109 protein-coding genes (2 of these 109 cut by a window edge) are annotated in these 115,343 nt (G+C 43.5%); 53 read left to right on the top strand and 56 right to left on the bottom strand.

What is annotated here, in order from left to right; all coding sequences use genetic code 11:
• Positions 1–764 carry the 5' portion of a DUF3050 domain-containing protein gene (locus tag FPZ43_RS13495; protein WP_315897968.1) on the bottom strand. It extends 16 nt beyond the left edge of the window, so the window shows 764 of its 780 coding nt (coding positions 1–764); the start codon lies at positions 762–764; its stop codon lies off the left edge, out of view.
• A 105-nt stretch (positions 765–869) separates the two neighbouring features.
• Here FPZ43_RS13495 and FPZ43_RS13490 point away from each other — a divergent pair, with 105 nt between their 5' ends.
• Positions 870–1,547 (top strand): hypothetical protein, encoded by a 678-nt coding sequence (locus FPZ43_RS13490; RefSeq protein ID WP_146382451.1) that lies wholly within the window; start codon positions 870–872, stop codon positions 1,545–1,547.
• On the opposite strand, the gene fmt is transcribed toward FPZ43_RS13490, so the two are convergent.
• Positions 1,527–2,444 (bottom strand): methionyl-tRNA formyltransferase, encoded by a 918-nt coding sequence (gene fmt / locus FPZ43_RS13485; protein WP_222430976.1) that lies wholly within the window; start codon positions 2,442–2,444, stop codon positions 1,527–1,529. The two genes, FPZ43_RS13490 and fmt, sit on opposite strands and share 21 nt — an antisense overlap.
• Positions 2,445–2,474: 30 nt before the next feature.
• Positions 2,475–3,701 (bottom strand): exo-beta-N-acetylmuramidase NamZ family protein, encoded by a 1,227-nt coding sequence (locus tag FPZ43_RS13480; protein ID WP_222430975.1) that lies wholly within the window; start codon positions 3,699–3,701, stop codon positions 2,475–2,477.
• A gap of 85 nt (positions 3,702–3,786) precedes the next feature.
• Here FPZ43_RS13480 and FPZ43_RS13475 point away from each other — a divergent pair, with 85 nt between their 5' ends.
• Positions 3,787–5,007, top strand: coding sequence for an ABC transporter permease (locus tag FPZ43_RS13475; protein WP_146382449.1), 1,221 nt, complete (start codon positions 3,787–3,789; stop codon positions 5,005–5,007).
• A 5-nt stretch (positions 5,008–5,012) separates the two neighbouring features.
• Here FPZ43_RS13475 and FPZ43_RS13470 read toward each other — a convergent pair whose 3' ends face one another.
• From FPZ43_RS13470 to FPZ43_RS13440, 7 genes are all read right to left on the bottom strand, one after another.
• Positions 5,013–5,720 (bottom strand): outer membrane beta-barrel protein, encoded by a 708-nt coding sequence (locus FPZ43_RS13470; RefSeq protein WP_146382448.1) that lies wholly within the window; start codon positions 5,718–5,720, stop codon positions 5,013–5,015.
• The gene (locus FPZ43_RS13465; RefSeq protein ID WP_146382447.1) at positions 5,717–7,168 is read right to left on the bottom strand and encodes a hypothetical protein; all 1,452 of its coding nucleotides are present in this window, start codon (positions 7,166–7,168) and stop codon (positions 5,717–5,719) included. The genes FPZ43_RS13470 and FPZ43_RS13465 overlap by 4 nt, the downstream gene beginning before the upstream one ends.
• On the bottom strand, positions 7,161–7,715 hold the full coding sequence (locus FPZ43_RS13460) for an RNA polymerase sigma factor (RefSeq protein WP_146382446.1): 555 nt from the start codon (positions 7,713–7,715) through the stop codon (positions 7,161–7,163). Before FPZ43_RS13460 ends, FPZ43_RS13465 begins: the two co-directional genes overlap by 8 nt.
• Before the next feature lie 130 nt (positions 7,716–7,845).
• Positions 7,846–8,295 carry a hypothetical protein gene (locus FPZ43_RS13455; protein ID WP_146382445.1) on the bottom strand — a complete coding sequence of 150 codons (450 nt, stop codon included), beginning with the start codon at positions 8,293–8,295 and terminating at the stop codon, positions 7,846–7,848.
• Between the two features lie 62 nt (positions 8,296–8,357).
• Entirely contained in the window at positions 8,358–9,161 is an 804-nt protein-coding gene (mazG, locus tag FPZ43_RS13450; RefSeq protein WP_146382444.1) for a nucleoside triphosphate pyrophosphohydrolase, read from the bottom strand.
• A gap of 215 nt (positions 9,162–9,376) precedes the next feature.
• Positions 9,377–10,063, bottom strand: a complete 687-nt coding sequence (mnmD, locus tag FPZ43_RS13445; RefSeq protein WP_146382443.1) for a tRNA (5-methylaminomethyl-2-thiouridine)(34)-methyltransferase MnmD — start codon at positions 10,061–10,063, stop codon at positions 9,377–9,379.
• Between the two features lie 60 nt (positions 10,064–10,123).
• Positions 10,124–10,462, bottom strand: coding sequence for a hypothetical protein (locus FPZ43_RS13440; RefSeq protein ID WP_146382442.1), 339 nt, complete (start codon positions 10,460–10,462; stop codon positions 10,124–10,126).
• A 136-nt stretch (positions 10,463–10,598) separates the two neighbouring features.
• Between FPZ43_RS13440 and FPZ43_RS13435 the strand changes: the two genes are divergently transcribed.
• The 5 genes from FPZ43_RS13435 to FPZ43_RS13415 all read left to right on the top strand — a co-directional run bounded on the left by FPZ43_RS13435 (position 10,599) and on the right by FPZ43_RS13415 (position 15,475).
• On the top strand, positions 10,599–11,417 hold the full coding sequence (locus tag FPZ43_RS13435) for an N-acetylmuramoyl-L-alanine amidase family protein (RefSeq protein WP_146382441.1): 819 nt from the start codon (positions 10,599–10,601) through the stop codon (positions 11,415–11,417).
• Positions 11,418–11,617: 200 nt separating this feature from the next.
• Positions 11,618–12,712: a Gfo/Idh/MocA family protein gene (locus tag FPZ43_RS13430; protein ID WP_146382440.1), complete on the top strand. Its 1,095-nt coding sequence runs from the start codon at positions 11,618–11,620 to the stop codon at positions 12,710–12,712.
• 174 nt (positions 12,713–12,886) lie between these two features.
• A complete protein-coding gene (locus FPZ43_RS13425) occupies positions 12,887–14,263 on the top strand; it encodes a DEAD/DEAH box helicase (protein WP_146382439.1) in 1,377 nt (458 codons plus the stop codon).
• 216 nt (positions 14,264–14,479) lie between these two features.
• Positions 14,480–14,797: an FtsB family cell division protein gene (locus FPZ43_RS13420; protein WP_315897967.1), complete on the top strand. Its 318-nt coding sequence runs from the start codon at positions 14,480–14,482 to the stop codon at positions 14,795–14,797.
• A gap of 234 nt (positions 14,798–15,031) precedes the next feature.
• Positions 15,032–15,475 (top strand): hypothetical protein, encoded by a 444-nt coding sequence (locus FPZ43_RS13415; RefSeq protein ID WP_146382438.1) that lies wholly within the window; start codon positions 15,032–15,034, stop codon positions 15,473–15,475.
• Positions 15,476–15,696: 221 nt separating this feature from the next.
• Here the strand turns inward: FPZ43_RS13415 and bshB1 are convergent, their stop codons facing one another.
• Genes bshB1 through FPZ43_RS13400 form a run of 3 tightly spaced genes read right to left on the bottom strand, consistent with a single transcriptional unit; the run spans position 15,697 to position 17,556 of the window.
• Positions 15,697–16,419, bottom strand: coding sequence for a bacillithiol biosynthesis deacetylase BshB1 (gene bshB1, locus FPZ43_RS13410; RefSeq protein WP_146382585.1), 723 nt, complete (start codon positions 16,417–16,419; stop codon positions 15,697–15,699).
• A gap of 16 nt (positions 16,420–16,435) precedes the next feature.
• Complete coding sequence (locus FPZ43_RS13405; RefSeq protein ID WP_146382437.1) at positions 16,436–16,936, bottom strand: glutathione peroxidase; 501 nt, start codon at positions 16,934–16,936, stop codon at positions 16,436–16,438.
• Positions 16,936–17,556, bottom strand: coding sequence for a DUF4294 domain-containing protein (locus tag FPZ43_RS13400; protein WP_146382436.1), 621 nt, complete (start codon positions 17,554–17,556; stop codon positions 16,936–16,938). The genes FPZ43_RS13405 and FPZ43_RS13400 overlap by 1 nt, the downstream gene beginning before the upstream one ends.
• 109 nt (positions 17,557–17,665) lie before the next feature.
• Between FPZ43_RS13400 and FPZ43_RS13395 the strand changes: the two genes are divergently transcribed.
• The 5 genes from FPZ43_RS13395 to FPZ43_RS13375 all read left to right on the top strand — a co-directional run bounded on the left by FPZ43_RS13395 (position 17,666) and on the right by FPZ43_RS13375 (position 23,401).
• A complete protein-coding gene (locus FPZ43_RS13395) occupies positions 17,666–19,888 on the top strand; it encodes a RelA/SpoT family protein (RefSeq protein WP_146382435.1) in 2,223 nt (740 codons plus the stop codon).
• Between the two features lie 10 nt (positions 19,889–19,898).
• Entirely contained in the window at positions 19,899–20,156 is a 258-nt protein-coding gene (locus tag FPZ43_RS13390; RefSeq protein ID WP_146382434.1) for a DUF7660 family protein, read from the top strand.
• A 94-nt stretch (positions 20,157–20,250) separates the two neighbouring features.
• A complete protein-coding gene (locus FPZ43_RS13385) occupies positions 20,251–20,721 on the top strand; it encodes a Fur family transcriptional regulator (RefSeq protein WP_146382433.1) in 471 nt (156 codons plus the stop codon).
• Between the two features lie 62 nt (positions 20,722–20,783).
• Positions 20,784–22,061, top strand: coding sequence for an adenylosuccinate synthase (locus tag FPZ43_RS13380; RefSeq protein ID WP_146382432.1), 1,278 nt, complete (start codon positions 20,784–20,786; stop codon positions 22,059–22,061).
• A gap of 74 nt (positions 22,062–22,135) precedes the next feature.
• Positions 22,136–23,401, top strand: coding sequence for an anthranilate synthase component I family protein (locus FPZ43_RS13375; protein WP_315897966.1), 1,266 nt, complete (start codon positions 22,136–22,138; stop codon positions 23,399–23,401).
• Position 23,402: 1 nt separating this feature from the next.
• Here the strand turns inward: FPZ43_RS13375 and FPZ43_RS13370 are convergent, their stop codons facing one another.
• The 5 genes from FPZ43_RS13370 to FPZ43_RS13350 form a co-directional block, all read right to left on the bottom strand.
• Positions 23,403–24,176 (bottom strand): YqjF family protein, encoded by a 774-nt coding sequence (locus FPZ43_RS13370; protein WP_146382431.1) that lies wholly within the window; start codon positions 24,174–24,176, stop codon positions 23,403–23,405.
• A gap of 81 nt (positions 24,177–24,257) precedes the next feature.
• Positions 24,258–25,061: a M48 family metallopeptidase gene (locus tag FPZ43_RS13365; protein WP_146382430.1), complete on the bottom strand. Its 804-nt coding sequence runs from the start codon at positions 25,059–25,061 to the stop codon at positions 24,258–24,260.
• Positions 25,062–25,070: 9 nt separating this feature from the next.
• Positions 25,071–25,718, bottom strand: coding sequence for a glycerol-3-phosphate 1-O-acyltransferase PlsY (plsY, locus tag FPZ43_RS13360; RefSeq protein WP_146382429.1), 648 nt, complete (start codon positions 25,716–25,718; stop codon positions 25,071–25,073).
• A gap of 48 nt (positions 25,719–25,766) precedes the next feature.
• Positions 25,767–26,615, bottom strand: a complete 849-nt coding sequence (nadC, locus tag FPZ43_RS13355) for a carboxylating nicotinate-nucleotide diphosphorylase (protein ID WP_146382428.1) — start codon at positions 26,613–26,615, stop codon at positions 25,767–25,769.
• A 44-nt stretch (positions 26,616–26,659) separates the two neighbouring features.
• Positions 26,660–27,052 (bottom strand): DUF4783 domain-containing protein, encoded by a 393-nt coding sequence (locus tag FPZ43_RS13350; protein ID WP_146382427.1) that lies wholly within the window; start codon positions 27,050–27,052, stop codon positions 26,660–26,662.
• A gap of 66 nt (positions 27,053–27,118) precedes the next feature.
• Here FPZ43_RS13350 and gpmI point away from each other — a divergent pair, with 66 nt between their 5' ends.
• Positions 27,119–28,672, top strand: coding sequence for a 2,3-bisphosphoglycerate-independent phosphoglycerate mutase (gpmI, locus tag FPZ43_RS13345; protein WP_146382426.1), 1,554 nt, complete (start codon positions 27,119–27,121; stop codon positions 28,670–28,672).
• Positions 28,659–29,210 carry a hypothetical protein gene (locus tag FPZ43_RS13340; protein WP_146382425.1) on the top strand — a complete coding sequence of 184 codons (552 nt, stop codon included), beginning with the start codon at positions 28,659–28,661 and terminating at the stop codon, positions 29,208–29,210. The genes gpmI and FPZ43_RS13340 overlap by 14 nt, the downstream gene beginning before the upstream one ends.
• An 8-nt stretch (positions 29,211–29,218) precedes the next feature.
• Here the strand turns inward: FPZ43_RS13340 and FPZ43_RS13335 are convergent, their stop codons facing one another.
• Positions 29,219–29,842, bottom strand: a complete 624-nt coding sequence (locus FPZ43_RS13335) for a tetratricopeptide repeat protein (RefSeq protein ID WP_146382424.1) — start codon at positions 29,840–29,842, stop codon at positions 29,219–29,221.
• Positions 29,843–30,252: 410 nt separating this feature from the next.
• Between FPZ43_RS13335 and lon the strand changes: the two genes are divergently transcribed.
• The 3 genes from lon (at position 30,253) to FPZ43_RS13320 (ending at position 34,464) form a co-directional block, all read left to right on the top strand.
• Complete coding sequence (gene lon, locus FPZ43_RS13330) at positions 30,253–32,733, top strand: endopeptidase La (RefSeq protein ID WP_146382423.1); 2,481 nt, start codon at positions 30,253–30,255, stop codon at positions 32,731–32,733.
• 132 nt (positions 32,734–32,865) lie between these two features.
• Positions 32,866–33,438, top strand: coding sequence for a hypothetical protein (locus FPZ43_RS13325; RefSeq protein ID WP_146382422.1), 573 nt, complete (start codon positions 32,866–32,868; stop codon positions 33,436–33,438).
• 69 nt (positions 33,439–33,507) lie between these two features.
• Positions 33,508–34,464: a lipid A deacylase LpxR family protein gene (locus FPZ43_RS13320; protein WP_146382421.1), complete on the top strand. Its 957-nt coding sequence runs from the start codon at positions 33,508–33,510 to the stop codon at positions 34,462–34,464.
• Here FPZ43_RS13320 and arfB read toward each other — a convergent pair.
• Positions 34,457–34,870, bottom strand: coding sequence for an alternative ribosome rescue aminoacyl-tRNA hydrolase ArfB (gene arfB, locus FPZ43_RS13315; protein WP_146382420.1), 414 nt, complete (start codon positions 34,868–34,870; stop codon positions 34,457–34,459). The genes FPZ43_RS13320 and arfB overlap by 8 nt on opposite strands.
• Before the next feature lie 81 nt (positions 34,871–34,951).
• Between arfB and cmk the strand changes: the two genes are divergently transcribed.
• A complete protein-coding gene (cmk, locus tag FPZ43_RS13310; protein WP_146382583.1) occupies positions 34,952–35,623 on the top strand; it encodes a (d)CMP kinase in 672 nt (223 codons plus the stop codon).
• A gap of 350 nt (positions 35,624–35,973) precedes the next feature.
• Here cmk and FPZ43_RS13305 read toward each other — a convergent pair whose 3' ends face one another.
• Both FPZ43_RS13305 and FPZ43_RS13300 read right to left on the bottom strand, forming a co-directional pair.
• Positions 35,974–36,432, bottom strand: coding sequence for a deoxycytidylate deaminase (locus tag FPZ43_RS13305; RefSeq protein ID WP_186461837.1), 459 nt, complete (start codon positions 36,430–36,432; stop codon positions 35,974–35,976).
• 83 nt (positions 36,433–36,515) lie between these two features.
• Positions 36,516–38,126, bottom strand: coding sequence for an MFS transporter (locus FPZ43_RS13300; protein ID WP_146382419.1), 1,611 nt, complete (start codon positions 38,124–38,126; stop codon positions 36,516–36,518).
• A 178-nt stretch (positions 38,127–38,304) separates the two neighbouring features.
• Here FPZ43_RS13300 and FPZ43_RS13295 point away from each other — a divergent pair, with 178 nt between their 5' ends.
• The gene (locus FPZ43_RS13295; protein ID WP_146382418.1) at positions 38,305–38,961 is read left to right on the top strand and encodes a LysE family translocator; all 657 of its coding nucleotides are present in this window, start codon (positions 38,305–38,307) and stop codon (positions 38,959–38,961) included.
• Positions 38,962–38,970: 9 nt separating this feature from the next.
• Here the strand turns inward: FPZ43_RS13295 and lspA are convergent, their stop codons facing one another.
• The 3 genes from lspA to FPZ43_RS13280 all read right to left on the bottom strand — a co-directional run bounded on the left by lspA (position 38,971) and on the right by FPZ43_RS13280 (position 41,624).
• The gene (gene lspA, locus FPZ43_RS13290; protein WP_146382417.1) at positions 38,971–39,489 is read right to left on the bottom strand and encodes a signal peptidase II; all 519 of its coding nucleotides are present in this window, start codon (positions 39,487–39,489) and stop codon (positions 38,971–38,973) included.
• 177 nt (positions 39,490–39,666) lie between these two features.
• Positions 39,667–40,767: a glutamine-hydrolyzing carbamoyl-phosphate synthase small subunit gene (gene carA, locus FPZ43_RS13285; RefSeq protein WP_146382416.1), complete on the bottom strand. Its 1,101-nt coding sequence runs from the start codon at positions 40,765–40,767 to the stop codon at positions 39,667–39,669.
• A gap of 485 nt (positions 40,768–41,252) precedes the next feature.
• A complete protein-coding gene (locus FPZ43_RS13280) occupies positions 41,253–41,624 on the bottom strand; it encodes a hypothetical protein (RefSeq protein ID WP_146382415.1) in 372 nt (123 codons plus the stop codon).
• A gap of 190 nt (positions 41,625–41,814) precedes the next feature.
• On the opposite strand from FPZ43_RS13280, the gene panB reads away from it, so the two are divergent.
• Entirely contained in the window at positions 41,815–42,630 is an 816-nt protein-coding gene (gene panB / locus FPZ43_RS13275; RefSeq protein WP_146382414.1) for a 3-methyl-2-oxobutanoate hydroxymethyltransferase, read from the top strand.
• 33 nt (positions 42,631–42,663) lie between these two features.
• The gene (locus FPZ43_RS13270) at positions 42,664–43,377 is read left to right on the top strand and encodes an RluA family pseudouridine synthase (protein WP_146382413.1); all 714 of its coding nucleotides are present in this window, start codon (positions 42,664–42,666) and stop codon (positions 43,375–43,377) included.
• Positions 43,378–43,443: 66 nt separating this feature from the next.
• Here the strand turns inward: FPZ43_RS13270 and FPZ43_RS13265 are convergent, their stop codons facing one another.
• On the bottom strand, positions 43,444–44,733 hold the full coding sequence (locus FPZ43_RS13265) for a serine aminopeptidase domain-containing protein (protein WP_146382412.1): 1,290 nt from the start codon (positions 44,731–44,733) through the stop codon (positions 43,444–43,446).
• Positions 44,734–44,936: 203 nt separating this feature from the next.
• Here FPZ43_RS13265 and FPZ43_RS13260 point away from each other — a divergent pair, with 203 nt between their 5' ends.
• On the top strand, positions 44,937–47,417 hold the full coding sequence (locus tag FPZ43_RS13260) for an outer membrane beta-barrel family protein (protein WP_146382411.1): 2,481 nt from the start codon (positions 44,937–44,939) through the stop codon (positions 47,415–47,417).
• Between the two features lie 3 nt (positions 47,418–47,420).
• Here the strand turns inward: FPZ43_RS13260 and FPZ43_RS13255 are convergent, their stop codons facing one another.
• Together FPZ43_RS13255 and FPZ43_RS13250 are read right to left on the bottom strand one after the other, a co-directional pair.
• Complete coding sequence (locus FPZ43_RS13255; protein WP_146382410.1) at positions 47,421–47,636, bottom strand: KTSC domain-containing protein; 216 nt, start codon at positions 47,634–47,636, stop codon at positions 47,421–47,423.
• 39 nt (positions 47,637–47,675) lie between these two features.
• Entirely contained in the window at positions 47,676–48,095 is a 420-nt protein-coding gene (locus FPZ43_RS13250) for a DUF1634 domain-containing protein (RefSeq protein ID WP_261381088.1), read from the bottom strand.
• A 152-nt stretch (positions 48,096–48,247) separates the two neighbouring features.
• On the opposite strand from FPZ43_RS13250, the gene leuS reads away from it, so the two are divergent.
• The 3 genes from leuS to FPZ43_RS13235 all read left to right on the top strand — a co-directional run bounded on the left by leuS (position 48,248) and on the right by FPZ43_RS13235 (position 54,763).
• Positions 48,248–51,079 carry a leucine--tRNA ligase gene (gene leuS, locus FPZ43_RS13245; RefSeq protein ID WP_146382409.1) on the top strand — a complete coding sequence of 944 codons (2,832 nt, stop codon included), beginning with the start codon at positions 48,248–48,250 and terminating at the stop codon, positions 51,077–51,079.
• 81 nt (positions 51,080–51,160) lie between these two features.
• Positions 51,161–52,144, top strand: a complete 984-nt coding sequence (locus tag FPZ43_RS13240; RefSeq protein WP_146382408.1) for an acyltransferase family protein — start codon at positions 51,161–51,163, stop codon at positions 52,142–52,144.
• 81 nt (positions 52,145–52,225) lie between these two features.
• On the top strand, positions 52,226–54,763 hold the full coding sequence (locus FPZ43_RS13235; RefSeq protein WP_146382407.1) for a TonB-dependent receptor domain-containing protein: 2,538 nt from the start codon (positions 52,226–52,228) through the stop codon (positions 54,761–54,763).
• A gap of 179 nt (positions 54,764–54,942) precedes the next feature.
• Here the strand turns inward: FPZ43_RS13235 and FPZ43_RS19745 are convergent, their stop codons facing one another.
• Positions 54,943–55,662, bottom strand: a complete 720-nt coding sequence (locus FPZ43_RS19745; protein ID WP_391563979.1) for a MutS-related protein — start codon at positions 55,660–55,662, stop codon at positions 54,943–54,945.
• A 1,172-nt stretch (positions 55,663–56,834) separates the two neighbouring features.
• On the opposite strand from FPZ43_RS19745, the gene rlmH reads away from it, so the two are divergent.
• From rlmH to FPZ43_RS13215, 3 genes are all read left to right on the top strand, one after another.
• On the top strand, positions 56,835–57,308 hold the full coding sequence (gene rlmH, locus FPZ43_RS13225; RefSeq protein ID WP_146382405.1) for a 23S rRNA (pseudouridine(1915)-N(3))-methyltransferase RlmH: 474 nt from the start codon (positions 56,835–56,837) through the stop codon (positions 57,306–57,308).
• A gap of 157 nt (positions 57,309–57,465) precedes the next feature.
• Positions 57,466–58,380 (top strand): cation diffusion facilitator family transporter, encoded by a 915-nt coding sequence (locus FPZ43_RS13220; protein WP_146382404.1) that lies wholly within the window; start codon positions 57,466–57,468, stop codon positions 58,378–58,380.
• A 37-nt stretch (positions 58,381–58,417) separates the two neighbouring features.
• Complete coding sequence (locus FPZ43_RS13215) at positions 58,418–58,831, top strand: Dabb family protein (RefSeq protein ID WP_146382403.1); 414 nt, start codon at positions 58,418–58,420, stop codon at positions 58,829–58,831.
• A 213-nt stretch (positions 58,832–59,044) separates the two neighbouring features.
• Here the strand turns inward: FPZ43_RS13215 and FPZ43_RS13210 are convergent, their stop codons facing one another.
• Together FPZ43_RS13210 and FPZ43_RS13205 are read right to left on the bottom strand one after the other, a co-directional pair.
• Positions 59,045–59,563, bottom strand: a complete 519-nt coding sequence (locus FPZ43_RS13210; protein WP_146382402.1) for a DUF5606 family protein — start codon at positions 59,561–59,563, stop codon at positions 59,045–59,047.
• A gap of 65 nt (positions 59,564–59,628) precedes the next feature.
• Positions 59,629–60,066, bottom strand: a complete 438-nt coding sequence (locus FPZ43_RS13205; RefSeq protein ID WP_146382401.1) for a peptidylprolyl isomerase — start codon at positions 60,064–60,066, stop codon at positions 59,629–59,631.
• Positions 60,067–60,818: 752 nt separating this feature from the next.
• Between FPZ43_RS13205 and FPZ43_RS13200 the strand changes: the two genes are divergently transcribed.
• The gene (locus tag FPZ43_RS13200) at positions 60,819–62,000 is read left to right on the top strand and encodes an asparagine synthetase B (protein WP_222430974.1); all 1,182 of its coding nucleotides are present in this window, start codon (positions 60,819–60,821) and stop codon (positions 61,998–62,000) included.
• Positions 62,001–62,066: 66 nt separating this feature from the next.
• On the opposite strand, the gene FPZ43_RS13195 is transcribed toward FPZ43_RS13200, so the two are convergent.
• Positions 62,067–63,776, bottom strand: coding sequence for an amino acid permease (locus tag FPZ43_RS13195; RefSeq protein WP_146382400.1), 1,710 nt, complete (start codon positions 63,774–63,776; stop codon positions 62,067–62,069).
• 85 nt (positions 63,777–63,861) lie between these two features.
• Between FPZ43_RS13195 and FPZ43_RS13190 the strand changes: the two genes are divergently transcribed.
• Positions 63,862–64,521: a phosphatase PAP2 family protein gene (locus FPZ43_RS13190; protein WP_146382399.1), complete on the top strand. Its 660-nt coding sequence runs from the start codon at positions 63,862–63,864 to the stop codon at positions 64,519–64,521.
• A gap of 1 nt (position 64,522) precedes the next feature.
• Here FPZ43_RS13190 and FPZ43_RS13185 read toward each other — a convergent pair whose 3' ends face one another.
• The 8 genes from FPZ43_RS13185 to yihA form a co-directional block, all read right to left on the bottom strand.
• Positions 64,523–65,179, bottom strand: coding sequence for a GGIII-like transmembrane region-containing protein (locus FPZ43_RS13185; RefSeq protein WP_146382398.1), 657 nt, complete (start codon positions 65,177–65,179; stop codon positions 64,523–64,525).
• A gap of 58 nt (positions 65,180–65,237) precedes the next feature.
• Positions 65,238–65,741, bottom strand: coding sequence for a glycosyl-4,4'-diaponeurosporenoate acyltransferase CrtO family protein (locus FPZ43_RS13180; RefSeq protein ID WP_146382397.1), 504 nt, complete (start codon positions 65,739–65,741; stop codon positions 65,238–65,240).
• A 42-nt stretch (positions 65,742–65,783) separates the two neighbouring features.
• Entirely contained in the window at positions 65,784–67,484 is a 1,701-nt protein-coding gene (locus FPZ43_RS13175) for a M3 family oligoendopeptidase (RefSeq protein ID WP_146382396.1), read from the bottom strand.
• Between the two features lie 92 nt (positions 67,485–67,576).
• Entirely contained in the window at positions 67,577–68,032 is a 456-nt protein-coding gene (locus FPZ43_RS13170; protein WP_146382395.1) for a hypothetical protein, read from the bottom strand.
• A gap of 179 nt (positions 68,033–68,211) precedes the next feature.
• Complete coding sequence (locus FPZ43_RS13165) at positions 68,212–69,141, bottom strand: NAD-dependent epimerase/dehydratase family protein (protein ID WP_146382394.1); 930 nt, start codon at positions 69,139–69,141, stop codon at positions 68,212–68,214.
• A gap of 107 nt (positions 69,142–69,248) precedes the next feature.
• Positions 69,249–69,860, bottom strand: a complete 612-nt coding sequence (locus tag FPZ43_RS13160) for a Crp/Fnr family transcriptional regulator (RefSeq protein ID WP_146382393.1) — start codon at positions 69,858–69,860, stop codon at positions 69,249–69,251.
• Positions 69,848–70,702, bottom strand: a complete 855-nt coding sequence (locus tag FPZ43_RS13155) for a UbiA-like polyprenyltransferase (protein WP_146382392.1) — start codon at positions 70,700–70,702, stop codon at positions 69,848–69,850. Before FPZ43_RS13155 ends, FPZ43_RS13160 begins: the two co-directional genes overlap by 13 nt.
• Before the next feature lie 111 nt (positions 70,703–70,813).
• Positions 70,814–71,443 (bottom strand): ribosome biogenesis GTP-binding protein YihA/YsxC, encoded by a 630-nt coding sequence (gene yihA / locus FPZ43_RS13150; RefSeq protein WP_146382391.1) that lies wholly within the window; start codon positions 71,441–71,443, stop codon positions 70,814–70,816.
• Positions 71,444–71,559: 116 nt separating this feature from the next.
• Between yihA and FPZ43_RS13145 the strand changes: the two genes are divergently transcribed.
• Entirely contained in the window at positions 71,560–72,048 is a 489-nt protein-coding gene (locus FPZ43_RS13145) for a VOC family protein (RefSeq protein WP_146382390.1), read from the top strand.
• 1 nt (position 72,049) lies between these two features.
• Here FPZ43_RS13145 and FPZ43_RS13140 read toward each other — a convergent pair whose 3' ends face one another.
• Positions 72,050–72,961: a serine hydrolase gene (locus FPZ43_RS13140; RefSeq protein ID WP_146382389.1), complete on the bottom strand. Its 912-nt coding sequence runs from the start codon at positions 72,959–72,961 to the stop codon at positions 72,050–72,052.
• A 45-nt stretch (positions 72,962–73,006) separates the two neighbouring features.
• On the opposite strand from FPZ43_RS13140, the gene lpxK reads away from it, so the two are divergent.
• From lpxK to FPZ43_RS13125, 3 genes are read left to right on the top strand one after another with little or no spacing between them, the layout of a single operon-like run.
• Positions 73,007–74,062: a tetraacyldisaccharide 4'-kinase gene (gene lpxK / locus FPZ43_RS13135; protein ID WP_146382388.1), complete on the top strand. Its 1,056-nt coding sequence runs from the start codon at positions 73,007–73,009 to the stop codon at positions 74,060–74,062.
• The gene (locus FPZ43_RS13130; RefSeq protein ID WP_146382387.1) at positions 74,034–74,849 is read left to right on the top strand and encodes a purine-nucleoside phosphorylase; all 816 of its coding nucleotides are present in this window, start codon (positions 74,034–74,036) and stop codon (positions 74,847–74,849) included. The genes lpxK and FPZ43_RS13130 overlap by 29 nt, the downstream gene beginning before the upstream one ends.
• Positions 74,849–76,942: a putative porin gene (locus tag FPZ43_RS13125; protein ID WP_146382386.1), complete on the top strand. Its 2,094-nt coding sequence runs from the start codon at positions 74,849–74,851 to the stop codon at positions 76,940–76,942. The genes FPZ43_RS13130 and FPZ43_RS13125 overlap by 1 nt, the downstream gene beginning before the upstream one ends.
• Before the next feature lie 77 nt (positions 76,943–77,019).
• Here FPZ43_RS13125 and FPZ43_RS13120 read toward each other — a convergent pair whose 3' ends face one another.
• Positions 77,020–78,978 (bottom strand): KUP/HAK/KT family potassium transporter, encoded by a 1,959-nt coding sequence (locus tag FPZ43_RS13120; RefSeq protein ID WP_146382385.1) that lies wholly within the window; start codon positions 78,976–78,978, stop codon positions 77,020–77,022.
• Between the two features lie 193 nt (positions 78,979–79,171).
• Between FPZ43_RS13120 and FPZ43_RS13115 the strand changes: the two genes are divergently transcribed.
• The 10 genes from FPZ43_RS13115 (at position 79,172) to FPZ43_RS13070 (ending at position 89,636) form a co-directional block, all read left to right on the top strand.
• Positions 79,172–79,681, top strand: coding sequence for a T9SS type A sorting domain-containing protein (locus tag FPZ43_RS13115; RefSeq protein ID WP_146382384.1), 510 nt, complete (start codon positions 79,172–79,174; stop codon positions 79,679–79,681).
• A 97-nt stretch (positions 79,682–79,778) separates the two neighbouring features.
• The gene (locus FPZ43_RS13110) at positions 79,779–80,390 is read left to right on the top strand and encodes a fumarylacetoacetate hydrolase family protein (protein ID WP_146382383.1); all 612 of its coding nucleotides are present in this window, start codon (positions 79,779–79,781) and stop codon (positions 80,388–80,390) included.
• Positions 80,391–80,397: 7 nt separating this feature from the next.
• A complete protein-coding gene (locus FPZ43_RS13105; RefSeq protein ID WP_261381087.1) occupies positions 80,398–82,155 on the top strand; it encodes a M23 family metallopeptidase in 1,758 nt (585 codons plus the stop codon).
• 5 nt (positions 82,156–82,160) lie between these two features.
• Entirely contained in the window at positions 82,161–82,622 is a 462-nt protein-coding gene (bcp, locus tag FPZ43_RS13100; protein ID WP_146382381.1) for a thioredoxin-dependent thiol peroxidase, read from the top strand.
• Between the two features lie 57 nt (positions 82,623–82,679).
• The gene (locus tag FPZ43_RS13095) at positions 82,680–83,234 is read left to right on the top strand and encodes an RNA polymerase sigma factor (protein ID WP_146382380.1); all 555 of its coding nucleotides are present in this window, start codon (positions 82,680–82,682) and stop codon (positions 83,232–83,234) included.
• 56 nt (positions 83,235–83,290) lie between these two features.
• Complete coding sequence (locus FPZ43_RS13090; RefSeq protein WP_146382379.1) at positions 83,291–84,292, top strand: hypothetical protein; 1,002 nt, start codon at positions 83,291–83,293, stop codon at positions 84,290–84,292.
• Between the two features lie 13 nt (positions 84,293–84,305).
• Entirely contained in the window at positions 84,306–84,788 is a 483-nt protein-coding gene (locus FPZ43_RS13085) for a hypothetical protein (protein ID WP_146382378.1), read from the top strand.
• A gap of 116 nt (positions 84,789–84,904) precedes the next feature.
• Positions 84,905–86,101 carry an aspartate aminotransferase family protein gene (locus FPZ43_RS13080; RefSeq protein WP_146382377.1) on the top strand — a complete coding sequence of 399 codons (1,197 nt, stop codon included), beginning with the start codon at positions 84,905–84,907 and terminating at the stop codon, positions 86,099–86,101.
• A 253-nt stretch (positions 86,102–86,354) separates the two neighbouring features.
• Positions 86,355–88,631 carry a glycosyltransferase family 4 protein gene (locus FPZ43_RS13075; protein ID WP_146382376.1) on the top strand — a complete coding sequence of 759 codons (2,277 nt, stop codon included), beginning with the start codon at positions 86,355–86,357 and terminating at the stop codon, positions 88,629–88,631.
• Entirely contained in the window at positions 88,632–89,636 is a 1,005-nt protein-coding gene (locus FPZ43_RS13070; protein WP_146382375.1) for a glycosyltransferase family 4 protein, read from the top strand.
• 231 nt (positions 89,637–89,867) lie between these two features.
• Here the strand turns inward: FPZ43_RS13070 and FPZ43_RS13065 are convergent, their stop codons facing one another.
• The 5 genes from FPZ43_RS13065 to FPZ43_RS13045 form a co-directional block, all read right to left on the bottom strand.
• Positions 89,868–91,337, bottom strand: a complete 1,470-nt coding sequence (locus tag FPZ43_RS13065) for a glycoside hydrolase family 130 protein (protein WP_146382374.1) — start codon at positions 91,335–91,337, stop codon at positions 89,868–89,870.
• Between the two features lie 119 nt (positions 91,338–91,456).
• Positions 91,457–92,377, bottom strand: a complete 921-nt coding sequence (locus FPZ43_RS13060) for a DUF58 domain-containing protein (protein ID WP_146382373.1) — start codon at positions 92,375–92,377, stop codon at positions 91,457–91,459.
• Between the two features lie 17 nt (positions 92,378–92,394).
• A complete protein-coding gene (locus FPZ43_RS13055) occupies positions 92,395–93,117 on the bottom strand; it encodes a DUF2490 domain-containing protein (RefSeq protein ID WP_146382372.1) in 723 nt (240 codons plus the stop codon).
• 171 nt (positions 93,118–93,288) lie between these two features.
• Complete coding sequence (locus FPZ43_RS13050) at positions 93,289–94,308, bottom strand: hypothetical protein (protein WP_146382371.1); 1,020 nt, start codon at positions 94,306–94,308, stop codon at positions 93,289–93,291.
• 12 nt (positions 94,309–94,320) lie between these two features.
• Entirely contained in the window at positions 94,321–96,042 is a 1,722-nt protein-coding gene (locus FPZ43_RS13045; protein ID WP_146382370.1) for an ArnT family glycosyltransferase, read from the bottom strand.
• A 94-nt stretch (positions 96,043–96,136) separates the two neighbouring features.
• Between FPZ43_RS13045 and FPZ43_RS13040 the strand changes: the two genes are divergently transcribed.
• Positions 96,137–96,595, top strand: a complete 459-nt coding sequence (locus FPZ43_RS13040) for a DinB family protein (protein ID WP_261381086.1) — start codon at positions 96,137–96,139, stop codon at positions 96,593–96,595.
• Between the two features lie 235 nt (positions 96,596–96,830).
• Here FPZ43_RS13040 and odhB read toward each other — a convergent pair whose 3' ends face one another.
• From odhB to FPZ43_RS13025, 3 genes are all read right to left on the bottom strand, one after another.
• Entirely contained in the window at positions 96,831–98,429 is a 1,599-nt protein-coding gene (gene odhB, locus FPZ43_RS13035) for a 2-oxoglutarate dehydrogenase complex dihydrolipoyllysine-residue succinyltransferase (protein WP_146382369.1), read from the bottom strand.
• 123 nt (positions 98,430–98,552) lie between these two features.
• A complete protein-coding gene (locus FPZ43_RS13030; RefSeq protein WP_146382368.1) occupies positions 98,553–101,363 on the bottom strand; it encodes a 2-oxoglutarate dehydrogenase E1 component in 2,811 nt (936 codons plus the stop codon).
• A 245-nt stretch (positions 101,364–101,608) separates the two neighbouring features.
• Positions 101,609–102,907, bottom strand: a complete 1,299-nt coding sequence (locus FPZ43_RS13025) for a DASH family cryptochrome (protein ID WP_146382367.1) — start codon at positions 102,905–102,907, stop codon at positions 101,609–101,611.
• A gap of 218 nt (positions 102,908–103,125) precedes the next feature.
• On the opposite strand from FPZ43_RS13025, the gene FPZ43_RS13020 reads away from it, so the two are divergent.
• The 4 genes from FPZ43_RS13020 to FPZ43_RS13005 are packed head-to-tail and all read left to right on the top strand — an operon-like array spanning position 103,126 to position 105,858.
• Entirely contained in the window at positions 103,126–103,779 is a 654-nt protein-coding gene (locus FPZ43_RS13020) for a TetR family transcriptional regulator C-terminal domain-containing protein (RefSeq protein WP_146382366.1), read from the top strand.
• A gap of 36 nt (positions 103,780–103,815) precedes the next feature.
• Positions 103,816–104,367: an HAD family hydrolase gene (locus FPZ43_RS13015; RefSeq protein WP_146382365.1), complete on the top strand. Its 552-nt coding sequence runs from the start codon at positions 103,816–103,818 to the stop codon at positions 104,365–104,367.
• Positions 104,348–104,530, top strand: a complete 183-nt coding sequence (locus tag FPZ43_RS13010) for an HAD family hydrolase (RefSeq protein WP_146382364.1) — start codon at positions 104,348–104,350, stop codon at positions 104,528–104,530. Before FPZ43_RS13015 ends, FPZ43_RS13010 begins: the two co-directional genes overlap by 20 nt.
• Before the next feature lie 2 nt (positions 104,531–104,532).
• Positions 104,533–105,858 carry an ABC1 kinase family protein gene (locus FPZ43_RS13005; RefSeq protein ID WP_146382363.1) on the top strand — a complete coding sequence of 442 codons (1,326 nt, stop codon included), beginning with the start codon at positions 104,533–104,535 and terminating at the stop codon, positions 105,856–105,858.
• A 13-nt stretch (positions 105,859–105,871) separates the two neighbouring features.
• Here FPZ43_RS13005 and FPZ43_RS13000 read toward each other — a convergent pair whose 3' ends face one another.
• On the bottom strand, positions 105,872–106,084 hold the full coding sequence (locus FPZ43_RS13000; protein WP_146382362.1) for a hypothetical protein: 213 nt from the start codon (positions 106,082–106,084) through the stop codon (positions 105,872–105,874).
• 296 nt (positions 106,085–106,380) lie between these two features.
• On the opposite strand from FPZ43_RS13000, the gene FPZ43_RS12995 reads away from it, so the two are divergent.
• Genes FPZ43_RS12995 through FPZ43_RS12985 form a run of 3 tightly spaced genes read left to right on the top strand, consistent with a single transcriptional unit; the run spans position 106,381 to position 110,064 of the window.
• Complete coding sequence (locus tag FPZ43_RS12995; RefSeq protein ID WP_146382361.1) at positions 106,381–107,829, top strand: SDR family oxidoreductase; 1,449 nt, start codon at positions 106,381–106,383, stop codon at positions 107,827–107,829.
• Between the two features lie 23 nt (positions 107,830–107,852).
• On the top strand, positions 107,853–108,758 hold the full coding sequence (locus FPZ43_RS12990) for a TIGR01777 family oxidoreductase (protein WP_146382360.1): 906 nt from the start codon (positions 107,853–107,855) through the stop codon (positions 108,756–108,758).
• Entirely contained in the window at positions 108,751–110,064 is a 1,314-nt protein-coding gene (locus FPZ43_RS12985) for a cryptochrome/photolyase family protein (RefSeq protein ID WP_146382359.1), read from the top strand. The genes FPZ43_RS12990 and FPZ43_RS12985 overlap by 8 nt, the downstream gene beginning before the upstream one ends.
• 4 nt (positions 110,065–110,068) lie before the next feature.
• Here the strand turns inward: FPZ43_RS12985 and FPZ43_RS12980 are convergent, their stop codons facing one another.
• The 4 genes from FPZ43_RS12980 to ggt all read right to left on the bottom strand — a co-directional run bounded on the left by FPZ43_RS12980 (position 110,069) and on the right by ggt (position 113,822).
• Positions 110,069–110,992, bottom strand: coding sequence for an FKBP-type peptidyl-prolyl cis-trans isomerase (locus tag FPZ43_RS12980; RefSeq protein ID WP_146382358.1), 924 nt, complete (start codon positions 110,990–110,992; stop codon positions 110,069–110,071).
• 5 nt (positions 110,993–110,997) lie between these two features.
• Positions 110,998–111,501 carry an FKBP-type peptidyl-prolyl cis-trans isomerase gene (locus FPZ43_RS12975; protein ID WP_146382357.1) on the bottom strand — a complete coding sequence of 168 codons (504 nt, stop codon included), beginning with the start codon at positions 111,499–111,501 and terminating at the stop codon, positions 110,998–111,000.
• A 92-nt stretch (positions 111,502–111,593) separates the two neighbouring features.
• Positions 111,594–112,034, bottom strand: coding sequence for a MarR family winged helix-turn-helix transcriptional regulator (locus FPZ43_RS12970; RefSeq protein WP_146382356.1), 441 nt, complete (start codon positions 112,032–112,034; stop codon positions 111,594–111,596).
• Between the two features lie 78 nt (positions 112,035–112,112).
• Positions 112,113–113,822, bottom strand: coding sequence for a gamma-glutamyltransferase (ggt, locus tag FPZ43_RS12965; protein WP_146382355.1), 1,710 nt, complete (start codon positions 113,820–113,822; stop codon positions 112,113–112,115).
• A gap of 237 nt (positions 113,823–114,059) precedes the next feature.
• Between ggt and FPZ43_RS12960 the strand changes: the two genes are divergently transcribed.
• Entirely contained in the window at positions 114,060–114,551 is a 492-nt protein-coding gene (locus FPZ43_RS12960) for a hypothetical protein (RefSeq protein WP_146382354.1), read from the top strand.
• A 97-nt stretch (positions 114,552–114,648) separates the two neighbouring features.
• On the opposite strand, the gene FPZ43_RS12955 is transcribed toward FPZ43_RS12960, so the two are convergent.
• Positions 114,649–115,343 carry the 3' end of a S8 family serine peptidase gene (locus FPZ43_RS12955; RefSeq protein ID WP_146382353.1) on the bottom strand. 3,052 nt of this gene lie beyond the right edge of the window, so the window shows 695 of its 3,747 coding nt (coding positions 3,053–3,747); its start codon lies off the right edge, out of view; the stop codon is at positions 114,649–114,651.

Genomic DNA, 115,343 nt, shown 5'->3' with positions numbered 1-115,343 from the left:
GCCAATATGCCGTCCCATAAATCAATCCGTGCTTGCAGGGCAGCCTGTACAGCCACGGTTGCTTCGGCCCATTTTGATTCGTTGTTGCCGCAAAGTTCGGCTGTCATGTCATATGCCAGATTAGAGTGATGGTCGCCGTCAACTTCAATATGGCGCTCCATATAATATAAAAAGATGCTTACCTTATCAGGCTGCTTGCTGTTGATTTTCTTAACCATTTCAATAAACATCCCCGGTATCAGGTCTTCTCTTCCAAAAGTAAATACTGCAGCCTGTAAATGGCTTTTTCCGGTTGCAATAACGTCAAATGTATGCTGTACAAATTTTCGTGCAGCTTGTGGCATATCAGCGTCTTGCAATGCGCTATGCACATGAGTGCCCTTTTTCAATTCGCCTAAAAAGGTATCAATCGACTCTGTACTGCAATCAGCCTGTTGCATTGCTTTTAAATACAATTCAAAGTGACTTGTGCGTACGCCAGCTTCATCAACATCGCTTTCCTCGCCGGTTACAATCTCATTGATAAGGTAGCGGGTGTTGGCGCTTCCAACAGGCATCCAGGGCAGTGTGGTACAGGTTAAATTTTGCTGGAGTGCCTTAAGTAACGACATAAAATCCCAAACGGCAAAAATGTGGTGCTGCATAAAGGTATGCAGGTACGGCAAACTGTTTATATTATGATACAACTCATGGTTAATCAGCTTTTCGCGAAGTGGTAAAATAGCTGTTTTGAGTTGCTCTATACGGGTGGTAATTGCGCTCATATATTGTAAAATAAGTCGGCTGCAAAGGTAATTGTCAATGCTGATAAACCGATACTTAATGTTAAACCAATTTGATGTTAACGCAGGCCCGCTTATATTTACATTATGCTGCTACCCGTAACCCCGCCCGACGGCGGCCTGATATATACCGAAACCAATATTGCCCATTTATTTCCCGAGCCGTTCAACATGATATCGTCGGCATTATTTCTTATACCGGGCATTTACTGGCTTTTTAAATTACATGGCTTTAGCAGGCAATACACCTTTTTAAGTATTGCTACCTGGCTTTTAATGATAGGTTGCACCGGCAGCACCATTTACCACGGCTTGCGCCGCTGGCCTGTTTTTATCTTTATGGATTGGGTACCCATAGCTGTACTTTGCCTATTGGCCAGCATTTATTTTTGGATGAAGTTTGCAAGTAAAATTTGGGTTGGTATGGCCGCGTTTGTAATATTTATCGCATTAACATTTGGCATACGCCGCCTGCTGCCCAATTATGACATCCAGTTAAAAGTGAGCCTTAATTACGCGGTTATGGTGCTGATGATTGTGTTACCGCTGATGTTGCTGCTCTGGAAAATACAATGGCGCAATGGCGCACTGGTATTGGCTGCATTTATAGCTTTCGGGCTGGCAATAGGCTTTAGGGTGTATGACAAGTACACAACCCTTGCCATAGGCACGCATTTTTTATGGCATACCTTTGGCGCGGTGGCAACATCGTTAATGTTTGTGTTTATTTACCGTATCAACGGCTTAAAGCTTATTGCCGCGTAAAAACTCTTCAATACCCATACGCTTTTTACCTTCCAACTGCACATCTGTAGCGCAGATGAAGCCGTCTTTGGTAGCGAACTTTAAGGAAGTTTTGTGATTGCTAATAAAAGCACCCGGCTGTAATCCGGGTTCAGTTTCCTGGTATTCGGCATTGTAAATTTTCAGCACTTTGCCATTCAAATGCGTATAGGCAGTCGGTACCGGGCTAAGGCCGCGTATCATGTTGTAAACATCAATTACCGGCCTGTTAAAATCTATCAGGCAATCTGTCTTAAAGATCTTAGGTGCGTGCCGCAATTCAATACCCTCAGAAAGTTGAGCCTGTGGGTGCTCGTTATACTTACCGCTTTCAATGCTTTTAACAGTTTTTACCAGCAGGCCTGCTCCTTTGTCCATCAACCGGTCGTGCAATTGTCCCGCAGTTTCGGTACCTGAAAGTGTAACTTTCTCGGTAAACAAAACATCTCCGGTATCAATATCGTGCTTCAAAAAGAATGTAGTTACACCGCTCTCCTTTTCGCCGTTTATAATGGCCCAGTTAATTGGCGCGGCACCGCGATATTGCGGTAACAACGACGCATGTAAATTGATGGTTCCCTTTGCAGGCATGTTCCAAACCACCTCGGGCAGCATCCTAAAAGCTACCACTACCTGTAAATCTGCTTTAAGTGCTTGTAATTCTGCTATAAATTCCGGATTCTTCAGTTTCTCGGGCTGAAGAACTTTAAGTCCCTTTTCAACGGCATACTGTTTCACAGCCGATTCGTTTAACTTTTGACCCCTGCCGGCAGGTTTATCGGGAGCGGTTACTACGGCAACCACATTACAACCAGCGTCAATAAGGGCATCAAGCGAGGCAACTGCAAATTGGGGCGTACCCATGAAAATTATTCTCATAACAGACAGTTTAAAACAGAACAGATTTATTTACTTATATAACAGGTACTTTGTACGCATTGCCTTAAACTTACTTAACCCGGGCTCCCAGCTTTGGCGGATCTGCGCCTCGGTTTTGCCTGCAATAATTTGCTGTTGTAAAGTTTTATTACCGGCAAGCTTGGTAAAGTAAGGGATAAAAAACTTCGACTTATCCGGGTACTCGTTATACATCTCTATCAGCCATGCTAAATTAAGCCTGCCATTTCTTTTTAAAGTATCTGTATTGTAATTTCTAAGGTCGATGCCGTAGCAGGTTTGCCCTTTAAGCGGTGGGTTGTCACTCATACCAGGCATACTTACCGGGGTAAAATTAAAACTGTATTGTCCCTTTAATTCGGGCGCGCCAATAATGGTGAAAGGGTAATTTGTACCGCGGCCCAGGCTAATATTGGTTCCTTCAAAAAAGCATATATGAGGGTAAAGCAAAATCGACTGCTGGGTATTTAAGTTTGGCGACGGGCTAACGGGCAGCATGTAAGCCATATCCCGGCTGTAGTTTGCAACCTTATAAATTTTGAGTTTGCACTTAACTTTGTTTTTAAGCCATCCCTGTCCGTTTATCATCTGGGCATATTCGGCTATGGTCATGCCGTGTAGTACAGGTATCTCATGCATGGCAACAAAAGCGCGGTAAGCGGTATCAAGCACCGGGCCGTCAACAAAACTGCCATTAGGGTTTGGGCGGTCGAATATTACCAGCTCAATGTTATTCTCGGCACAGGCCTCCATCAGGTAATGCAGTGTGGATATGTAGGTGTAAAAGCGGGTACCAACATCCTGCACATCAAATATCATCAGGTTTATGCCTTTTAAATCTTCGGAAGTGGGTTTAAAGTGCTTTCCGTATAAAGATATTACGGGTAGGCCGGTCACAGCATCCTTTGTATCATCAATTTTGGCGCCGTCTGCTGCGTTTCCTCTAAAGCCATGCTCGGGTCCAAAAATCTTCTTTACTGTAATACCAAGTTTAAGCAGGCTATCAACCACAGGCACTTTCTTTGGGCCGATAATCGAGGTCTGGTTAATCAGCATACCTATGTTCTTACCTTTCAGGTAATCTATATAAACCGGCACCTGGTCGGCGGCGGGGGTTATAACTTTTACAGTAGCTTTGGTGGCTGGTGCTGCAGTTGACTTTTTATTCTGCGCATAATCATCACAGCTAAACAAAAGCTGGCAAACCAGTAAAACGGGTACAAATAACTTCACGCTCATCATAATATAGCTAAAGCAAAATTTAAAGGTTTATGTTTAACCTATAAAACGCATATTTGCGAAAGTACAAAAAATCCAGGCTGCATTGAGTTTCGCAAGGTTTATATCAAGTAGGATAACATTCAGGTCAAAACGCACGTTCTCAAAATTGATTGTGCGCATTGCCATCATCGGTATAATGCTTGGCCTTGGCGTAATGATCCTGTCGTTGGCGGTTATCAAGGGTTTTAAGAACGAGATTCGCCAAAAAGTTCGTGGCTTTGCAGGCGATATCCAGATCGTTAAATCAGATCTAAATGCATCTTACGAGGCATCGGCATTTGTCCCTGAAGCCGACCTGCTGCCTAAACTGCGCACTATCAAACAAATTACCGGCATAGCACCTTTTGCTACAAAGCCTGGCATTATAAAGGCTAATGAGGAGATTGAAGGCGTAGTTTTTAAAGGGGTGGACAGTACCTACAACTGGGACCACCTACGTAAATCAATGGTTGGCGGCAACGTAATCAACTTTAAAGATACCGGCGATACCAAACCCCCTATCCTAATATCACAATACTTGGCAAACCGACTGAAGCTAAAATTGGGTGATGACCTGCTGATGTATTTTATACAGGACCCGCCCCGAAAGCGAAAATTTAAGATAACCGGTATTTATAATGTAGGCGTTGATGAGGTTGATAAAACCTTTGTGATAGGCGACATTGCACTGATACGCCGCCTTAACGACTGGCAAAAAGGCGAGATTGCCGGCTACGAAGTTGACGTAAAAAACTTCGAGATGATGAACTACACGGCCGATTCCATTGACGACAAATTGCCCGTGCTGTTGCGTACCAACACTTTATTTGAAGCTTACCCAACCATATTTGAGTGGCTTGGCCTGCTCGACGTGAACACCGTGGTAATGCTGGTATTAATGACAATTGTAGCCGTCATCAACATGATATCTGCACTACTCATCATGATACTGGAGCGCACCTCCATGATAGGGATGTTTAAGGCAATGGGCGCACGCAATTGGGTTATACAAAAAGTATTTTTATATAATGCAGCCTACTTAATTGGCTTTGGTTTGCTGTTGGGAAACATACTCGGGCTTGGTTTGGGTTATTTCCAGCAGGCTACGCATTTCTTCAAACTGGACCAGGCAAGCTATTACATGAGTTTTGTACCTATTAAGATTGAGTTTTTAGATGTGCTGCTGCTAAACGTGGGCACGCTGGTTGTTTGCTTATTGGTATTGGTGATTCCATCGATGCTGGTAACACGCATACAGCCCGTGAAAGCCATCAGGTTTAAGTAAGTACCTTACAATAGGCGATAGCTAATGCCAAATCGCCACAAGCGGCTATATGCTTCGTTGGCTTGGCTGCCTATCAAATCTTCTTTAACGTTAGTTAAGCCGTGCGCGTAAGCAGCAGTAATACCAATACGATTGTAATAAGCGGCAATGCCCATACGCAACCTGAAGTCGGTATTTTTATCTTCGCGACTGCGATCTGTTGTTGCAACGTTGCCTTCGCCGGTTGAGCCTTTTTCGCGCATGGAAGTTTTAAAGCCCACATCAACGCCAGGCTGCAAGTCAATATTAAACTTATCTGCAATTATGCGATAGCCGATATATGGATTAAGGTTGATGTAATTGCTCTTAAGCTTAGTTGAGCCATCTACTGTGGGCAATGCCCCATAATTTTGCATTGGCGAATAAAAGGTGGTAATATCTACGCTGCTTTGCACCCGCTCGAAACCTGCCTGCAAACCGGCAATAAAGCCTGCTTTGGTAACATATTGAGCCTGCCCCGCCAAACCGAAACCCCATGCATTTTTATTGCCGTACGGATTATTGGTATAGTTTTGAGATGCGTCTGGCGATGTTATAATAGGGCTGGTTGCCGTAGTGCCATTGCCACTGTAATGATAAAGATTTGTGCTTGCGTTAACAGATAACTCCACTTTTTGGGCATACACACTACCAGCGACCAATAAGCCCACAATGCTTAGTACAAGTTTTTTCATTGCCGTGATTTTTTGAATCTGATTTTTAGGTTTAGGCCGCTGGCACCAAAGCGCAGATTTTGCGCGCCCATGCCTTCAAGCGGATATTTTACAAAAGGTTCAATGATCAAACTATTACTTTTACCAAGCGGATAACCCACTCCAAACGAAAAGTTGAGTGTGCGGCCAAAGTAAAAGCCGTTAAAGCTATTTGTACTTACTGCGCTTTGTGTTTCGGCACTGCGCGAATTGCTGTAAGCATAGTTGTAAGTATATTTCTCGCCGATGAAAGTACCGGAGCTTAAACCCGCCGACACATAAGTGTCACTTTTCTCGGGGTTAAATTCATATTTTAAGTTGATTGGTACATCCAAACCAATAAGGCTTGCATTGTAGTTCCTGAAAACCGGAACCGCTGCATTAGCTGCAAATAAACCATCGGGCCGCAAAACAGGATCAGACACGGGCGCTGCCGAATACATTGCCCCACGCGCATTACTATTTTCGGGCAGGCCGCTGTTGTATTTTAATGAATTTTGAGCCAATGCCATGCCGGTTGATAGCTTAAGTTTGCCAGTAAGTTTAATATCAGACGTAAAGCCGGCTCCTGCGTTTACCTGGTTTGTACTCCCTTCAGCATAATTGAAATAGGTAGCCGCATAAACGCTGAAATTTACCTTTTTATCCCTATTCTGTTTTTCCTTATCTGCTTTGGCAACCGGGTTATTAACTTTATCTGCCTCGAGCAACTCAATTATAGAGCGCTGTTTTGGCTTGACATCCTGGCTGCTCCTGTTATTTGTATTAGCTGCGATAATTGTTTGCTGCCCATCTGCAATTTGGCCCGAAGGTATTTTCGATGGCATTACACTTACGCTATCTGAAGGGGCTTTCGCCGCTGCAGTGTTTTGTGCAATTACAGTTGCTGCAACACCATTTGCGTTAACACCATTGGCTTGTATTTCAGGAGTTTGCATGGCACCAATTGGCACCACTGTTTGCTTTATAGCTGTAGGCGTGTTTGTTTGCACAGGCAATACGTTGGCATAAACCGGCTGCTGTACAACAGTGTTGTATTTATTATGTAAAAAAGGATCGATAGGTTGAGGTTTTGTTGAGTTTAGAGGTGCATTTTTAGCAACAGCCTGCTGGTCAGCCTCTATTGGATTGTCCAGTTTGTCAGCAGTAGTGGTATCGCGCTGCACTTGCTGCGTTTTTACAGGCTTGTTTTGCGCAACAGTGTTGGCAGTATTGTTATTGCCGGTAAGCCAAAAGCCCAGGCCTGCAACAACCAATAAAATAGCGGCAGCGCTGCTCCACCAAAGCCAGGCCGCAGGCCTGCGGCGCTGCTGCGCCGGGAAACGCTGCCTTAGCTGCGCCCAGCCGGCATCGGCATCGCCGGGGTGTTCGTATTGTTCAAATACGTCCCTGATATGGTTGTTCAATTTTTTATCAAACAAATCATCCATGACTTTTCGTTTCTTTAGTTAACAGCTGCCTTAGCTTTTCTTTTGCCCGGCTCAAATACACCCGCGACGAGCTGGCAGGCAGGTTCAACAACTGCCCAATCTCATCATGGCTGTAGCCATCAATTTCATACATGTTAAAAATAGTTAGCTGCACCTGCGGCAGCTGTTTCATCAATTTTAAAATATCGTTTGCGTTTAGGTTCTCGATTGCGGTGGCATTTGTGCCAACGGCTACAGCATCATCAATATCCGTATTGGCCAGATACTTCATTTCTTTACGGCGGCGGTCAATAGCGGTATTAACCACAATGGTGCGCAGCCATGCCTTGAAAGGTTTGTCGGAATTATAATTGCCGATGTTATTAAACACTTTTATAAAAGCATCATTAACCACTTCTGTGGCATCATCTTCATTGAAACTATAGCGGGCACTTATACCCAAAGCGTAGCCATAGAACTGCTTATACAGCAATTCCTGGTGTTTAAGGCTACCTTTTTTGCAGTTACTGACAATATCTTCCTCAGTAATGCGCGAAACTAAGTGCATTTAATAGTTAAGTTGTTAATCTCCGGCCCGGATATCTAATTTACATTACGCGGGCCCTCGGCACATTGATACATGCCGGTAAATATTTTTTTACTGCTTTCCAGATTGCAGTGCGGATGTTTATTGAAGATTATTTAACACGCTTAAGATCGTATTCCAGTCGCAACGTATCGGCACTGGTGCTAAGCAGCTGCAAACCATCTGCAGTACTGCTAAAAACGTATGTACCGTTTAAGTGCGTTTTGGTGGCTTTACCTGTGCGAGGGTAAGTGGTATCAATAAATGATATAAGATTTGCAGTTGTGCCACTGCCAGCACCGTATGTACCTTTGCTGCCGGCGTGTACAACAGTAGTATCGCCCAATACTTTAAAGTCTATATTATTTGTCAACTCCAGCCTGATAGTGGCCTTAGTGGTATCAAAGGTTGTTTTATTCTTAGGTTTAAGCAGCAACCTGAACTCGCCCGCGTATGACCCGGATGGAGTTACACCGGTAAGGTTACCACTATCTACTGATTTTATACAACCCGCACTCAAAACTACAAGTGCCGGCAAAAGGAATACATATAACTTCTTCATAATGTTAGGTAATACAGCAGGTTACGATGCAATATACACAAACGCTACACTTTGCCTGTATATTATAACTTTTTAGCCTCGTTCCAAAATACATCCATTTCGGTAAGGCTCATGTCATGCAGGTTGCGCCCCGCCTCTTTTGCCCGCTCTTCCAGGTATTGGAAGCGCTTTATAAATTTACGGTTGGTTTTTTCAAGCGCATCTTCGGGGTTTATGTTGATAAAGCGCGCATAGTTGATGAGCGAAAACATGAGGTCGCCAAATTCGCCCTCGGCCTTTTCATGGTCGATGGTACTTGCATCCGCTACATTGTACTCGTCTTTAAACTCCTGTAATTCTTCCTCAACCTTGGCCCAAACCTGCTCCTTGTTTTCCCAATCAAAGCCAACGCCGCGGGCCTTTTCCTGTATACGCGATGCTTTTACGAGCGCCGGCAAGGAAGCCGGTACACCGCCCAAAACAGATTTGTTTCCTTCTTTAAGCTTAATCTGCTCCCAGTTGCGCTTAACATCATTTTCGTCGGCCACCTCGGTGTCACTGTATATATGCGGGTGCCTATTGATGAGCTTATCGCAAATACCATTAAGCACGCCGGTAATATTAAAGGCGTCGGTTTCTGATGCTATGCGGGCATAAAACACAAGGTGCAGCATAATGTCGCCGAGTTCTTTCCGGATCTCGTCCATATCGCCGCTAAGTATGGCATCAGACAGTTCGTAGGTTTCCTCGATGGTAAGGTGACGCAAACTTTCCATGGTTTGTTTTTTATCCCATGGGCAGTTGAGGCGCAGATCATCCATAATGGTTAAAAGGCGCTCAAAGGCGGTTGCCGGCGTGTATGCGGTTACAGAAGGAGTAATAGCCATACACAAAGATAGGTTAAATGAAAAAGGTTAGCTGTTAACTATTTTAAATTACAAGGCTATGTAGATTAGAAATTCTGGTGGGATGCTGAAACAAGTTCAGCAGGACCTTTGGCTAAAAAAACACGTCATGCCGATGCATATCGGCATCTTACGTGCTATGTCTGGTGGGATGCTGAAACAAATCCAGCATGACGCGAATAATTGAAATTAGACTATTATAACGGCAGGGTAGCCCGCAACATTTCGCGTTTCCCTGGGGCGCCGGGTGCTTTCTCCACCTTTAATCCCTGCGCTTTTACCGCTCGTTTAAGGTTACCGGTTATGGCATAGGTAACAAATACGCCGCCGGGTTTTAAAAACTGAAGCGTGTGTGTAATGGCTTCGTCGCTCCACATTTCGGGTTGGTGAACTGCTGCAAATGCATCAAAATAAATAACGTCAAATTTAAAGGTGGAAGCAAAATCGGCGAGTTGGGTAACGGCCACATTGAACCGGCAAGTATCATTCAGCAAAGTATTGTTGCTTAAAGCGCTGGGATAGGAAGACAAAAAGCTTTGCCAAATAGCGGGCGACACATACTCATCATACCCGGTTTGTGCAATCATCCCGGCACTTAGCGGGTAAGCCTCGATACCGGTATAATTAAGTTTTACACTATGCTCAACACAAAAATCTGCCGTGAGTAAAAAGTTAAGCCCAGTACCAAAGCCCACTTCTAAAATAGAAACCTCGCCAACCGACTGGTTGCCGCCAGCAAGAAAGTACTCCAGCCCCGAGTGTACAAAAACATGCTTACTCTCTTGCAAGGCACCATGTTTGGAATGGTAATTTTCGCCAACAAGTGCGTTGTAAATGGTTTTTGATCCGTCGGCAGTGCTAACAATTGTTAAATGATCGGGCATTGTAAAGGCAATTAGTATGCCCGCAAAGTTAGTGCGTTATACCGGCAACAGCAATTTTATCTAGGCCACCATGGCTAGCAGGCGGTTAAGCTTATTGCAATAATCGTTAAGGCTAATGTTACCTTTATCATAATCGGCTACCAACTCATCCAGTTGCCTGGCCACCAAGGTGCGGGCAGCCGAAGCATCATTATCGCAGATCTGTTTGATAGTGTGCAACTTTTCATTAGCAGCACGTACCATAAATAAGGGCTTTACATCGCCCGTTTTACTTAAAACAGCTTTAAGTTTTCGACGCTGTCTTTTATCAAATAACAATATGAGGTATACCAACACAGAGCCTATAACAGCGAAGGCCAAAAATATAGTAGTTGTTGATGAAGCTACAATCTCGTTCATAATCTTTAACACAGTATTCGGTTGGTTTTACGGGTGCAGAAAAGCAAAAGTTTCATCAATTTTGCCTCAAAGTAAAAAATCTTAATCTGTTTACTGATGCATTGGCATTTTTGAACAATCCGTTTACCTTTGCGGCATGTTAAAGGGTTTTGTAAGAAAGTGTTACTATTTGCTGCCGGTTATTTTATTACTTATAATCGGTAAGGCACTACACGCGCAGTCGTTAAAAAAAACATCCGGACCCGAAAAAATAAGTCAGTTTCAGTTTAAAACCATTGTTATCGATGCCGGGCATGGTGGTAAAGACCCCGGCGCTCATGGGGCATTCTCAAACGAGAAAACGGTTGCATTAAGCATTGCCCGCAAGCTGAAAGATGCCATTTTAAATGACATGCCAGGCATTAATGTAGTAATGACCCGTAGCACCGACAAATTTATTGAGCTGCACCGCCGCGCCGAGATCGCTAACGAAACCAAGGCCAACCTGTTTATTTCTATCCATTGTAACTCTACCCCGCAAAAGAAAGGTACCCGTAGCGGCGCACTATTATTGGTTTATGGTTTCCACCGCAAGCAGGAACAGTTAGAGGCTATTCGCGAGAATGCATCTATCTATAAAGAGAAAGACTATAAGAAAAAATACAATGGTTATGGCGAAGATGCTGCAGTGAATGCCATAGTGTTGGCTGCTTTTCAGCAGCGATATCGTAAACAAAGTATCCATTTCGGCAACCTGGTTGATGATGAATTTACCGGCACCGACGGCCGCCACAGCGCAGGCGTGCACGAGCAAGGGCTATTAGTACTACAACAAAGCGGCATGCCCGGAATATTGATTGAAACCGGCTTCATAAATAACCCATCAGACGAAAAGTACCTGAACTCGGCACAGGGCCAGGGCGAAATTGTTAAATCTGTTGTAAAGGCAATAGGCAAATACAAGGCAGGGCTGTAATATTTTCTTATTGTAGTAGTATAAGTCTGAGACTACCAAAGATCTAACCTTCCGGATTATACGATTGCGATTCCGCGTCAGGCTGAGCTTGTCAAAGACTTAATTGTGTGATATGGCACTACACGGCTAAAGCCTTCAAAACTAAATAAACAATCCACAACTTTTTGGTGTTATAATACTGAATACCAAGCATTATAACCATGAAAACAACACGCAGAGATTTTATTTTACAATCGGCTCTTGCAGCCGGTGCATTAACTTTGGCCCCGGCTTTAAACGTGTTGGCAGCCAGCAATGCAGGTAAAAAGTTAGGGATAGCGCTGGTAGGCTTGGGTGGTTACGCGGGCGGGCAGTTGGCGCCGGCTTTGCAGCAAACTAAAAATTGTTACCTGGCTGGCTTGGTTACCGGCACGCCGGAGAAAGCCAAAACATGGTCGGCCAAGTATAACATCCCTCAAAAAAATATTTACAACTATAAAAATTTCGATAGCATAGCCAGTAACAAGGATATCGATATCGTGTACGTTGTTTTGCCTGTGTCTATGCATAAAGAGTTTACCATACGTGCGGCAGCTGCAGGCAAACATGTTATCTGTGAAAAGCCCATGGCTCTTAACGCTGCCGAGTGCCGTGAAATGATTGCCGCTTGTAAAAAACACAACAGGTTATTATCAATCGGGTATCGCCTGCACTTTGAGCCGCATAATATGGAGATGATGCGCCTGGGGCAAAAGCAAATATTTGGCAAGGTAACTGCACTTGATACCGGCAATGGGTTTAAATATGGCGGCGACCCTAATGCCTGGCGTTTAAAGAAAGCCCTTTCGGGCGGTGGTGCTTTGATGGATATGGGTATCTATTCTATACAAGGCTCGCGTTATACACTTGGGCAAGAGCCGATTGCGGTAAAAGCCACACAGGAAAAAACCAACCCGGTATTATTTAAAGAAGTTGATGAAACCATTTTTTGGGAACTTAAGTTTCCCGGCGGTGCAAAAGTAACCGGTAAAAGCAGTTATAATAATAACTGGAGCTACCTGAAAGCAACTGCTACTAAAGGCAATTTTGAACTAGGGCCGGCCTTCGGCTACGACGGGCTTGATGGCAAAATTAATGGTAAGCCAATGCAAATACCAAACATTAACCAACAAGCTGCGCAAATGGATGACTTTGCCACTTGTGTAAACCTCAAAAAGCAAAGCCGTGTACCCGGAGAAGAGGGCTTGAAAGATATGAAGATAATAGATGCCATTTACCGCAGCCTGAATACCGGCAAGTGGGAGCAAATTGGATAAGGGTTTTAAAACTTCATAGTCAGCCTGCCAGTTGCCAAATACCTGTAAAATAATTTTGCTACAAAAAGCGTATATTTGCGGCTTACTACCGTTGATTTACGGCATTGATCAAACTATACCTTTCCGGATCCCGCGTATTTCATCGCGATAGCAATATTACCTTACAAACATTAAATGTTATTTACAGATCTTAAATTAATTGAGCCAATTTTAAAGGCTTTACAAACCGAGGGTTATACAGCTCCCACCCCAATACAACAACAAGCAATACCATACATACTGCAAAACCGCGATTTGCTTGGTTGTGCGCAAACCGGTACAGGCAAAACCGCTGCGTTTGCTATACCAACCCTGCAACTGCTTTACAACGACAGGCAAAAGCACAAAGAGCAAAAATCCATTAAGGCGCTTGTGTTAACCCCTACCCGCGAGTTAGCCATACAAATTGCCGACAGCTTTACCGCTTACGGAAAAAATACAGGGCTTAAAAACCTTGTTATTTTTGGTGGCGTATCACAAAACCCGCAAACAGACGCGCTTAAACGTGGTGTAGATATATTGATTGCAACGCCTGGCCGCCTGCTGGATTTAATGAACCAGGGTTACATCAGCCTGCAACAACTGCGTATCCTGATACTTGATGAGGCCGACCGTATGCTTGATATGGGCTTTGTTAACGATGTAAAAAAGATAATTGCCAAAGTACCTGCCAAAAGGCAAACGCTTTTCTTTTCGGCAACTATGCCTAAAGAGATACAACATCTGGCCGATGCTATTTTAAGCAACCCTGCACGTGTTGAAGTGGCACCGGTATCATCAACCGCCGACACTATAAAGCAGGCAGTTTATTTTGTTGACAGAAGTGACAAAAAGAACTTGCTGAACCATATCCTGAAAGATAAAGAGATAAAAACCTTATTGGTATTTACCCGCACCAAACATGGGGCTGATAAGGTGGTTAAGGATTTGCACAAAGCCGGCATAACAGCCGAAGCCATACATGGCAACAAATCGCAAAATGCTAGGCAGCGTGCGTTGACAAACTTTAAGAACCGTACCACACGCGTATTGATAGCTACGGATATTGCTGCCCGTGGTATTGATATTGACGAGCTTACCCACGTAGTAAATTACGAATTACCCAACATACCCGAAACCTATGTACACCGCATTGGCCGTACAGGCCGGGCAGGTGCCAGCGGTATTGCCATGTCTTTTTGCGATGGCGAGGACGAGTTGGAATACTTAAAAGATATACACAAGCTCATAGCTAAAGAAATACCTGTAGAAGAAGGCCACCCTTACCCTATCAGCATGCAGATTATTGAATCGCGTATGACCGGGAAAATGATCAGCGTTGCCAAGGCCAAAAAAGGAGGCGTTGGCGGTTCGGCCGGTCGCGGACAAGGAGCAGGTGGTGGCGGCAGCCGTAATGGTGGCCGTAACAAGCGCCCATCGGGTGGCGGCGGAAGGCCGGGCGGCAATAGTCGCGGTGGCGGCAATAAAGCAAAAGCCGGCGGCAACAGCGGCATGAGCGGCGGCCGCAGGTAAGCGGTACCAGCATAGCATTTATGAGCGAAGATTGAAATTAGCTTTTGGGCTGATATGATCTTCGCTTTTTTATTTACAAATACCGGCAACCAAATTTTAATTTTTTGGTTGTTAAACGGTTAACTGCTTATAGGCACAATCAGGCAATAATTATTTGCTAAGTGCCTAAGCACTAATTTATATTTGCAACCCTCAAAAAAATTAAATAGCTTTAAAGTGAAAATCGATCCAGTAAAAATGAAGCGCCTTTTTGACCTGATCCGGAATAAGTTTTTCCTGGCAACTGTGGCTTTTGTGCTTTGGATGATATTCTTTGATAAAAATGATCTCTTCTCTCAATACGAGTATCATCAGCAACTAAACAAGCTGGAAGCGGAGCAGCAGTTTTACAAAGACGAAACTGCCAAGGTAAACAAGGATCTTGATGAGCTTAACTCAAACAAAGTCAAGCTCGAAAAATTTGCCCGCGAGAAATATCTGATGAAGAAAGATAACGAAGACATATTTGTTATTGTGCACGAAAAGAAAGATTGAATTAAATATTTCTGATAGTATAAGTATTGTAATAATATCGCTACAAACGGCCTTTTTAACACTAAAAAGGCCGTTTTTCTATTTTTAATAAACTATAATCGCACCGCGGCGTTAATATTATTGATTATTAAATAAATCGTCAACCCTCGTTATCTCACACTGCTTCCCGCGAGGACAAAATAACGCACTGTAATACAAAATTTTACATCTATTTTAAACAGGTTACTATTAATAATGAGCAAGCAAATTGAAAAATTAAAAAAGCAGCTTACCGAGATTGCCGAAGTTGTTAATTCATTTCAGTCTGAAGCGGTACAGGTACGGGTTGTCGACAGGCTTTTGGATGAGATAATTGAAGCCGAGCGCACCGAAACTGATGGACAAGATGCCTATATCAAAAGAGACCGCATGGTAAGCGGCATTGAGGGCTACGGTCAGCGCGCCGTTCCGGGTCGTAAAAAGCCGGGGGCCACAAAGGTTTTAAACCAGTTGCTCAGCAGCGACTTTTTCAAGCAACCACAATCTATATCTTCAATAGCCGAATACTGCAAAGAGCAATTTGATTCGGACTTTAAAACTTCCGAACTATCGGGCATACTACTCAAACTTGCCAAGGAAAACAAACTAAAGCGTGAGCGCAGCAACGAAAACAACCGTTTTGAATATGTTGCGATATAAAAACCAAAGGCCGTTCTTGATGAGAGCGGCCTTTGGTTTTATCAATTGAGAAAAGCTAAACGTATTTTTCACGCAAGCTGTAGCAGAAAAGCATCCTGTCATGCTGAGATACGAAGCATTTTATAGACGCTATCAAAGTAGAGTATTTACTTGGCGCACATTAGATTCTTCACTACGTTCAGAATGACAAGGTTCTTCTGTTGTCATTTCGAGACAATCACCTACCTCAAATCAAACAAGTTATTTACGCCCAAACTCTTTCTTGAGGTAAAACCCTCGCCGAAACGCGCGCCGATGCTTTTACCAAACTCGCGTCCGCGGGCCTCAACTACCTGTATAAACTCCGGCGACGATATGTAGGTTTGTGGCTCATCCTCGTTCCACTCCGGGTTATGAAACTGCGAACCGAAGGCCAATACGCTGGCTATCTTGATATCCCAGTAATCAGTTACATCAATTATGATATCCGGGCGGATGTATCTGTCTTGTATAAAATGCAAAAGCTGCTTTGGTCTCCACTCCTGCTGCGGCTGTCCATCAATACTGGTTTCAATGCGGCGCAAGCCCGCTAAAAAAGCGGCATCCTCAACCAGTCGGTTGGCACGGCCATGATCCGGGTGGCGGTCGTGGTAGGCATTTGTTATCACAATCTCCGGCTGGTACTTACGTATGGCCTCAATTACTTTTAGCTGGTGCTCTTTCGTATTTTCAAAAAAACCATCAGGCAGGGCAAGGTTTTCGCGAACGGTAAGCCCCAATATGTCGGCAGACTTTGCTGATTCCTTGTCGCGTATGTCGGCAGTGCCGCGTGTACCCAATTCGCCGCGGGTTAGGTCAACTATCCCTACTTTATGGCCCAAGGCCAGGTGTTTTAATATGGTGCCTGCACAACCTAATTCGGCATCATCCGGGTGCACGGGTAAAACTAAAATATCTAATTTCAACATATGTGTTGGTGTATTAATGGCTGGCAGCCAGCAAGCGCTGTATGCCTTTCTTAATTTTTGATGTTGTAGGTTTTGTAAAGGGATAAAAATAATCGGCAACCTTACCGTCGCGGCCAACGAGGTATTTATGAAAATTCCAACGAGGTGATGAGCCCATAACACCATTCTGCTTTTTGTCGCTCAAAAACTTGTAAAGCGGCGAGGCATAAGGCCCGCGCACCCTCACTTTCTCAAAAGTAATGCAATTGCTGCCATACGACGAACAAAAAGTTTGCAATGCATCACCCTCTAGTGGCTCCTGCCCGCCAAAGTCATTTGACGGGAAAAGCAATATCTCAAAGTCGCTGGTATTTAGTTCGCTTTTCAGTTTTTCCAGGTCGGCCATTTGCGGTGTGAAACCACACTGCGAAGCTGTATTTACGATAAGGAGTACTTTGCCGGTGTATTTGGAGAGGCTTGTCCAGTCGCCGTTTAATTTTTGAACATCAAACTGGTAAATAGTATTATTATCCATTATAAATTAGCACTTGAGGTGTACCCTAACGAGAAAAGGATACTCTCAATGTCCCGCTGTTCGTCGCGGTCGTAGTTCTGTTTAAGGTCATGCCCAAAAAGCTTCCCTACTGATTGAAATAAAAATGCATTAAAGCCCCCCTTAAGTTCTTTGGCAAGGGCATAACTTGTAGTTCCGGTTTCGCGGCTAATGAGCTTTATCAGCACGTCGCCCTGCGTCATGGTCAGGTTCTTGATATCTTTATTAAAAAGTTCCTTAACATCTTTTTCGCACGCTTTAATCAATTCCTTCTGCTTCTTCTTATCGGCGGTAAGCGCAAGGTCGCGTTGCAGCTGTGTGTACCTGGCAGCAGCAAACTTCGCATAAGGCAATACTTTTATAATGTTATAACGAAGGCGATAGTAGTTGGCCCTATCTTGCGCGCTGGCAAAAATACGTGTGTCAACAATGCGTATCTCCGGTAGCACCACCCAGGGTACAAGCTCGCCATCAACCTTGGTCATCAGGGTTTTGATGGTATCATTTTTGCCAAGATGTACGGGTGTTGCCGGTATGTCATTTTGTGCCCTGGCTAAGCCAAACACACCGCAAAACACAAGTAAAAAAGCAATAAATTTCATATATTTACTTGAATACAAAATTAACGCAAATAATTTGGTTATTTTATATAACCCGGCAATAATAATTATTGTTACCGGGTTATGATATTAGATACACTGTTGCCTGTACATGAAAGATTTAGTGATTGACCTGGAAGCCGAAAAGACCGAAATCTTAAAAAGATACCGCGCATTGCTGCGCGCAAGTAAATCTACCCTGCAAAAGGGTGATAAACGCCTTATACGCAAAGCTTTTGAAATTGCACTTGAGAGCCATAAAGATATGCGCCGTAAAAGCGGCGAACCATACATATACCATCCTATAGCCGTAGCTCAAATAGCTGCCGAAGAAATAGGGCTGGGCACTACATCAATTGTATGTGCCCTCCTGCATGATGTGGTTGAGGATACCGATGTTACCCTCGAGGACATTGAGCTGGAATTTGGTAAAAAGGTAGCCAAAATAATTGACGGGCTTACCAAAATATCGGGCGTTTTTGATACAAATAGCTCCTTGCAGGCCGAAAATTTCCGTAAAATGCTGCTTACCCTTGCTGACGATGTGAGGGTGATATTGATAAAGCTGGCCGACAGGTTGCACAACATGCGCACTATGGAGTTTATGCCGCGCGATAAGCAGCTTAAACTATCATCAGAAACGGTTTACCTGTATGCGCCGCTGGCGCACCGCCTGGGTTTATATGCCATTAAGTCCGAACTGGAGGACTTGTCCATGAAGTACATGGAGCGCGAGACCTATCAGTTTATTAAAAATAAGCTTAACGAAAAGAAGGCAGAGCGCGAACGTTTTATAGCCAACTTTACTGAGCCGGTTCAAAAAGTAGTATCGTCGCAAGGTTTGCATGCCGAGGTTTTTGGCCGCCCAAAATCCATCCATTCCATCTGGAACAAGATGAAAAAGAAATCTATCCCCTTTGAGGAGGTGTATGATCTCTTTGCCATCAGGATAATTTTGGATAGTACCCCCGAAAATGAGAAAGCCGATTGCTGGAAGGCCTACTCGATAGTAACCGACCTATACCGTCCAAATCCCGACCGCTTGCGCGACTGGATTTCATCGCCAAAGGCTAACGGTTACGAATCTTTGCACACTACCGTTATGGGCCCGCGCGGCCAGTGGGTAGAAGTGCAGATACGTACCAAACGCATGAACGAAATTGCGGAGAAAGGTTTTGCGGCGCACTGGAAATACAAAGAATCGTCTACCGATAGCGGGCTTGACCTTTGGGTACAAAAAGTACGCGACATGCTCAAAAACCCTGACTCGAACGCGCTTGACTTCCTGGACGATTTCAAGATGAACCTATTTAGCGACGAGATCTTCATCTTTACGCCAAAAGGTGCCTTGATACAATTGCCGCTGAATGCAACCGCTCTCGATTTTGCTTTTGAGATACATACCGATGTTGGTGCAAGCTGTATTGGAGCCAAGGTTAACCACAAACTGGTGCCTTTGAGCCATAAACTGCAAAACGGCGATCAGGTTGAGATCATTACATCGGGTAAGCAAACACCTAAAGAAGACTGGCTGAGCTTTGTGGTTACCGCTAAGGCTAAAGCCAAAATTAAATCGGCCCTTAAGGAGGAAAAACGTAAAATTGCTGAGGACGGCAAAGAGATATTGGAACGTAAGCTGAAGTCGCTCAAGATCACTTACAACTCCGAAAACTTGCAGAAGTTGAGCTATTACTTTAAGCTGCCATCAACCCAGGAGCTGTTTTACAATGTGGCCAAAGGCCTTGTTGACATGAAACACCTTAAGGAGTACCAGGCATCTGAGAAGGTAATTGAAAATAAGCCGCAGGATAAGATAGAGGCCGACCAGCTCCAGAATCTGGTAAAAAACATTAAAGCCAAAGACAGCGACATTTTGCTTATTGGTGAGGATCTGCAAAAGATTGACTACAAACTGGCCAACTGCTGTAACCCTATCCCCGGTGATGATGTATTTGGCTTTATAACCGTGAGCGATGGCATTAAGATACACCGCACCAATTGCCCTAATGCCGCCAAACTAATGGCCAACTATGGCTACCGCGTGGTAAAAGCCCGCTGGACCAATCAGCAGGAGCTTGCCTTCCTTACTGGCTTACGCATTACGGGTATAGATGATGTTGGTTTGATCAATAAGATAACCACCGTAATATCCCAGGATTTTAAAGTGAACATTCGTTCAATTACTGTTGATAGTGATAATGGCATATTTGAAGGATCATTAATGCTATACGTAAATGACACTCACCATCTGGATAACCTTATCAAGAATCTCAAAATGGTAAAAGGTGTAACCGGCGTGAGCAGGTTTGATTCGGCGGTGGAAAAAGTTAGTTAGTAGGCGTGTGATGAAGGATATCAATTATATTACAGATAACGTTCAAACCAAGGAAGACTTTGTTGAATTTATTACACTTTTGGTTAAAAACTTTGAAACGGACCCGGCTAGTTGGGAAAATGTTACTATCAAAGATTATCTCGAAGCAATTGCTTCATGGACAGAAGACATGGATGGGTATTATATAAACCAAAAATTGCCTGTTCCCGAAAAAATTGAATGGAAAGTATTTGCCAACATTTTAATGGCTGCCAAAATTTACGAGTAATTCAAAACTTACATTTCAACTTATTCAACCAATAAACCCAATCAACTCAATCAACTAAAAAAATTTAATACCTTTGTTTCGTTAAATTAACATTATGCCTGTACAGGAAACCATTGCGTTGGTAAAAAAAATTTTTGAGGCTTATCTCGAAAATAAAAGCCTCAGGAAAACCCCGGAGCGTTTTGCCATACTTGAAGAAATATATTCAAGAAGCGATCATTTCGATGTGGAATCATTGTATATCCACATGAAAAATAAAAAATACCGTGTAAGCCGTGCTACGGTTTACAACACACTCGAGCTGCTGGTATCATGCGATTTGGTTACCAAACACCAGTTTGGTAAAAACATGGCCCAGTTCGAAAAATCATACGGGTACAAACAGCATGACCATATTATTTGCATTGATTGCGGCAAGGTTGTAGAATTTTGCGACCCGCGCATACAGCAGATACAAAGCATGATGGGCGACATTTTAAAATTCGATATTAAGCACCACTCTTTAAACCTTTACGGCAACTGCACTAAGCTACGCGAAGGCCACTGCGACCGTAAAGTATCATAAATTACTCTTAACTCAATTTTTAACTTATTTCTGTTTTTCTGCGGAATAAAGATTTTCAATTAATGGCTGTTGACGTATTATTGGGCCTCCAGTGGGGCGACGAAGGTAAAGGTAAAATTGTAGATGTTTTAAGCAAAGGTTATGACCTTATTGCCCGCTTTCAAGGTGGTCCTAACGCCGGCCACACGCTGGAGTTCGAAGGCAAAAAGTTTGTATTAAACACCATTCCTTCAGGTATATTTTTTGATAACACCATGAACCTGATTGGTAATGGTGTTGTAATTGATCCTATTACGCTTAAAAAAGAGCTTGATAAATTGAAAGATGCAGGGCATGACCTGCTTGCCAAAAAAAACCTGATGATTGCCAAAAAGGCGCACCTGATTTTACCTACCCACCAGCTTTTGGATGCTGCATCTGAAAAGAAAATGGGCGACGGCAAAATTGGCTCAACCCTTAAAGGTATTGGCCCAACTTATATGGACAAAACCGGCCGTAACGGTTTGCGCATAGGCGACATTACCCTTGTCGATTTTAAAGATAAGTATCAAAAACTGGTTGACAAACATACCTCAATGCTTCAATCGCTTTATGGTGAGGTTGCTGACTTCAGTGAGCGCGAAGCAGCATTTTTTGAGGCAATTGAGTTGCTAAAACAATTCCCTTTGGTTGATAGCGAACACTTGGTTAACGGTTACATTAAAGATGGTAAAAAGGTATTGGCAGAAGGTGCACAGGGCGCTATGCTTGACATCGACTTTGGCTCGTACCCGTTTGTTACGTCATCTAATACCACTGCAGCAGGTGCATGTACTGGTTTAGGTATCGCTCCTAGCAAAATCGGCGATGTGATAGGCATATTTAAAGCTTATTGCACACGCGTTGGTGGCGGCCCGTTTCCTACCGAATTAAACGATGCTACCGGCGAAGAGCTACGCAAGATTGGCCACGAGTTTGGCGCCACCACAGGCAGGCCACGCCGTACCGGGTGGATTGATTTGCCGGCTTTAAAATATGCCATAATGCTTAACGGCGTTACCCAATTGGTAATGACCAAGGCTGATGTTTTAAGCGGCTTTGATAAAATATATGCCTGCACGCATTACAATTACCAGGGCGAACAGATTGATTATATGCCATACGATATCTGCTCTGTTGAAGCTGAACCTGTATTGAAAGAAATTGATGGATGGAACGAAGATTTAACAGGTATTACCGAGTTGAACGAGATTCCTGAAAGGCTGCAATCATACATCGACTTTTTAGAAGCCGAGCTACAAGTACCTGTAAAATGGTTATCTGTAGGCCCCGACAGAAAGCAGACATTGGTATTGCAATAAGCTATCAACAATATTATTCAAAGGCTCCGTAGTAACGGAGCCTTTTTTATTTCTCGGTTAACTATCTTTGCACCGTGATATTCGAGGCAGACGATCTTCAGCTTTTTAAACAAAAGGCCTTTCAGTGGGCAAACACTTTCGATACCCTTTGCTACCTCGACAGCAACAACTTTACCGATCCCTACGGCAAATTTGATACACTCATTGCCGTTGGTGCCAAGGCGCAAGTCAAGGCTAACGCTGGCAATGCTTTTGATCAACTCAATCATTTTAAAGCACAAAACCCTGGGTTTATAACAGGCTTTTTCGGCTATGATCTAAAAAATGAAGTTGAGGTACTTAGCTCTGGCAATTATGATGGGTTGACCTTTCCTGATTTATATTTTTTCGCGCCTGAAATTGTTATAACAATTAAAGACAACACGATTGAAATCAATGGCGATGTTACTGCTTTTGATACGATAGCCGCTATAAAACTATGTAACTATACCACAAAGCCGCGTGTAGAATTAAAGGCCCGTTTTGATAAACAGGAATATATAAGCACCGTCGAACAGATAAAGACCCACATCAACCGGGGCGATATATATGTAACCAACTTTTGCCATGAATTTTATGCAGAAGGGACATCGATTGATCCGCAAACAGTATTCACGCAACTTAACTCCTTATCCCCTACCCCTTTCTCTTCATTTTTTAAGTGGGAGGGTAACTATATTATGTGTGCATCGCCGGAGCGTTTTTTGGCAAAGCGAGGCAATAAATTGATATCTCAGCCTATAAAGGGCACGGCCCGCAGGGATAGCGATAAACTGGTTGACCAAACCATAATTGAAGAACTGCGCAACCATCCAAAAGAGCTGCAGGAAAATGTGATGATTGTAGATCTCGTCCGTAACGATCTCACCCTCTCTGCAAAACGCGGCACGGTAAAAACTGAAGAGTTATTTGGTATCCAAACATTTAAACAAGTGCATCAAATGGTATCGACGGTTGTATGCGAACTTAGGGATAATGTTACTGCTATAGATGCTATCAAAAACACCTTTCCCATGGGTAGCATGACGGGAGCACCCAAAATAAGCGCGATGCGTTTGATGGAGAAATTTGAGCGCAGCAAACGCGGCGTTTACAGCGGAGCTATCGGCTATTTTACCCCCGACGGCGACTTTGACTTCAACGTTGTGATAAGGACATTGCTTTATAACTCGACCAACAAATACCTTTCCTTTCAGGTTGGCAGTGCCATAACCTATCATGCCGATGCAGCAAAAGAATATGAAGAGTGTTTGTTAAAAGCAAAGGCTATATTAAATGTGCTGGGCGTGGATAAATTGTAAGCTAATTCGCTACATCTTCGGTCATAGCATCCGGCAGCACCGGTGCAAACAACAATTTATCCGCAATCCTTACTGCAATGTCCGATCCGCTGGCCCAATAGGCCGAATATGGTTGTTTGCTTAAATACGGTACAAATGCCTTACCGTAAAGCGCTGCAATATCAGCTTCAAAAACATAATCGGTAACTTCGGCTATTTGCCAGGCTACATGCTCAACCTCATATTGCATGGTTTTACTATCTGTAAGCCTGTTGTAACCCCAGTAATGTTCAAATATAAACTCTTCCTGGCTTCCCGCTATAATAGGCGTCAAGCTGTTACGAACGGTTGCTCCTAACTTATTCCATCTGCCGTTTAGCTTCCATTCGTATAAAAAATTTGTCTGGTCGCGACCCTGTTTACTAATAGAGTGTCGCATGGGCAATGCACGGTAATGTTCTTTATACAAATTATTGGCAATAAGCACGATTACCGGCTTGGGTACAATCTCGCTTACAAATACGGCACCACGCTTCCATTGCTTACCATCAAAATGGCGCACGTAAAACCGCAGGTTCACTTCCTCAAAGTTTACATGCCACGGCCATTTTACACCTAACACTTTCGTTTCTTTAAATAAAAAGCCCACCATACTAACAAGTGCCTTGCCCTCCCAAAAGTCAATCTCGGTAAAAGCCGGTAAATAGGGTTTTAGTATTTCGGGATCAACCTCGTAGTTCAGCATTACAAGGTTGCGCCATTGTGCAGTTAAAAAGCGCGATTTAGATGTGGCCATGTAGCAATAACAGCATTTGCAAAAATTGGTTCGAAACAAAAACGGCCGCTGTTTAGCGGCCGTTTAATATTATAGATTAGATTATCTTTTGTAATATTTCATTGCTTCCGGTATAAGCTTTTGCAAATTAGCTATACGGGTTGCATCACTTGGGTGGGTGCTTAAAAACTCTGGCGGCGCTCCGCCTTTATTTTGGGCTGCCATACGTTGCCAAAAACCAACAGCCTCATTTGGGTTGTAACCGGCCATTGCCATAAAGGTAAGGCCTAATCTGTCGGCTTCTGATTCCTGGCTGCGTGAATATTTTAATAAAGCTAATTGGCCTGTTACGCCATACAACTGGCTAACAAGTGCCTGGGTCACGGCAGATTTATTACCTGTTGCAGCGCCTACGGCGCTACCTCCAGCCTGCAAAGCCAACTCTTGCGACATACGCTCGGCAGAGTGGCGTGCAATTGCGTGGCCAATTTCATGGCCCATTACCACGGCTAAACCGGCATCAGTTTTTGCAACCGGAAGCAAACCGCTGTAAACAGCTACTTTACCCCCAGGCATACAAAATGCATTTACCTCAGGGCTTTGTATCAAGTTAAATTCCCAGTTAAATTTGTACTGATCGGCGTAACCGTTTGACCGTAGATACTGCTCAATAGCGGAGGCAAGTTGCCCGCCAATACGTTTTACACGTTGAGCGTCGGTACCTGAATTGATTACTTTGGTTGATGGGCTCGATAATAATTGCTGATAGCTTGCGGCGGCAGCCGGATTAATTTGGTCGTCACTAACAAGGCTTAGTTGTGAACGACCTGTTAGCGGCACAGTTGAGCACGCGTACAAAGCTACCGAGGCGATAGCCGTAGCAGCAAATAGTTTTAGGTGTTTCATGGTGTTAAGTCAGGCGGTTTTCTTTTTAAATAAGTTAACTTTTGACTCTTTGCCCTTTAGTAAACGTTCTATATTTTTTTGATGCGTAACAAGTATAAGTACACATATACACATGCCATAGATGATGACCGATTTTATATACACAGGGAAAACAAATGTTACACCCAGCGGATATGTAAAACCTGCCAGTATGGAGCTTAATGATACATACCGTGTTATTAGCAGCGTTACAATAAATACGCAAACGCAAAGCAAAGCAGCCGGCAGGTTTATAGCTAATATCATTCCAAAAAGAGTAGCTATACCTTTACCGCCCCTAAACCCCGCAAACACCGGGAACAAATGGCCCATTACAGCGGCTATACCCAAAGCAAGTTCATAATTTACAAATGCTACAGAATTATATGGCCCCGTTGTGGATACGCCTATAACATAAGCAAGATTGGTAGCTGTCCACCCTTTTAAAATATCGAGCAGCATTACGGGTATGCCGGCCTTTTTACCCAGCACCCTGAAGGTGTTGGTTGCGCCTGCATTACCACTTCCGTATTCCCTTACGTCAACATTGTAAAAAGCCTGTCCAATCCACACGGCTGTGGGGATTGATCCAAAGAGATAAGCAAGAATAAGCGCCGAAATCGAGTAGATTGATAGCATCTGCCTGCAATAATATTAAATTGATGTTATACTAACGCAATATAATTATTATAATTTAACGGCTTTTAAGCTTAAATCCAAACTTTTTACCGAGTGGGTAAGCGCCCCTACAGATATATAATCTACACCACAATCTGCGTAATCACGGATGTTATCGATAGTTATGCCGCCCGATGCTTCGGTAATATATCTTCCCTCAATTATTTTAACAGCCTGGCGCAGGTCATCAAAATTAAAGTTATCAATTAAAATGCGCTGCACACCGCCGGTTTGTATTACCTGCTCAAGTTCTTCGATGTTGCGCACCTCAATCTCAATAGCCAGGTCTTTGTTGGTTTCTTTCAAATAAACCTTTGCATTTTCAATAGCCTGTCTTATTCCTCCCGAGTAGTCAACATGATTATCCTTAATCAGGATCATGTCATACAATCCAAACCGGTGGTTGGTGCCGCCGCCAATACGCACAGCCCATTTCTCGAGGTAACGCAGGCCCGGTGTGGTTTTGCGCGTGTCTAGCACCTTGGTGTTTGTGCCTGCCAATAGTTTTACTATATCATGGGTTTTGGTGGCTATGCCACTCATGCGCTGCATGCAGTTAAGCACAAGGCGCTCGGCAGTAAGTATACTGCGTGCATCGCCGGTTACCTCGAAAGCTACATCGCCATATTTAACCTTATCACCGTCGTTAAGATACACTTCAAGCGTTAAAGCCGGATCAACCACGGCAAAAATTTCGCGTGCCAGTTCAACACCGGCAAGTATGCCGTTGTCCTTAACTAATAATTTTGCTTTGCCTTGCTTACCGGCGGGTATAGTTGCTAATGAAGTATGGTCGCCGTCGCCAACGTCTTCACTTAATGCCGATACTATAAATTGGTGTAAAAGTTCCTTGTTCAAATCCTTATTCGTAAGTAGGCCTCAAAAGTAAGAACAATTGCCGACTAATTAGGTTTTTCCGTTTCTATACGTAGTTCTATCATTTGCATTGCTTCACCCGTACCCTTTAGTGTAAAAGCAATCCGGTACTTTCCCTTATCGGTAAGCATGGTTAAAACGGCATAATTGTAGCTGGAGTTGGAGTTAACCCGGTGAATAATTTTAACCGCCTGCGGCTTGTTTTCTTTAAAAAATTTATCAAGCACCAACTCAGCCTGTTGTTTCGAGTAAACATTGGCATTGTCCATGATGCTAACATCAAGGCTGGCCGCAAAAAACTGCGCAATGGCATGCGTGTTTCCCTGCTTAATCAGTTCGGCAACCTTGTCAATAGGCCCAGCCATTGTAATGGCAGGCATTAGCAGCAGCAATATCAATGTTGTGTACCTCGGTTTCATAACTGTATGTAATAGACAAACAAAATACGCAATAGTTGCACAAAAAATAACAGGGTATAAGCTTTAATGTTTAAACTGTGGTTTTATATTTGCAACGTGGAAAATAACAAAAAACTCGCTTTAATTATCCTTGACGGTTGGGGATATGGCCGTAACGACGATTCGAACGCTATTGTGGCGGCAAACACGCCGTTTTTTGACAGCATACTGCAAAAATATCCCAACTCAAAACTTGAGGCATCGGGCCTGGCCGTAGGTTTGCCCGAGGGACAGATGGGTAACTCCGAAGTTGGCCACATGAATTTGGGCGCCGGCCGCGTAGTTTACCAGGAGCTTGGCCGCATAAACAAAGCCGTTACTGATAACGAGTTTACGCAGAACGAAACCCTTTTAAGCGCTTTCAACTATGCTAAAGAGAATGATAAAGATCTGCATTTAATTGGCCTTGTGAGCGATGGCGGCGTACATGCACACATTAACCACGTTAAGGGGCTTACAGATGCTGCCAAGCAACTTAACCTGCAGCGCGTTTTTGTACACGCATTTTTAGATGGCCGTGATACCGACCCAAACTCGGGCCATGGTTTTATAAGCGAACTTGAACACCACATTGCCGATTCGCCCGTTAGGTTGGCATCAGCCATTGGCCGTTACTACGCTATGGACCGCGACAATCGATGGGAGCGCGTTAAGCTGGCATACGACCTGATGGTTAAAGGCCAGGGCGCACATACTAATGATATACTGGCATCTATACAACAATCATACAACGAGGGTGTAACCGACGAATTTATCAAACCTATTGTAAAGGTTGACGAAGATGGCAGCCCTGTTGCTGTTATAAAAGATGGCGACGTGGTTATCTGCTTCAACTTCCGTACAGACAGGGGTCGTGAAATATCACAGGCTTTAACCCAGAAGGAATTTCCGGAGTATGATATGAAGCCTTTGAATATCGACTATGTTACCATGACATCGTACGATGATACCTTTAAAAATGTAAAGGTGGTTTTCCGTAAGGATGACTTGAGCCAAACATTGGGCGAAGTTTTGGAGAGCGCCGGTAAAAAACAGATCCGTATTGCTGAGACAGAGAAGTATCCGCACGTAACATTCTTTTTCTCGGGTGGCCGCGAAAAAGAGTTCGAGAACGAAAAGCGCTTGTTAGTACCATCGCCAAAAGTGGCCACTTATGATCTTCAACCCGAAATGAGTGCCGAAGGTATACGTGACGCCATTATCCCCGAGTTGGAAGCCGGCTGGCCAGATTTTGTATGCCTTAACTTTGCCAATACGGATATGGTTGGCCACACAGGTGTGTTCGAAGCTGTTGTTAAAGCTGCCGAAACTGCTGACGCCTGCACCCAGGCTGTGGTTGAAGCCGGTTTAAAAAACGGGTACTCTTTCATCATCATTGCTGATCACGGTAATGCCGATTACATGATTAATGAAGACGGATCGCCTAATACGGCTCATACTACCAACCTGGTGCCTTGCATTGTTATTGATAATGATGTAAAAGCTGTTAAAGATGGTAAATTAGGCGATATCGCCCCTACCGTATTACAGATATTGGGCGTGCAGATACCTGCAGAAATGACCGGTAATGTATTGGTATAAACCGTTAAAAAAATACGTCTCGTTTACAGGCCTGTCCCTGCTGCTCTGCTGCGGATACGCCTGTAAACCCGAGATAAAAGAAACTGGTGCCGAGCTTAAATACTTTGATATAAAAGAATATTTTAAGACCCAGGCCGATAAGCTACAGGCACAAAACCCTTTGGTGAATAAAAGCGTAAAGCACAATGGCACCACCGAAAGCAAACGGCTTTCCATTGGTAATTGGGAGCGTGAGCTAAGCTCATTTACCGAGAGTGACATTAACAAACCCGCCTGGAAATCCAGCTACAGCATCGATTCATCGGCTAACACAGTTACTTATAAAGCCAAACTACCCGAGCTTAAAACCCGCGAAGTGGTTATCAGCAAAAAAGATGGCAAAGTTACGGGGGTAGTTGTTGTAAACGATACAAAAAACCTGCTTTACAACACCTCGGAACGATTGAGTTATTATCCCGACTCCTGCTACATCATCAATAAAATCCAAACGGTAAAAGTTATTGGTGCTAACAGTTACGAAATAAAAGGAAAGTTTTAAAAAAGATATTAATGGTGGCCGGTTGCGGTAGCCAGCTTCTCTTTTGATAGCTCGATAAGCGAAGAAATATCTGACCTATCAGGATTATTCTGTAACACCTTCTCAAGATCAGCAACCGAAGCTTTTAACGAATTAATGCCACGCACCTTATCAAAGGTTGCGCCCGGCGCTAATTTAAACACGCCATATTCACGATAAGCAATACCCCTTGTTTGGTAGCATTTTATAGCTTCTCCCGGATCGATAGCTACGGCTTTAGTTAAATCGAAAATTGCGCCTAACAGGTGTCTCTCACGTTCAGAAGGTGACAGGTAGGTATCTTTACCTAAAAAGCCCTTGGCACGCGCGCGATAGTAATATGCGGTGGCATCTACCGGGTTGATAAATATCACTTTGGTAAAGGCAGCAATTGATTTACGATAGTTTTCGCTGTGGTAATAGGAATAACCTAACATCCAGTATGCATTGGCATTGGTAGTATCAACCATGCAAGCCTTTTCCAGCTGTTTCACGGCGGCCTTAAAATTACCATCCATAAATGCTTGCTGGCCAAGGCGCACATAAGCGTTCTGGGCCGACAATGATTCGACAGATGTAAAAATGATAAGGGAAATAATAGCCGACAGCTTCATGCAGTAGTATAAAGGGTATTACCGTTAACAATACATAAACTAACAAAGGCGTAAATTATTATATGGTAGCGATATTTTCTTCAATAAAATGTAAACATTGTTCTTCATTCACTCATTTACAACGTTTTAAATTTTTTCTCTGCGCTTAACTTCGTCCTTTGCTGACTTTTTTTCACACTAAGTTAAAGGGCATGTTTAAATATTGACGGTGTGAAAAACCACATAAAACGCATAATATCAACCATTTATATACATACACAACACTTAAAACTAATTAACATCCATATTGGCACGGCTGTTGAAACTGTATATTTGTATAATTCAAATTGATAGTAAAGCTGTTCGTATACGGGCTCATCGCTTTAGCCCTGCCATAATGGCGCTTGCTATCAACACAAAAAAGGTAATTAATGAGTTACGATCCATTTGATTTTAAAAATACTATGCCCGCTATAAATGAAGATTCCGAATTTTTCCCACTGATGTCATCAGAGGATGAGGAGGAAATGAATAATGAGCAGGTTCCAGATACATTACCTATACTTCCCCTACGCAACACAGTGCTGTTTCCCGGAGTGGTAATTCCAATCACGGTAGGCCGCGATAAATCAATTAAATTAATTCGCGACGCTAACAAAAGCAGCCGTCTTATTGGTGTTGTTGCGCAACAGGACGTAAGCATAGAGGACCCGTCTTTTGACCAATTACACAAAGTAGGTACCGTTGCACTTATCGTAAAAATGCTGCAAATGCCGGATGGAAACACAACCGTGATATTGCAGGGCAAAAAACGTATTGTTTTAAAAGAAGAGGTACAAACCGAGCCTTATATAAAAGCTACCGTTGAGCCATTTTTAGATAAAAAAGGAAAAGAAGATAAAGAATTTAAGGCCATGGTATCCTCTGTGAAGGATATGGCCATGAGCATCATACAACTATCTCCTAATATACCCAGCGAAGCTGGCATTGCTATTCGTAATATTGAAAGCACTTCATTTTTGATCAACTTTATATCATCAAACATGAATGCCGATATGGCTGCCAAGCAGGCATTGCTGGAAACCCCGGCCCTGCGCGACCGTATTAATATGGTGCTTGAGCATTTAACGCTTGACCTGCAAATGCTGGAACTAAAAAATCAGATCCAGACGAAAGTACGTGTAGATTTGGATAAGCAACAGCGCGATTATTTCTTAAACCAACAGCTTAAAACCATACAGGAAGAGCTGGGTGGCACCACGCCCGATCTGGAAATAGAAAACCTGCGCAAACGTTCGGCAACTAAAAAGTGGGCCAAAGAAGTAAAGGAGCACTTCAATAAAGAGCTTGAAAAACTAACCCGCATAAACCCCGCAGCGGCAGATTACTCGGTACAAATCAACTACCTTGAATTATTGCTTGACCTGCCATGGAATGAATTTACAAAAGACAATTTTGACCTAAAGCGTGCACAAAAGGTTTTAGATAAAGACCACTTTGGGCTTGATAAGGTTAAACAGCGTATTATAGAATACCTGGCTGTGCTTAAACTCAAGCATGATATGAAGGCCCCTATCCTTTGCCTGGTTGGCCCTCCGGGTGTGGGCAAAACATCATTGGGTAAATCAATAGCCAAAGCACTGGGTCGTAAGTATGTGCGCATGGCACTTGGTGGCGTGCGTGACGAAGCCGAGATACGCGGGCACCGCAAAACATACATTGGTGCAATGCCGGGCCGTATTATCCAATCGGTAAAAAAGGCTGGCGCAGCCAACCCTGTATTTATATTGGATGAGATTGATAAAGTAGGAAACGACTTCCGCGGCGACCCATCGTCAGCCTTGCTTGAGGTGCTTGATCCGGAACAGAACAGCACTTTTTACGACCATTACGTGGAGATGGATTTTGATTTATCAAACGTGATGTTTATTGCAACGGCCAATTCGTTAAGTACCATTCAACCCGCTTTGCTCGACAGGATGGAGATCATCGAGGTAAACGGCTACACCATTGAAGAAAAGGTTGAGATAGCCAAACGTCACCTGCTGCCGAAACAACGCGAGGCACACGGCCTTGGCCCGAAAGACATTGTTGTAAAAAATGATGTTTTAGAAAAGGTGGTTGATGAGTACACCCGCGAATCGGGCGTGCGCTCATTGGAAAAGAAGATCGGTTCGGTTGTACGCGGCATCGCCAAAAGCATCGCCATGGAGGAGGAATACAACACCACCGTTTCTAAAAAAGACGTTGAGAAAATATTGGGCGCCCCTATTTTTGATAAGGACCTTTACGAAGGCAATGATACTGCCGGTGTGGTAACAGGCCTTGCATGGACATCGGTAGGTGGGGATATTTTGTATATAGAAGCGAGCCTGAGCCCCGGTAACGGCAAACTTACCCTTACAGGTAGCCTTGGCGACGTGATGAAGGAGTCGGTTACCATAGCCCTTGCTTACCTGCGTGCCCACGCTGCCGAATTTAACATCAATGCAAAATTATTTGAGCAATGGGATGTGCATGTACACGTGCCTGCCGGTGCAACGCCAAAAGATGGCCCTTCGGCAGGAATTACCATGCTTACTGCACTCGTATCTGTCTTTACACAACGCAAGGTGAAAGCTAACCTTGCCATGACGGGCGAAATCACTTTGCGTGGCCGTGTATTGCCGGTAGGTGGCATTAAGGAAAAGATATTGGCAGCTAAAAGGGCCAATATTAAAGAGATTATTCTTTGCAGATCAAACCAAAAGGATATCCTTGAGATTAAAGAAGATTACATCAAAGACATGCAGTTTAATTACGTAACTGATATGCGCGATGTGATAAAGCTTGCCCTGCTTGACGAAACGGTATCGAACCCGCTTGATTTGACGGTAAAGACTAAAGACGCACCTGTTGTGGTGGTAAGCTAATTTGTTTAAGCATAAAAATTACAGGCCGGTAGAGATACCGGCCTTTTTTCATTTTATCATTAAAATTATTGGTGTAAAAAAAGCTGTATTTTTCTGCTAAAGCGCTATCTTCATATCGCTTAAAACCCTATTATGATTAAACCTATCACGCTGTTAACGGCGGCATTTATTTGCCTGTGCAACTTTGCTGCCAACGCTCAGAAGTTAACCGAGCAAGATTCCATTAAAAATTTGTATAACACCAAACGTGCCGAGAACTTCTACTTTGAGCTGCTTGGCCCCGGGGCTGTTTATTCTGTAAATTACGACTGGCGCTTTGCCAAAAAGCAAAGCGGCTGGGGTGCCCGTGCAGGCATCAGCTATTACCACTCTGGCAGCGAAAAGATTTTTACCGTGCCATTGGTGTTAAATTACCTTGCAGGCAAACGCGGTAAGTATTTTGAGGTAGGTGGTGGCCTTACATTTTATAACGCCAACACAAATGATGTTTTTTTTGAGCAAGACTATGATGTGGTTAACATCTATGGCAATTTTTATTACACCAATCCAAGGTCCAAAACCGGTATCTATGGCACACTTAACTTTGGTTACCGCTATCAACCTGCCGACGGTGGATTTAACTTTCGGGCAGGCAATAGCCCAATTATAACAGGCCATGAATTTTATCCATTTTGGCCTTACATAAGTTTTGGTTACACATTTTAAAGTCAGTTTTTCTTATAAAGCGGTTTAATCAACCGCTTTATTTATTTTAGCCCTATATATCAGCCCTAAATGAAACTTAAACTTTTTACTTTAGCAATCTGCGTATTTGCAGGCAGCAGCCTGTATGCGCAAAACCGCACAAAAGAAGCCGGCTTCCAGTCAGATAACGATTCGTTTTTGGGCCAGGGCAGCGACCGCTATTATACCAATGGCTTCTTCCTGTATTACCGTCAGGCACTTGATGTTAAAAGCGACTCCAAACTGGCCAATAAAATATTAGGCTTCGAGCTGGGGCAAAAACTATTCAATGCACAATCGGGCAGGTTGCCGTCTGCGCAATACATCGACAGACCGGTAGCAGGTTATCTGTACGCGGCGTCAACCTTGAACATGCTTTACAAAAACGAAAGCAATCTTAAACTTAGCGCGGCCATAGGCATAGTTGGCCGGGCATCAGGCGGCGAGCAAATTCAAAACTTCATCCACGACACTTTCGGCTTTTATGAGCTTAATACCTGGCAGTACCAGGTTCGTAACGATGTTCAGTTGAACCTTAGTGCCGAGTATAACCGTCTTCTTGGCCGCACCTCATTCGGGGATATAAGCTTTGCGTCATACGGAAATTTAGGTACGGGCTTTACAGGTGCAGGCCTGGGGCCTATGATACGTTTAGGAAACTTTAATCAACTGTTTCAATCGGTAAGTACACAAAGTACCGCGGGCAAAACCGACGAAGGCTCCCTATTGCATAAACATGAATTTTTCTTGTATTACAAGCCGCAGGTAAACTTTGTAGCCTACGATGCTACCGTACAAGGAAGCTTGTTTAAAGATCACCCAGAAGCAGGCACAATGGAAATAACCGGCGACATAAAACCAGTTGTATTGAGCCAGAAGGTTGGCGTAGGCATTACCACCAGCAGATTTGTATTTGATGTAGGTGCAGTGTTTGATACAAAAGAGGTAAAAAGCATGGCCCGCAAACACCAGTGGGGAACACTAACAGCTTTGTACAGGTTTAATTAAGATCAAAATTACTGCGCCTGCTTTGTTTCTTTTCAGACTGTATGCGTTTGTTACCTAATCGCTCGAGCTTTGCGCCTTTGCTAACTTTTAACGGCTTACGCACTTTCTGTTTTATTAAAGCGTTGGCAAGCATTACAGCAAGTTTTTCAAGTGCTATTTCCTTGTTTAAATATTGGCTGCGTTCTTCGTCGCAAACCACTTGCACCAGGCCATCCTTGTTAAACCGTGATTGCAGTTTAAGCGATAAAATTTCTTTCTCCTCGTCAGAAAACAGTATGGAATCATCGATGCTAAAAAGCAACTCCACCTTGGTAGACACCTTGTTCACGTTTTGCCCGCCTTTGCCGCCGCTACGCGATGTTTTATAGCTAACCTCTTTTTGCAGATCGGCTTTATTAAAGTTCATGTTCAAATTTAATGATTTGTTTGGCCGATGTATTGGTCCACGCTAAACTTAATGGCAAAAAACGTAACTTCGTATTTACAGATGAGCAACAATATTGTAGTGGCTATTGACGGCTATTCGTCATGCGGCAAAAGCACCTTAGCCAAGGCCCTGGCTAAAAAGCTTCAGTTTATTTACGTTGACAGCGGCGCAATGTACCGTGCCGTTGCTTTGTATTTTTTAAGGAACGACATTAATTCTCAGGACGCCGAACAGGTAGAAGAAGCCTTAAAAAACATTCATCTTAACTTCCATTCGCGCGATTACGAAACCCATATAACACTTAACGGGGAAGAAGTATCTGACGAGATCCGTTTGATGCCTGTATCTGATAAGGTAAGCGAGGTATCGGCCATAAAAGCCGTTCGCCGCGAAATGGTTAAACAACAGCAGCGCATGGGGAAATCAAAAAACATTGTGATGGATGGCCGCGACATTGGCACCACCGTGTTCCCGAACGCCCCTGTTAAACTATTCATGACTGCCGACCCAAAAGTGCGTGCCGAACGCCGTTACAAAGAGATACACGATAAAAACCCTGATATCACACTCGAAGACATCTTTGAGAACATAGCACACCGCGATTATGCAGATACAACGCGTACGGAAAGCCCATTGGTGCGCGCGGCAGATGCTATTATTTTGGATAACACTAACCTTACGCCCGAGCAACAACTTGAATTTGCGTTGGGTAAGGTGGAGCCGTTGTTGTAGTAAGAACTCGAATCTTTAAAATTTGAAGAATTAAATAAGCAACGCGTCATTGCGAGATACGAAGCAATCTCTTGCGTGGTGACCCGTTTTATACTAGGCAACTTTAGAAGTCACTTCATTTTTCATGCCGCCAACTCACCCGCTTGTCATTCTGAGCGGGAGCGAAGAATCTGTTGGCGGACTATTCAATCGGCGACAGATACTTCACTACGTTCAGCATCACAGGATAATGGGCAACCATGTCATTGCGAAGAGCGCAGCGATGTGGCAATCTCATCGCGTTTAGATTTGCAAGCGACGGGATTACTGCGCTATCGCTCGTAATGACATTACAAGTTACAATTAACCGTTTAAACACTTTCGCTCACCTTAACCGCATTTACTCCAAACTTGTTTAGAAAGTCCACTCCTTCATCGCTGGGTAAGCCTTTGTACTGGGCGTATGATTTATCGAAATAAACCTGTTTTATACCGGCCGAAAAGATTAGCCTCGCGCAAGGCAGGCAGGGCGAAAGTGTTGTGTACAGGGTAGCACCTTCAAGGTTAGCGCCGTTCTTCACCGCGTAAAGTATCGCGTTTTCTTCGGCGTGTAGCGCAAGCGAGCAGCTGCCTTTCGAGTCGCGCGGGCAGCCATGTTCCGGGAACTCCTCGTCGCAATTATGGGTGCCTCCCGGGGGGCCGTTATAGCCAATTGATATGATACGGGTATCCTTGGCTAAAACAGCACCGACCTGGGCTTTAACGCAATGTGAGCGTTTAGCCAGGTCGGTTGCCAGATTCATAAAAATATTATCGAAGGTGGGTTTCATTTTAGAGATTGGTTATCTGTTATTAGTTATCAGTGAATTAGTGATAAACTAATCTCTGATCACTAATCTCCACTCACTAAACACTAGTGCCCGCCAGATGCTTCCATGTTATCAACATCAATACCTTGTTTTTTAAGTATTGCACCGGCTTTCCATGCAAAGAAGGCCAGGTAAGCAAAACCAATAACCGGTATAATGTACGATAAGTGAATACCCGCGCTATCAGCAAGGATACCTTGTACCGGCGGGATAATTGATCCACCCAAAATCATCATAATTAAAAATGCAGAGCCCTGGCTGGTGTATTTGCCTAAGCCGGTAACTGATAAAGAGAAGATTGACGGCCACATAATTGAGCAGCAAAGGCCACCGCTTGTAAAAGCAAATATAGCAACCATACCTTCTGTCAATAAACCAGTAACCATAAATATTACACCCAGTATGCCAAACAAAGCCAGTGTGCGTACTGGTTTTTGATTACCTATTATAAAGCCGATTACCAATATTGCTACACATATTGCGTATGGGAACAGGTTACTTACAACTGTACCGGTAACGCCGTTTACAAACAATACAACGCCAAAGGCAAAGAAAGGCACCACAATAGTAAGCAGCAATTTAGCTGTTTTTGACAGGTTGAAGGCTGCAATAGCACCAGTCCAACGGCCAATCATCAAGCTACCCCAGTAAAGTGATATGAAAGGCGCAACCTGGTCGGCTTTGTAACCACCAAACGCAGGCGTTTCAAGCAAGGCACCCATATTGCTTTGAATAGTTACTTCAACACCCACATAAGTGAATATAGCCAGCATACCCAAAATCAATTGTGGGTATTGCATAGCGCCCCAACCTTCTTTGCTTTTTGCAGATGCTGATATTGAGCTTAAAAGGGTTATAAGGATAATTGCCAACGAAGCGTAAACGAAATATGATGTTTGCAAGCCTGTAGCATTGCTAAGTGGAGTTGCAGCTAAAATCAACAAAAACGCAATAAATATAATACCCAAAGGCCTGTTGGCTTTTGTGCTTGGCTCCATCTTTTCGTCGCTTGTTACACGTGGTAATTTCGAGATCCAGAAGAATAAAGCTACCAGTATGAATAAGCCTGCAAGTATAAAGTAGAGGTTATTTACAGATGATATTTTAACGTCTGCAGCAGGGATTTTAGCAGCCGCTGAACCGAATAATACTATACTAACGATAACCGGCCCCATGATGCTACCGAAGTTGTTTACGCCACCAGCAAAGTTTAAGCGGTGCGTACCTGTCTCCGGGCTGCCAAGCGCAACCACAAACGGGTTTGCCGCTGTTTGTTGCAACGAAAAACCTAACGCTATAATAAAGAAAGTGAGCAATATAAAGCCGAAAGAGCCGGAATTAATGGCAGGCACCATAATTAAAGCGCCTACAGCCGAGATTAGTAAACCGTATATGATACCGTTTTTGTAACCCATCTTGTTAAGGATGTCCACCTTTGAAATGGCCGATGCGAAATACAGCAACAATGAACCTATAAAATAGCCCCCATAAAAGGTAAAGTCAATTAACTGCGATTCGAACTGTGATAAGTTAAAGTGTGCTTTACAGAAAGGAATAAAGATACCGTTTGAGGCGGCTAAAAAGCCCCAGAAGAAAAACACAGTAATGATGGTATATAATGCCGAACCATTACTTTTAGCGTTGTTTTGTTCCATTGTTTATAATATGGGTTTACCTTGGTTTTTTGACGTGCTAACTTAGCGGAAATTTTATAATAATGCGCCTAAAATTTTCAATTAGTAAATCAGAAACATAGTTTGGTTGTTTACTGATTAAAATTGCATCTTAGCAGCCTGCTTTTGGGCAACTATTGTAGAATTTTAAAATTACTGGATGATAGAAGCCATTTTTTCGGGTATCGGGTTTGGGTTAGTGCTTACTTTCTTGACCGGGCCAGTTTTCTTCGCGTTAATCAAAACCAGTATCGATAAGGGTTTTCACGCAGGCGTGGCCCTAGCACTTGGTGTAGTTACCAGCGATATGGTTTTTGTAGGCGCCATCCTCTTCGGTTCGCAATATTTTGAAGTTTCCTCGCACGACAAAACCATAGCCGGCATAGTAGGCAGCCTGGTTTTATTCTCGATAGGTATCTACTACATTTTCAAAAAGGCCGATGTTGAATATAAAAATGCTGTGCCGCAGAAGGTAAATAAGGCGGGCTACTTTATAAAAGGTTTTGTGATGTGCATTTTTAATCCAACCATCCTGTTTCATTGGACGGTAGTAATAGGAGCAGCAAGTACCGTTTACCACGAAGGTGTGCACAACAGATCACTCAAGATTGCTATTATGTTTTTAACCGTGCTGATTGTGCAGTTTGGCCTTGATACTACCAAAGCGTTTTATGCCAATAAACTGCGCGACAAGATATCACCAAAGTTTGTTCACCGTTTAAATGAGGTGGCTGGTATAGCATTAATAATTGCAGCTTTTGTGCTGATGGATAAACTGGTTACCCACTTCATCTTTTCGGCACCTATAGAGGGTTAACCCATCAATCTAAGCAGAGGCTTCGGCTTGCTTATCATCGTTACGGGTTAAAAATATATCTAATAACATCAACCCCACCCCTACCATTATCGAAACGTCGGCCAGGTTAAAAACACCCGTTTGCAGTGATGACGAGAATCGGATGTACATAAAGTCGGTTACCGTGTTGTAAACAATCCTGTCATACAAATTACCCATACCACCACCTATACAAGCCACAATGCCGGTGAGGGTAAGCATACTGAACTTATCGTTTTTGATGATATAAATGAGGCCGCCAACCAGTGCCAGCGCAGGGATTACCATCAGCAAAAAAATACGGATGGGTTGCGGCAGGGTACCACCGAAACTTAAAAATGCCCCGCCATTTTCAACCTTATACAGCGCAAAGTGATTATCCAGGAAAGTATGGTGGTAATAATAATCCAGCTTGGTGCGTACAATTGTTTTGCTTACCTGATCGCACCCAAAGTTAAACGCAAGGAATAACAAAATAAAAACAGTGCGGGATGTCCCTTTCAACTTCATCGGCAGCGAAGGTATAAAGAGTAATGGATAATTGCTAATGCGTGTTTGGAAGCGATGAAGCCATCAAAAATTGTTTGACTATTCGCAACTTGCATAATACATCCTCGATTGTTATCGACAAAAAAAGCTCCGGCTTATGCCGGAGCTTCATATAATATCTGTACCGATACTGCGGTATTACTTCATCAAATTAATAAAATCATCAAAAAGATAACGGCTGTCATGCGGACCCGGAGACGATTCAGGGTGATACTGTACCGAGAATGCCTTTTTATCTTTTACGCGGATACCTTCTATCGATTGATCGTTAAGGTTAACGTGGGTAATTTCAACTTTATCAGATGCGCGAACAGCTTCCTGTACCACACCAAAACCATGATTTTGTGATGTTACCTCGCAATGATCGATGATTACGTTTTTTACCGGATGGTTTAAACCGCGGTGACCATTAAACATTTTTTTGGTAGGGATATCATTAGCCAAAGCAAGTAACTGGTGGCCAAGGCAAATACCAAATAACGGTTTATCAGTATCCAGGATCTTTTTAACTGTGTCAATTGCATATGGCATTGCAGATGGGTCGCCAGGGCCATTTGAGATAAAGTAACCTGACGGTGCAAAATCCTTTTCCATCTCCTCGAACGAGGTTTTAGCCGGGTAAACTTTCGCAAAAACGTCGCGATCATCAAAGTTACGCAGGATGTTCTTTTTAACACCAAGGTCAAGCACGGCCACACGGTAGGTCGCATTTTCGTCGCCAAACGTGTAAGTTTCTTGGGTAGACACTTGTGATGAAAGCTCAAGGCCGTCCATGTCAGGCGCTTCGGCAAGCCTTGCTTTAAGCTCATCCAAATCCAATATCTCTGAAGAGATGATAGCGTTCATAGCGCCTTTATCACGTATGTGGCGCACCAGTTGGCGGGTGTCCACGTCAGATATGCCAACAATATTTTGTTGCTGAAAATAATCCTGGATAGACTCGTCAGCCTGTTTACGGCTGTACTGAATGTTGTAGTTTTTGCAAACCAAACCGGCAATTTGTATTTGCTCCGATTCAACTTCCTCGTTGTTGATACCGTAATTACCAATGTGCGCATTGGTTGCAACCATTATTTGCCCGTAGTACGATGGGTCTGTAAAAATCTCTTGGTAGCCGGTCATCCCGGTATTAAAACAGATCTCTCCTGTGGTAGTACCGATTTTGCCTGCGGCTTTACCGTGAAAAACGGTACCATCGGCCAATAATAATACAGCGGGTAACTTTGTGTAATTACTCATTTTGCAAAAAAATTGAAAGGATTATAGATTCGGATTTTCTGGCTCGAAGCTCCGTGAAAAAATGCCCTTTGGCAGAAGTTAAGCACCTCTTTATTCACGGCGCAAAAATACGCTAAAAAATTGGATTAAGGAACGCTTTTTTTGATTTTTTAGCTTATAGTCAAATCCGGCAGAAGTTATAATCCCTTAGCATGCGCTCATGGTATTCACACCTATGAGCGTTACGGACATCATCTGCCTAAAACATACCTTTTAGCAAGGCAATTTGTGCACAAAAACACCCTTACAGGCAGAAAAAATAAAATACGTTTTAAAAAGAAGCCGCGCGAAACACGATCTTTAAGTGGCCGCTTACACACACGGCAGCAGGGGTTTTTCATCGTTATGAGTTTTAGGTTTTACTCATAATTCAGGTTGTGAAAGGTTGCTTAAAGATAATTATTATTCCTAAAAGAAGTAATAATAATTTATTTTTATTAAAGGTATTATTGGTGCTTAGGGATGTTTGCTTCGCTGATGTTATAACTTAAGTAATTGCTTAATTGCCTGCGCAGTAATATGCATATCAAGCAAAGCGCGGCAAAATATATCACAGCCGACTTTACGCCCGGGCCACCTATGAGCTGACAAATAATACTGTAAATAATAGCCGCCACTACTATCCAGCCGGTAGTAATGCTTAAAGCTGTAGTTAACGCATCGATACGAGTGTATGGGCGATGTTTGGCAGGAGTTTTTTGAGTTGAATTATTACTATACAGAAAGTAATTCTGAAAAGGAGTAAAATTTTTATTGCACGCAGGCATGGCCTTACTTACAATCCCCCCCGGCTCCTTAATTTCAGAATTACGATCCATATAGCAAATCAATTACTAACTGTGAAAAGGTTTAGGATTTATTTCAAACAGTTGTACATCACAAAACAATACAAAATAAACCGTATAAAACCACGTAGTTTTACGTGATTTTAAAATAATTGGCGGCGTTTTTATGCGCTGCAATTCCTCAAATTAGTTTCTACCTTTGCATACTTTATTATAAAACCACATGTCTGTAAATAAAGAGATCAAAAGGATCACTACCCATACCCTGCAGGAAATGAAAAACCGTGGCGAGCGTATTGCCATGCTTACGGCCTATGATTATTCAATGGCTGCCATTGTTGATAATGCCGGGATGGACTGCATATTGGTGGGCGACTCTGCATCGAATGTAATGGCGGGTCACGAAACTACTCTGCCTATCACGTTGGACCAAATGATATATCATGCATCATCTGTAGTGCGTGCGGCAAGCCGTGCTTTGGTTATTGTTGATTTGCCCTTTGGTACCTACCAGGGAAACTCAAAAGAGGCGTTGGCATCGGCCGTTCGCATTATGAAAGAGTCGGGCGCACATGCTATAAAGCTTGAGGGAGGTATTGAAATAGCCGAATCAGTCAGTCGTATTTTAACGGCGGGCATCCCGGTAATGGGCCACCTTGGCCTTACACCTCAGTCTATTTACAAATTTGGCACCTATACTGTGCGTGCTAAAGAAGAAGCCGAGGCGGCCAAGCTTAAAGCCGACGCATTAAAACTGCAGGAACTTGGATGCTTTGGTGTTGTGCTCGAAAAAATACCCGCCAAGTTGGCTAAAGAAGTGACCGAATCATTAGCCATACCAACTATAGGTATTGGCGCCGGCCAGCATTGCGATGGCCAGGTATTGGTAATACATGACATGCTGGGCATCAATAAAGGATTTAAACCGCGCTTTTTGCGCCAATACAGCAACCTGTTTGATGTTATGAACGGTGCTATTGAAAACTATGTTGGCGATGTTAAAGCCAAAAGTTTCCCGAGCGAAAAAGAAGAATATTAACAGCGTTGCATTACACTGGCTACAAAATACCGAATGGCAAAACCCGAATTTAACACTGATATTACCGATAAGGATGTACTTTATGAGGACAACCACCTTATTGCTATAAACAAGCGTGCCGGCGATATTGTACAGGTTGACGAAACCGGCGATGAACCTTTGGATGAAAAGGTAAAGCGCTACATAGCCCAAAAATACAATAAGCCAAACGGCGCCTTTTTAGGTGTTGTGCACCGGTTGGACAGGCCCGTGAGCGGCGTTATATTGTTTGCCAAGACAAGCAAAGCGCTCGACAGGATAAACAAAATGTTTAAAAACCGCGATATGCATAAAACCTATTATGCCATAACGCGGAAACGCCCCCAGCCAGAGGCGGGTAATTTGGTGCACTGGCTTGTAAAAAATTCGCAGAAAAACGTCACCAAAGCGCATGATAAAGAAGTGCAGGGCAGCCTGCGATCTGAGCTTAACTATCGCCTTACAGGCGAGCGCGACGGGTATTTTGTTATAGAGGTTGACCCCATTACCGGCCGCCCGCACCAGATACGTGTGCAGCTATCAACATTGGGTTGCCCTATAGTTGGCGATAATAAGTACGGCTATCCACGCGGCAGCCTGCGTAAAAGCATTTGCCTGCACGCCCGTAGGCTAAAGTTTCAGCACCCGGTAAAGCACGAAAAGATAACCATAGTGGCCCCGCTGCCGCAGGATGGTTTCTGGGAAAAATTCCAATCCCTTATAGACTGATAAAATTGTCAAATAAATAAAATGGGCGGGTAATTACCTGCCCGTTTTATTTGATATGCTATAAAGCTAATTAATCCTCTTTACAAAATCTACTATAGCTGCTGTAACCTCGGGCTTTATAGGCAAGTTTGACTGGCTGTAAGTAGCAGCGTTCTGTGCCTGATCTGCCGGGGCTTCTTTTAAAATATGATTCATGCCCGGCACAATAACCAATGTAGCAGCCGAGTTGGCTTTTTTCAACTTTTCGGCATCGGTAACGGGCACCTGTATATCTGTGGTACCCTGGAGAATCAGCGTAGGAATTTTTACCTTTTTCATTTCGCGGATAGGGTCATATCTAAACCACGACATCAGGTAGGGTTGTATATCCGGCCTGGCTATTGGGTAAAGTTTCGGGTCGATATTATCGGTAAATTTGCCTTTGCGTAAGCTATCCTGCATACGTTTGTATTGATCGAATATAAATGCCGGTTGTGTTGCCTTTACTTGTTCCATAACAATCTGATCGGCCGGGCGGCCTGCACCTGCAACAGAGATAAATCCTTTTGCGGCTTGCCCCCTTATAGTAAGCAAACCAATTAAGGATCCCTCGCTGTGGCCCAAAACAATCACTTTCGAAAAGCGGTCATCTTCGCTTAGCATTTTCACAAGGCCCACGGCATCGTCAACATAGTCTTCAAAGCGTATTTCTTTTTCTTTGGCAACACTTACGCTTTGGCCAACCATACGTTTATCATAACGTACTGTCGCTATGCCGTTTTTGCCCAGTTCGTTTGCCAGCATTTTATAAGTATTGCCGTTTAAACCCAGCTTTGGACTATTACCGTCCCGGTCTGTAGGGCCCGATCCGGCGATGATAAGCACAACGGGTAATTTACCATTTGCATTCTTGGGCATTGTTAACGTTCCTGATATGGTTCCGGTAAAGTTTTTTAATTGCACCGGCGACTCTATCAAAGAAGGGTCTATCTCGATGCTCTTTGTCGACTCCACATAGGGGCTCAATATAAGGCCGGTTAGTTTATTTTGCGCATTAAGAGATATGTTTAGCAGAAAGGTTGCCTTTTCGAAAACAGCTTTGTAGATAGCCAGTGGAGCATTGTATTTCACAAAGTCAGTCTGGGTAAGGTTGCCCAACTGGCTTTTAAGTTGGATGGTTGTTGGCTTAAACTTGTCGAGCGGAAGGCTGGCCTTCATCTCGGGGCTAAACATAGCAAAAATGCTGTCGGGCTGGTTATTGTTATACAAGGCTTTAAACTTGTTGGCAACAGTTGCATAAACAGCGGGCGGGGTTTGCGACCAGGCACTTGCGCTAACGCACAAGCACATCAACATTATAAATACACGCTTCATCATCAATAGCTTAAAAAATACTTAAGCGCGAAAATAAGAAAAATTAGTGCCTTTATACGTTTATCAAAATGTGAGAAAATGCAACAAATTATTCTCATATAGCGTACAAACCTTACATACAGTGTACAATTGTAATATTGTTGTTATATTAGACATTCTGTTTTTTAAAGCAACCGTATCGATTAAAAATTCTACTAACTAATTTAATGAGATTAATAACAGGAAGCCTGCTTACGGTATTCCTTTCATGCGTATTGATGAGATTAATAACAGGAAGCCTGCTTACGGTATTCCTTTCATGCGTATTGTGTATTTGTTTGGCTCAACCCGTTACCACAACATTAAAAGGTAACGTTGCTCTACAAAATAACCAGCCAGCCGCTGCGGCAACGGTCATCCTGCTAAACCGGGCCGACTCTGCCGTGGTATCATCTGCCCTGGTTGGCAGCATGGGCACATATGCATTTAATAATATTAAACCTGGTATTTACATTGTACTTGTTACGCGCCTGGGTTATCAAAAGTACTACTCTCCTGCCTATAATGTAATCAGCGGGCGCCAAACAAACGCGGAGCCGATTATACTACTGCCCGAAAGCACACAGCTTAAAGAAGTTGCCATAACCGCTAAAACCCCGTTTGTTGAAGTGCGGCCCGGCAAAACTGTGATTAACCCACAGGCCAGCATCACGGCCGAAGGTAAATCGGCATTGGATATTTTGAGGCAGTCGCCTGGGGTTAAAGTAGACAATAATGATGTTATAAGCGTGAGCGGCAGGCAGCGTGCATTGGTTATGGTTGATGGTAAAGCTACCAACCTAACCGGATCAGACCTCGCGGCTCTGCTTAGAAGCACGCCTGGCAATAATATTGAGCGTATGGAAATCCTGTCGGGCGGCACATCAAAATACGATGCATCGGCAGGCGGTATTATTAATATCGTTTTAAAGAAGGGCAAAAACGTAGGTACAAATGGTACCATTTCTTTGGGCGCAGGTTATGGCACTTTTTATAAAAGCAATGCCGGTATCTCATTTAATCATCGCACCAAAAGCGTAAATATTTACGCCAGCTATAACTTTACCAACAATAAAACCTTTAGGGAAATTGTTAACGACAGGGATGTTACCAACCCTGGATTAACAAGCAATTACCGCTCGGCATATCATAATATCCAGGTTGGGCAAACCAACTACTACCGTGCCGGGGCCGACTTCTTTTTATCTCCCAAACATACGGTTGGCGTTTTAGTTACCGGCTTTAGCAATAACTTCGACTTCAAAAAAGATAATCGCCTGGATATTAAAAACAACAGCGTGCTTGACTCTACCGTGCTGGCTAATTCTACCATCGACAGGAAGTTGCACAACGTAAATTACAACGTTAACTACACAGGCACGCTTGACAAGGCGGGCAAAACACTGGCGGCCAACATAACTTATTCGCCCTATGGCCGTAACAACGATGAGTATATCGACAACTGGTTTTATAATGCCGCCGGGCAAATGTATCGTAGCCCATTGTTGCTTCAAAACCTGTCAAAATCTACCCGTTACAACTGGACAGGCATGCTAGATTTTACTTCGCCAATAGCTAAAACAGGTAGGTTTGCTTCGGGCGTGAAACTAAGTAAATCAAGAAGTGACAACAGCCTCATTTTTGGCCCGCTTGTAGGAAATAGCTATACCGTCGACCCAAATTTTAGCAACCAATTTATTTATAACGAGGATGTAGGCGCTGCCTATGCAGATTACAGCCAAACCATTGGCAAAGTTGATTTACAGGCAGGTTTACGTGCCGAGTACACAAAATCAAAAGGTAATTCAATAAGCTCGAGCCGGGTTATACCTTACAATTATTTGAACCTGTTCCCTTCGCTCCTGCTTAATTATAAAAAGGACGACAAAAACGAATATTCGTTAGCCTACTCACGTGGTTTGGAAAGGCCAATCTATGATAACCTAAATCCGTTTTTGGTTTATCTTGATCCGTATAATTATCAGCAGGGCAACCCTTATTTAAGGCCGGAGTATAACCATACCATCAAGCTGAGCCACACTTATAATAAAGATATAACTACATCGCTTTACGCATCCTTTATTACCAATGGCAATTTTAGCTATTATGTACAAAATGATAGCACAGGTATAAACCTGGCCACAAGGCGCAACCTGGGTAAGGCCTATTACTACGGCGTTACTTTTAACGCTCCGGTGACGTTTAACAACTGGTGGACGGCTACTTTTGATGCCGACCTGGCTTATCAAAAATATGTAGTGTATCTACGCTATGGCAACTTTAGTAAAGGATCGGGCTATCTGGTGCTTAATACCAGTCAAAATTTTACCATCAGTAAAACCATTGCTGCCGAAATTGCCGGCCACTATGAAAGCAGCGCTATTTATGGTATTACCCGCTTTAAACCTGTTTACTACATAAATGCCGGCATAAGCAAGCAGTTGTTTAATAAGCTCGGCAAGCTAACACTCAATGCAAATGACATATTTAACGTTAGGCGAGACAGGGGAAATGTGAACTTTAACAACCTAAGGCTCTCGATATACGATAAAACCGAAACCCGTTACTTTAAGCTCGACTTTACGTACCGCTTCGGTAAAAAATCAGTTAAGGCAGCAGCGCGCCGCAATGTAGGTAACGAGGCCGAGCAAAAGCGCCTTAATCAATAGCCACTACCCTACCTTTTTCTCGGGATATTTACCTTTTATTTTAGTTACAAAGTAATTGCCTAATGATTGTGATCGTGCAAATTTTTTGAACACCGATGGCTTGATGTTAAGGTACTGCCAAACGCCGCCGTTATCATGGAATTCGAGTTCCAAAACTTCTGCATCGGCATCATAGCCCACGCTTTGCAAAGCCGATGAATGTACAGGAACACGATACATACCTATACAGCGCCATTAAATCAAAATAGTTTTAGAAATTTATCCTGCGTGGCCGCTGATGGCACTAAAAAGAATGATAAGCAATACGATAACGGAGATACCGGTGTAAAGCCAATCACGCTCGATGATGAAGCCAACAATTGAAAAGGCTACCCGCACAATTGGCGTTATGATAAGTAAAATAATGCCCGCCTGTATAATGGCCCGGCCGCGCCCGTTTACAATTGCGCTAAAAATGTTGGGTATGCCGGTAACAAAATCGGGCACACCTTTAAACTGATGGTAACTGGCAGTTGTATGGCCATGGCGATACAGATAAATAATCCCGCCAATGAATACCACAAGCATAGATATAAGTACCCCTAAACGGAGCACCCAGCCAATAACAGCCTGCATATCTTTATCCTTAAACGCTTTGCCCATGTTTAAACGGCCCGGTTTGCGTACGTAAACCGCCATGTGCCACGAAAGTACACCATTAAAAATGCGCCGCAAACTTTAATGTAAGCCTACAGGATATATGGACTTTGTGTGCTGAAACTGCTGCTTAATGATTTATGTGTAAGCAGTTTTTACTATTTTCGCAATCTTACCAATGTGTAAATACAATAATGGATTATCAATTTAAGGATATCGAGAAAAAATGGCAACAGTTTTGGGCCGACAACCATACGTTTAAAGCCGAAAACACAAGCGATAAACCAAAGTACTATGTGCTGGATATGTTCCCCTACCCATCTGGTGCGGGCCTGCATGTTGGGCACCCGCTGGGTTACATTGCCTCAGATATTTTTGCACGCTACAAGCGCCTTAAAGGTTTTAACGTGTTGCACCCTATGGGTTATGATAGCTTTGGCCTGCCGGCCGAGCAGTATGCTATACAAACCGGTCAGCATCCTTCTGTTACCACCGAAGCCAATATTGCCACCTACCGCCGCCAGCTGGACCAAATTGGTTTCTCATTCGACTGGAGCCGCGAAGTGCGCACCAGCTCGCCCGATTATTACAAGTGGACACAGTGGATATTTATGCAGCTGTTTAACAGCTGGTATAATAAAGATGCCGATAAAGCCGAAGGTATTGACAAATTGGTAGCGCACTTTGAGAGCAACGGCTCTGCCGGTATCAATGCCGCTTGCGATGATGAAATATTAAGTTTTACTGCCGACGAGTGGAAGGCCATGACCAACCAGCAGCAGCAGGAAGAATTGTTAAAATATCGCCTTACCTACCTGCGCGAAAGCACTGTAAACTGGTGCGCCGCCCTGGGTACCGTGTTGGCTAATGACGAGGTGAAAGACGGCTTTAGCGAGCGCGGCGGTTACCCTGTTGAACAAAAGAAAATGATGCAGTGGAGCATGCGCATAACTGCCTATGCCCAGCGACTGCTTACCGGGCTCGATACTATTGACTGGCCCGAACCGCTTAAAGAAATGCAGCGCAACTGGATTGGCAAGAGCGTTGGTGCAAGTGTAAAGTTTCCTATCTATGGGGCAGCTGGTGCGGGTGTAAGTGAGGGCACTCTAGCAACCGGCACCGAAACTCCGGCTCCTTATATTGAAGTATTCACCACCCGAGTTGATACCATTTTTGGTGTAAGCTTCTTGGTAATAGCACCCGAGCATGAGCTTGTTTCGCAATTGACCACGCCCGAGCAAAAAGACGCTATTGAAGCATACATAACCCAAACCAAAAAGAAAAGTGAGCTTGACCGTATGGCCGATACCAAAACCGTATCAGGCGCTTTTACGGGTAGCTATGTTACCAACCCGCTAAATGGCGAGATGGTACAGATCTGGATTGCGGATTATGTTTTGGCAGGTTACGGCACAGGCGCTGTAATGGCGGTGCCAAGCGGCGACCAGCGCGACTACCTGTTTGCCAAGCACTTTAACTTACCGATCATCCCGATCATTGATATCCAAAAGATAGATACCGAGGCTGATCCGACCAAGGAAGGTAAATACATTAACTCGAATTTTATCAATGGCCTGGAATACAAGGAAGCTACCGCTGCCGTAGTTGCTAAATTGGAAGAACTTGGCTTGGGGAAAGCAAAGGTAAATTTCAGGATGCGCGATGCCATTTTCGGCCGTCAGCGTTATTGGGGTGAGCCCGTACCGGTTTACTTTAAAGCTAATATACCGCGCTTAATAGAAGAGTCAGACTTACCTCTTTTGCTGCCTGACATTGATAAATATTTACCAACTGAAACTGGAGAACCACCATTGGGTCGCGCTTCGGACTGGAAGCACCCAAAAGGTGAATACGAACTAAGCACCATGCCTGGTTGGGCCGGCTCAAGCTGGTACTGGTATCGCTATATGGATGCACATAACGATCAGGAGTTTGCATCTAAGGATGCCATCGAATATTGGAAAGACGTTGACCTTTACATTGGCGGCAGCGAACATGCCACCGGTCACTTGTTGTACAGCCGCTTTTGGAACAAGTTTTTGAAAGACATTGGCAAAGTGGTTGAAGAAGAGCCTTTTAAAAAGCTTATCAATCAGGGTATGATCCAGGGCCGAAGTAACTTTGTTTACCGTTTAATTGATGCAGAAGGAAAAGGCACCAACACCTTTGTGTCACATGGTTTGATAAAGGACTATGAAACTTCGCCAATTCACGTAGATGTAAACATTGTGGAGAATGAGGTATTGAATTTAAATAAGTTTAAGGAATGGCGCCCTGACTTCAAAGATGCCGAATTTATACTTGAAAACGGGAAATATATCTGCGGTGTAGAGATTGAAAAAATGTCTAAACGTTACTATAACGTAGTTAACCCAGATGACCTCGCGCAACGCTATGGCGCAGACACGCTGCGCATGTACGAAATGTTCCTTGGGCCGCTTGAGCAAAGCAAACCGTGGAACACCAACGGTATCGAGGGTGTGTTCAAATTCCTGCGTAAATTTTGGAAATTGTTCCATGACGCTGATTTTAATTTTACGGTAAGTGATGCCGAGCCATCAAAAGCTGAGTTGAAAGCATTGCACAAAATAATCCAGAAGGTTGAGCAGGATATTGAGCGTTTTTCATTCAACACATCTGTATCAAGCTTCATGATAGCGGTTAATGAACTTACCGATCTTAAATGTAACAAACGCGCTATCCTGCAGGATTTGGTGATCATATTAGAGCCTTATGCACCGCACATCTGCGAGGAACTTTGGGTATTGCTTGGCAACGAGGCAGGCACATTGTCTTACGCTTCATATCCTAAATTCAACCCGGCTTACTTGGTCGAAGATTCATTCAACTACCCCGTATCTATCAACGGAAAAATGAAAACAACCATTAGCTTACCGCTTACGCTTGAACAAAAAGAAGTAGAAGAAGCGGTATTAGCCAGCGCAGATGTTCAAAAATACCTGGACGGCAAAACGCCTAAGAAACTGATTGTAGTGAAAGGCCGCATTGTAAATATTGTGGTTTAATTAATAAAACTTTTGTACTCTACCGGCCGCCAAGCTTTAGCCTGGCGGCCTTTTTTATATTTACCGTACCTTTACAATGCCATGCCAACCACCCCTGCGTTAAAACAGCACTTGCCACAGGTAGATTACGTGCGTGCAATAGCGTCTCTCGCTGTAGCATTGTTTCATTTGGGTGGAAAGGCATTACCTGTATTAAAGTACGGGTGGCTTGGTGTACAAATGTTTTTTGTACTATCAGGCTTTATTATTTGCTGGGCAATTCCCCATGGGTACACCTGGCGCAACGCCGGCACTTTTATCATTAAAAGGCTAATCCGCATTGAGCCGCCGTACGTGGCATCCATTATTCTGATTTTATTACTCAATAGATTATTTATTAACGATTACACGAGTCCGGATTGGCTTAACGTGGCCGGTCATTTTGCCTATATCAATAACTTTACCGGCAAACCATATTTAAGCCCGGTTTATTGGACATTGGGTATCGAATTTCAGTTTTACTTGTTCATTGCCTTAGCTTTCCCGGTGTTTAATGGAAGGTGGGGAACTTGGTTTGTGATGGGAGTATGGCTGCTCTCCTGCTCCATAGACGTACCCGGAAGTACTATTTCCGGCGTATTCTCATTTTTTGCTTTAGGCATGCTTTATTACAGATGGTATTCCCAAAAAACTACCGGGTTGCTAACCACACTGTTAATACTGCCAATTTTCGTTTATCAGTGTGCTACCGGCAACTGGCTACCAATCGCCGCAGGCGTTCTAACATTACTGATCCTGGTACTCCCTTTAAAGCAAAACAGGGCCGTGAGTTTCTTTGCCCGGATTTCATTCTCCTTATACTTAACTCATGACGCCATAGGTAGCAGGCTGGTTGTCCTCCTTGGTCAAAATCTACCTAAAACAATTGTAGGTAAGGGCATTGCGTTTACAAGCGGTATAATTGTTAGTATTGTTTTCGCCTATATTTTTTATTTGCTAATAGAGCGGCCATGTATGAGGCTCTCAAAAAAAGCTTCTTATAATGGTGTAAATGTGGCACATAGTGTAACATATACATTACAGTAATCAGATAATTACAATTAACCGAAAATTGCCTGTAACATTTTCAGCATTTTCGCCTCCAATTCCAAAATTCAACCAAATTATATGAAACGAATACTACTATTAACCATAATGTTTTGCGCAGCATTAACAGCCAGGGCTCAGTTTCCTGTTGGCGGCGGCGGCGCGGGCTCAAGCGTGGTAGGCAGGATATCGGGTACGGTGATAGATTCGCTTACCAAAAAACCTGTGGACTATGCAACCGTTAGCTTATTTAAAAGCGGCGGCAAAACACCTATAAACGGTGTACTTACCGACGAAAAAGGAAACTTTAAGTTTGATAACATCCGCGCAGGTTCTTACAAAGTTGCTGTTTCATTCCTCGGCTATCAAACTAAAAACATTGATCCGGTTACTACAACAGCTTCCAAACCGGATGCAGGCTTGGGCAACATTATTGTTGCGCCAACAGCACGCGCTTTAAAGGAGGTGCAGATAGTTGGCCAGCAGGCACTTGTAGAAAACAGAATAGATAAAATTGTTTACAATGCTGAAAAAGACCTGACAGCAGCTGGCGGTAATGCAACAGATGTATTGCAAAAAGTGCCATTGGTATCGGTAGACATGAACGGTAACGTGGCATTACGCGGCGACCAGAATGTCCGTGTTTTGATTAACGGCAGGCCTTCAGGTGCTACATCTGCCAGCTTAAGCGATGTATTAAAAACCATCCCTGCAGATCAGATCAAAAGCATCGAGGTGTTGACTTCTCCATCTGCTAAATATGATGCAGAGGGCTCTGGCGGTATCATCAATATCATTACCAAAACCAAAAATGCATCGGGTATTAGCGGTAGCGTGAGCGGTGGTGTAGGTACCCGTCAAAATAACGGTAACATCAACTTCAACTATAACAAAAACCGTTTTAATTTTTCAACCAATATTGGTGGTAATGCAGGCTGGCCTCAAACATCATATACCGATTTCAACCAGACACTTAATGCAAACGGCGTTAACCAACGTAACACAAACAGCCTTAGCAGCGAGGTAAAACGTCACGGTATCCGCGGATCGGTAACGGCTGGTTACGAGTTTAATGGTTTTAATAGCATTAACAGTACAATTGCCGTAAACGATGGTGGATTTAACACCAACGGCGGCGGTACATACAGGTTTGAAGATTTGCTTAACAGTGCTAACAACTTAAATTATACTGGCCGCAGCTCAAACAAAAACAAGTTCAGCGGTTTTGACTGGAATATCGATTACACCCACAAGTTTAAAAAACAGGGTCACGAAATCGTGGTATCAGGCCAGTGGAGCCACAGCGATATCAAAACAGATTATACCAACTTGTTTACGGCTTTGTACAACAGCCAAAAGGCAAACAACAATGGTAAAAACAACGAGTACACTGCACAGGCCGATTATACTTTGCCAATTAACAAAGTATTTAAATTAGAAGCAGGTGGTAAAACTATCCAGCGCCGTATCAATAGCTCTTATGATATATACACTGTAAACTCTGACGGTAACAACCCGGTACTAGACACAGAAAACTCGAACCTGTACGATTATACCCAGAACGTATATGCAGGCTATGGTGTGTTTACCATCACACTGCCTAAAAATTACTCGGTATTGGCAGGTGCGCGTTTAGAGAATACACAGATTGAGGGCGACCCGCAGGCACCTTATGCAAACGGAAGCAATTCACAAACTTTGCAGCCTTTTACAGCAAGCTATAATACTTTTGTACCAAGCTTAACTTTACAAAAGGTAATAGGTTCAAATACACTTAAGTTGTCATACGCTAAACGTATACAGCGCCCTAGCTTGCAGGTATTAAACCCTTTTATTAACCGTGCTAACCAGCAAAGCCAAAGCGTAGGTAACCCTAACCTTGCGCCGGAAATTTCACAAACCGTTGAGTTGAATTATAATGCATTTATTAAATCATCGGTAGTTAACTTCTCGGTTTATTACAAACACACAGGTAACCTTATCGAAGGTATTGCCAGCCCTGTTAATGATAACGGTGTTGTAATTAACCGTACGGTACAAAACAACGTTGCAGAAAACAACTCAATGGGTGCAAGCTTCTTCGGATCAATAAACCCAATAAAGCCGTTGACTATCCGTGCAAACATCAACGTGTTTACGTATAACCCTACTGTTTATGCTGCATACGCAGGGTTTATTAACCAGGATGCATTAAAAACCAGGGTAATGAGCACCATGTTTGGTAGCGCAACATTGAATTTGCCTAAAAACTTCATCTTTGAGGCTTTTGCGTTCAACAACTCACAGCGCCGCACTATACAAGGAACAAGCCCTGCGTTTGGTATTTACGCTTTCGGTCTTAAAAAGCAATTTGCTGATAAGAAAGCATCAATTGGCTTCAATGCCGTACAGCCATTTGCGGTTAACAAATCATTTAAACAGGATATCTCAAGCCCTGGCTTTACGCAAAGCTTTAACTCACGTATTCCGTTCCAGTCGTTCGGTATCACGTTTAGCTACAGCTTTGGTAAAATCAGCTTCAGCAACCCAATGCAGAAGAAAAAAGGCGTTAACAATGACGATCAGGTACAAGGCGGCGACCAAAGCGGCGTAGGCGGCGGCGGTGCACAACAACGCTAATAATACATAGTACTATAATATAAAAAGCACCGGCAGAGTTAATCTGCCGGTGCTTCGTTTTTTAATGGCTTCTATAAAAAGTCATGCTTTCGTATCTACATACCTTATAGAAAACATAGCTTCATATCTAAGACCAGCACACTTTAAATTTGCAAATCTGGGATCTGCATATCTGAAATCTATTCCCCTACCTCAATCCCAATCCGCTTAAGCAGTAATGATGCGTTAAAGGTTTTGCACTCGCCGTGCTTAAGTTTATAATCAAAAAGCATTTCGTCGTTTTCTACCCGGATGTCAAAATAGTAATTGCGTACATATCCCGGGTACTTGTCTTCCAGGCGGGCAATTTGTAAATCGTGAGTGGCCACCATACCCACGCCTTTTTTAGCTATCAGCTGCTCAATCACTGCTTTTGAGCCAAGATATTTATCGACCGAGTTGGTGCCGCGCAGCATTTCATCAATCAAAAAGAACACACGGTGTTCATTATCAACCGCCGCAAGCAACATCTGCAACCTGTCAAGCTCGGCCTTAAAGGTTGACGTGCTTTCGTTGAGCGAATCTTTGATGCGCATGTATGACACGATAGTAATCACGGATACTTCCATAACCGATGCACAAACATTTGCCCCGGCAAGCGCCAGCACCGAATTGATGCCTATGGTACGTAAGAAGGTGCTTTTACCCGCCATGTTGGAACCCGTTATAATATCGATGCCAAACGTGTTATTCAAGTCGTAGTCGTTATCAACCCGGTTACCCGTGCGGATAAGCGGATGAGCAATATTCTTTGCCTTTAGCGTGTACCCTTCTGTATCGGCTATTACCGGTGTTACCCATTCAGGATAGTTGATATTTGTTGTTGCGATGCTAATGATGGCTTCAAAGTCGGCAATCACGTCAAACGCGTGTTCAATATTCTGCTGGTTGTTGCGTTTCCAGTTCTCAATAGCGATGATTTGCCTGATATCCCAAAGCATGGTGGCGTTAAGCACTACACCAACAATTATATTTAGATGATAATTTAGCTTACTAATTAAGCCCGATAGCTCCTTAATTTTGGCCGAGGTATCATCATCTTTCAGTTTTTGGGCAAGTGCATTGTTATAAGCAGACTGCCAGGGCTCACTTTCAATCTTATTGAAAACTCCTGCATAATTGCCCAGCATAGTGCCTATTTTGTCGGCAACCATGTCGGCCTTTTTAATATGGGTACCTTTGCTTGCAACAATACCAAGATTGACAAGTGCAATAAGTATAGCCACGGACTTTACCAGCGGCAAAAACAACGCTCCCACTATAGCCAATACCAACAAATAAGGCGCAACCTTTGCATAAGTGCCTAACGCCCGCTCACCGGGAAAATTAAGCGGCATCTTCAAAAACTTAAACAGGTTTATCAGTCGGTTCGGGTCATCGTTTTTAGCGAAAAGTAAAAGCGTTTGCAGTTCTTTTTTCCACTCGTTTTTAGCTGCAATTTCCTTTACAGCGTCCTGCCTTTGTAAAACCACATCCTTACTTGCCGGTGCATCAAGCCAGGCAGCCAGTTTAAAATTGCCGGCGGTAGTCGCCGCCCTGTTGATGAGTTGATAGAGCGAAGCATTACCAAAAATATCCAAATCGGAAGTGTATAAGTGCTTATCGTTGGCAAACTGCTGGCCATTGCTGTAAATGTTATCGCTTGTTTGCAGGCTGGTAATCTCGTTTTCGTTGATGCGTTGCAGGTTGAGGTAGTAGTCGCGCTGGCGTTCAAATGCTGCCTGTTTTGATACCAACCAAGCGAAGCCCGCCAGTAATACAATAAAAGCTACCGCCATTATGGTAAAATCATCATTGGTAACGGTAAGGTAAACGGCAAACACCATCAGCGCAAAAATGCCCAGGCGCAAAAGCGAATAAGTATTGGCTTGCTTACGGTATTTATCGGCCTGCAGCGCGGCCGCGTTTGCAGCTTGGGTGTAGTTATTTATTATTGAGCTATCCATAAGGTTTTGCGGCTTTATAGGTAAATTTGCAGCCTCAATGTTACAATAATAACCGCAAATTTCGGCGCATATTTTAAGGCAGGTACATGAAGATTACTTTTATTACGGTTGGCAAAACAGAAGATGCTTATTTAAAAGAAGGTATCGAAAAATATGTAAAGCGCCTTAAACATTATACCAGGCTTGAACTTGTTGACATCCCCGAGCTTAAAAACACCAAGGCCCTAACCGAAGAACAGCAGAAAAGCAAAGAGGCAGAACTGATTCTAAAAAAGGTTACCAGTCAGGATCACCTCATATTGCTTGATGAAAATGGCCTGGAATTTACCTCCGTACAGTTTGCCAACTACATCAACAAACGCTCGGTAACATCATCAGCCAATTTAATCTTCGTGGTGGGTGGCCCTTACGGGTTCGACCAATCGGTTTACGCGCGTGCAAACGACAAGATCTCCCTTAGCCGAATGACATTTTCACACCAAATGGTACGCCTGTTTTTTGTAGAGCAGCTTTACCGTGCCTATAGTATCATCAAGGGTGAGCCTTATCACCATCAATAAATGACCGCGATTAAGCGGATTTTTGAGATTGTCAAAGTTTCTGAATGATATTGGATTTACATGATTAAGGAAGAACAAACCTTAAGCTGCTTTCCCAGTTATCATTATAACGCATTTATTTGCACATTTACATATAATCAAGTTTGTACACCAGCATATGCATAGTCACGATCACGCGGGCCACCATCACGATCACGCACCTAAAATAGATCATCTTAATACGGCCTTTATAGTTGGCATTGTACTCAACTCGGCATTCGTCATCATGGAGGCTATAGCAGGTTTTATAAGCGGTTCATTATCATTGCTGACCGATGCCGGGCACAACCTGAGCGACGTAGCCTCATTAGCGCTGGCACTGTTAGCCTTTAAGCTGGCCAAAGCAAAATCTAACCGTAACTACACTTACGGGTATAAGCGCTCAACTATCATCGTATCCTTTTTTAACGCTGTGATATTGGTGGTAGCCGTGGGCTTCATTATTTACGAGGCCGTTATGCGCTTTATCCACCCCGAGCCTATTGCCGGGGGCACCGTTGCCTGGGTAGCTTTTATTGGCATACTGATAAATGCATTTACAGCCTGGCTGTTTATGAAAGACAAGGACACCGACCTAAATGTTAAGGGAGCCTATTTGCATATGGCGGTGGATGCTATTGTATCGTTAGGCGTAGTGATATCAGGTGTAATTATTTATTTTACCGGCCTCGCCTGGATAGATAGCGCCGTGAGTATTATCATCGGTATAGTAATACTTACCGGCACATGGAACTTATTGGTTGATAGCCTACGCCTGGAGATGGATGGGGTACCGAAAGATATTGACCTGAAAGAAATTAAATCCGAATTGCTAAAAGCCAAGGGCGTGGTAGATGTTCACCACATGCATGTTTGGGCCCTGAGCACTACAGAAAATGCTTTGACTGCCCATTTGGTGGTTAACCCCGAATACATGAATAGCTTTAACGATATCAAGCACGATCTGCGCCACAGGCTGGAGCATTTATCTATAAGCCACAGCACCTTTGAACCCGAGTTTTCGAATGAGAAATGTGAGCAGCCCGATTGTTAGATGATTTCATTATCTTGAAGCCGTTAAACTGATATTTATGAGCACAACCAACCGTCGTAAATTTATAGCAACAGCAGCTACTGTAGCAGCAGGTACCGTGGCTGCATCAGCAACCAACCTACCTATGGAAAAAAGCAAATACCCGATAGTACATCACGTATTCTTCTGGCTTAAAAATCCCGGTTCGGTTGCCGACCGCGACAGGATCATTGAGGGATTAAAAACACTTAAAAAGATAGATACGATTAAAGAACTCCGCATAGGCGTAGTAGCCAGTACCGAAAAGCGCGACGTGGTAGACAATAGCTGGGCTGTATCTGAGCTGATGTTTTTCGAGAACCTTGAAGGCCAGGCCACCTACCAAAGCCATCCCATTCACCAACAATTTATAAAAGACTGCAGCCATCTTTGGGAAAAGGTTATTGTTTACGATGCCATAGATGCTGTGTGAACTTGATTTTATTGAATTAAAGAATTAACACTATTAATTTAAACCCGGTCATGCCGAATTTATTCGGCATCTCTCTCGCTTATCGAAGCCATCTGGTGGGATCCTGAAACAAGTTCAGGATGACCTTTTATAAGTATAAGCTTCCAAATGATTTTAAACAACAAAGCCCCGATAGCAAAACTATCGGGGCTTTGTTTATGAAATAAAAATAACTTATGCTTTTTTAGCAGGTGTCTTTTTTGCTTTTGGCTTCGGCGCTTCGGCTGCCGGTTCGGCAGCAGCGGCTTCTTCCTTTACAGGTTCATCTGCAGCAGCGGGTGCAGCTTCGGCTACAGGAGCAGCAGTTGGGTCAGCCTCGTTAAACAAAGGCTGATCCTTGATGATGTTATACCAGGTGATGATTTTTTTAATATCAGATGCATACACCTTTTCCTCTTCGTGATCTGGTGCTACTTCGTAAAAAAACTCGCGAAGCTTTTTACCATCGTCTTTAACGGTTGGAATAGCAGCAACCGATTTCATTTTCTCGAAAATGTCAATCAGTTTAATATCCTGGTCAAAACCAAAAATGGTTATCTCGCTTAAAGCGGCAAGTTTAGCTGTCGATAAGTTGGCAATCAGTTTGGTTTTTTGCTCGTCAAGGCTTTCTAAAACATAACCTGTTTTATTTTGAGCCAAAGCTTTCCACAAGCCCGCCTTGCCCGATACGGCAACAATTCCCTGTAAATTCATTATTATATTTATTGATTCAGTTAACTAGACAGCAACTACTCACTGCTCTCTCAATCAACCAATTACTATCCTTCAATTACTTCTATTCCTAAAATTTTATCGCCTGCGCGTATATCGTCAACAACGTCAACGTTTTCAACCACTTTACCAAAGCAAGTGTGGTTTCTGTCAAGGTGAGCGGTATTGTCGCGGCTATGGCAGATGAAAAATTGTGAGCTGCCGGTGTTACGGCCTGCGTGTGCCATTGAAAGCACGCCACGATCGTGGTATTGGTTACCGCCTGTTAACTCGCAGTCGATACGTTTGCCTGAACCACCAGCACCGGTACCGGTCGGGTCGCCGCCTTGTACCACAAAGTTAGGAATAACACGGTGGAAGGTTACGTTATCGTAAAAACCTGACTTAGCCAAGCCTAAAAAGTTAGCTACTGTATTTGGCGCATCCTGATCGTAAAACTCTACGGTCATGTCGCCTTTTTCGGTTTTGATTATTGCTTTGCTCATTGTTATAAATTTAAACAGGTGGCAAAGGTAATAAATTGAGTTAAAAGCCGAAAGTTAAAAGCTTAAAGCTTAGCGGTAGTGCAAATTATATAACAGTTGGGCGTTTCCTGCGGCCGGGCTATCCGCTCATACGCCTGCAGGCCTTATTCACGCGGCCGGTATCCGCTGCTATCCCTAACGCAAACGCGTAGCAATGAGCGCACTCGTTGCAAATTTATTTTCATCGCTTATGTTTTAAGCATTTTGTATACATTACCCTTTGGATTCTCCTATCGTTACATCAGCTTTATTAGTTCGCCCTTTGTAGAAGTCAACCCCTTTAAATATTATAGTACAAATCAACACTCCTAAACAAAAGCCAACTAATGACGATATGTCCCGTTCCCGATAAGACTTTACCAAAACGACAACCCAATTTATAAACCCCAATATAATCGAAGCTCCTATTAAGCCTATATCCTCGCCGGATACATTAAAAAGCCAAACCAATAAAAGCAGGAAATACGTTAATACTATAAGAGCATTTATAATGATTGTTTTTCGATTCACACCCCTAATATACCCCCTCCATAATACCATTTCCAATTAATCGTTACATTTGGTAACAGCAGATGAATATTTTACCGAGTCAAAATTTTCCGCAAACCCCAAAGCCTTCTGCTTTTAGCTTTAAGCTTTCAGCTTTTACTTTTCTGCTTTTAGCTTTAAGCTTTCTCCCCATCTTAACCAGGGCCGCTTCTATCCTTATTCCTATGGATGAGGAGCAGAAGGACCACTTAAAATCGTATGGTATCGCTTTCTGGACCTTAAAAAACGGCGAGAGCATCAGCTGGCTGCTCAATTACCGGGGCGGCAGTTTTATGATGGGTTACAGCAAAAGCCTCGAGGACGAATGTAAAATACGCGGTGTAAGTTACGAGGTAATTGCCGATGGCAAAGTAAATCAGATCATCAGCGAGGTTACCGATCCATCCGTTAACATGGATTTGGTAAAGCTGGAAAAAGCGCCTAAAATGGCGGTGTATTCGCCCAAAAATAAGCTACCCTGGGACGACGCCGTTACCATGGTTTTAAAATATGCCGAAATCCCTTATGATGTAATTTACGATGGGGAAGTAATACGCGGCGACCTGCCCAAATATGATTGGCTGCACCTGCATCACGAGGATTTTACCGGTCAATTCAGCAAGTTTTATGCGGTTTATCAGTTTGCCCAATGGTATAATGACGACCTGAAGGCACAAAAGGCAACTGCCGCTAAGCTTGGCTTTAAAAAGGTGTCGCAAATGAAACTTGCTGTAGCACAGCACATCCGTGATTTTTGCGCCGGCGGCGGCTTCCTGTTTGCCATGTGCTCGGGCACGGATACATTTGATATTGCATTGTCTGCGGCAAACACCGATATCTGCGCCAGTATGTACGACGGCGATCCGGTTGACCCGTCAGCACAATCAAAACTTGATTTCACACAGACTTTTGCCTTCCAGAACTTTACGCTGGATATGAACCCCAGCTCGCATCAGTTCAGCAATATCGACGTTACGCCTACCCGCCAGGTTGAGCGTACACGCGACTTTTTTACACTGTTCGATTTTTCGGCCAAGTGGGATGTGGTGCCAAGTATGCTTACACAGAACCATGATAAAGTGATAAAGGGTTTTATGGGCCTAACCACCGCTTATAACAAGAACAGACTTAAGCCCGGCGTTACCATAATGGGTGAAATGAAAACGGCTAACGAGGCCCGGTATATACACGGTGAATATGGCAAGGGCCAGTGGACTTTCTACGGCGGCCACGACCCAGAAGATTACCAGCACCAGGTGGGCGACCCGCCAACTGATCTTAAACTACACCCGAACTCGGCCGGATATAGGCTCATCCTAAACAACGTCCTTTTCCCCGCGGCAAAAAAGAAGAAACAAAAAACCTGATTTAATCGAAGCCAAGTTCTGCATCGTCAAAAAACAAAAAAACCGGCTTAGATCTTATATAGCTGATTACTCTCTGATGGCTTTCTCTTTGCCCATTACGGAATGTTTGTAACCGTAAAAGAAGTAGATCACCAAGCCTATAACGAGCCAGGCAAGGAAACGGATCCAGCTTTGGTACTCTAACTCGGCCATAAGGTAAAAGCAGCTCAATAGCCCTAAAACAGGGATAAGCGACAGCTTCTTAACAAACGATAATACCGTTAGCGTGAGCGATAACAAGATGAAAAGGAAATATGGAAAACGCTCATGCACGTTCTCGCCCGATATCAGGTTGCCAATTTTATCTTTAAAAAATATGACACCGATGATAAACAGAACCGGTACTATAAACTGAGAGTTGACATAAGGCAGCTGAAATTTACCCTTAACGGTAGCCTCGCGAGGTAATAGCAGTACGCCACCACAAACCAGCACAAACGCAAACAATGTACCTATACTGGTAAGGTTGGTAACCTCGGTTAAGTTAAGAAATAAAGCAGGTACGGCAACCACAATACCCGTTACTATGGTAGCAAATGATGGCGTGTGATATTTTGGGTGTATACGTGAAAATGCCTTCGGCAGCAAACCGTCGCGGCTCATGCTCATCCAAATACGTGGTTGGCCCAACTGGAATATCAGCAACACGCTGGCAGTAGCAATTACTGCGCTTATGGAAATTATTCCGCTTATTTTATTCAGCCCCACTTTGGCAAACACAAAGGCAAGCGGGTCGCCCACTTGTAATTCCTTATAGTTTACCATACCTGTTAACACTAAAGCTATAAGTATGTACAATATGGTACAAACAATAAGAGAATAAATCATACCGCGCGGGAGATCGCGTTGTGGGTTCTGGCATTCCTCTGCCGTGGTAGATATAGCATCGAAACCTATGTAGGCAAAAAACACACCAGATACACCTTTCATTACTCCGCCAAAGCCATTAGGCAAAAACGGGTGCCAGTTGGCTGGTGTAACATAAAAAAACCCGATAGCAATAACCGCTAAAACGATAAATATTTTAAGGTAAACCATGGCATTGGTTGCCTTTTTGGTTTCGCGGATGCCTACATAAACTAGGTAAGTAATAATAATAACTATAAGCAGCGCCGGTATATTGGCGATAAACCTGATATCGCCGCTGCCTGGCGCAGTTGCCCATGCATTGGCAGCCAACTTCATTCGGTCTGTTATCTCTGCCGTGTTGCCGCTTGCGGTAAGTTCCGCAAGTTTTTCGTGGGCGGTAAATGCCGAAAAATAGTCCATCGTTAGGTACGATGGCATGTGTATTTTAAAACCTTCCAGCAAATTGACAAAATATTCGCTCCAGGAAATGGCTACCGCTATGTTGCCAATAGCATATTCCATTAGCAAATCCCAGCCTATTATCCAGGCAATTAATTCGCCGAATGACGCGTAAGCATAGGTGTAGGCGCTGCCAGCCACTGGTATACGCGATGCAAACTCAGCATAGCAAAGGGCCGAAAATCCGCAGGTTATGGCCGTTAAAACAAATAAGATGGTAACGCCCGGCCCGCCGTTGAATGAGGCCTCGCCAATTGTTGAAAAGATGCCCGCACCAACCACTGCGGCAATACCCATTAAAGTTAAATCTGTTACATTGAGGGCCTTTGCCAGGCTGATGCCGCCCGAGTGCTCGCTATCACTAAATCCACTGGCAACATCGGCCAATATTTTATCTATCGATTTTTTGCGGAAAATACTTTTCGACATTTATTATTTGGTCAGTTAATGCAAAAACATACCAAACATAGCTATTTTTTTGCATTGAAACAGGATATGCTTTACTTTGTGCCGCATGAATAATGGAGCCCGCGATGTTTTTTACAGGACCAGATACTTTTTGTTACCTTACATTATTGTGCTTTGCGGGTGCCTTGTTATAAAGTTCCTTTACAGCCGCGAAACCATATATTTTACTGTAAACAGCCATTATAGCGACCTTGCCGACATTGTTATGCCATACATAACTTATGCCGGCGACGGCATCACGGTATTGTTAATTGCTGCAGCCCTTGCCATCTTGAAAAGCTATCGATCGGGTTTTTTATTAGCCAGCAGCTATGGAGTAAGTTCATTAGTTGCCCAGGTATTAAAGTATGCTTTTGATATGCCCCGGCCCGGCCTCTATTTCCAGGATCAGTTATCCAAAATACATCTTGTGAAAGATCTGTACATTCTGAAAGTGCATAGCTTCCCGTCGGGCCATACGGTTACCGCCTTTTCAGCAGGAATAGCGCTCACTTATCTTATTCAGGAAAAAATGTGGGGTTTAGTGCTCTTTGCTGTTGCGGTGCTGATAGGTTATTCACGCATGTACCTAAGCCAGCATTTTTTTGAGGATGTAATGGCAGGATCAGTAGTGGGTGCTATCACAACTGTCTTGTGGATAGCTTTTATAGATAGAAAGGCATTTATAAACAGCCCCCTTTGGTGCAGGGGGCTGCTCAAAAAATAGTTTAAGCTGCTTCCTGCTGCTTTTTGCGTTTGCTTACTATAACAGCAATAATGATGATAAGCAGCAAGGCACCGCCGCCGTAAATACCTATTTTAGCACCAGACGACATTCCTTTTGCGTTGCTCAGGTACTGGTCTGTACGGTGTAATTGGTCGGAAATTTTGATTGAGCTTGTGAAAGCTTTATACTCATCCTTAATAAGCGTTTCACGGGCTGCTTCAAAATAATACTCGAAGGTGTAGGTAACATCTTGCGTATAAAGCAGGATGAAGTTACGGTATTGTTTACCCTGGCCTTCGTCTACCTCAAGTGTAAATGTTTTTGCCTTTAACTGGCCCAGGGTGGTATCGCGCACGTTAAGTGCCGCGCCCGAGCTTTGGCCTTTTATACCTGCGATATAATCTTTAAGCACTTTATTTAAATCCTTCTCTTTTTTCAAAGGATCGGTATTGGCGTTAGGTGCGCGTATAACAACCATATAACCATAGTCGCTATTACCTGATAATATGGTTTGGCCTAAAGTATCTTTACGTGTATATTTTTCGGGCAGGTTTACACTTACCAGGCTATCAACTTTTACAGTTGTTAGTGGTTTGATTTGTGCGAAGCCGGATATTGAAAACAGCACCGCACTTAATATTAAAAGTGTCTTTTTCATGAATTTTAAAACTCAAAATTCACTTATAAGTTTTAAAAATTGGTTAAATACTTGTTTATTAGGCAATTGCCAAACTGTTTTTTAGCTTCATAAGCCGGGCCGTGTTGTATTGCTGAAGCATTAGCGGCATCACATTGTATATAATATTGGCTATAAAAATAAAGGGCGCAAGTGTGTAATGTGAACCCACAATCGCGTAGATAAATGTGAGCGTAAAAAGTACAAAGCAGAAGAAATGATATCGCTCATACAGCCTGATCATTTTACGGTATTTGCCTACGGATGAGCGGTTTGCTATTACACGGTAAGCGGGATTTTTAACCTTTGATCTGCTGTTTACCCAATCGCCATGCTGCACATAACGGCGGGTTACTTTAACGCCGAATTTATTGTACCAAACCGGCTTTTTGCTCAGTTGCATAAATCGTGCAGGAATAAAAAGGCTTAGCAGGCTGATTATAAGAAAAGCAATAAGTAGCTGTACGTCGCCAAAAAAAATCCAAAAGATAACCACCGGCAAGCCGCATAGTATTGTCCAGAAAAAATTAATGACTTGATTCATATTAAAAAGCCCTTCCGGTTTCTGGGAAGGGCTTGATTGTAATTAAATCTTATCTAATTCGGCTTTCACAAACTCGGCCAGCTCTTTTACGTAAGCTGCGCTGAAATCAAATTTGATACCGGCAGTTTCGTAAATCTCGGTTATGGTTTTGGTATAGCCTAATTTAAGGGCATCCAGGTATTGCTGTAGCCCTTCCTCCGGGTTTTCCTTGTAGTTTTTCCAAACTGCAATGGCTCCCAATTGCGCCATACCGTATTCAATGTAGTAAAACGGCACCTCAAAAATATGCAGTTGTTTCTGCCAAAGGTTCTGTTCAGCCTCGCGATGTTCGCTCCAGTCGGCAAAGCCAGCACCAAATGGCTCGTATATTTTTAGCCATGCATCTGTACGTTCGGCTGGTGTATGATCGGGATTGGTATATAGCCAATGTTGAAACTGATCAACCACTGCTACCCAGGGTAACGTTTTAAGCACGTCATAAAGCTGATCACGCTTGGCGCGTTTAAGGTCCTCCTCATTATCAAAATAAACATCCCAGTTATCCATAGAAATTAACTCCATCGACATGGATGCCAATTCGGCAACCTCACTTGGGCAATGTTTAAAATCATTCAGCTCCAGGTCGGCAGTTAAAAAAGTATGCACCGCGTGCCCACCCTCATGCACCATGGTTGTTAAATCGCGAAAGGTATTGGCCGAATTCATAAAAATGAATGGTGCACCTGTTTCGGCCAGCGGATAGTTGTAACCGCCCGGTGCTTTGCCTTTGCGGCTTTCTACATCAAACAGGTTATTATCTTTCATGATCTCCAAACGCTCGCCCAGGTAACGGTTAATGTTGCTGAAGCATTGGATAGATTTTTCGATCAATTCGTTACCGTTGTTAAACGGCTTTAATGCTGCGCGACCTGCAGGATCAACATCCAGATCCCATGGTTTTAAGGTTTCAAGGCCAAGATCTTCGCGCCGTTTTTCGGCAAATCCGCGTAGAATAGGCACCACCTCGGTTTCAATTGCTGCATGAAAAGCATAGCAATCTTGCGGGGTATAATCGAAACGCCCCAGGGCCTGGAACATATAATCGCGAAAGTTTTCGAAACCTGCATTTACGGCTACCTCATGGCGCAGCACGCGCAATTTATCAAAAAGTGAATCGAGCAAAGTTTTATCTTGCAGGCGGCGTTCGGTAATCTTTTCCCAAACCTGCTGGCGTACGCTACGGTCGGCATCTTTTAAAAATACCGAAGCCTGCTCAAGGGTGTACTCTTTATCGTTAATATGCACAGACATGGAGCCGGTTATCGACTGGTATTTTTGCTGCTCCACCTGTATCTCGGTTTGGAGTGGAATGTTTTCTTCTCGAAAAAGTTCCAGGGCTTTTTTTACGCCGCGTAGCATAATAAAGAATTTTTCCTCATCAAGCTCATTGATGTAAGGGCTATCTACTAACTTCTTGTTCAGCTCATTATTAACCGGTGCGGTTTTCGGCTCTATCTCGGTAGCAAAGTATTGGAAGCTTTGCAGCAATTCCTCGTTAGCGGTATCGCAGGTCATGCGTATATAGCGCCACGCAAAATCTTCTTCAAGGGCAGCCTGTAATTCGCTGCCATCTTTTAGCCATTGCTCAAGCTCGGCGGCAGAGTTAATAGGGCGCTGTAGTAGTTCGGCGTATATCGGTTCCAGGTTTTCCCATTTAATTTCAAGATCGGCCGGGATATAGGTACGTGTTTTTTTATGAATCATATAATTGATGTGCAGATATGCTTATATGCAAATATGCAGATAAGCCACTAAAGTTTTAGGCTGGAATAATAACGGAAATGTCTAAATCTTATTTAAGTGTTGTATTGCGAAACTTTAACAGCCACTCCATTTACAAACTCGACCATCAATACATCTGGATCTATATTCCCCAATCCCGGTTTATATCCTAAATCATAGTACCAAGTATCATCCGCTTCTAAGTTTCCTTCTTTCCCTAAGAAAGCTTGAACCTCTTTTTTGGTTTTACCGATAAGTAGTTTGTCCTGTATGATATCTTCGGAGTACTCATACCGATGATTTTTATTATTCAACCAAGCTTCTTTATCAAAATTTCTATTCGGGTAGCTCTCATAATTCATTATAAGTGCTACTGCCACCAATATATAAAATATTGGAGCGGCTATAATGGTGGCTACTATTGTGCAAATTATGCGGACGTTTTTGCTTTTAATTTTATCTTTTAGAAAATATCTAAAAATCAAATAGAAAGGCACAGCTAATAGCAGAACTATAAAATAGACTTCCATTCCTATTTCAAAAACATTTATGTGTAAAGATTTGTCGGCTTAAAGTTAACTAATTGCCTTATATTTAATTACTCTGATATTTACGCTACTCAACCTTTCTTCTTTGCGAAGAAAGGTAATAAAAGACACAAAAACATCCCTCGTTGCATAGCAAAGAGGGTAACAATTAGCGACTTAATTCACTCCGGCTTATATATCGTTTCCGACATTTCCCTTATCCCATCCTCATAACTCGTTGGCTTGAAGTTGAAGGCCTTCTCAAATTTCGACGAATCAAAAATATAATCGTGGTCGGTTTGATAATACATCTCAACAGTGCCTGCAATAAGCTTATTAAATAAACCTAATAGCCAAAGCATAAACTTATTTACCCGCATATATTTTGGCTTAACCCCATAGATACGTGCAGCCATTTCTATAAATTGCTTGCCTGTCATTACAGGTGCGGTAGGCAGGTGCCAAATCTGGTTATCGCTCTCCGGGAATTGACCCAGCAGGTACATTGCACGCCCGGCATCGGGTATGTAAATAAAATTGTGCAGCTTGTTTGGGTCGCCCATCCATTGGGCCTTTTCGCCTTTTGCATATTTGCTAAGCACCATTAAATCCAGGAAAGCATTAGTGCTGTCGGTTCCGTAAAAATCGGGAGCGCGAGCAATTGTCGCCTGTATGTTTCCGGCTTTTATCTCTGCCATCAGCGTCTCGGCAATTGCAGCACGCACTTTACCTTTTTCGCTGTTAGGGTTGTTTGGTGTATTCTCCGTCATCGGGCTGTTAACAAGGCCGTACATATACACATTGTCGAAAAATATCAACCGGGCCTTGTGCTCCTTTGCTACTGCAATAATATTTTTCATAATGATTGGCCATTGCTCCTGCCAAATCTTGACATCGTAAACAAGGCCCGCGCACATATATATCACTTCCGAGCCTTTGGTGGCGGCACTTAGTTGGCCCAGGTTAAGTAAATCAGCCTTTTGCCAGGTAAGGTTGTCTGCCTTTATGGCAACCTGCCTGCGGCTAATCAGGCGAATAGTTTTGTTGTTGTTGATTAACTCGCGGGTAAGCGCATTGGCTACCGGCCCGCCTGCTCCTAATATGGTATGCATGTCTGTATCTTTTGGTATGAAGCAAATTTACTGGCCCGTTGTAAACCAAAACGTTATCTTAAGATAAGTTTTTAAATGATGTTTGGATGCTATTAAGTAAAGGTGTATCACCTGGAGTTTACCATGATCCTTTTGCGCATCCGCGAAAGCGAAACCGGCGTTATGCCCAAAAAGTTGGCAATGTAGTGTTGCGGCATTCGCCTGATGATATCTTTACCATTTTCAAGCAATTGCAAATAGCGCTCTTCGGGTGTCTGCGTGATAAAGCCCGTCAACCTGTCTTCGTAGCAAATGAGGTAATACTCGGCTATCAAGCGGCCTAGGCGCTCAATTTTATACGCCAGCATAGGGTTGTTCAGCATTTCTTCCCAATTCTTTTTGCTTACCACCAATATGGTAGATGGCTCAAGCGCCTCGATATAACTTATACATGTCTCGCCTGTGAGGAAGCTTTTGTAAGAACTTACAAAATCATTCTCGAAACTAAAGTAGTTGGTAATGTCCTTACCGTCGATGATATGAAAATACCTTACAGAACCCGTTGCTACAAAACCCAGATACTTACAAACCTCTCCAGGCTCAACAAAGTGGGCCTTTTTCTTAAGCTGCTTTACAGATATGTATTGTGTCATCACAATCCACTCGGCTTCGTTAAATTCAACGAATGCTGCAAGGCGAGCGCGAAACTGCTTTAGCTGAGCATCAGTTACTTCATCCATACCCTGTCTAACAAAAAGAACGCGGCAAATACTACACTGGCTATACCGTTGGTGGTCATGAAGGCAATGTTTACACGGCTCAAATCATTTGGCTTAACCAGCAGGTGCTGGTAGATAAGCATCGAGCAGAAAAATGCTATACCTACATAGTATAATATGCCCACATTGGTATATAACACAGGCATAAAGATAAATATGGCCGAAAAGATATGTAACACAGTTGACAAACTCAGAGCATTTACCTTACCCAACCAGGCGGGAATGGAGTGCAGATTTTCGCCACGATCGAAATCTTCGTCCTGCAGGGCGTAAATGATATCAAACCCGCTAACCCAGCACAAAACTGATAATGAGAAAAACACAGGTGTCAACGCAAAAGCACCTGTAACTGCAAGGTAAGCACCTATTGGGGCCAACGACAAACCTAAACCCAAAACGATATGGCACAATGCCGTAAAACGTTTGGTGGCGCTGTAACCCAATACCACCAACAAGGCTACGGGCGAAAGATAAAAGCACAATGGGTTTATAAACCATGTGGTAATAATAAACAGTGCGCAGTTTGTTAAAGTAAAGGTAAGTGCAGCCGCCGGTGATATGCGACCGGCAGGGATATCTCGTTGTTTGGTACGCGGGTTTTTTGCATCAATATCTCTGTCGAGATAGCGGTTAAACGCCATGGCCGAATTGCGGGCAAACACCATACAAAGCAGCATCATTGCCAGCTTTTGCCACTCAAAAGTGTGGCTGGTTGTAGTAACTGCCAAAAAGAAGCCAATAAAGGCGAACGGCATGGCAAATATGGTATGCGAGAAAGTAACGAGCGATAAATATTTTTTCATTGACTTGAGCTGCAATATTAAAGGCTTATGCAATGCTAAATTGCATCGCAAAGATACGCCTTAGTTGCAGAAAAGGGAAACGTACAAAATACTGTCGACAAAGCGATGAGACTACTTATAATACTCCTCGTTGTACTTAGGCGCTTCAAAGCTTTGATTGATATTAGCTATAAATGCTAAAACTTCATCGCGGCCTGCCTGCGTTTCTGATGATGTTACAAAGTGTTGAGGCGCCTCCTCAAAGGTAGTCATTAATGCCTTGCGGAACTTGGCCACATTCTGATCTGTTTTCAGGCTGCCCTGCTTATCGGCCTTGGTAAAAATCAGTATGAACGGTAGACCTTTCTCGCCAAGCCAGTTGCAGAAGGCAAGGTCTATCTTTTGCGGTTCAAGGCGGCTATCTATCAGCACCATTACACATTGCAGGCTCTCACGTTTATCAAGGTAGTTACGGATAAATTTGTCCCAGTCTTCTTTTTTACTTTTTGATATACGGGCATAACCATAGCCCGGCAGATCCACAATGTACCAGTCTTCGTTAACCAGGAAATGATTAATGAGTTGCGTTTTACCCGGTGTTTGCGATGTTTTTGCAAGGCCCTTCTTCTGCGTAAGCATATTTATAAGTGACGACTTACCCACGTTTGACCTGCCGATGAAAGCGTATTCGGGTTTTAATGGCAGCGGCAATTTGGATACTTGCGTATTGCTGCAAATAAAGTCGGCAGATTTAATGATCATGCCGCAAAGGTAAGGATTTGAAATTTAACCATATTTGCTTGTGATTTACATATTTACAATGCTTTAACGAAAAGTGTAATCAAGTCCGCTAAATTTGATGTTTAAACACATATAAAATGAGCAATTACCAAATACCTGCCCAGACCCGCATAGGCCATGTGCATTTAAAAGTGAGCGACTTGCCACGGGCGATGGCATTTTATTGCGACTTGCTGGGTTTTGAATTGATTACCATGTATGGCGATCAGGCTGCATTTATATCGGCCGGAGGCTATCATCACCACATCGGGCTGAATACATGGCACAGCAAAGGCTCGGCACCGGCACCCGAACGTGCGCCCGGCTTGTACCATACTGCAATACTGTATCCCGAGCGTAAAGACCTTGCCGCCATACTGCAACGCCTTATTGATAAAAAATATGATATAACCGGCGCGGCAGATCATGGCGTATCCGAAGCGATATACCTAAATGATCCTGATCAAAATGGTGTTGAGTTATATTGGGACCGCCCGCGCGAGCAATGGCCTTTAGATGCTGACGGTAACTTAACAATGTACACCCGCCAGCTTGATATACGCGGCCTGCTTAACGAGCTTAAGTAATTTAATTAAGCATATATTTTGCTACGCCGCCTGCAGGCTTCCATTTGCTTTGCGGCTCATAATAGTGCCAAAGCAGGGCCGATATTTTCCTGATCAGGGTGGAAGCTTCGTTGTCGGCCGTCCAGCGTTGGTCTTTATTGTTTTTTGTGATAACAGAAAATACGTAATCGCCATGCGGGGCGTTAACCAGCACGGTTTCCGACCGTGATGCATCTACAGCACCCTGCTTGGATATTGTTTGTATGTAAGGCGGTATTTGGGCAAGTGCGTTTTGATCCCAGTATATATGGCTCATGGTTCGATACATGCGCTCACTTGCGGCGGGGCTTACTGCCGTACCATCATGTATCATGGTGAATAGTTTACACATTTCGCGGGGCGTAGTAACACCCCACCCGTAAATTGGGCGCATAGCCTCCCGCCCCTCAACTCTCGAGTTGATACGCATATATTTGAACCCGTTTTGCTCGAGCCAATTGTTAATGTTCTTGCCGTCTGCAAGTTTTTGCAGCCAAAGGCTTGCGGTATTATCGCTCATGGTGATCATCAGCATGGCTACCTTGCTTAGGTAAATGCTATCGCCATCTTTAAATGATCCTAAAATATCTTCGCCTGCGTAAAGCAGCGAATCGCGATATTTTAGTTTTTGGTTGTATTGCAATTCGCCTTTCTCGATCTTGTCCATCACACCAGCTAGGATGCTTACCTTTATCATACTGGCCGTCGGGAACAACGTATCCGCATTAATAGCGGCAACCTTACCCGTTTTTAAATTTTGCACGTAAACGCCAACCTGCCCGTTAAAACCGCTTACTGCTTTTTGTAGTTGAGTTGTTAGTTTAGCATCTGTTTGGGCGAAGCTGTGCATATTCGCCAATAGCATTATTATAATAATGAAGCTTATTTGTTTCATGTTAACTAAGGTAACATAAATTCCACTTTCCTATCTTTACTGCCTATGCAATTCCTGCGCTGGCTTCTATTGCCTCTTTCATTGCTCTATGGCTTTGTTGTAATAATCCGCAACTGGCTTTATGATGCCGGCATTTTTAAAAGCCGGGAATTTGATTTGCCTGTTATCAGCGTTGGCAACCTTGAGGTTGGCGGCGCAGGTAAATCGCCAATGACAGAGTATTTGATTGCTTTGTTTAAAAGAGACTATAAACTCGCTACCCTAAGCCGGGGCTATGGCAGGCAAACAAAGGGCTTTATAACCGCCCCGGCCAATGCAGTGGCAACCCAGGTTGGTGACGAGCCTGCACAGTTTAAAAGCAAGTATCCGGATGTAACCGTAGCCGTTTGCGAAGACAGGGCTGCCGGGATAGATAATTTAAAGGCACAACATAACTTGATTATTCTTGACGATGCATTTCAGCACCGGGCGGTAAAACCGGGCTTCAGCATTTTGCTGTTTGATTATAAAAGCTTGCAACAGCCTCAATTTATGTTGCCTGCAGGCAACCTGCGCGAACCGTTTAGCGGCCGTTGGCGAGCCGATATGATGGTGGTAACAAAATGCCCCCCAAACATTGGCGAGGCAGAATTTACCAGGTGCTATAATCGCTTATCGCCCATGAACTGGCAGCCATTGTTTTTCAGCTCGATAAAGTATCAACCTTTGAGGCCATTAAACGGTAACGATGTTGATATTAGCATTGATGCAGATACTACTGTGTTTCTACTTACGGGCATTGCCAACCCTGCACCACTTACAACCTACCTGCAAACGCAAACGCCCAAAATTGTACACCATAATTATCCCGATCATCATCAATTTACCTTAAAAAATATCAGTAAACTTGCTGCCGACTTTGCTGCCTGCACGTCACCAAACAAGCTCATCATCACAACAGAAAAAGATGCGCAGCGTTTAAGAGAACAGTCGTTACAAAATGCTGTGGCACAACTGCCATTTTTTGTACAGCCCATTGGCATCGAGTTTTTAAACAACGGGCAGCAAAACTTTGATAAAATTATAACAGACTATGTTAGACAATATCCAAACAACAACTAATTATATAAAAAGCCGCATAGGCGACTTTGTGCCCGAAGCCGGTATAATTTTAGGGACTGGCCTTGGTGGCTTAGTGAACGAGATTGAGGTTGAAAAGCAATTGATGTACTCCAATATTCCCGACTTCCCGATGTCGACCCTTGAGTTTCATTCGGGCAAGTTGATATTTGGTACACTGGCCGGTAAAAAGGTGGTGGCTATGCAGGGTCGCCTGCATTATTACGAAGGCTATAGCATGCAGCAAATTACCTTCCCGGTAAGGGTATTAAAAATGCTTGGCATCAAAACGCTTTTCGTATCAAACGCAAGTGGCTCACTTAACCCCGCCTTTAAAAAAGGCGAACTAATGGTTATTGACGATCATATAAACCTGCAGCCGCTTAACCCGCTTGTTGGCCGCAACAATACCGAGCTTGGCCCCCGTTTCCCGGACATGAGCGAGCCTTATAAAAAACACCTTATCGAAAAAGCACTGCAAATAGCCGCCGCAAACAATATTACCTGCCACAAAGGAGTTTATGTTGCGGTTACAGGTCCTAATCTTGAAACACGTGCCGAATACAAATACCTGCGCATTATAGGCGGCGACGCCGTGGGTATGAGTACCGTGCCCGAGGTTATTGTGGCCAACCATATGGGTCTGCCTGTATTTGCAATATCAGTTTTGACAGATGAAGGTTTTCCGGAGGATTTAAAGCCGGTATCTGTTGAGGAAATAATTGCAGTAGCAAGCCAGGCCGAACCGAAACTAACTTTGATATTAAAAGAACTTATAGCAACGCTTTAATGGCCCAAAGGCTCAAATACTTATTGGTGATATTGATTTGCGCGTCGGCACAATTTGCATCGGCGCAAATAAACCGCTATCCTACCAACCCAACTACCGGCCGTATGGAGCCTGTTTACAGCCGTGATACAGGCAGAGTGCAAAGCAGGGAGCAATCACAAAACCTGGATTCGGTACGTGCGCGTGAAGAATCGCACCGCGACTCTATTGTTATCAATTCCAAATTCATAAAGGTTACAACCGAGCGTTTGCTGAGCGACAGCATCCAGTTGTTCCCGCTGGATACGGGCCTGGTAAACTTCGAGAATTGGAGCGTTTTAAGCCAGCCACGAAACCCCAAAATAAGCCTGGGCTATCTTGGCGTTTCGCAACGCGACCTGCTTTTTAATCCGCGTAAAACTATTGGGTTTGATGAGGGCCTGCACTCGCTGGATGCGTACCTGCTGCAGCCGCAGGATATTAACTATTACAATGCCCGCGCGCCTTATACCCTGCTATCGTTATATAATACGCTGGGCAGCACGAAAGAGCAGCTGTTTAAAGTTGTGCATACCCAAAACGTGAAGCCTAACTGGAACATTGGCCTCATGATGAACTTTAACGGTTCGCGCGGCTATTACAGTAATAACAATGTACTTAGCCAAAACGTGAGCGATATAAACTTTGGTTTATTTAGCTGGTACCATTCGGTTAACAAACGGTATAACTTGCTGGCCAATTTATTATTCAATAATCTTAAGGCACCTGAAACGGGCTCGCTGCAAAATAACGATATTTATAATACCGGCAGCTTTGATAAATCGCGGGAGCCGGTTCGCCTTGGCAGCAGCTTTCAGAGCCAGAAAAACAATGGCTTGTATGTAAAGCAGTTTTACTACATAGGCCGTATTGATAGTGCTAAAAACGGCACTACCAGTGTGCTGCCTACACAGCGCGTTGCTTACACCTTTTATTATAATCAGCGTAAGTACAATTACCTGCAAAATGGTGTGGATACGTACAATGTATTTCCCGACTATTATTTTACCGCAGCACGCTCTCGTGATTCGCTTAACGTACTGCATTTACAAAATGATTTCTCGTACAGCTTTTACCTGAGAGGGCGCTCAGTAGGCTTCGTAAAAAATGAATTAAAGCTCGACGTAGGTTTAACGCAGGATTATTACAAGATGAGCCAGTTTGTGAGCGATTCTGTACTAAACAGCGTTGGCCGTAAGCAGATACTGCCAAGCCGGGTACAAAACGAGAGCTTTCAGAACATTACGCTTAAAGCCAAGTTGGGATACCGTTTTAGCGACAGGATATACCTCGACGGCGATATCAGGCAGATTGTACAGGGCCGAAATTTTGGCGATTTATTGTACGATGCAAAGCTAAGCCTGGCAGGCGGCCGCAAGGCAGGCCGCATAGTGTTGGGAGCCTACCTGCAAAGCAGTTCGCCGGGCATGATATACACCAATTGGATATCCAACCATTATATATTCAATAATGATTTTAACAATCAAAAGGTAACCAACCTGTCGTTTAACTATATAAACGATATGTTGCAATTTGATGTGAAGGCAGAGTATTTCCTGATTAATGACTACTTGTACTTTGCCTCTCCAAACGGCGGTATCGACGCAACACCAATGCAATTTGGCGGCGCCATTAACATGCTTAAGATAAGTGCAGGTAAAAACCTAAAATGGCGCAGGCTGCACTTCGACAATTACCTGGTTTACCAAAAAACAGATAACCGTAACATACTCCGCACCCCGGAAATTTACACCTACAGCAGCTTATACTTTGATGCAACGTTTTTTAATGTGCTTAAATCTCAGTTTGGTGTAACGGCACGTTACAATTCGGAATACAAAGCGCCATCATATGCGCTTGGAATTGGCCAGTTTTACAACGGGCCTGATGTTACTTTTACGTCATACCCTATCGGCAGTGTTTTCTTCAAGACCACACTAGAGCGTACCAACATTTTTATCCAATACGATTACGTGAACCAGGGTTTGTTTAGCAAAGGCTTTTACACCGTTAACCGCTACCCGCAAATGGAGAAGATGCTTAAGTTTGGCGTTGCCTGGACATTTTACAATTAGTGCCAGACATTTAAGATAGCTTAACAGATACAAAAAACGCCCGGCGACTAAGCCGGGCGTTTTTATTTAACCTTGTTTTATACTCGGTGCAGCTCAACCGAATCTGGCGAGGTGAGCATCAGCGGAACCTTTTCAACGGTAACGAAACTAAGATCGAGGCCAAAGTTGCGCTCCTCTGATAAGCTTACTTTTTTAAGCTGCGTATAAATAAACATAATAAACTTTTCGTAGAAAGACAGGTTATGCGAACGCGACAGTACTTTCTCAATCACCACAAACCTAAAATCGCCCACAATTTTGTGCTTGTTTAATGATTTGTAACGGCTGGTGATATCAACCTCGCCGTTCTTAACCAACTCTTCAACCACCTTACGGAACAGCAGGTTTATTTGCTGCTCAACCCTAAAGCCCAATTTAAAGTCGATACGGATCAATTTACCCGGCACCAAAAAGTCTACCTCGTACTCGCGTTTGTAAGGTTCATCCACCACATCTACGTGTACCAGCCAGTAAACATCGGCACGTTTAGGCTGCTTTTGTAATATAGAGTAAATGATTTTGGATTCAATCTCTGAATTAAAATTTGCACTGGTTAAGTATACCAACTGCGATGCGTATTTTGGTACCGATTCGTCCTCGCTCATTTCTTTAATGATGTTGAAGTAATCATCAACCTCAATAAATTTCACATAGCGGTTTTTAATTTTGCGGGCGGTGTGCCATGTCCACATAACCAGGAACAGCACCAAACCAATGGTGAGTGTAAACCATCCGCCATGCACAAACTTAACAAGGTTACCCAGTAAAAACGTACCCTCGATAAGCAGGTAAACAACCAGGAACGATGCAATAATATAAGTGGGCGCTTTTTTTCGCTGCAAAAATTTGGATACCAATATGGTTGTCATTAACATGGCCACGGTTATACTTAAGCCGTATGCAGCCTCCATCCTTGCCGAATGTTGAAACAGCAATACCACCCCTATACAACCGGCGCAAAGCAACCAGTTCACACTTGGTACATACAGTTGGCCCTTCTGTTCAGACGGGTAGTTGATTTTTACTTTTGGCCACAAGTTTAACCGGACAGCCTCGGCAATCAGGGTGAACGAACCCGATATCAGCGCCTGGCTGGCAATAATAGCGGCAACAGTAGCAATGCCAATTCCGAATATCAGGAACCATTCCGGCATGATCTTGTAGAAAGGGTTGTTCATTGCAAGGTCAACAACCTTCCCTTCGCGCTGCAAAAGCCAAACGGCCTGGCCCATGTAGTTTAATATCAGGCAGACTTTAACATATATCCAGCTGATGCGGATATTGTCGCGCCCGCAGTGGCCAAGGTCCGAATACAGCGCCTCGGCACCTGTTGTACACAGGAAAACCGCGCCAAGTATTATGAAGGCGTTGTAGTTTGAGGTAAGCAGTTGGTATGCATAATACGGGTTTATCGCCTTCAATATCCATGGCATTTGAATAATGTAACCAATACCCAACACGCCCATCATGGTAAACCACAGGAACATGATAGGCCCAAATGCTTTACCAACTAACGATGTACCGAATTGCTGTATGATGAATAAGCCTGCAATAATGGCTATAACAATTTGCACCGTTGGCAAATTGGGATAGTATACCGTTAAACCCTCAATAGCAGATGATATGGTAATTGGCGGAGTGATAATACCATCGGCCAGTAACGCACAGCCACCAACCACGGCCGGTATTATCAGCCATTTGGCCTTGCGCCTCACTAACGAAAAAAGCGAGAATATACCACCCTCGCCTTTGTTGTCTGCCCGCAAAGTAATCACAACATATTTAAGGGTGGTTTGCAGGGTAAGTGTCCAAAAAATAAGTGACACGCCACCAAGTACCAGTGTTTGTGATATTTGTTGGGAAAGGCTTGAATGTTCGGTACCGATGATTGCTTTAAATACATAAAGCGGGGATGTACCAATATCTCCGTAAATGATTCCTAAACTAATAAGCAGCCCAGCGGCCGATAGTTTTTGTAGATCTTTATGATTTGACACGATATTTTTTAAATGGATGCAAAACTATTAAAAAAACCATTACAACTTAAACTAATGATATCCGTATAAGTCTGATTGTTAAGAATAACTAAATAATGGTTATTTTGTTAAAAATTGTTAAAACTATTTATTATTTGGCAAGTATAACAAGCGTATCATTACTTTATTTATACTTTTGCATATCTTAAGATATATGGGTAAAAAATATACTTATCTAAATTCATGGCTCACTGTATTTGCATTTGCAATAGCGGTGAACTTTGCGTTTGCGAGAGGTGTAGTTGCCCAAAAAACTGATACATCCATACTGCGCAACGTGCGCAGCAGGCCATCAAAACCGGCTGCTTTTCGTAACAGCCTTCATTTAACGTTACCGCCGCTTAAACCGGCCGTTATATCAACTACCAAAATAAATGTACCCCGGCCCGATGATAAGTTGCTTACCAACGTACAGGTATACCCCAACCCTATCAACCTAACGGATCTGATAAATGTTAAATACACCGTATCGCGCAATGCATACGTGAACATCAAAATCATGGATGTGCTGGGTAACGACGTTGCAACAATATTTTCGCAAAGGGTTGAAAACGGTGACCAAAACGTTAGTTATAACATCAGCAACAAGCTAAGCCGCGGTTTTTATTTTGTACGCATTATTGTAGGTACCGAATCTGTAAACAAACGCATTTCGGTATTATAGTAGCGGTTTTTGCTATTGGTAACACATCTGCTTTCTCTCCTCCTTTTATCAATCCACAATTAGCTTTTAGCAATTAGAATTTCTATTTTCGGCAACTATGAAAATAATTGCCATTGGCCGTAATTACGCCGAACACGCCAAAGAACTTAACAACCCGGTGCCAACGGTGCCCGTGATATTCATGAAGCCCGACACCGCGCTTCTGAAAGATAATAAACCTTTTTACCACCCCGATTTTTCGCAGGATGTACATCACGAAATTGAAGTGGTTTTGAAGATTGTAAAAGAAGGAAAGCACATCAGCGAAAAATTTGCTGCCAATTATTACGAGGAAATTGCACTAGGGGTGGATTTTACTGCCCGCGATATCCAGAGCAAACATAAAGAAAAGGGCCTGCCCTGGGAATTGGCAAAAGCGTTTGACGGATCGGCACCTGTAAGCAACTTTTTACCGAAGAATAAATTTGACGATATCTACAACATCAACTTTAAACTTGATATAAACGGAGAAAATCGCCAAAAGGGTAACACAAAAGACCTGCTATTTTCGTTTGAGCGTATTATCGCCTTTGTATCGCGATACATAACCTTAAAAAAAGGCGACCTTATTTATACCGGTACACCTGTTGGCGTTGGCAAAGTAAACATAGGCGACAGGCTGGAAGGGTATTTAGAAGGGGAAAAGCTTTTAGATTTTTATGTTAAATAACCTGTTTTTGACCGATCGAACGAATATTAAGAAAAATAACAAGCGCGCCTTTTTAATAGCTGCTGCAGCCACACTATTAATCAGCTCAATAAACAATATAGCTTTCGCACAAAAGCTTATTCAAAGTAGAGAGTATCCTACTACCGACTTCCGCTATCCGCTTGATCTGTCGCCAAGTACCGCAGGTTCGTTTGGCGAGTTGAGGCCGAATCACTTCCATTCCGGTCTCGATTTTAAAACCAACCAGCGCACCGGCTACCCGGTACATGCGGTGTATGATGGTTACATATCACGTGTACGTATACAATTTGGCGGTTTTGGCAAGGCGGTATACATAACTCACCCCAATGGCTATACGTCGGTTTACGGGCATATATCGGCTTTTACACCTGCGGTGACTAAGTACATCAAAGAATACCAGTATAAAAATCAAACTTTTGAGGCCGACATAGCCATCCCCAAAGGAATGTTTAACGTAAGCAAGAGCGAGATTGTGGCAACCTCGGGTAACGAAGGTGCTTCGGCAGGGCCGCATGTTCACTTCGAGTTGCGCGATACCACCTCTCAGGAAACGATTAACCCGCAGCTGTTCGGCCTTACTATACCAGATCAAATCCCACCGGCTATTACTTCCATCGGCATATATCATTTAAATGGCAACCCGTTTAGTGAAAAAACGCCAAAGGAATTTATGGCGGTCACTGGCTCAAACGGCAATTATCGTTTGGCACAGCCTCAAACGCTTAACTTAAGCGGTAACATTGGCTTCGCCATTGGCGTGACTGATCAAAACAGCGCATCTATCAACCGCAACGGCATTTACTCGGCCGAGCTTAAGCTTGATGGTGTAACTGTATACACTTTTGCTGTGGAGCGGTTTGGCTTTGATCAAACAAGGGCCATTAATGCATATATTGATTATCCGGCGTATTTAACATCACACCGCTGGATGCAAAAATGCTTTATTATGCCTGGCAGTCGTATCACATTGTACCCTCAATCAATAAACGGCGGCATAATTCCATTTAATGATAACGCCGAGCATGATGTTGAATATGTTGTTAAAGATATTGCGGGCAATACATCTACCTTAGCACTTAAAGTAAAATCAAACACTGATGCAGGCAGCCCCGTGCCCGACAAGCCCTTGGGCAAGTGGTTTAAGTTCAATCAAAAAAATGAGTTTGCAAACGACAAGGTAAAGGTTACCGTAATGCCCGGCAATTTGTATGATAACCTCGATTTTATGTACAGTACCATGCCGGCTAAAGTGGGTGCCCTATCGTTAACGCATCGCATCCACAACAAGCTAACTCCCCTGCATGAAGGCTATGACCTTTGGATAAAACCAGATGTTGACCTGGGGAAACTTGCAGATAAAGCCGTTATTGTAAACGCGGCTACCGGCAGTATTGGCGGCAAATATGATGGTGGGTATGTTAAGGCATCTGCACGTGCCTTTGGCGATTATTATATTAAACTTGATACCGTACCGCCGGTTATAACGCCATTAAATATTCGTAACGGCAGCAACATGGCTAAGGTGCGCTCAGTAAATTTCAGGATGAGCGATAACCTATCGGGCATTAAAAGCTACGTAGGCAAAATTGATGGTAAATGGGTACTGATGGAATGGGCCTATAAAAGCAGGATTTTAAGTTACACCTTTAATAACGATATTGCACCCGGAAAGCATACATTTGAGTTGGTAGTTACCGATGTTAAAAGCAATGCTACCACATTTACAGCCGAATTTAACCGATAGAAAACATGCCAAAATTAAGCCAGGGCGACAAAGCACCAGATTTTACCGCTAACGACCAAAACGGCCAGCCCGTTTCGTTATCAGACTATAAAGGGAAAAAAGTGATCCTTTATTTTTATCCGAAGGATGACACACCGGGTTGTACGGCCGAATCATGCGATTTTAGGGATAACTATCAGTCGCTTTTGAGCCAGGGATTTGAAGTGATCGGTGTAAGCGTTGATGATGAAAAATCGCACAAGAAGTTTGAGAGCAAGTACCAGTTACCATTTACATTAATAGCCGACACCGAGCACAGCATTGTTGAGGCCTATGGCGTTTGGGTAGAAAAAAACATGTACGGCAAAAAGTATATGGGTACCGCCCGCACCACTTTTATCATAAACGGCGATGGCATAATTGATAAAGTGATTGAAAAGGTTGACACCAAAAATTCGTCACAGCAGGTGCTTGATCTGTTGGCGTAGCAAGCACAAGCAAACAAAAAAGGCTTTATATTTATTTTAGAGTATAAATTTTAATAAATGTCCGTTCAGGTAGAAGATGAAGAGATTTTAAGCAAGTTCCGGGAAGAGAAAACCCGTAACGAGGCATTTAACCTGTTGCTTAAAAAATACCAGCAAAAAATTTACTGGCACGTGCGCCGAATGGTTATTGACCATGACGATGCCGATGATATTGTGCAGGACGTATTTGTAAAAATATGGAAAAACCTGCCCGGCTTTCGGAATGATGCACAGCTGTACACCTGGATGTACCGCATTGCCACTAACGAGTGTATCACGTTTTTGAACAAGAAAAAGCAAAAGAACAACGTACCGCTTGATGAGGTTGATTATGAACTTGCCGATACCCTTGCCAGCTCGGATAACTTTACCGGCGACCAGATACAAAGAAAATTACAACAAGCCATTTTAACTTTACCCGATAAACAACGTCTTGTATTTAACATGAAGTATTTTGACGACATGAAGTACGACGAGATAAGCGACGTACTGGGCACCAGTGTCGGCGCGCTAAAAACGTCTTATCATTTAGCGGTTAAAAAGATTGAGGCATTTATTCTGTCGAAAGATTAATTTTTTTACACTTAGCATTAAACCTTTGCAGCCGCGGTATATCTAATAAGGGAAATATGAAAAGCGAAATGGACAACAACGAGTGGGCAGACGAAGAAATGTCACTTAAACGGTTTACGAAGGAGAACCCGTTTACAGTGCCGTCTGGTTATTTTGAAGATGCCGGGCAGCGTATTATTTATACAATAAAGTTAAGTGAGTTAAAAGATGCAACACCCGGGGCAGGGTTTACCGTTGCCGACGATTATTTTGAAGGCCTTACCGCCAACATTCAAAGCCGGGTTAATATTGAATTTGCAAACGCTGATGTATTTACCGTACCTAAAGGTTACTTTGCCGAACTTACAGACAAGATACAAAGCCGCATAAACATTGAAGAGCAGGCACCGGCAACCGAAGAAAATTTTGGTGTGCCGAACGGTTACTTCGAGAGCCTGTCAGATAATATTCAAAGCCGTATAAACATCGGGGAACAAATTTCAGGTGAAGATGCATTTAATGTGCCGGATGGTTACTTTGAAAACTTATCTGCAAACATACAAAGCCGTATAAATATTGAGGAGGCGGCTCCTTCTGAAGAAGCATCTTTCGGTGTTCCGCAAGGATACTTCGAAAACCTTAGTGAGCAGATCACCGCTAAAATTGCGGTTGACGAATTATTGAACGATCAGGAAAAGGTGAATGCCTTTGATGTACCTGCCGGTTACTTTGACAAGCTTAATGCAGCAATACTAAACAAAACTGTAGCGCAGCAAGCTGTTGTACGTAAGCTTACTACCCGCAAATTGTTCGCGTTAGATGCTTTTAAGTATGCTACTGCTGCCTGCCTTGCACTGATTGTAGGCTTCGCGGTGTTTTTTAAACCTGTAACTGCACCGGTTGTCGTTCAGCACAATAAAACAATGCTGCATACCCAACTGTCTGATGTGCCGGTTGATGAGATAAAAGATTATTTGGAACTACATGTTGACGCCGGCGACGCACGCGAGATGGTTGATGCAAAACAAATAAATACACAGGCCCTTGATGCCGACATCCAGGACTATGTTGATTTTTAATTGATACTTTTTGATGAATAGCTTATTCAGATATATTTTTTTGTTTGTAGTTGTACTAACCTGGGGCAACGAGGATGCTAACGCGCAGGCAAATAACCTGCGCCCGCGTAATGCTCCGGCTGCGAGGTTCAGGAGTGCATCCCGCAACCCTAAACTGGAGGCTGCACATGAAAGATTTATCGGCCAGCAATTAAATCTTACCGATTCGGAATCGGCCCGTTTTTGGCCCGTTTACCGCAAGTATCAGCAGGAACTTACCGCTGTACGTATTTTAAAGCGCCTTAATAACTCAAGTGCCCAGGCTAATGGTACCGAGCAAATTGACAAGGAAATTGAATACGATAACCAGATGGTTAACATTCGTAAACATTACCGCGATGAGTTTTTAAAAATTCTTCCTGCCGAAAAGGTAAGCGAACTTTACAAAAGCGAGCGCCAGTTTACCGATGAGTTGTTTAAGCAACTAAGCGAACGCAGCATCCGCGCGGGTAACTAAGTCCCTTCTCCCTGATTTATTTCCGTATAGAGATTCCGGCAAATTTAATTGTGCCTAAAATTTACGATTTTTGCAGCGCAGGCTTATCCCGTCTGCTTTTATGTAATTATATCGTTATGCTAACTCTTCGCCAGCTTTTTCTGAACAATAATGCCCAGACAACGCATTTTCCGCTTTTGTTGGAATTTGAACGTGCAGAGGGTGTTTATATTTATGACACTGCCGGCAAGGCTCATATAGATCTTATATCGGGCATTGGCGTAAGCAACCTTGGCCATAGCAACCTTACGGTAATCCGGGCAGTGAAAGATCAGGTAGACAAGTACATGCACCTGATGGTGTACGGCGAATATGTACAAACTCCGCAAGTGCGCTTTGCCGAAAAATTGGTGAGTATACTGCCCACATCTTTAAACTCTGTTTACTTTACCAACTCAGGCGCAGAGGCAGTTGAGGGCGCCTTAAAATTGGCTAAACGATACACAGGCAGGCATGAGGTAATTGCGTTTACCAACTCCTATCATGGCAGTACCCATGGTGCCCTAAGCATAATGGGTAACGAAGAATTTAAACAGGCTTACCGGCCCCTGCTACCGGGCGTAAGTTTCATAGATCTTAACAATACGCCTCAACTCGAAAACATAACCAAACAAACCGCCTGTGTTATCTTAGAAACCGTACAAGGCGAAGCCGGCATTCGTATACCGGATGTAGCCTACATGCATGCATTGCGCCAGCGCTGTAATGAGACTGGCACCCTGTTGATATTTGATGAGATACAAGCTGCCTTTGGCCGCACAGGTAAGTTATTTGCATTTGAGCACTATGGTATTGTGCCTGATATTTTATTGCTTGCCAAGGCATTGGGCGGCGGTATGCCCGTTGGCGCCTTTATAGCCAATACCGATGTTATGGGTGCCTTTAAAGAGAACCCTATCCTTGGGCACATCACAACCTTTGGCGGACACCCGGTTTGCTGCGCAGCAGGGCTGGCTGCGCTGGAAGTTTTATTGCAAGAAGAACTTATTGATCAAGTGCCTGCTAAAGAATCGCTGTTTCGCCAATTACTGGTTCATCCGGCTATAAAAGAGGTGCGTGGTAAGGGCCTTATGCTCGCGGTTGAGTTTGAAAGCTTCGAACTGCTCAAAAAAATAATCGACACATGTATAGAAAATGGGATAATTACCGATTGGTTTTTACATTGCAGTAATTCTATGCGTATTGCCCCTCCACTCATCATCACATCAAGCGAGATTGAAAAGGCCTGCAAAGTTATCTTGGATGCTATTGATTTACATACAAATACGCGTTAAGCGCTTGGCTTAAAAACATAAACTTTTCTTATTAGTTTAATTACATCGTCGAATATTTACTATAAATAAAGGCTGTAATATTATTGGTACAGTTTATGCACATGTGTACGCGTCCGACGTAAATGTGTCCTGATGCCCTAAAAACACCTTTTTTTGGGTCAATTAGTGGATACAATTTAAGTCAGGCAAGCGGGCGGTAACTGGTTAAAAGCTGGTTGGCGTCATAACAAGCACGACTATCTATCAACATAATATGAAAATCGCCTATATATCAACCTATCCACCTCGCGAATGTGGAATAGCTACCTTTAACCACAATTTAATGAATGCCATTAATGCCAACTTCCCGGAGCGTAAATCTCCGCTTGATGGTGGCTATGTTGTTGCACTTAACGATTCAGAAAATCTTCAAGAGTACGAATATCCTTCGCATGTAAAATACGTTATACGTCAAAATCATCAGAAGGATTATATCCGTGCAGCAAATTTCATTAATACAAGCTCGGTTGATGCAGTAATAATGGAACATGAATTTGGCATTTATGGTGGCGAAAGCGGTATTTACATATTACCATTGATAAACAGGCTTGAAAAACCGCTAATCACAATTTTACATACGATCTTAAAGGATCCAAGCTTTGTACAGCGCATCATCATCCGCGAAATTGCCGAGCAGTCTGCCAAAATAGTGGTAATGAGCAAACGTGCGGTTGAGTTTTTGACAACTATATACGATATACCTGTAGAGAAAATACAGATCATAGAGCATGGCGTGCCGGATTTAGAGGCACCTGCTAATAACCCGGTTAAAAACTTAAGCCAGTTTAAAAACCGTCGTGTTATGTTAACATTTGGCTTGCTCAGCCGAAACAAAGGTTTGGAAACGGTAGTTAATGCCCTTCCAAAAATTGTTGAAAAACACCCTGATGTGATGTACGTTGTATTGGGCAACACGCACCCGGGTGTTATAAAAAACTCCGGAGAAGAGTACAGGGACTATTTGAAAAGCCTTGCTGCACAATTAAAGGTGTCGCAGCACTTATCGTTCATTAATAAATTTGTGGCCGAGGATGAGTTGATAGATTACTTAACCGCCTGCGAATTATACGTTACACCGTACCTGAATGAAGCTCAAATAACCAGCGGAACATTATCATATGCGGTTGGCGCAGGTGCGGCCGTTGTATCTACCCCATACTGGCACGCTACCGAATTGCTTGCTGACGGCCGCGGACGCTTATTTGATTTCAAGAATGCTGAAGCATTGGCCGAAACAGTTAATGAACTGCTGGATAATGACGACGTTTTAAGTGAACTGAAAGAAAATGCTTACGAATACGGTTTGCACTTACGCTGGCCGGCTACCGGCGCATCTTTCATTAAAATAGCACAGGAAGCATCAGCGCGCCATGACTTTAGCGACAAGATATTAAAGAACAGCATAGTTGATCCGGAGATATTACCAAAATTCAGCCTGGCGCATGTATTGCGTTTAACTGATGATACCGGCATTGTTCAACATGCCAAATACGGCATTCCTAACCTTAAAGAAGGCTACTGCCTTGACGATAATTCGCGCGCGTTAATCATGGCTTTAATGGCCTACCAGCGCAACAAAAGCGAAGATGCTTTAAGGCTGTTACCTATTTACCTTAGCTATATTCACTACATGCAAACGGATGATGGTAACTTCCGGAACTTTTTAAGCTTCAACCGCAGTTATTTGGATGAAGTAGGATCCGAAGATTCGTTCGGCCGTACCATATGGGCCCTTGGCCACCTGATAAGCTGCGCTGCACACAACTCCTACCGTGAGTTTGCAATGGAGTTGTTCCATAAATCGTACCCGCATTTTAAATCTTTAAAACATATTCGCGGCCAGGCAAATACCATTATAGGTATAGCACTTTACCTGCAGGTTTTCCCTACGGATGAAGGCATGGTTGCGGAACTGGTTCGCTTAACACAACCGCTGATCGATGCCTACGAAGCTACCCGATCTGATGACTGGGAGTGGTTTGAAGAAGGTATGACTTATGATAACGCTATCCTTCCGCTTGCTTTACTTCACTCGTGCGAAATTACCGGCAACGAAAAGGCAAAAGAAATTGCGCTTAAAACTATGGCCTTCCTTGATAAATTAACGCTATCAAACGGCTACTTAAGCCCTGTGGGTAACGATGGCTGGTATTACCGTGGTGGTACTTTCCCAACTTTCGATCAGCAAGCTATTGAAACTATGGCTATGGTGCTGATGCACTTCCAGGCATACCAGATATTCCGCAAGCCGCAGTATATCGAAAAAATGTTCCTGAGCTATAAATGGTTCCTGGGCGAAAACACCCTACGTGCGCCGCTTTATGACCACGAAACTAAAGGCTGCTGTGATGGATTGTTGCCAACCGGTATAAACCGTAATCAGGGCGCCGAAAGTACATTAGCTTACCTGATATCGCACTTAACTGTATTAAAGGCTTTTGAGCTGGAGTACGAATATAACAAAGTAGATCAAAAAGTTAAGGTCTGCTAAATGAAGGCAGCCATATTAGCACCCGTAGCCTGGCGCACACCGCCCAGGCATTACGGGCCATGGGAGCAGGTTGCGTCAAATATTGCCGAAGGCTTGATTAAACTTGGCGTTGATGTAACATTATTTGCCACCGGCGATTCCATAACCGCCGGTAGCTTACAATCGGTTTGTGAGCAAGGATACGAGGAAGATCGCAGCCAGGATGCCAAAGTCTTAGAATGCTTACACATCAGCAACCTGATGGAACAGGCCGCCGATTTTGATATCATTCATAATAACTTTGATTTTTTGCCGCTTACCTATAGTGGCTTAATTGATACGCCTGTTGTTACCACTATCCATGGCTTTTCATCGCCACGTATAATTCCGGTTTACAAAAAATATAATTCCAAGGGGCACTATGTATCCATCAGCAATGCCGACCGTAGCCCTGACCTGAACTATCTAGCTACCGTTTATAACGGGCTTGACACAAAAGATTTTAAGTTTACGGATAAGCCGCAGGATTACCTTGTATACTTTGGGCGCATCCACCACGATAAAGGCGCTGCAGAGGCCATACAGATTGCTTTAAAGAGTAACAAACGCTTATTGATGGCAGGCATTATACAGGATGAAAACTACTGGAAGGAAAAGGTAGAACCTTATCTTAACGACCAGATACAATACATTGGCCACGCCGGCCCCGAAAAACGTAATGAACTTTTAGGCAATGCGCTTGCCTTACTCCACCCCATCAACTTTGCCGAACCGTTTGGGATGAGCGTGGCAGAAGCCATGCTTTGCGGCACCCCTGTTATCGCTTTTAACAAAGGCTCGATGCCTGAGTTGATCAAACACCAGCAGACCGGATTTTTAGTAGATACCGTTGATGAAGCCGTTGACGCGATTGGTCAACTCGGATCAATTAATAGAAAAAATTGCCACGAATGGGCATCATCGCAATTTTCTAAAGAAAAAATGGCCAAAGATTATTTTAAGTTATATCAGCAGATAGTGGGGTAATCTTTGCCTTCTTTAACCGCTAATTTAGTTACTCTTCAACAAGCTCAGGCTTACGCAGGAAGTAGGTGAGTCATGTTGAGTTTGTCGAACATTATGAAGCTATGAGGTTTCAAATTGGCTCATACAGACGTTAAATTAACTATGTCCACTTAAGATTCTTCGTTGCTCAGAATGACAAAACAAAAAAGGGGCACTTGTTTTCACAAGCGCCCCTTCAAAATTATAAATAGACTACTCCAGCCCGTCTTCTTTAAACTTAGCTAGTAATTCATCCAGATCAACTTCGGCAAATGAGGTTGATGAATCGGAGATACCGTAAGGGATAATTAGTTTGTTGTTATGCACTATCGAGCCACATGAATATAGTACGTTGGGCACGTAACCTTCGCGTTCATCGCTATTTGGAACAAGTAGTGGCTCTTTTAGACGGCCAATTTCAACTTCCGGGTCATCAAGCTTAAGTAAACTTGCACCCAAAACGTAACGGCGCATAGGGCCTACACCATGTGTAATTACCAACCATCCGTCCTTTGTTTCGATAGGCGAACCGCAGTTACCTATTTGTACGAACTCCCAGCTAAACTTCGGTTTTTGTAAGCTTTGCGGCTTTTCCCATATATTAATCTTGTCGGAATACATGATGTAATTGGTCCAGCCATCAATGCGAGAAATCATGGCATAGCGGCCATTTATTTTACGCGGGAACAATGCCAGGTTCTTGTTCTGCGCACCTGCACCGTACAATGGCATTATTTTGAAGTTATAAAAATCGCTTGTTTGCAATAGCTTCGGCATTATCAACGAGCCATCATAAGCTGTATAGGTAGCGTAATAAACAGATTCGCCATCATCATCAGTAAACTTCACAAAGCGCGCATCCTCTATACCCTTACGCTCATACTCCGAAATTGGGAAAATAACCCTGTCGGATATGTCGGTGTCCAGCGAGAAAACGATCTCATAATATGAGTCGGCAAGCCAAAGTATCTTGTCATACTCCAGCTTTTTCATATCATTCTCCTGTAAACGTTGCGAGTCTAATATTATTCTACGCAGGTTAGCATATTCAAAATGATGATCAAGTTTGCTTTCAAGCTCGCTTAGTATATCAATGTTGATTTGCGTAATGGCAGCCTTTTCAAAAAATAACTTTTTATTGTAAACGGCATTTCTGACAATTTCCGCCTCATCTATGTAGCTACCGGCTGGCTGAACTGTAATGTTGTTAAACTTATCTATAAGCGCACGGCGGAACGTAATAGAGGATATATGCCCCTCACCTACTGCTCTGAAGCTGATGATAACACGTCTTTGACCTTCTTCCAATTCGGTTTGATCCGGATCCTCAATAACAGATGGGTTGAAAAATGCGGCTGACTCGATTGAATACTCATGGGTAAAATATGAACCTATAAGTAGCTTGCGATTTACGGATAAGCTATCAAAATCGATACCCAGTTCTGCAAACAGCGGTTTAAGTTTGCTGCAATGCCTGTTTAATACGCGGGTTATATTACGGTGGCGTTTTGAATACTCCTGCAACAACGGCGAGATAATACCGAAAGCGGCATCTTCGCTGAGGCTCATAACACGTTGCAAAACTTCCTTTGCTCGATCGTTTCCGTTAAAAAAAAACCTGGCTATTACACGTTTCGGATCAGGATTTACTCTAATGGGTTTACGTTCTACAGATAATCTCATACCACAAAATTCTTTAATGCTTAACACCATTAAGCATGATTTGATTTGGATATTTTTATAAAATCTGTTTCAACAGCAATTGGCGGCAATTTCCATCTAAAGTCGCGTTATATGATGGACTACATCATATTTTTACGCTTAACCAGATATTCCTTTAATACACCGTTATAGCCCTGCTCAATATCCACATCAATGATATCTACACGATATTGGGCACATTTAAGCTGAAGCTCATGGCGATATTTTTGCAGAGCACTGATGTAACTTTCTCGGATTTGATTGGGTTGGATACGCAGCTCTTTGCCTGTTTCGATATCTACAAAATGATGCGGGCGATTGTCAAAATTAAAGTCGACTTCGTGCTGTTTGCTGGTGACGTTAAAAATAATCACCTCGTGCTTGCGATATTTAAGATGTTGTATGGCCGCGAAAAGACTGTTCATTTTTTCAGCATCAAGGCTGTTTTCCATCATATCACTAAACAAGATAACCATTGATCGCTGGTGTATCTCGCCTGCAATGTGATGCAATACCGGGGCAATGCTGGTAACTGCGTTTTGTTTAGGAGCGGCGTATGCCTTTTCGAGCTCGGCAAACAGGTAATACATATGTGCCGTGGTTGAGCGTGCCTGGCTCATCCAATCAACCTTATCTGCAAATAAACAGAGCCCAAAGGCATCACGCTGTTTTTTAAACAGATACATAAGCGATGCTATAGCGTAGATAGAAAATTGCAGCTTACTAATGCCCTGCCCGGGATAATTCATAGATGATGAAGTATCTAAAACCAAGTAGCAGCGCAGGTTGGTTTCTTCTTCAAATTGTTTTACAAAGAGCTTGTCGGTACGGGCAAAAAGTTTCCAGTCGATATTCTTTACAGATTCGCCATTGTTGTAAAGCCGGTGTTCGGCAAACTCAACCGAAAATCCGTGAAACGGGCTTTGGTGCAAGCCGGTTATAAAGCCTTCAACCACCTGCCCAGCAAACAATTCCAGGTTGGCCAGTTGCCGTAAATTCTGATCGTTACTTAGCTGCGCCATTTATGGTAAGTTAGCAATTAAAACCTCGTATAAAGTGCTAACTGGATAATATGGTTAATAGTATAACTGTTGGCCTGTTTGGTGTACTGGTTCATGTATCCGCTTTCGATATCAAAGGCCGGGCTTAACCTATACCCAAACGCTAAGTAAGCCCTGTTCTGATCAAAAAAGTGCTGATTTACCTTATCCTTATTCTGCACGTTAAAAAAGATCTCATCCTGCAAACCTACAAAAGGGCCTTGCTTAAAAACGGCATTCCCGTTGAATGGAATAACGGCCCTTGCAAAATAGCGGAAGCGTTGGGCAAAATAGCTATCGTTCGCATTATCCGCCGTGTTACCTAAAAATCGTTGCTCCAGCCTAAAGCGGTGTTGAAGCGTTGCACCTTTACCAAGTTTTTGGTTGATAATAAGCTGCTCCCAAATACGGCTCTCCGGCCTGAAGGTCGAAGCGCCGGTGTTTGTACGGCCATTGGTGGTAACATACGCATAGCCCAGGGCTACCATTTTATTACCATCGAAATAGTAATTTAAAGATGGGCGCACCAGGATGTTACGCAGGTAATCAAAGTGGTTAGCCGACCGGAACTGCGCGTCGAAAGAAATGCCCCACTTGTCCGAAAACTTTTGGGTATGAAATATGGCCCCCCAGCCCGAGAATTGATTTTGTTGTGCCCATATTTTGCATGGTGCAACCAGTGTAACCAATGCTGTTATTCGTAATATTTTTTTGATGCTCATAATTGGTTTGGTTGTATACAACCGGCTCTCTACCGGTTTGCCGGGGGCGCAGCAACAGGAAGAGATGATTATTTAAGTTTCTAAGATCGGCAAATTGAAACTAAAACAGACACCTTATGAGCTTTTATTTGCTGGTTAAACGTACTAAAAATCAGCACAGAGCTGATGAAATTAATCCTTAAACCTTACCAGGTTTTTGCGGCCAATATCATATAGCAACCTGAAAGCTTGCTGATTGCTGCTAAAGCCCGGCGTTTGATGCAGGCTTAACACAAATTGCCCGCGAAGCCCTCTGGCAATAAAAGGTGTATAAATAATATCCAAACGGTTATAGGTTTTCTTTTGATAGTAAGCATCACCGAAGATGATGTTATGCCCGTCGCCTTTGTAAAATTCATCAAACAGGGCAAAGCGTTTATAGCTTAAATAAGCATTGGCAACAAAGCCTTTAGGTTTTTGAAATCCATCAACTCCGCGTGTACGCTCTAATGAAAGCATACCCCCGGCTTCAATGCTCAACGAGTCGAGGAATGTTTTACGGCTCAGGTCGGCGCCAATTTTTACTTGTGCAGCACCGTTGTCCTGGATGTGATCATTAGGGATGGCTATTGCCGGGCCCGCATCATGCAGCAGGAAAAAGTAGTGCGACAAATAAAAAGGCCCGTTAAGTACCGGTTTATATTTCCCTGAAAAACCAAAAAGGAACTGCTCCCTATCGGTATTGGTTTGGCGGCTCACCCAGTCAATCCAAACGGTTTCGGTAACGTGCTCGTTTTTAAACCGCGTTAGTAAACCCTGTATGTTCGGCCTGTAATAACGCAGGGTATCATTTAACATTGCACGCGGGTAATCGGTAAGCAATCCTTCTCGGGAAAATGAGCCGGCATTAAACAACCAGTTTTTGCCCGTAAAGCTGTAGTAAATAACCGGATCAACATGCAGAAAGAATGGCTTACCCCCAAACTCGTGCAGCATGTTGGCTCCCACAATAAAGTGATTCATGCTGTCAAGGTTGAAGCCAACATCTAACGTGGTACGCACGCCCGAGTATGTGCGCGACCGTTGTACAAATTCCTTGTATTCGCGGTTATCAAAAAAGCCCATACCGTTAAAATGGAAGTCGACATTTTGGGCCATTGCGGCGCGGCTTAAAATGGTAAGTAATACTAATGCGTATATCTTTTTAATCATATGCAATAATTGCTAATCAACAATAACTTTTACAAATGGGCTGTTTTTGGCCCCGCTAAACGGATCGGTACGGATGGAAAATAGTACATGATACTCTCCCTTTTGCTCAGGAGCTTTAACACTTAGTTTTTCTGTTAGCACTTTGCCTGGCTCAAGTTTAATCTCATTAAAACCACCCTCAACAGGGGAAATGTAAACTATGTCCCGTTTCTTAAAAAAGCAAGCCTCCAGGTAAACTGCATGCTTGTAACCCGAGTTGGTAAAGTTAACATCGTACGGGTAAGGGTTGGTTATGGAAAGGTCAAAATGTATTATTTGCCCGGGGTGTGCTTTCACTTCCTTAGTATTGGCATCAATGGCTATTTTTTGATAGGTACGCGTATCATCAACCCAACCGCCATACCACTTACCCGCCCGGCAAACAATGCTGTCGGTGCTTAAACCCTGCTGCTTAATTTTCGATAAAAAATAAATGCGCTGATGCTGCAGGCTGTCTTCCATAGGCCATATGTCAAACATGGTTCGGCCGTAGCCTCGCGAGTCGTAAGCAAAGCCTTTCAGGCTGCGTGTGTAATAGCTATACTTTGATGGATTTTGGAAACCTTCATCCATCACAACAAAAGCATTCCCTGCCTTTGCATGAACCAGGTTTGCCCATTCATGAAACCCAAAATAGCTCTTAAGCGCTTCAACCTTGCGCAGAAATGGTAAGCCCGACATCAGCGCCAATCTTATAAAAACTACCACTATCACATTGATGATGGCCAGCTTACCAAGCCAACCCGGCGCGGCGTCTTTACGCGCAAGGCCTATCAGCACCAGGCAAACCAGTGGTATAAACGCAATCAAGGTATAGTGCGGCTGCACATTTACCTTTAATGTATTCAGCAAGAAAAAGCCAAAGATGCCTATGGCGTTTACCAACAATGCACGGGCGAATGCGTCGGTGATTTTAGCAGTAAAGCCTTTGTAAAATAAGTACCAGCTTATGAGTACGCCGCCTAATGCCAACTGTCCAGCCAGATACACAAGGCTGAATTCAAGATCGTACCCACCCCCTACCGAACGTTCGAACAACTGGTAATTAACCGCTGGGAAACCCCTATGCGCCTGCCAAAGTATATGCGGAACATACAGGGCAACGCCTGTAACCAGCGCCAGGTAAAAGGTTTTGCGGTTAAAAAGCTTTAGGTTTGATAGTATTGTAAACCCAATAAGCAGTACCCCATGATATTTGCTGTATAGCAGGCAAGCAGTAATGATCCCTATAATAATAGCAGTTTGCCATTTATCGTGTTGCAGATAACGCTGGTAGAAATAATAGAATAGCACTGCGAAGAAAAAAAGCGGCGCATCGGGCGTGCTGGTAAAGCCATAAACATGAAAAACCAATATGCCCGATACCAACAGTATAAACCACTTGCTGCTGACCTGGTAAGGCTTCACAACTAGCCAAAGCAACCAAATAGCTGCGCTGTTACTTAACACGGTAAGCAGGCGCAGGCCAAGCTCGTTATGCAAAAGTGTGTCACCTATTTTAATGAACAGCGCCACCATAGGTGGGTGGTAAAAGTAGCCCCAATCCAGCTTCTGGGCAAAAAGCCAGTAATAGGCTTCGTCGGCGTGCAGTTCAAGTGTGTAGGCTTGTAAGGCATTGAATATCGTCCAGCATAAAATGAAATACCATATCGGTTTATTTGATTGATTGATATGGCTTGCTGTAGTATCCTGCATTTACTTTTTTAGAATGTGCAAAGGTAAAATAAATGTGCATTACTGTTGGGTAGCCCCGCTTGTATAAGTAAAGCCGATTGTGAATATTTGATGCATGATAGAAACAGCTTTAGATATAATGCGCCAGCCGCGCCTTAAAATATTGGAAACGCTCGAGATCTTTAGCCTTGAACAATTAAACAAAATTCCCGAAGGGTTTAACAACAACATCATCTGGAACCTTGGTCATTTAATAGCCGCACAACAAGGCGTATGCTACAAACGCGCCGGACTTGACACATGGGTGGAAGACAGCTTTTTCCAGGCCTACAAACCAGATAGTCGCCCGAATAGCTCTGTGGACGAGAAAGGATTGGCACTCATAAAAATCTACCTTACCACAAGCCTTGATCAATTAAAGACAGATTACGACAACCAGATCTTTGCCAACTACCCAACCTGGACAACACGCTATGGCGTAACTATCGATAGCATTGATAAAGCAATTGCCTTTTTGCCGTTTCATGAAGGTTTGCATATTGGTTACATAATGGCGATGAGGAAGTTGGTTTGATGAATTGGTTGAAATTCGGGTTTAGACAATGTCATTGCGAAGAGCGCAGCGATGTGGCAATCTCATCGCGTTTAGATTGCCAGCGAAGAGATTGCCACGCTATCGCTCGCAATGACACAGCTAACAAAAAGACTGTTTATCAGCAAGTAAAGAGCATAAAACCAAAAAGCCCCGCAATGCGGGGCTTCCATATATAAAGGCTAATCTATAATGAATTAACCTCTTATCTTTTAAACTATACTCCTAACAATAATCTTGCAGGATCTTCCAAAAGCTGCTTAACACGTACAAGGAAGCTAACTGATTCGCGACCGTCGATAATACGGTGGTCATAAGATAAAGCAAGATACATCATCGGGCGTATAACCACCTGGCCGTTTACTGCAACCGGGCGCTCCACAATGTTGTGCATACCCAAAATGGCAGACTGCGGTGAATTAATGATTGGTGTAGACATCATTGAACCGAACACACCACCATTTGTAATGGTAAAGGTACCGCCGGTCATTTCGTCTATCGTCAGTTTGTTTTCGCGGGCTTTGCCGGCTAATACAACAATGGCTTTTTCAATTTCGGCCAGGGTCATGCTTTCCGCATTGCGAATAACCGGAACCACCAAACCTTTGGGTGCAGATACGGCGATAGAGATATCAGCAAAGTTGCTGTAAACAACCTCTTCGCCCTCAATACGTGCGCCAACAGCAGGCCACTCTTTCAATGCCTCGGTAACGGCTTTTGTGAAGAACGACATGAAGCCAAGGCCAACACCGTGTTTCTCTTTAAATTTATCTTTGTATTTGCCACGCAGCTCCATTATCGGCGACATATCTACCTCGTTAAACGTGGTAAGCATTGCAGTTTCGTTTTTAACAGCTACCAAACGTTTGGCAACCGTTTTACGTAACGACGACATTTTTTCGCGACGATCTGTACGTGAACCGGCAGGTGCAGCTGGTGAAGCAGGTGCCGTTGCAGGCTTTTGACTTTCAACTTTTGGCTTTTGACTTTGAGCCTGAGCGCTTAGCGCATCACCTTTGGTAATGCGGCCATCAACACCCGTACCACTAACGCCGGCAGGATCAACACCTTTTTCTGCTAATATCTTGGCAGCAGCAGGCGACGGTGTGCCCGATGCATAGGTTGTGCCTTTTGACGGAGAAGCTTGCGGCGACTCGTTAATAGCATCAGCAACATTACCAGCCGGTGCGTCGGCAGGTTTAGCAGGAGCAGCAGCGCTACCGCCTTCAATGGTGCAAACCACCGCGCCGATAGCAAGTGTATCACCTTCGGCAGCTATAGTTTTTAATGTACCTGCTTTTTCGGCAGTAAGTTCAAACGTAGCTTTATCAGATTCAAGTTCTGCAATGGCTTCATCCATCTCAACTGCTTCGCCGTCTTTTTTAATCCAGCGTGATAAAGTAACCTCTGTGATTGATTCGCCCACAGGTGGTACTTTTATTTCAAGTGATGAAGAACCGCCTTGCTCAGGTGCAGGGGCCGGTGCATTGGCAGGTGCTGCGGGGCTCTCCGCTTTTGCAGGCTCATCTTTAACAGCCACAGGTGCAGCAGGCGCTTTATCAGCAGTTGCGGCAGTTGCGCCACCTTCTTCAATTGTAGCTACTACAGCGCCAATAGCAAGGGTATCGCCTTCGGCAGCTGATATTTTCAAAGTTCCGGCTTTTTCGGCAGTAAGTTCAAAAGTTGCCTTATCAGATTCTAACTCGGCAATTACTTCATCCATCTCTACCTGGTCGCCGTCTTGCTTTTTCCAGGCCGATAAAGTTACTTCTGTAATAGATTCGCCTACCGGCGGAACTTTTATTTCTAAACTCATAGTTTTAGTAGTTGTAGTATTTGTTTTTGTGAGTGGAAAATTAAAGGTTAAAAGTTTAAAGTTCCAAGCCGAAGATTCATTTCCAATACTTTTGACTTTTTACTTTTTACTTTCTACTTAAAATCAATCCGCACCGGCATTCGCCATTTTTTCTGTTGTCTTGTCAATCGTCTCTTTAACCTTTTTGCCTGCAGGCGCCTCAAAAGCTTTTGCAACAATGTGTGCCTGTTGTGCAGCATGTTGTTTTGCAAAGCCGGTTGCTGTGCTGCTACCTTCTAAACGAGAAATAACGTTAAGTTTCAGGTATTCTTCGTTATGGAACTTGCGGCAAATGTATGGCCATGCGCCCATGTTTTCGGGCTCTTCCTGTACCCATATAAATTCGGAAGCCTTTTCGTACTTGGCTTTTACTTTTAATATTTGTTGTACCGGGGTTGGGTATAATTGCTCAACACGTACAATGGCAACATCCTTACGGTTGTCAACCTGTTGTTTCTCCAGTAAATCGTAATATATTTTACCGGTACATAACAGCACGCGTTTTACTTTTTTAGCATCTGCGTAATCATCATCAATCAATTCATGGAATTTGCCATTGGTAAAGTCCTCAATTGGCGATACGCATTTAGGGCTACGCAATAAGCTCTTCGGTGTAAAGATGATAAGCGGCTTGCGGAAATCGCGGTGCATTTGCCTCCTTAATATATGGAAGAAGTTTGCAGGTGTTGTGCAGTTAGCAACTTGAATATTATCATCAGCGCAAAGCTCAAGGAAACGCTCTACACGTGCCGATGAGTGCTCGGGGCCCTGGCCTTCATAACCATGCGGCAGTAACATCACCAAGCCATTACCACGCTGCCATTTAGTTTCGGCACTTGCAATGTATTGGTCAACAATAATTTGCGCACCGTTAAAGAAATCGCCGAATTGTGCTTCCCAAATAGTAAGCGCTTTAGGGTTAGCTAAGGCGTAGCCGTACTCAAAACCCAAAACACCATACTCCGATAACAGGGAGTTGTAAATAAATAATGGCGCTTCAGTTTCTATTGTTGATAGCGGTGTAAACTCGTTTTCAGAGTCAACCAGTGTCAATACAGCATGGCGGTGCGAAAACGTACCGCGCTTAACATCCTCGCCGCTTAAGCGTACAGGGTAACCTTCCTGTAACAGCGTACCGTATGCCAGTTGCTCGCCCATGGCCCAGTCAAACACTTTGGTGTTATTAACCATAGCCTTGCGGTCCTCAAACAACTTCTCAATTTTTTTGAAGAAAGCTTTACCCTCCGGCAGGTCGGTAATTTTGTTACCGATCTCGGCAATGGTTTCGGCACTTACAGATGTATCTACCTGCTTAATCAGTTCGCGGTGATTTGCTAAATGCAGGCCGCTCCATGCGCCCTCAAACATCGGGATGGTATCAGTAAACCTATCTGCAGCCTTCGCTTCATCAAGCATGGTTTGCAGCTCGGCACGGAAATCCTTTTCAAGGCTCTTTACATAAGCATCATCCACAGAACCCTCAGCTATCAGCTTTTTGCTGTATATCTGCAATGGGTTAGGGTGTGCCTCAATAGCTTTGTATAATACCGGCTGGGTAAACTTAGGCTCATCAGCCTCGTTGTGGCCGTAGCGGCGGTAGCAAAGTATATCTATAAAAACGTCCTCGTTAAACACCTGGCGATATTCCATTGCCAGGTTTATAACGTATGCTAAAGCTTCAACGTCATCGCCGTTTACGTGGAACACCGGCGATAGCACCGTTTTTGCAACGTCTGTACAATAGGTGCTTGAACGGGCGTCCTTGTAGTTAGTTGTAAAGCCAATCTGGTTATTAATAACAAGGTGTATGGTACCACCAGTGCGGTAACCATCAAGCTTTTCCATCTGCAACACCTCGTACACAATACCCTGGCCAGCTACAGAAGCATCACCATGTATTAGTATAGGGGCAATTTTTGAATGGTCGCCGTTGTATTTAAAATCAATTTTTGAACGGGTAATACCTTCAACAACCGGGTCAACCGCCTCCAGGTGCGATGGGTTAGGGCAAAGGCTCAGGTGAACAGTTTTGCCACCTTTGGTTTCGATATCTGTTGAATAACCCAGGTGGTATTTAACGTCGCCGCCAAATGGAGACTCCGAATCATAGTTTTTACCTTCAAATTCCGAGAACACCTCTTTATAGGTTTTCTCCATGATGTTGGTAAGCACGTTTAGGCGACCACGGTGTGCCATACCTATAATAAACTCCTGTATGCCCAGTTCCGATCCTTTGTGGATAACAGAATCAAGCGCTGGTATTAAGGCCTCGGCGCCTTCTAATGAGAAGCGCTTCTGACCCAGGAACTTTGTACCTAAAAAGTTTTCGAACACAACAGCCTCGTTCAATTTTGAAAGCATGGCTTTTTTGTGGTCGATAGAAAACTCGGGGGTGTTGCGTTTGCTTTCCATGCGATCCTCAAACCATTTCAGTTTGATAGGATTACGCAGGTAACGGTACTCGGCACCAATGGCGCGGCAGTATGTATCTTCAAGCAATTGGTGAATATCACGTAGTTTGGCAGGGCCTAAGCCTACCTCAACACCTGCATTAAAAACAGTATCCAGATCGGCATTGCTTAAGCCAAAAGTTTCAAGCTCTTTACCAGGGAAATACTTGCGACGCTCGCGCACCGGGTTGGTTTTTGAAAATAAATGGCCACGTGTGCGGTAGCCATTAATCATATTCATTACGTTTATCTCCTTCAATAAATTTTCGGGAGTTGCAGAAGGCGCAGCGCCGGCGTTAGCAGCCTGGCTGCCCTTGCCAAAATCAAAGCCTTCAAAAAATTTTTGCCAGCCGTAATCTACAGATTCGGGGTCTTGTTGATATTCTTCGTATAAAGAACTGATGTAGTCTGCGTTTCCGCTATTTATATAATTGAGGCGATCCATGAGAAATCGGTGTTTAAAACGGGACAAAATTAAGCATTATTAGCGCAAAAAGCCTAAATTATATGTTATAACTTTTTGCCCGTGCAATGGTTTTAGCAAACATTTAATGCTTTGGCTAATGTATTGCTATTCACTTGGGTTTACAAAGCTTTGTTTGCATTATTTGCAGCGTGACTTGCTTTTAGGATATCACCGTGGCAAATTACATTGCAACAGGAAAACGAAAGAGGTATAGCTATATTGTTTTAAGATGCTGCAACAGTAGCCGGCAGCCAGGTATCAATATATTCGCCTTTGGTATCGAGCTGATCGGTTGCTTTGGCACTGTTAAAATAGCGGCTGCTTTTTGTATCGTTACCTACCCCTGCAATATAGGCCCAATTGCCCCAGTTGCTGGCCGGCGAATAGTCTATCAGCTTTTGTTCAAAATATAAGGCGCCGCGTGTCCAGTCAACCTTTAAATCATTGGTAAGGTAATTAGCAACTGCCTGTCTGCTAAAGCTGTTTATAAAGCCTGTTGCGTTAAGCTCGTGCATGGCTGCATCTATATAAGGCACGCCTGTTTGGCCGTTTTTCCATTTATCAAATAAGTCATCCTGGTTTTCGGCAAGGTTTGGCGCCTGCGCATTAAAACCCTCCGACCGGAAAAACTTTTGTCCGTGCTTTTTAAACATAAATCTGAAGTAGTCGCGCAGCAACAACTCCAATATCATAGGTTCGGCGTTGTAAGCTGGATGCTCGCGCTGAAAGTTGACAGCCTCCCAGTAAACCTGTCTTGGCGATAAGCAACCTAAAGCCAACCAGGGCGATAACCCCGACGCAGGTGCTACGCGGCCACCTTTACCGCCACCGTTTTGTGCATTACACTCCAAATATTGTTTAAGCCTTTCCAGGGCTTCGGTTTCCCCACCTTTAAATTGCATTACTGCCCGAGGATCGTCAACAGGCTCGGTGATATCCAAATCTGCAAGGGTAGGAATTGCGCCGGCGTCAGTAATTAAGGGCGTAGAAATATGCCCGGGGTTTAATAAGAATGGCCTTACGTTACTGTCACGCTCAACCTTCTTTTTAAAAGTTACAAAGCTATCTGGTATGTCTTTTATCGGAAAAGGAAGATCCTCCTTATGGTACATGGTATGGCCAATGAAATGCTTTAAGTTCAGCTTCATCTTCCATAATGCCGCTTCAACCTTCTCAGAGATATTGGTCTCGTCGGGCGCTACTTCCCGGTGGTGATAAACTTCGCTTACATGATATTGCTCGGCAAGCTGAGGTAAAATCTCAGCCGGGTCGCCGGTGCGTATCAGCAGATCGCCACCTAAATTTTGCAGACTTTTTTTCAGATCATCAACGCTTTCTAAAAGAAAGCGGGCACGGAAACTTCCGGTTTTTGGCATGCCGGAAGCATCAGGAGTAAAATAAAACGGGTCAAATATATAAACGGGCAATGCATGGTCGGCACGACGAACGGCCTCAGATAATATCTCATTATCATGTATCCGCAAATCATTTCTAAACCAAACCAGTATTGTTTTATTACTCATATGAACAACTAATCTACCCCTTATTTAGATTAATTACAAAAATGGCAATTATTTGTGACCTAAACCGTACCGGCTAACATATTTGACACCTTTTAAACATTTGTTAAAACAATACAACATGCGCCTTTTCCGTTTATGCCTAAAATGCAGTGTTTTATAACACAAACATGATAAAAGCACGTTTATTAAACGGTAACTTTATATCAAATCAAATTATTATGACCAGTACAGAAAGCATCCAAATAGCCTATATAGATTTTGTATTGACTGAAGGTGAGCAACCAAAATCGGTTTATATTTTTGCCAAGAAAAACGCCATGCCCGAGGATGAGTTTTACCGCTACTTCGGTTCATTTGATGCGGTTGAGCAAAGCATTTGGAAAGATTTGGCTACCAAAACCATTACCGAGATAAAAATCCAGGAAGTTTGGGGGCAATATTCGGCTAGGGAAAAGGCTTTGTCGTTCTTCTACAGCTTTTTTGAATTACTAAAAAGCAACCGCAGTTTTGCTGGTTACAGCCTTAAAAACCATGCTCGCACACTTGGTTCGCCAAAAGTATTGGAAGGGCTGCGTGAAGTATTTGAAAACTTTGCTCAGGAGATTTTAAACGAAGGTATTGAGACTACGGAGATAAGCGACCGTAAGTTTTTCAGCAAGCGTTATAAGGATGCGCTATGGATCCAGTTTGGCTTTGTGCTTAACTTTTGGATAAACGATGGCTCGGCCGGGTTCGAAAAAACCGATGAGGCGATAGAAAAAGGTGTAAATGTAACGTTCGATCTTTTCCAGCGCTCCCCTATCGACAACCTTTTTGACTATGGGAAGTTTCTGGCTAAGAACAGCGGCTTTGCAGAGAAGGTTAAGTTTTAATGCATTCCCTTGTCCAACTAACAACCGATAAAGAACTTGAGCGAAAACATTTCCGGGACCAAAGCAGCGCATAATATCGTCGACCTGAAAGGCAAAGCCGTTATATTTGATATGGACGGCACCCTTGTTGATAACACGCCGTTTCATTACCGGGCTTGGGTTGACCTTTTTAAAAAGCACAACCTACCGCATCTGGAGCGCGAAACTTACTTAGCCGAAATAAGCGGCGTGCCAATAGCCAATACGGTATCAAAATACTTTGGCAATGACCGTGATAAAGCTTTTATAACGGCATTAGTTGAAGAGAAACAGCATCTTTATCAATTGGCCTTTAAACCGCACTTAAAACCCGTACCCGGGCTGATTAGCTTTTTAGCAAATCTGAAAAAAGCCGGATTAAAAATTGCGTTGGCTACTTCCTCAAGCATAGATGATGTTGATTTTATTTTTGATGGCATACCGATGCGCCAATATTTTGATGAATTGGTAACGGGTAATATGGTTAGCCAGCCCAAACCTTCGCCGCAGATATTTTTAAAGGCAGCCGAGTTACTTAAAGCATCGCCCGATGATTGTATTTGTATTTGAAGATTCTAAGTCGGGATTAAAGGCTGGGCGCAACGCAGGTATGAAAGTTGTAGGCATAACAACTGCCAATCCGGCAAGTGTGGTTGCCGCAATGGCCGATATGGTTATTGATGATTATGCAGCCATCACCGTTGCGCAACTGGCAAAATTATTTTACAAATAACAATGAGCGAAAATACAGCTAACGAACAAAATAGTATACCTACAAGCAAAGTTGAACGCAGCGCAAAGTTTGTAAAAACAGGCTTTAAAATAGGTGGCAACTATATAAAACATTATTCTAAAAAATTATTCAATCCTGAGCTCGACCGCTCGGAACTTAATGAAGATAACGCTACAGACATTTACCAGTCGTTAAGTGAACTGAAGGGTAGCGCACTTAAAGTAGCTCAAATGCTCAGCATGGATAAAAACCTGCTGCCACAGGCTTATGTAGACAAGTTTACGCAATCGCAATACAATGCGCCGCCGTTATCGGGGCCACTTATTGTGCAAACCTTTAAGAAATACTTCGGCAAAAACCCCGATCAGATCTACGATAAATTCAATATCCGATCAACCAACGCGGCCTCTATTGGGCAGGTGCACCAGGCCGAGCTTAACGGAAAAAAACTGGCTGTTAAAATACAATACCCCGGCGTAGGCGATTCTATTTCGTCGGACCTAAAACTGATAAAGCCATTTGCCTTCCGTATGTTGGGCATGAGCGAAAAAGAACTGGATATTTATATGCGTGAGGTTGAAGAACGCCTGCTCGAGGAAACTGATTATGAACTTGAGGTGCGCCGCTCTATTGAGTTTAGCGAGGCCTGCGCGGTACTTAATAATGTTGTATTTCCGCACTATTATCCCGAGCTCTCCAGCAAGCGTATCATTACCATGGACTGGCTGGAAGGCAAACACCTGCGCGAGTTTTTGGCAACCAATCCTTCACAGGAACTGCGCAACCAGATAGGCCAGGCACTTTGGGACTTTTACAATTTCCAGCAGCATGAAATGCGCGCCGTACATGCCGACCCCCACCCGGGCAATTTCATGATTACCGACGACGGCAACCTTGGCGCCATTGATTTTGGCTGCATTAAAGTGATGCCCGATGATTTTTACTACCCGTTCTTCGCACTTACCTCAACAGATTTATTCGACAGTAAAGAGGATACGATAAAAGCCTTCCGCGAGTTGGAAATGATCCTACCAAGTGATACGCCCGCACAAGTGGAGTTTTACTACACCATGTTTAAGCAGATGATTGGCTTGTTTGCCAAACCTTATATTACAGATCATTTTGATTTTGGCCAAAAAGCTTTCTTTGACGAGCTGTTTGCCTTTGGTGATAAAATTTCCAAAATGCCCGAATTTAAACAGGCGCGTGGCGTTAAACACTTCATTTATGTAAACCGCACCAATTTTGGTTTATATAATATATTGCATGAGTTAAAGGCTGTTGTTAAAACAGATACTTATAAGCCGCATGTATTAGAAGAGGTGTAAGCGATAGGCCGATTTAAAAAAATTCGATCAATAAAGCTACTATTATACAGAAGGTTACCACCCAGGTTGCTATGGCCTTAAGTTCCCACAGCTCTATGTCGGCTACGCGGCCCGTGCCTATGTATGAATTTGATTTACGCTTACAATATGCGCCATAGCCTACCAATGCAAAGAAAATGATCAAAAAAAAGATGATCAGCAGGCGTTCAAAATCGTGTGTAAGCATAAAATTCTTTTAATAATTAATTTATATACGTAACTTTTTAAATGTGGTTTCCAATTAAATCCAATTTTTTGCTTTTAACTGTTGTGTAGGCTTTTACTCATTTAGGCAAATACTTTCCACCAGGCTCCACTTTAAATAAATATTATTTTGCGCTACTTAAAGCCCCTATCCATTCGCAGCGCATACTAACAGCTATAAATTGCTACAATTGGTCAACTTAACTCACCAATAACAATACCATAAGTTGTACCGGCTTAAAACTTAAAACACCTGCAGCATTAGCTTGTTGCTAGAGCATGAAAGTGTTACTCGCAGGCGCTAATGGCTATATAGGTACCAGGCTCATCCCCATTTTGCTGGATGCCGGGCACAGCCTTGTTTGCGTAGTACGTGATAAACGGCGTTTTCATGAACAAAGCGATTACGCAGATAAGGTAACCTTACTAACTGCCGATCTTTTAAAGGAAGATTCGATTGAGCAATTTCCTGAGGATATTGATGCTGCCTACTACCTGGTGCATTCCATGTCGCAGGCGGCGGATTTTGCGGAAATGGAAGCACTATCGGCACGCAATTTTGCAACAGCAGTGAATAAAACCAAGGCTAAGCAAATCATCTACCTCAGTGGCATAACCAACGACGAAAACCTGTCAAACCACCTTAAATCGCGCCGCCACGTAGAAGATGTTTTGGCCGAAGGGCACGTTCCGGTAACGGTGTTAAGGGCAGCCATCATCATTGGATCGGGCAGTTCATCGTTCGAGATCATCCGCGACCTTACCGAAAAGCTTCCCATTATGACCGTGCCGCGCTGGGTTAACACCAAATGCCAGCCAATTGCCATACGTGATGTATTGGGTTATCTTGAAGGTGTTTTGCTGAATGACAAAGCCATTGGTAAAACATTTGACATCGGCGGCCCGGATATTTTAAGCTTCAAACAAATGATGCTTACCTATGCAGATGTACGCAGGCTTAAACGCTATATCATAACCATTCCTTTTCTATCACCAAAGCTTTCATCATACTGGTTATACTTTGTTACCTCAACCAGCTATTCGCTTGCGCAAAGTTTGGTAGACAGCATGAAGAACGAAACCGTGATGAAGAACCACGACATTGATGCTGTTGTACCCCGCAAGTGCCTCACATATCGCGAAGCGCTGCGGCTTGCCTTCAAAAAAATCGAACAAAACTCCATCGTTTCCAGTTGGAAAGACGCCCTTAACTACGGCTACCTCAACTCAACCTTTATGGACCAGATTAAGGTTCCGCAAAATGGCACGCTGGAGTATAAAGTAAAACAGCCCTTTAAACGCGACAAAGCTGAGGTGCTTAAAAATGTAATGGCCATTGGCGGTAACCGCGGCTGGTACTATTGGGATTGGATATGGAGTATTCGGGGTTTCCTTGACAAACTTTTTGGTGGTGTAGGCTCAAGACGGGGCCGTACCAGCAACGTGAGCATATCTGCAGGGGATGTGGTTGATTTTTGGCGTGTTTTACTGGCCGATAAAAAAACCGGTCGTTTATTGCTTTATGCCGAGATGAAAATCCCAGGCGAGGCCTGGCTGGAGTTTAAGATAATTGAACGCAACGGCAAATCGCTACTAAGCCAGATAGCAACCTTCCGCCCACGTGGCTTGTGGGGCCGCATGTACTGGTACCTAATGTGGCCGTTCCATCTATTTATATTTAACGGTATGGCACGCCGAATTGTAAACTATGCCGACAAAGACAAATAATATTATTTAACAAGATACATATAGTGAGCAAAAGCGTATTAATTACCGGCGGATCTGGCTTATTAGGGAAGGAGCTTACAAATGCTTTACTTAAAAAAGATTATATCGTAAGCCATTTAAGCCGAAGTAAAGGCAACACGCCGGGTGTAAAAACTTTTTTATGGAATGTGCCAAAGGGGGAAATTGACGCCAACTGTTTAAACGGCGTAGATACCATTGTACATCTTGCCGGTGCAGGTATAGCCGATGAAAGGTGGACCGTGAAAAGAAAAAAGGAAATAATAGATAGCCGCACGCAATCTATAGGCTTGCTATATCGCCTTATGCGGCAGAAGCCAAACCAGGTAAAAACTGTTATCTCGGCTTCCGGGATAGGTTATTATAGCGATCGTGGCGATGAAATACTTGCAGAAGATGCTACACCAGCACATGATTTTATGGGTAAGTGCTGTGTTGCTTGGGAAAAAGCGGTTGACTCCGGCAAAGATTTCGGCGTGCGGATAGTAAAATACCGCACCGGTGTGGTACTTACCAAAGATGGCGGTGCTTTGCCTAAGCTTGCTCTCCCTGTAAAACTTGCCGTAGGCTCACCTTTGGGTAGCGGCAGGCAGTGGGTATCATGGATACACCACCATGATGTTTTGAACATGTACCTCGACGGCATAGCAAACCAAAGCATTAGCGGGGTGTATAACATGGCAGCCCCCTGCCCGGTAACCAATGCCACATTAACGGCAGCAGTGGCCCGGCAGCTTAAACGCCCGCTTTGGGCACCCAAAGTCCCTGCCTTTTTAATTAAAACTTTATTTGGCGAAATGGCCACCGTTGTGTTGGGCAGCACCCGCACATCGGCGCAAAAAATTGAAGATACCGGGTTTAAATTTACTTACCCTGATATAGCCGCTGCATTAAAAGAAATTTATGGATAAAAAAGCACCTGTAAGTATATTTTGGTTCAGGCGCGATTTAAGGCTCGACGACAATGCGGGCCTGTACCATGCGCTTAAAAGTGGCAATCCCGTTTTGCCAATTTTTATTTTTGATAAAGAGATACTCGACGACCTGGAAGATAAAGATGATGCACGCGTTACCTTTATTTATGAAACCATAGAAGACCTGAACAAACAATTGCAAAAGCTAGACAGTGGCCTGCAGGTTTTTTACAATAAGCCCGAAAATGCCTGGAAACAATTGCTAAATGATTACCAGGTGGCCGGAGTTTACACCAACCACGACTATGAGCCTTACGCCAAAGAACGTGATGAGGCAATTAAGGCTGATCTGGCAAAACATAAAATTGAATTTAAGACTTTTAAGGACCAGGTAATTTTCGAAAAGGCCGAAGTGGTAAAGGATGACGGCAAACCATACACCGTTTTTACTCCTTACAAAAATAAGTGGCTGCAAAAACTCAAGCCTTTCTACCTTAAGGCATATCCTAACAAAAAGCACTTCAAAAACTTTTTTAAATTTAGCCCGGCAGCATCGCCTACTTTAAAGGAAATGGGCTTTGTAAAAAGCGACCAATGCATCCCGGACAAAAAGTATGCAGATGTAATTGATGATTACGCCGAAAAACGCGATTATCCGGCCGTACACGGTACATCACGCATTGGATTGCACCTGCGCTTTGGCACAGTGAGCATCAGGAAATGTGCCGATGATGCGAACGAAGCACGTAACAAAACCTGGCTCAACGAGTTGATATGGCGCGAATTTTACAGCATGATCCTTTACCATTTTCCGCACACGGCTAAATATGCCTTCAGGCCGGAGTATGACAGGGTTGAATGGGTGAATGATGAAAAACAATTTGCAGCCTGGTGCAAAGGCGAAACAGGCTACCCATTGGTAGATGCCGGCATGCGCCAGCTAAACGCCACAGGATTTATGCACAACAGGGTGCGCATGGTAACCGCCAGCTTTTTAAGTAAAGACTTACTGATTGACTGGCGCTTAGGCGAACATTATTTTGCCCGTAAACTATTGGATTATGAAATGGCCAGTAACGTAGGCGGCTGGCAATGGGCAGCCGGCAGTGGCACAGATGCGGCTCCCTATTTTAGAATATTTAACCCAGAAAGCCAGCAGAAAAAGTTTGATCCTAAAATGGAATACATAAAAAAATGGGTTCCGGAATATGCCGACTTCAGCAAATATCCAAACCCCATTGTCGACCACGCTTTCGCGCGGGAGCGCTGCCTTAAGGCTTTTAAAAAAGCACTAAATAAATAGTTTTTTAAGGATTTGTAATATCAGTTATCTGGATATCATACCTTACGGGTGCATTTGGTGGCACAACTCCAACACCTTGTGTACCCGCTCCAAGACGAGAAGGGATTATAATAGATAAAGAGCTACCAACTTTGCCTGAAGTTTTGAGTATATTAATGACGCCCAAAGGGAAAGTTGAGGATACCGCGAGGGCACCACTGGATGTTTTATATACTTCATTCACTGCTGTGCCGTTCATTAGGTTTGCAGTGAATGTACAGGTAACTGTCGAAAACTCGTTAAGCGTTACAGATGATGTACCCGCAGTAATAATTTTGTAATAGGTGCCATCCGCAGCTTTTGTGTAGCCGGTTAAACCGTTTGCACTCATATAGTTGCGAATTACCAGATCATCGTAAACCTGTTGGTCATTAATTACGTGTACATACATATCTAATGACTGATTGCCCGCTATGCGCCCGTTTGTGTTAGTAATGCTACCGGTACCAAAGCCACTTTTGCCATAAGCCAGGCGCGATGGTATAAGCAAGCGCATACTTGCGCCACGGAACTTCAGTGCATTTTTAATACCCAGCTGTAAGCCCTTAGGCAAAGACTTCGATACATAGCCTAAAAGTAAATACTGATGATTTAAAATAGTGTCTGAAGCGGTGTATTTGCCGTCCATAGAGCGCAAGGTGTAAACCAATGATATGAAATCAGAATACTCCAGCGGCGCTCCCGAACCTTTATTTATTATTTTATAGTACAAGCCGGTCGTGTCTCCGTCAGTTGTATCACGTTTAAAGTCACTTAGACTGTTCGTGCTCATGTATGCCTGTATTTGCGCATCGTCGTACTCTTTAATTGACGGTTCGTTGCGATCTTTACGGCAAGCCGTCAATGCAGTAATGGTAAGTAGTAAAAAAGTAAAAATCCTTTGTTTCATCTATTCTAATTCGTTACATCTAAAAGTTGTATATCAAAATCAACTATCGAGTTTGCCGGTAAACCTATACTGGGCTGGTCGTAAGCGCCGTATGCATAACGCGACGGTGCAATAATTCGTATCCGCCCACCCTTATTGATTTTTGGCAGCGCCAGTTTCCATGCCCTTATCACTTCGCCCAATCTAAAGGATGGGTGGAAATTATTTGATTGTGAAAATACTTCGCCTGTTAAAAGCTTGCGGCCTACGTAATCTACCGTAACAGAAGTTGAGCTGGTAAATAAACTGTTGCCTGATCCCGGCGCAACCACAACGTAATATATACCGGTTTGCACATTGGCGCTATCCAGGCGTACTGCTTTAACATCGGGATTGGCAGCAAGATAATCCTGCACTATTTTATCGTCGGCCTCGGCCTGTGCCATAGCCTCATCGGCAGCATCATAGCCTTTTTTGCATGCGGTTAAACCCGCTACAAGCATCAACAATATATACAGTACCCTTTTCATGCTACCTTACAAACGGCAAATTTATCGTTTTATAATTCAAAAACAGCAGCTTAACACTTTTTAACACTTGGATGTAGTAAAACCCGGCCAGATCAGGGTTTATAGTTAAGGGTGAGTTGATTGATTTTCTTTAGCATCTCGGTTAAATACTGTTTATCGGCGTCGCTGATATGAGCATTTAAATAGTTATTAAATTGCTTAACCACATTCTTAGCTAGCTGGCGCTTTTCCTTACCAAGGTCGGTAAGGTATATTTTAACAGATCGTTTATCGCCGGCATTGCTTTTACGGTAAATAAGCCCGCTTTGCTCCAGCTGATTAAGCATACGCGACAAACTTGTAGATTTTAAGCCGAGCAACGCAGCTGCCTGCGATACTGTTGTACCCTCTTCATCAATATTGATAAGCAGGTAACCGATAGATTGTGTAATGCCAAACTCTGTAACCAATTGGTTATACCTGTTGGCAACCGTTTGCCACACTATTTTTAAAAAATAGTCGATAGTTTCCTGGTGTTTTACACTGTTACGCATAGGCAGCAAACATAACGTATTTTTTTATCGCATAATATGTATTCGGCAATAATATAGCGGTTACTTATAATCCAAAATTTACCAACCTAATTTGGTATCGTCGCCACGCGGATCGGCGCCACCCTCATAGTAACCCCACTTTGTTTTTAGTATAGCATCTACCCGGCCAATTGGCCCACGAGGTTTTAGCACATAACCTTTTTTTGTGAGTATACCTGCAGTTACACTGTCAAGCGCCCCCTCTTCCGTGTATATAACATCGGGCAGCCACTGGTGGTGAAAACGCTTAGCGGCAACGGCAGCCTGCATGCTTTTATCAAATGCTATCACGTTAAGCACTGTCTGGAAAACCGATGTCATGATGGTTGATCCGCCGGGAGTACCAACAACCATAAATAAATCTCCATTTTGCTCGATGATGGTCGGCGTCATTGATGATAGCATACGCTTCCCCGGTTGTATGCTGTTGGCCTTGCCCCCTATTAAACCGTACATATTTGGCACGCCCGGCTTGGCGCTAAAATCATCCATTTCATTATTAAGCAGAAACCCCGCTCCTGCCACAAAGATCTTAGAGCCGAATGAGTCGTTAAGGGTTGTTGTGATAGATACGGCATTACCGTCGCGGTCAACAATAGAATAATGAGTGGTTTGGTCGCTTTCGTAACCGGCAAAGCTACCCGGCTGTATGGTTGTGCTTGGCGTTGCCGCTTCCCATTTAAAGCTTTGCATACGGCTCAAAATATACTTTGCATTTAGCAGACTGTCAACTGGCACCTTATAATAGTCAGGGTCGCCGAGGTATTTGGACCTGTCTGCATACACCCTGCGCTCGGCCTCTACCATAACCTGCACGGTCGAGTCGCGGTTATAGCCCCAACGCGACAAGGGATAGGGTTCTACAGATTGCAGTAATTGTAAAAGCGCAATCCCTCCGCTTGATGGCGGCGGCATGGTAATGATCTTGTACCCTTTGTATTGCCCAATCAAAGGCTTGCGCCATACCGAATGATAATTTTGCAGATCCTTTTTTTTAATCAGCCCTGCGCCGCTTTTCATTTCGGCAACTATCTGGTCGGCAACTGTACCTTCGTAAAATCCGGCCCTGCCTTTTGCTTGTATTGCTTCCAGCGTTTTGCCAAGATCAGCTTGTGTTAGGATATCACCTTCTTTCCAGTCGGTAGTTTTTACAAAATAATTTTTACCGGGGTTTAGCCTGGTAAATTGTGCCTTGTTTTTGTTAAGATCATTAGCCAGGTGAGTTGTCACTTTAAAACCTTTTGTAGCTAAATCAATAGCGGGTTGCAGCAGGTCGGCCCATTTAAGTTTGCCGTACTTTTTGTGTGCCTGTATCATCCCGTCAACAGAGCCGGGCACGCCCGATGCCTGATGCGTATATAAGCTTTTATCGGGTATTACATTGCCGTTTGCATCAAGATACATATTAGCGTTAGCCGCTTCCGGGGCTTTCTCCCTGAAATCAAGGGTAGCCACCTCCCCTTTTTTACCACGATAAACCATAAAGCCCCCGCCTCCAAGATTGCCCGCCTGGGGCAGCGTAACCGCCAGGGCAAAGTGAACGGCTACCGCGGCATCAACCGCATTGCCACCTTTCTTCAGAATATCAAGCCCCGCTTTTGCTGCATCCGGGTAGGCACAAACCACCATGCCGTTACGATATTGTGCACTGTTATTCCGGCCCAACTGCCCTTGCACGCATGATGCAGAAGAAAATAGAAGTATTGCTAATACAATTGTTTTATTTAGGATACCCAACCTGCTACTCATTATATAGATTTATCACGTTTAACGCCACAATTTCTCCATTTGCTACCAAATCACAAAACATAAACGTGATTTTTGCTGCTGAAAACCAGTAAGCTATCGCACATATTTTGTACGCCGTTGCATAAAAACACAATTAATACGTTATTAGGGCGATAATACTACATCTGTTTACCTTAAAAACCTACTAATTGTGCTGCCTTTTTTATCGGCAGCTTTTGCTAACCCTAAAATTACGTAATGAAAAAACTTGCCTCAATTACACTTGTACTGTTTTGCTTTTTGGTGGTAACCAAACGTGCCTCCGCGCAGGATTATAAAACCGCCGTTGGTGGTAAATTTGGTGCTTTTGAAAACGGCATTTCGGTAAAATATTTTATGGACAAGGGAACCGCGCTCGAAGGTGTCCTGGGCTTTCGCAGCCGTGGTGCTGTATTTACCGGGCTGTATGAGTTGCATCAGCAAGCGTTTAATGTACCCTTGCTAAACTTTTATTATGGTGCGGGTGCCCACATTGGTGCAATTGGCAAAGGCGAATTCAGGCGTTTTGGTGACGACCGCTATTACGACAGTAGCCACCTGCTGTTAGGTGCCGATGCTGTTTTGGGCCTTGAGTATAAATTTCCGGATGCGCCTATTGCCGTGAGCCTGGACCTTAACCCACGACTTGAGCTGGCTACCGGCCCTTTCTTTGACGTTGCACCGGGCCTGGGTATCAAATACACCTTTTAAATTGCCTAAAAACTTAAATAAACAAGGCCACGCATTTACAGCGTGGCCTTGTTTATTATTAATGGTTTGCTGCCGATAAGGCAATGCAATCAATAAATTACTTTATGATAATGACCTTTTTGGAGTAGATTTTTTGCCCGAGCACAATTTTCAAAAAGTAAGTTCCGGGAAGCTTGTTGGCTACATTAATTACGGTACTGTAGTTACCCGCGCTTATATTTTGCGACTGCTCATGAACTATTTGCCCGGCAGAGGTAAGCAATGAAATTTTGAGTGGCCCAGCCTCTTTTGCAACGAAAACGATATTCAAAATTGTACTTGCCGGCACCGGGAACATGGTGAGCCCGATATCGGTATCCTGCCCCGGGTTTTTAGCAATAATGGCGTAGCGGTACACTTCCGATAGCGCTACACAGCCATCGCCCATATTTACGGCCACCTGGTAATTGCCGCTTTGCAAAGGCGTATAGCTTTGCCCTGTTGCACCGGCTATCTCCACACCATCGAGCAGCCATTGGTTACCCAATCCAACGCTTGAGTTAAGCACCTCACCGTTTTGCGTTATCACCGGGTTGCCAACTGTAACTGCCTGCCTTGATATAGCCGGACAGCCTGTGCTTTTTACCCGCATATCGTAAAAGAAATAGTAAAAATTTCGGTAGTAGGTAGTATCACTTGCATTAGTTGGCGATGTTGCCGTGTTGCCTGTTATGCTAAACACATTGCCTATTTTAAAAGGGTAACCTGTAACCCCGCTATTGCTGCGGTAAAGGCTTGCACCGTTCTCGTAAC

The organism is Mucilaginibacter pallidiroseus (assembly GCF_007846085.1).
Lineage (GTDB): Bacteria > Bacteroidota > Bacteroidia > Sphingobacteriales > Sphingobacteriaceae > Mucilaginibacter > Mucilaginibacter pallidiroseus.
The sequence above is the reverse complement of the archived record's forward strand: the minus strand, read 5'-3'. Positions and strand labels throughout refer to the sequence as shown.

What these genes read in the sequence shown, in the direction of transcription:
- FPZ43_RS13425 (WP_146382439.1), top strand. Translation starts at nt 12,887, where the DNA reads ATGTTATTTACAGATCTTAAATTAATTGAGCCAATTTTAAAGGCTTTA.
- FPZ43_RS13050 (WP_146382371.1), bottom strand. Translation starts at nt 94,308, where the DNA reads ATGATTAAAAAGATATACGCATTAGTATTACTTACCATTTTAAGCCGC.
- FPZ43_RS13395 (WP_146382435.1), top strand. Translation starts at nt 17,666, where the DNA reads ATGAAAGATTTAGTGATTGACCTGGAAGCCGAAAAGACCGAAATCTTA.
- plsY (WP_146382429.1), bottom strand. Translation starts at nt 25,718, where the DNA reads ATGCTATCAATCTACTCGATTTCGGCGCTTATTCTTGCTTATCTCTTT.
- FPZ43_RS13480 (WP_222430975.1), bottom strand. Translation starts at nt 3,701, where the DNA reads ATGAGCGTGAAGTTATTTGTACCCGTTTTACTGGTTTGCCAGCTTTTG.
- FPZ43_RS13235 (WP_146382407.1), top strand. Translation starts at nt 52,226, where the DNA reads ATGAAACGAATACTACTATTAACCATAATGTTTTGCGCAGCATTAACA.
- FPZ43_RS13130 (WP_146382387.1), top strand. Translation starts at nt 74,034, where the DNA reads ATGTTAGACAATATCCAAACAACAACTAATTATATAAAAAGCCGCATA.
- cmk (WP_146382583.1), top strand. Translation starts at nt 34,952, where the DNA reads ATGAGCAACAATATTGTAGTGGCTATTGACGGCTATTCGTCATGCGGC.
- FPZ43_RS13175 (WP_146382396.1), bottom strand. Translation starts at nt 67,484, where the DNA reads ATGATTCATAAAAAAACACGTACCTATATCCCGGCCGATCTTGAAATT.
- FPZ43_RS13305 (WP_186461837.1), bottom strand. Translation starts at nt 36,432, where the DNA reads ATGAAACCCACCTTCGATAATATTTTTATGAATCTGGCAACCGACCTG.
- FPZ43_RS13025 (WP_146382367.1), bottom strand. Translation starts at nt 102,907, where the DNA reads ATGAGTAATAAAACAATACTGGTTTGGTTTAGAAATGATTTGCGGATA.
- FPZ43_RS13115 (WP_146382384.1), top strand. Translation starts at nt 79,172, where the DNA reads ATGGGTAAAAAATATACTTATCTAAATTCATGGCTCACTGTATTTGCA.
- gpmI (WP_146382426.1), top strand. Translation starts at nt 27,119, where the DNA reads ATGTTTAAACTGTGGTTTTATATTTGCAACGTGGAAAATAACAAAAAA.
- FPZ43_RS13055 (WP_146382372.1), bottom strand. Translation starts at nt 93,117, where the DNA reads ATGAGCATCAAAAAAATATTACGAATAACAGCATTGGTTACACTGGTT.
- FPZ43_RS13070 (WP_146382375.1), top strand. Translation starts at nt 88,632, where the DNA reads ATGAAGGCAGCCATATTAGCACCCGTAGCCTGGCGCACACCGCCCAGG.
- FPZ43_RS13350 (WP_146382427.1), bottom strand. Translation starts at nt 27,052, where the DNA reads ATGAAACCGAGGTACACAACATTGATATTGCTGCTGCTAATGCCTGCC.
- FPZ43_RS13405 (WP_146382437.1), bottom strand. Translation starts at nt 16,936, where the DNA reads ATGGATAATAATACTATTTACCAGTTTGATGTTCAAAAATTAAACGGC.
- odhB (WP_146382369.1), bottom strand. Translation starts at nt 98,429, where the DNA reads ATGAGTTTAGAAATAAAAGTTCCGCCGGTAGGCGAATCTATTACAGAA.
- FPZ43_RS13000 (WP_146382362.1), bottom strand. Translation starts at nt 106,084, where the DNA reads ATGCTTACACACGATTTTGAACGCCTGCTGATCATCTTTTTTTTGATC.
- FPZ43_RS13165 (WP_146382394.1), bottom strand. Translation starts at nt 69,141, where the DNA reads ATGCATACCATATTAGGAGCAGGCGGGCCGGTAGCCAATGCGCTTACC.
- panB (WP_146382414.1), top strand. Translation starts at nt 41,815, where the DNA reads ATGTCTGTAAATAAAGAGATCAAAAGGATCACTACCCATACCCTGCAG.
- FPZ43_RS13040 (WP_261381086.1), top strand. Translation starts at nt 96,137, where the DNA reads ATGATAGAAACAGCTTTAGATATAATGCGCCAGCCGCGCCTTAAAATA.
- FPZ43_RS13155 (WP_146382392.1), bottom strand. Translation starts at nt 70,702, where the DNA reads ATGAAAAAATATTTATCGCTCGTTACTTTCTCGCATACCATATTTGCC.
- FPZ43_RS13085 (WP_146382378.1), top strand. Translation starts at nt 84,306, where the DNA reads ATGAATAGCTTATTCAGATATATTTTTTTGTTTGTAGTTGTACTAACC.
- FPZ43_RS12975 (WP_146382357.1), bottom strand. Translation starts at nt 111,501, where the DNA reads ATGAAAAGGGTACTGTATATATTGTTGATGCTTGTAGCGGGTTTAACC.
- carA (WP_146382416.1), bottom strand. Translation starts at nt 40,767, where the DNA reads ATGAGTAATTACACAAAGTTACCCGCTGTATTATTATTGGCCGATGGT.
- FPZ43_RS13390 (WP_146382434.1), top strand. Translation starts at nt 19,899, where the DNA reads ATGAAGGATATCAATTATATTACAGATAACGTTCAAACCAAGGAAGAC.
- FPZ43_RS13060 (WP_146382373.1), bottom strand. Translation starts at nt 92,377, where the DNA reads ATGGCGCAGCTAAGTAACGATCAGAATTTACGGCAACTGGCCAACCTG.
- yihA (WP_146382391.1), bottom strand. Translation starts at nt 71,443, where the DNA reads ATGATCATTAAATCTGCCGACTTTATTTGCAGCAATACGCAAGTATCC.
- FPZ43_RS13260 (WP_146382411.1), top strand. Translation starts at nt 44,937, where the DNA reads ATGAGATTAATAACAGGAAGCCTGCTTACGGTATTCCTTTCATGCGTA.
- FPZ43_RS13340 (WP_146382425.1), top strand. Translation starts at nt 28,659, where the DNA reads ATGTATTGGTATAAACCGTTAAAAAAATACGTCTCGTTTACAGGCCTG.
- ggt (WP_146382355.1), bottom strand. Translation starts at nt 113,822, where the DNA reads ATGAGTAGCAGGTTGGGTATCCTAAATAAAACAATTGTATTAGCAATA.
- FPZ43_RS13265 (WP_146382412.1), bottom strand. Translation starts at nt 44,733, where the DNA reads ATGATGAAGCGTGTATTTATAATGTTGATGTGCTTGTGCGTTAGCGCA.
- FPZ43_RS13325 (WP_146382422.1), top strand. Translation starts at nt 32,866, where the DNA reads ATGATTAAACCTATCACGCTGTTAACGGCGGCATTTATTTGCCTGTGC.
- FPZ43_RS13090 (WP_146382379.1), top strand. Translation starts at nt 83,291, where the DNA reads ATGAAAAGCGAAATGGACAACAACGAGTGGGCAGACGAAGAAATGTCA.
- FPZ43_RS13215 (WP_146382403.1), top strand. Translation starts at nt 58,418, where the DNA reads ATGAGCACAACCAACCGTCGTAAATTTATAGCAACAGCAGCTACTGTA.
- bcp (WP_146382381.1), top strand. Translation starts at nt 82,161, where the DNA reads ATGCCAAAATTAAGCCAGGGCGACAAAGCACCAGATTTTACCGCTAAC.
- FPZ43_RS13080 (WP_146382377.1), top strand. Translation starts at nt 84,905, where the DNA reads ATGCTAACTCTTCGCCAGCTTTTTCTGAACAATAATGCCCAGACAACG.
- FPZ43_RS13270 (WP_146382413.1), top strand. Translation starts at nt 42,664, where the DNA reads ATGGCAAAACCCGAATTTAACACTGATATTACCGATAAGGATGTACTT.
- FPZ43_RS13385 (WP_146382433.1), top strand. Translation starts at nt 20,251, where the DNA reads ATGCCTGTACAGGAAACCATTGCGTTGGTAAAAAAAATTTTTGAGGCT.
- mnmD (WP_146382443.1), bottom strand. Translation starts at nt 10,063, where the DNA reads ATGCCCGATCATTTAACAATTGTTAGCACTGCCGACGGATCAAAAACC.
- FPZ43_RS13010 (WP_146382364.1), top strand. Translation starts at nt 104,348, where the DNA reads ATGATTGTATTTGTATTTGAAGATTCTAAGTCGGGATTAAAGGCTGGG.
- arfB (WP_146382420.1), bottom strand. Translation starts at nt 34,870, where the DNA reads ATGAACTTTAATAAAGCCGATCTGCAAAAAGAGGTTAGCTATAAAACA.
- FPZ43_RS13415 (WP_146382438.1), top strand. Translation starts at nt 15,032, where the DNA reads ATGAGCAAGCAAATTGAAAAATTAAAAAAGCAGCTTACCGAGATTGCC.
- FPZ43_RS13435 (WP_146382441.1), top strand. Translation starts at nt 10,599, where the DNA reads ATGTTAAAGGGTTTTGTAAGAAAGTGTTACTATTTGCTGCCGGTTATT.
- mazG (WP_146382444.1), bottom strand. Translation starts at nt 9,161, where the DNA reads ATGGCTATTACTCCTTCTGTAACCGCATACACGCCGGCAACCGCCTTT.
- FPZ43_RS13075 (WP_146382376.1), top strand. Translation starts at nt 86,355, where the DNA reads ATGAAAATCGCCTATATATCAACCTATCCACCTCGCGAATGTGGAATA.
- FPZ43_RS13020 (WP_146382366.1), top strand. Translation starts at nt 103,126, where the DNA reads ATGACCAGTACAGAAAGCATCCAAATAGCCTATATAGATTTTGTATTG.
- lon (WP_146382423.1), top strand. Translation starts at nt 30,253, where the DNA reads ATGAGTTACGATCCATTTGATTTTAAAAATACTATGCCCGCTATAAAT.
- FPZ43_RS13295 (WP_146382418.1), top strand. Translation starts at nt 38,305, where the DNA reads ATGATAGAAGCCATTTTTTCGGGTATCGGGTTTGGGTTAGTGCTTACT.
- fmt (WP_222430976.1), bottom strand. Translation starts at nt 2,444, where the DNA reads ATGAGAATAATTTTCATGGGTACGCCCCAATTTGCAGTTGCCTCGCTT.
- FPZ43_RS13145 (WP_146382390.1), top strand. Translation starts at nt 71,560, where the DNA reads ATGAGCAATTACCAAATACCTGCCCAGACCCGCATAGGCCATGTGCAT.
- rlmH (WP_146382405.1), top strand. Translation starts at nt 56,835, where the DNA reads ATGAAGATTACTTTTATTACGGTTGGCAAAACAGAAGATGCTTATTTA.
- FPZ43_RS13045 (WP_146382370.1), bottom strand. Translation starts at nt 96,042, where the DNA reads ATGCAGGATACTACAGCAAGCCATATCAATCAATCAAATAAACCGATA.
- FPZ43_RS13005 (WP_146382363.1), top strand. Translation starts at nt 104,533, where the DNA reads ATGAGCGAAAATACAGCTAACGAACAAAATAGTATACCTACAAGCAAA.
- FPZ43_RS13095 (WP_146382380.1), top strand. Translation starts at nt 82,680, where the DNA reads ATGTCCGTTCAGGTAGAAGATGAAGAGATTTTAAGCAAGTTCCGGGAA.
- FPZ43_RS13140 (WP_146382389.1), bottom strand. Translation starts at nt 72,961, where the DNA reads ATGAAACAAATAAGCTTCATTATTATAATAATGCTATTGGCGAATATG.
- FPZ43_RS13490 (WP_146382451.1), top strand. Translation starts at nt 870, where the DNA reads ATGCTGCTACCCGTAACCCCGCCCGACGGCGGCCTGATATATACCGAA.
- FPZ43_RS13065 (WP_146382374.1), bottom strand. Translation starts at nt 91,337, where the DNA reads ATGAGATTATCTGTAGAACGTAAACCCATTAGAGTAAATCCTGATCCG.
- FPZ43_RS13170 (WP_146382395.1), bottom strand. Translation starts at nt 68,032, where the DNA reads ATGGAAGTCTATTTTATAGTTCTGCTATTAGCTGTGCCTTTCTATTTG.
- FPZ43_RS13465 (WP_146382447.1), bottom strand. Translation starts at nt 7,168, where the DNA reads ATGGATGATTTGTTTGATAAAAAATTGAACAACCATATCAGGGACGTA.
- FPZ43_RS12995 (WP_146382361.1), top strand. Translation starts at nt 106,381, where the DNA reads ATGAAAGTGTTACTCGCAGGCGCTAATGGCTATATAGGTACCAGGCTC.
- FPZ43_RS13430 (WP_146382440.1), top strand. Translation starts at nt 11,618, where the DNA reads ATGAAAACAACACGCAGAGATTTTATTTTACAATCGGCTCTTGCAGCC.
- lspA (WP_146382417.1), bottom strand. Translation starts at nt 39,489, where the DNA reads ATGAAGTTGAAAGGGACATCCCGCACTGTTTTTATTTTGTTATTCCTT.
- FPZ43_RS13240 (WP_146382408.1), top strand. Translation starts at nt 51,161, where the DNA reads ATGCCAACCACCCCTGCGTTAAAACAGCACTTGCCACAGGTAGATTAC.
- FPZ43_RS13200 (WP_222430974.1), top strand. Translation starts at nt 60,819, where the DNA reads ATGGATGAGGAGCAGAAGGACCACTTAAAATCGTATGGTATCGCTTTC.
- FPZ43_RS13300 (WP_146382419.1), bottom strand. Translation starts at nt 38,126, where the DNA reads ATGGAACAAAACAACGCTAAAAGTAATGGTTCGGCATTATATACCATC.
- FPZ43_RS13470 (WP_146382448.1), bottom strand. Translation starts at nt 5,720, where the DNA reads ATGAAAAAACTTGTACTAAGCATTGTGGGCTTATTGGTCGCTGGTAGT.
- FPZ43_RS13335 (WP_146382424.1), bottom strand. Translation starts at nt 29,842, where the DNA reads ATGAAGCTGTCGGCTATTATTTCCCTTATCATTTTTACATCTGTCGAA.
- lpxK (WP_146382388.1), top strand. Translation starts at nt 73,007, where the DNA reads ATGCAATTCCTGCGCTGGCTTCTATTGCCTCTTTCATTGCTCTATGGC.
- FPZ43_RS13160 (WP_146382393.1), bottom strand. Translation starts at nt 69,860, where the DNA reads ATGGATGAAGTAACTGATGCTCAGCTAAAGCAGTTTCGCGCTCGCCTT.
- FPZ43_RS13185 (WP_146382398.1), bottom strand. Translation starts at nt 65,179, where the DNA reads ATGAAAAAGACACTTTTAATATTAAGTGCGGTGCTGTTTTCAATATCC.
- FPZ43_RS13320 (WP_146382421.1), top strand. Translation starts at nt 33,508, where the DNA reads ATGAAACTTAAACTTTTTACTTTAGCAATCTGCGTATTTGCAGGCAGC.
- FPZ43_RS13205 (WP_146382401.1), bottom strand. Translation starts at nt 60,066, where the DNA reads ATGAGCAAAGCAATAATCAAAACCGAAAAAGGCGACATGACCGTAGAG.
- FPZ43_RS13030 (WP_146382368.1), bottom strand. Translation starts at nt 101,363, where the DNA reads ATGGATCGCCTCAATTATATAAATAGCGGAAACGCAGACTACATCAGT.
- FPZ43_RS13250 (WP_261381088.1), bottom strand. Translation starts at nt 48,095, where the DNA reads ATGGCGGTTTACGTACGCAAACCGGGCCGTTTAAACATGGGCAAAGCG.
- FPZ43_RS13110 (WP_146382383.1), top strand. Translation starts at nt 79,779, where the DNA reads ATGAAAATAATTGCCATTGGCCGTAATTACGCCGAACACGCCAAAGAA.
- leuS (WP_146382409.1), top strand. Translation starts at nt 48,248, where the DNA reads ATGGATTATCAATTTAAGGATATCGAGAAAAAATGGCAACAGTTTTGG.
- FPZ43_RS13190 (WP_146382399.1), top strand. Translation starts at nt 63,862, where the DNA reads ATGAATAATGGAGCCCGCGATGTTTTTTACAGGACCAGATACTTTTTG.
- FPZ43_RS13180 (WP_146382397.1), bottom strand. Translation starts at nt 65,741, where the DNA reads ATGAATCAAGTCATTAATTTTTTCTGGACAATACTATGCGGCTTGCCG.
- FPZ43_RS13380 (WP_146382432.1), top strand. Translation starts at nt 20,784, where the DNA reads ATGGCTGTTGACGTATTATTGGGCCTCCAGTGGGGCGACGAAGGTAAA.
- FPZ43_RS13460 (WP_146382446.1), bottom strand. Translation starts at nt 7,715, where the DNA reads ATGCACTTAGTTTCGCGCATTACTGAGGAAGATATTGTCAGTAACTGC.
- FPZ43_RS13455 (WP_146382445.1), bottom strand. Translation starts at nt 8,295, where the DNA reads ATGAAGAAGTTATATGTATTCCTTTTGCCGGCACTTGTAGTTTTGAGT.
- FPZ43_RS13280 (WP_146382415.1), bottom strand. Translation starts at nt 41,624, where the DNA reads ATGGATCGTAATTCTGAAATTAAGGAGCCGGGGGGGATTGTAAGTAAG.
- FPZ43_RS12980 (WP_146382358.1), bottom strand. Translation starts at nt 110,992, where the DNA reads ATGAAACAAAGGATTTTTACTTTTTTACTACTTACCATTACTGCATTG.
- FPZ43_RS13125 (WP_146382386.1), top strand. Translation starts at nt 74,849, where the DNA reads ATGGCCCAAAGGCTCAAATACTTATTGGTGATATTGATTTGCGCGTCG.
- FPZ43_RS13255 (WP_146382410.1), bottom strand. Translation starts at nt 47,636, where the DNA reads ATGTATCGTGTTCCTGTACATTCATCGGCTTTGCAAAGCGTGGGCTAT.
- FPZ43_RS13370 (WP_146382431.1), bottom strand. Translation starts at nt 24,176, where the DNA reads ATGGCCACATCTAAATCGCGCTTTTTAACTGCACAATGGCGCAACCTT.
- FPZ43_RS12985 (WP_146382359.1), top strand. Translation starts at nt 108,751, where the DNA reads ATGGATAAAAAAGCACCTGTAAGTATATTTTGGTTCAGGCGCGATTTA.
- FPZ43_RS13365 (WP_146382430.1), bottom strand. Translation starts at nt 25,061, where the DNA reads ATGAAACACCTAAAACTATTTGCTGCTACGGCTATCGCCTCGGTAGCT.
- FPZ43_RS13440 (WP_146382442.1), bottom strand. Translation starts at nt 10,462, where the DNA reads ATGAACGAGATTGTAGCTTCATCAACAACTACTATATTTTTGGCCTTC.
- FPZ43_RS13220 (WP_146382404.1), top strand. Translation starts at nt 57,466, where the DNA reads ATGCATAGTCACGATCACGCGGGCCACCATCACGATCACGCACCTAAA.
- FPZ43_RS13195 (WP_146382400.1), bottom strand. Translation starts at nt 63,776, where the DNA reads ATGTCGAAAAGTATTTTCCGCAAAAAATCGATAGATAAAATATTGGCC.
- FPZ43_RS12960 (WP_146382354.1), top strand. Translation starts at nt 114,060, where the DNA reads ATGAAAAAACTTGCCTCAATTACACTTGTACTGTTTTGCTTTTTGGTG.
- FPZ43_RS13400 (WP_146382436.1), bottom strand. Translation starts at nt 17,556, where the DNA reads ATGAAATTTATTGCTTTTTTACTTGTGTTTTGCGGTGTGTTTGGCTTA.
- FPZ43_RS13210 (WP_146382402.1), bottom strand. Translation starts at nt 59,563, where the DNA reads ATGAATTTACAGGGAATTGTTGCCGTATCGGGCAAGGCGGGCTTGTGG.
- FPZ43_RS12970 (WP_146382356.1), bottom strand. Translation starts at nt 112,034, where the DNA reads ATGCGTAACAGTGTAAAACACCAGGAAACTATCGACTATTTTTTAAAA.